The organism is Klebsiella pneumoniae complex sp. WS1778 (genome assembly GCF_049472055.1).
Classification (GTDB): domain Bacteria; phylum Pseudomonadota; class Gammaproteobacteria; order Enterobacterales; family Enterobacteriaceae; genus Klebsiella; species Klebsiella quasipneumoniae.
The window spans coordinates 556,535-669,820 of the sequence record NZ_JBKGTJ010000001.1; the positions used below are offsets into that span (position 1 = coordinate 556,535).

Genomic DNA, 113,286 nt, shown 5'->3' on the forward strand with positions numbered 1-113,286 from the left:
CTTAATCCCTCATGGGCAAGGGTATTACAAAGCGAAAGATTCCGGGCTGTGGATGCCTCACTCCATCGAATTGTTTGAAGAGTTGCTTGATGACAGCGTCATTATCATCAGGACGAACCCTTGTCTTCGCTGGAATGCGGCTTCAGCAGTGACGGAGGCTGATCAGAAAGAAAACCGAATTTTTGCCAAGAAAAAAAGTACCGGGCGTATCGATGGCATTGTAGCGGGCGCTATGGCAATCGGTGCCTCCGAAGGCTATGAGGATGATTCTGGCGATATCGACGACTTTTTCAGTAATCCCATCATTGTGTGAGTCACCATGAATAAAGAGAAGAAGCCAGGCCGGATAAAAAGCGCCGTTCGCCGGTGGCTCGGCGTACCCATCTCCCTTACCGACGGTGAATTCTGGGCTGCTTATGCTGGTGGGCAGTCCGCAGCAGGGAAATCCGTTACGGTTGATAAAGCCCTGCAGTTATCGGCAGTGTGGTCATGTGTAAGGCTGTTATCCGAAACCATCGCGACGTTGCCTGTTGGTTTTTACGAAAAAACGGCTGACGGTCGCCAGAATGCAAATGATCACCCGCTTTATGAGCTCCTCCATAATCAACCCAATGCTGATATGACTGCAGTGGAGTTCTGGGAAATGATCATGGCCAGCCTGCTTTTGTGGGGGAATGCTTATGCAGAAATCGATCGAACCGGAAAGCGCATTACCTCGCTGGTGCCTCTCAGGCCAGAAAGGATGAAGGTTGATTTAAGCAAGAGCGGAGATCCAATTTATACCTACCGTGACTGGCCTTCAGGTACATCCCGAAACATTGATGAACGGGATATCATGCACATCCGTGCGTTCAGCACCAATGGAGTCATGGGCCTGTCACCAGTCAGTTATGCCCGACAGACACTTGGTCTGGCAATGGCAACAGATGAAGCCAGCGCCAAAGTTTTTAAAAACGGTATGCGGCCCAGCGGCGTTCTCTCAATGGATCAGATCCTGAAAAAAGAGCAGCGCAATGAAGTACGTGAAAGCATGGTTGAACAATTTTCTGGATCCATGAATACCGGGAAAATGATGGTTCTTGAAGCGGGAATGAAGTTTCAGCCTGTTGACCTCAACCCGGAAGACGCCCAGATGCTGCAGTCCAGAGCCTTCAATATCGAAGAGATTTGTCGGTGGTTCAGAGTATGGCCGGGGTTGATTGGACATACCGCCCAGGGGCAGACGATGTGGGGAAGTGGCGTCGAACAGATGCTGATTGGCTTTTTAACGTTTTCACTTCGTCCATGGCTGACCCGTATTGAGCAGGCGATTCGTAAAAGTCTCCTGGCTCCGGGAGAAAGAAATAAGTACTTCGCAGAGTTTTCCATCGAAGGTCTCTTACGTGCTGACAGCGCCGCCCGTGCAGCTTTTTACTCAACGATGACCCAGAACGGTCTGATGACCCGCAATGAAGCACGGCAAAAAGAAAACCTTCAGCCAAAACCTGGCGCTGACCAACTAACCGTTCAATCCAACCTGCTGCCGATAGATCAGCTTGGCAAGTCCGGCGACAGTGAATCAGCCAAAAACGCACTGCGGGAATGGCTTGGCATTAAATCAGAGGAGACGCCGGAATGTACCGGAAAAACGCAGCCATGAAAGTAAAGGCATTCGACTTCGATATTAAGGCTGTCAACGATGACGGCCTTTTTTCTGGATACGGTTCTGTCTTCGATGTGGTGGATAGCTACAACGAAGTCGTGGCGCCGGGCGCATTCCTCGAAAGCATCGAGGAAACGCGGGCTAAGGGGAGGACGTTCCCTGTTCTCTGGCAGCATCGCACCGGTGAACCCATCGGGAACTGGGATATCTCAACCCTGAAAGAAGATAAGCATGGGCTTTTTGGTGAAGGCGCTTTGTGGCTGGACGACGCCGCCTACGCCAAAACGGCATGGAGAGGCATGAAAACCCGTGCCATTACGGGCCTTTCCATTGGCTATTACGTTCGGGAATCGAATTACGATGAGAAAACCCGGATCCGCACATTAACGAAGCTCGACCTGGTTGAAATCTCCATCGTTACCGTACCAGCCAACGACGATGCCCGCATCGACGTCATTAAGTCGAAATTGTCACACGGTGATCTTCCTTCCTTACCTGAATTTGAGAAGTTCCTGCGAGAGGCAGGTTTCTCGAAAAGTCAGTCCGCTGCGGTCGCCTCCCGCGGACTGTCCTATCTGCTTGACCGGAGTGAGTCCGGGGGCGAAGACGGCGAAACCAAAGCGGCTATTGCGGCGATGCGCCAGCAACTGAGCCAGTTTTCTCTCCCAAAAATTCTCTAAGGGATTTATATGTACCAGAAAAAATCGGCTGATGATCAGCCACAAAGTATTGGCGAAATCTCTACTCAGCTCACCATGGTGATTGATCAGGTCAAAAACTTTGGCGAAGACGTGAAGAAAAAAATGGAGGCAGGAGAAACCGTTTCGCTGGAACTGAAACAACGAACGGACGAAAGCCTTAATCAGATGAACGAGCTGAAAGAACGTCTCACTGAGCTGGAGCAAAAAGGCGCACGCCGCCCGAACGATGCACCTGCACAGCGAAAATCGCTCGGTGAGCTGGTGGTCGAAAGTGAAGAGTTCAAAGGCATGGACAGTTCGGCCCGTAAGAGCATCCGCGTCAAACTGGAACAGAAAGATATTATGAACGTGCCGGCCACTACGGGCACAGGCGTGAGCCCAACCAACAGCCTGGTGGTCTCCGATCGTGTTCAGGGCATTATCGCCCCGCCGGAACGTACTCTGACCATCCGTAATCTGCTTATCCCCGGCACTACCGCATCTAACGGTATTGAATTCGTTCAGGAAACGGGGTTTACCAATAATGCTGCAGCTGTGGCGGAAGGTGCCCTGAAACCAAAATCTGACATTCGGTTTGATCTGAAAAGTGCGCCGGTTCGTACTATTGCGCATTACTTTAAAGCGTCCCGTCAGATCCTGGACGATGCGCCCGGTCTGGCCAGCTATATCAATGGCCGCGCTCAGTATGGCCTTCGTTTCAAAGAAGAGCAGCAACTGCTGAGCGGCGATGGCACCGGTGCGAATATCCTCGGTATTCTGCCGCAGGCAACAGAATTTGCACCAGCCTTAACCCTGTCCAATGCAACGCCGATCGACCGTCTTCGCCTGGCTGTTCTGCAGGCCGTTCTTGCGGAATATCCGGCGTCTGGTTTTGTCCTGAACCCGATTGACTGGGCAGGCATCGAGCTGACCAAAGATAACGAAGGTCGCTATATCATCGCGCAGCCGGTCAATGGTGGTGTTCCTCGTATCTGGGGTCTCCCTGTTGTTGAAACACAGGCCATGGCGCAGAACAACTTCCTGACTGGTGCCTTCAACATGGCTGCGCAAATCTTCGACCGCATGGATATCGAAGTGCTGCTCTCCACTGAGAACGAAGATGACTTTATTAAAAACATGGTCACCATTCGTGCGGAAGAGCGTCTGGCGTTAGCGGTTTATCGCCCGGAAGCATTTGTCACCGGTACTGTAACCGCTTCTGGCGGCTGACAATTCAGGGCCGCTTAGCGGCCCTCTCTTTCTGAGGAGATAGTGATGGCCAGAAAAAATGTGGCTGAACCGTCTGTATCCGACGGTATAAATGCGGCGCCAGAACCCACAGAGTCCGGGACTATTCAGGTTCAGCCTGTCCGGCGTTTTATGGATGGCGACATTTTCAGGACGCCAGCTGATGATCCGTTTCATGTCTCTCGCTTACGTGCTGCCGAGCTCAAAGGTAACGGGCTGGTGACCATAGTTGGTGAAGTCCCTGATAACAAAATGAACCGCGCCCCCGAAACCAAAGGGTAATGGTTATGACGGTAATCAACACTGAAACAGCCATGGAACATCTCAGGCTGGATGATGAAATCGATAAAACGATGGTGGAGGGGTATCTTGCCGCTGCGGAGGATGCTGCCATGCAGTTTCTCAACCGACGCTTTTTCGCTGACCAGGCTGCTCTGGATAGTGCTGTTGAGAATGAAAGCGCTGGCGATCGTCCGCTTATCATCACGCCCTCCATTCAGAGCGCGGTTCTTCTTATCGTGGGCTGGTTGTATGAAAACCGCGGGGATGATCTGAGTACTGATATTCCAGGGCCCGCACGCTGGTTGCTGAATCCCTGGCGAATTCAAATGGGTGTTTAGCCGGAGGGGATGATGAAAATTGGACCAATGCGGCATCGGATCACCATCCGTAATTTTATTACTACACGAACACCGAGTGGTCAGCCAACAGAAGAGTGGTCTGACGGCGCCACTATCTGGGCAGAGGTTAAGGGAATCAGTGGGCGAGAGAGCCTGACAGCAGGAGCAGAAAGGGCGGATGCTACCATTCGTGTATGGGTTCGATATCGCAAAGATATTTCGGCATCATCGCGGCTTCTTGTCCTGAATGGCCCCTACAAAGGAGTGACATTGAATGTCACCGGGCCTCCGGTGCCAGATAGCAAAGGTACCCGGCTGGAAATTCTCTGCAAACAGGGGACACAAAAATGATTGATGTGAATCTGGATTTTTCCGGGCTGCAGGATATCACACGCGATCTGCAAACGCTCAGCAAGGCCGAAAATAATAAAGTTCTCCGGGAGTCGACCCGTGCTGGGGCCGAATTGCTACGCGAGGAGGTTATTGATCGCGCGCCGGAGAAAACCGGAAAACTGAAGAAAAACGTTGTTGTCGTCACCCAGAAAAGCCGCCGTCGTGGTGAAATCTCATCGGGGGTGCATATTCGTGGCGTTAACCCGCGAACGGGGAACAGCGACAACACCATGAAGGCCAGCAACAAGCGGAATGCGTTTTACTGGCGCTTTGTGGAGCTGGGGACAGCTACGGCGCCAGCACATCCGTTTGTTCGTCCTGCCTTTGATACCCGCATGGAAGAGGCTGCGCAGGTGGCTATGCAGCGGATGAATCAGGCTATTGATGAGGTGCTGGCTAAATGACAGAAGATGATCTCTATGACCTGCTGTCGCCGCTGGCAGACGGGCGGGTTTATCCGTATGTGGTGCCGCTAGGCAGCGACGGACTTCCTGCAGTTTCCACTCCCTATGTCATTTTCTCGATACCGACTGATGTTGCCGGGGATGTTTTCTGCGGACAGGCAGAGTCGACACTGCGCATTCAGGTTGATGTATGGGCTGAAACGAATGACGAAGCCAGAGCGTTACGCCTGGACGCCCTGGCTCGCCTGCAGGTGCTTTCACCTGTCGAGGTGACAAAAATTCCTGGCTACGACACGACAACCCATCTTCATCGGGCAACCCTCGAAATAACGGTTATTGCCTGACAAAAACCAATCCAATCCGACCGCCGCTGGCGGTTTTTTCATTTATGGAGGCTGCGATGTCAGCACTATTTGAACGTGCCCAAAAAACGGTAGTAATGATTACCTCTGTGCCGGTCACTGCGGCAGAGCTGGATACGGCAACCTGGTTAAACCTGAGTTGCACTATCAAACAGGCTAGCTTTAGCGCTGGTCAGAAAAACGATATTGACGTGACAGTGCTCTGTTCGGATGAAACGGAAAATATCAACGGCCTTCCAGCTCCGTCTGAAATGTCACTTTCCGGTAACTTCTACCGCAACCCGGCGCAGGATGCACTTCGTGCAGCATACGATAACGACGGGGTTTATGGATTTAAGGTTATTTTCCCGTCTGGTAATGGATTCCTGATGCGCGCTGAGGTACGTCAGCACACCTGGGATTCTCAAACCAACGGTGTTGTTGCTGCAACGTTCTCGCTGCGTCTGAAAGGCAAACCCACCAATATTAACGCCCCAGGAGTCCTGTCTTTTGCTACAGACCTTCCGGCGTCCCAAACGGTCGCGGCAGAAAGCGCCCTGACTATGGGCGTGGTCGTTCAGGGCGGTACGGCACCTTATACCTACGTCTGGAAAAAGGGTTCCTCGACGGTCAGCGGCCAGACCAGCGCAACGTTTAATAAGGCCAGCGCTGTATCCGGTGATGCCGGGGTTTATTCCTGCGTGGTTACTGATGCCGATGGCACTGTGATCACTTCTTCTGATTGCACCGTCACCATCAGTTAACGGAGCGCCGGGCGACCGGCGATAAACTTAATGTCAAAACCGAGTCTTAAAGCACTGGCACTGGCACCAATGGCGGGCTTTCGAAAAAAAGAAGTCTCCGTTCCGGAGTGGGATAACGCCAAAGTCATTATTCGTGAGCCATCAGCAGAAGCCTGGATTCGCTGGCAGGGCATTGCCAGCCCGGAACAACCCAAACCACCGGAAGGGCAGGAGCCCCAGGAGGCACCAGAACTGACCCCTTCAGAACGAGCCTTCCGTACGATGCGGGCCGACGTCACGCTTTTCATCGATATTTTGCTGGATACCGACCTGCAGCCCGTCTTTACTGTCGATGACACTGAACAGGTTGAAGCGATCTATGGCCCTGTGCATTCCCGGCTGTTGAAGCAGGCACTTGATCTCATTCGTGACGCGGATGATGCTAAAGCAAAGTAAAAATGCCTGGCATGCAGTTCCTGATGGCGCTGGCGCTCCGGATGGGCCGCACGCTGGGCGAACTGCGACAAACCATGACGGTTGGCGAATTCAGAATGTGGGCTGAATACGATCGTATCAGCCCAATCGGCGATATTCGCGGCGATATTCTCAATGCTCAGCTGGTATCTGCGGTTTACGGAGCCCAGGGCGGTAAAGTCACCATTGAAGAGGCTCAGCTTCAGTGGGGCACAGAAGAGGATGAGGTAAGCGACAGCGGCGATCCCTTTGCGGGGCTGGAAGCGGCGCTGCTGGCTGCGTCAGCATAGCCGGTAATAATTCGTGTGGATGCCACTTATAACAGGTGTTATGTTGTTTTTTTGACACACGGAGTGCTTTAAATGACTACTACTGGCTGGATATTATTATTTGTTTTTGCTCGCCTTATTGATCTTGTTATCTGGTATTTCCTGAACAGAGGAAGCGTAAGAGCTAATGATCAGATCGCTATGCTTAAAGAAATCTCTGAAAAGCAAAGTGCTCAAATTGATCTTCTGATTGCACTTGCTCATAAAAAAGAGGAACCAGAAAAAGATTATCTGGAAGAAGCAAGGAAAAAAGCTGGTTTAATTTAATAATATTAAAATCATAAAAAGCCCCACAATGTGGGGTTTTTTGTTTCTGAGGAAATGAAATGGCAACCCTGCGTGAACTTATCATTAAAGTTTCTGCTAACTCTCAGTCATTCCAGACCGAGATAGCCCGCGCGTCACGTATGGGGGCTGATTATTATAAGACAATGCAGAATGGCGGCAGGCAGGCTGCGGCTTCAGTTCGGGAAACTCGCCGTTCTGTTGCTGAGCTAACTGACCAGATGGAGTCAGCAAAGGCTACCGCACTGGGATTAACCGGGGCATTTGCTGGTGCTTTTGCTACGGGGCATTTGATATCCCTGGCTGATGAATGGAATTCAGTAAACGCCCGCCTAAAACAGGCATCTCAATCAACTGATGATTTTACCAGCTCTCAAAAACAGCTGATGGATATCAGTCAGAAAACGGGTACATCTTTTTCTGACAACGCTAATTTATTTTCCCGCTCAGCAGCCTCAATGCGGGAATATGGTTACAGCTCCAGCCAGGTGCTGGATATTACTGAGGCTATTTCTACTGGTTTAAAACTTTCTGGCGCGAATGCTCAGGAGTCCAGTTCGGTCATCACTCAGTTTAGCCAGGCTCTGGCACAGGGCGTGCTGAGAGGCGAAGAATTCAATGCCGTCAACGAGAGCGGCGACAGGGTTATACGGGCGCTTGCGGCAGGGATGGGGGTTGCGCGTAAAGACCTTAAATCTATGGCGGATCAGGGGCAGTTAACCATTGATAAAGTAGTTCCGGCCCTCATCAGCCAGCTTGGTAAGCTCCGGAATGAATATGGTGAGTTGCCGCAGACCGTTTCATCGTCGGCAACAAAAGTTGAAAACGCGTTTATGCAATGGGTCGGTGGAGCTAATGAAGCGAGTGGCGCGACAAATACCCTGACCGGATTACTTGATGGCGTAGCCAACAATATTGATCAGGTCGCCACTGCTGCCGGAGCGCTTGTTGCCGTTGGTGCTGCCCGATATTTGGGAAATATGGCTCTTGGTGCCAGCTCTGCAACGGCTGGGATTATTAACGCCGCAAAAAGTGAAGTAGCTTTAGCTGAAGCCCAGGTCAGAGGGACACAGGTTTCGACAGCTCGTGCGCGTGCTGCAGTTTATCGTGCCCAGCAGGCACTGGCAGCGGCGCGGGGTACAGACGCGCAGGCCGCCGCAGAAAAACGGCTCTCACTGGCGCAGGAGTTACTTAACCGTAATATTCAGGCCAGAGTATCCGCTCAGACTGCACTGAACTCGGTTACTGCTGTAGGTTCCCGGCTCATGGGGGGAGCATTAGGCCTCGTTGGCGGTATTCCTGGGCTGGTTTTGCTTGGTGCCGGCGCCTGGTACACGATGTACCAGAATCAGGAGCAGGCCAGATTATCCGCTCAGGAATATGCAAACACCATTGATTCTGTCCGTGAAAAGACAAAATCAATGTCCCTGCCCGAAGTTTCTGATAATGAGACCAAAACCCGTCAGGCGCTGGAGGAGCAAAACCGTCTTGTTGATGCCCAGGCATCTAAAGTAAAAAGCCTGAAGGAAGAGATTGCTGGCTATCAGTATGTCCTGTCTAACCCCGGCCCGACAACCAGTGGTGGTTTCATGATAAACCACCTGACTTCGGTCGAAACGGTCACCCGTGGTCTGGAAGAAGCGACTTCCGCTCTGGCCGTTGAACAGGAGAGGTTAGCTCAGATGCTGGCTAAGTCTGAGTCGATCCAGTCGGTACTGGAAGGGATAGAGAACAGGCGAATAGCATTAATCCGGCAGCAGGCTGCAGAACAGAATTCAGCATATCAATCGTTATTAATGATGAACGGTGAGCATACTGAATTTAACCGTTTGCTGGGTCTCGGAAATAATCTTCTCATGGCCCGACAGGGGCTGGTAAACGCACCAGTACGCTTACCACAGGTAGACCTGACAACCCAGCAAACGGCTGCACTTGAAAAAAGCCGTCGTGATCTGGCGCTTTCAAAACTCAAAGGTGAGGACAAGGAGCGCGCACGACTGGGTTATGCTGCGGATGACCTGGGGTTAACTAACGACCCACAGTTTCAGACCGGACGGCAGGAGTTGATTAATAACGGCCTGAATGAATGGAGAAACAACCAGGAAAATAAACCCAAGCCAAAAGGAAGGCATGGGAAAACCGAGGCGGAGAAAACCGAAGATACCTATACCCGGCTGATTAAACAGCAACGGGAGCAAATTGCTCTTTCCAGCCAAAACACTGAGCTGGCAAAGATGAAATATCAGGTTACTCAGGGGGAATTATCTTCGCTTGAAAAATCCAAAAAGGAAACGTTGCTGCACAATGCGGCGCTTATTGATCAGAAAAATATCGCTGAACAGTTAAAAACATTCCGCGAAGGTCTGGCCGACAGTAATGCTGCCGCCCGGGAAAGGGGGAATATCGATTTCCTCGGCGCGGGACAGGGGGATAAAGCCCGTGACCGAATGAAGGAAATGGCGGATATTCGCGCTGATTTTCTCAGGCAGCAGCGTGATTTACAGCGTGATTTCAGTCGTGGGCAGATTTCCGAAGACCTGTATAAAAAGCAAACGGAAGCACTTAAAACAGCGCTTGCCGAACGCCTGGATATTCAGGAGGAGTATTACAAAAAAACCGATGAACAGCAGTCAGACTGGCGGGCAGGGATCAGCGATTCCCTGATGAACTATGCCGATCAGGCTTCTGATCTGAGTTCAATGGCTGCCACTGCAACCAGCGAGATTCTGGATGCCACCACTAACTCTATCTCCAACAACCTGACAAACGTCCTGACGGGCGCCACTTCGTTTAAAGATGGTATGTCGAATATTTTCTCTTCCCTGGGAGAAACGGTGATTAAGACACTCATCCAGATGGCAACACAGGCGTTGATCACCAAAGCGATTATGGCTTCATTTGGCGGCGGAGCGGGTGGGTTGTTCGGTAGTCTTTTTGGCGGTGCGGCAAGTAGTGGTACCGCTATTCAAAGCGCGGGAGCTAATTTTTCATTCAACGCTCTCGGAGGCGTTTACGATTCTCCGTCACTTTCTGCCTACAGCAATGGTGTTTACAGCACTCCCCAATATTTTGCGTTTGCGAAAGGTGCGGGTGTATTCGGCGAGGCCGGGCCGGAAGCCATCATGCCGCTTACCCGTGGCGCTGATGGTTCGCTGGGGGTCAAAGCTGTTGGGCGGGAATCGCCGGCGGTACAGAACGCTGCGAGGCAGCAGCAGGAAAGACAACTTCTTTCAACTGGTGACATCAACGTCAATTACCACCTCACTGGTAAACCGGATGATGTGATGATGCAGACACTGGATGCCCACGGCCGCCGCCTGGTTAAACAGATAAAATCTGAACTGACGAGCGACGTAAACAATCCTCAAAATGCCTTCGGTAGAGCACTTTACTCCAACCTTCAGCCCAAAAAACCACGATAACCTGCCCGGAGGGAATATTCATGGCAGATATTTTCTACCCGGACGAATACCTGCCCATGCCGCTGATGGACGGGTACGGGTTTAAGCCCATATCACCTTTACTGCGAACGGAGATGACGTCCGGTCGCGCTCAACAACGAAGGCGATATACCTCAACACCCACCCAGGCATCGGTTAAATGGATTTTTAAAACTGATGCTCTGGCACAGGTGTTTGAGGCGTTTTTCAGGGATGCGCTTAAAGATGGCCAGTCCTGGTTCTATCTGAAACTCCAAACCCCAATAGGGGTAAAGCCCTATAAAGCCAGGTTCGTGGATATTTACGAAGGGCCGACGCTGGTCGCGCCAAAATACTGGCAGTACAGCGCAACGCTGGAATTATGGGAGCGCCCGTTACCGCCTTCAGGCTGGGGAAATTACCCGGAATGGCTGGCGGGCCAGTCGTTACTGGATATTGCGCTAAACAGAGAGTGGCCGAAGCATGACAATTCTTGAGCGACTATATGCCAGCAGCGGATCGGAGGTTATTCACGATACGCTGCAGATATCAGCAGGCGATGATAACTACTGGCTAACCAGTGGTTGGGATGACGTTTCAGTGACGCTGGAAAATGGTCAGCCGGTGACGTTTGAGGCCAGCGCGATAGATATCGCCTTACCAGCCAGGAACGCCGACGGGACACAGGATTTAAAGTTTGCTATCAGCAATATTGACGGACGGGTTTCAGAGGCGATCGATAAAATTCTGGATGAAATGAAATCAGCCACGCTGACATTCCGGCGGTACATTTCATCCGATCTGTCTGCTCCGGCATCATCACCGTATACGCTCGATATCAAATCCGGCTCCTGGACCCCGACAGCAGTTCAGGTCACGGCAGGCTATATGAATGTCCTCAAAACAGCCTGGCCCCGTAAACGTTACAACCTCGCCGAGCATCCGGGCTTACGTTACTAACCTGAGGCAAATATGTTTAATCCTGATAAATACCGTTCAGTCACCTGGCTGAAGGGCGGGCGCGTATTTCCGCAGCTCGACTGCTTCGGCATTGTAAATGAGATACGTCGCGACCTTGGGCTACCTGAATGGCCGGATTTTGCAGGTGTGACCAAAGACGGCGGGGGCCTCGACCGGGAAGCGAGAAAGCTGATGCTTTCGCTGAAACGTTGTGCCCCGTGTGAAGGCGCCGGAGTGGCCTGCTATTCGGGCTCAACGGTTTCCCATGTTGGGATTGTTGTGATGCTCGATAACCAGCTGCAGGTCGCGGAATGTAATCCAGGCTCGGGGGTTACGTTTCTGCCTCTGTCGCGATTTATCCGCCGCTTTAACAGCGTGGAGTTCTGGCAATGACGATAAAGTTTTACCCGTCCCGGCTACCGGGTGAACCCCTTGAAACGCACGAGCATGGTGTGCTGACGCTGCATGAGTGGATGAGCAGAAATGTCCCGAGCTATTCACAGGATAAAACTCATCCTGTCGTGATCGAGCTGAACGGCCAGGCAGTCCCCCCGGCGGAATGGCCGTTATGTTTGTTGCGGCCAGACAGTGACGTGCGGATATATCCCATTCCTTATGGCACGGGTCTTGAAATTGTCGCGTGGGTTTCGGTGGCCGTATCCATTGCGTCTACGGCCTATGCATTATTCTTTGCCCCAAAACCAGAGCTGGGCGGTTTTTCATCCAGTAACGCTTCATCGCTGGATCTGAACCCGGCGCGGGCAAACACCGCAAAACTCGGTGATCCCGTTAGGGAGGCTTTTGGGCGAAACCGGATTTATCCGGATTACCTGGTGCAGCCGGTAACGCGATTCGACCCCGCTGATCCCACCAGAATGACGGTAGAAATGTTTGTCTGCCTTGGATATGGGCGTTTCTCCTATACCGGTGGAGATTTTCGGGTAGGGGAAACTCCGGCGTTGACCTTAGGCGAGGGCTTTTCATATACCAGCTATGGGCCCGGCGATAATGTGGCCGGGGATCGTCGCAGTGAGATATGGTTCAACTCAACGGAAGTTGGTGGAACGTCGAGCGGCAGCGGCCTCGATATGGCTCAGACTGCCCCTGAAGCCAGTGATATCGTTGCTGATGCCATGACCGTCAGCGGTGCCTCTGTCTCGTTTTCTGGCCTCGATGTCGATGATGATAATGATGAAGACGAGGATGAGAACAAACTTCCTCCTGGCTGGATCGCCGGTGCAATTGTCACCCTGAAAGCGCCAGTGAATTATCAGGTATCCATCGAGGGCGGTTTTAACGTGCTGACAGGCGACGTCGTGTCAGAGATTGCGCCATTCAGCGGAATGCCTGTCACCCTAACGTTTAACGGTACTGACTATGACCTGCAGATCGCCACGTATACCCCTCACCAGGACGCCGTTCCGGGAACAGGGGGAGCGACTGCGGTATTACGCGCCAGTGCCTCGCCGTCAACGTATGACTTTACGACAACCAGCCAGACCTTTGCTCTGACCTGGCAGGGTATCACCTATACCATATCTCTGGTCGCCAACTACGGCACAATGTCTGGCTTGCTCGCAGCGATTAATGGCGGGTTGAATGGTTCGGGGCTCATTGCTCAGGATGATGGCGGCGTGATACGTATCGTCGAGATCTCCAGCCCCTGGCGTGGCGGTTCCATTACGTCATCTTTCCTGCCTGCGTCAGTATTTGGTGACAGCCCGGTATTTACTGCTGGTGCAGCCTCCAGCGGCGGAAGCCCTGCGGTAACAGCCAGCGTCACGCTGGCATACGATTCTGGCACTGCCTTTTCCGGATTGCCGGAAGGAACCCAGCGGATTTCCCTGGCGCATCGTGGCAACGAATACCAGATAGCGTCTACTGATGGCCCCTCTGCGACCGTACAGCGTGTGGTTAACGGTGTCGTTGACAGCACCTGGTCAGGCTTTATGACCCGTACCGTCGTGGATTTTGCCGCGTCTGGTATTAACGATAATGAAACCTGGCTAGGCCCCTTTCTGGCCTGCCCGCAAAATGAAGTTGTGGACGCCTTCGAGGTCAACTTTGCTTTCCCAAACGGAATTTGTGGGTTCCAGAACAACGGGAATAAGCGGGTCCGCCATGTCGAGTATGAAATCCAGTATCGCGTTTATGGTTCCGGATCAGGGTGGACGAGTAAGCCAGGGGTTTACGCGCTTAAAAACGTTAATGGCCTCGGTTTTACAGAGCGTTTTGATCTGTCCTCTCCCGGGCTGGTGGAGGTTAGATGCCGCCGCCGTAACGAGCAGGGGAGCAACAACGCGAGAGACAGCATGTTCTGGCAGGCGCTCAGAGGTCGTTTGCTTTCCCGTCCAACCTCCTACGCAGGGATATCAACAATAGGGATCACGGTTGAAACCGGCGGCCAGCTGGCGGCGCAGTCAGACAAGCGTGTGAGTGTTGTCGCCACGCGAAACTATGATGGCGGTGGTGACAGGACAATCAGCGGTGCGTTCCTGCATCTTGCCCGCAGTCTGGGATATCGCGACGACCAGATCGACATTGCGGGGCTCAGTACGCTGGAGGCCACCTACTGGACGCCAAGGGGAGAATATTTTGATCACCAGGCAAGCAGTGACAGCACGTCAGCAAAGGATATTTTCGACAAAATAGCCGAGGCTGGCATGGGGTATTTTCTGCTATCTGACGGGTTGCTTTCTGTCGGGAGAGAGGGAGTCAAAAGCTGGACAGGGATCATTACACCTCAGGATACCGTCGAGGAAATGCAGACGTCATTCAGGGTCCCGTCGGAGGATGATTTTGATGGCGTGGATGTGAAATATATCAACCCTGTGACCTGGGCGGAGGAAACCGTACAGTGCCGGACGCCGGAAAATCCTTTTCCGCGCAAAACGGAGGCATATACCATTGATGTTGCCATGACTGCAGATCGCGCCTGGCGTATCGGGATGCGTCGGTTAATGAAATATCTCCACCAACGCCGAACGTATACGGCTACGACTTCAATGCTGGGATGGTGTCATGACTTCGGTGATCACATCATTTTGTCCGACGACATTCCAACCGGGAAAACCCAAAGTTGCCTGATTGACGCGATGATTTACGACTTCCAGGAAATTACGCTGCACGTCACGGAGCCACTGGACTGGAGCTACGCGAATCCTCGCTGCTGGATACAGTTTCAGGACGGTCGACCATCATCGCGAATGCTCACGCCGCAACGGGTAGATGATTTCACGCTGACGGTGCCGTACAACGACGACCTGCATCCCGGCGACTGGATTATGGACGACCCAGATATTGATCTGCCGAAGTTATTGTTCTGCGACAGTGAAAAGGGTGCGCGGCATGGGGTAGTCCAGGAGGTTGCTCCATCGGGTGACAGCAACTGCCAGATTACTGCACCTGAATATAAAGAAATTTTCTACCAGTACGACGACGCCACATACCCCGGCGACGCTGCTTAATACCGAAAAAATCCCTTTCAACTTTTCTTTCGCTCAAACCCTCGTTTGGGCGAATACCGTTTTGGAGCAAAAAACATGGCCTTTGATCCGCCACTTGGGAGCACGTCGCCCGCGGTGCTGCTCGATAACGCCACTCGCCTGGATAATTTGCTGAATAGCCTGGCACTGGTTTTCCCTGACCGCTCCGGGGCTGATCTGGATACCTGGCGAGGTATCATGTCGCGGATTTTGACTACGCTGGACGATATCCGGCGCAACCTGGTTCCGTTGAGCCGTCAGTATATGACCCTCCCGGAAGCGCAGGCGGATATCGCAAACATTCCGGTTGGCTCTGCAACGTTCGTTCGTAGCACAGCCGACGATGCTCTCGCAGATGAATACATCAATATCAGCGGCACACTCACCGCGACCGGCAGGCGTATGCCCTCCGATATAGTGGTCAGTAAATTGACCCCCCTGGTTGCGCTGTCTGAAACCACGACGTTCAGGACGATGACAGAATTAAATGATGAATACGATTCTGTTGTGGTGGACAGCGAATACAACATTCTGGTCGCGCTGAAAAACGGCTTATTTGATTTCTGTGGCCTGTCAGTTAACGGGAAGAGTATTAATCCTGCTGGTATCCTGGGAACGATGGATAAAACAAACCTCGAAGTGCTCAGCGGTACAACGGAATTCAGCTCCGCATCGGGTGAGTATGAGCTGAACCCCGCGAGATATGTCATCCTGGACGAAGATAAAAACATTCAGTTTGATCTGGATGAATACATACAGCGATCCATCGGATGGCAACAGGCTTATCTGTTTTCTTTACAACCGCCAAAAGTTAACCCCTACGCACCATTCACGCAGATCGACGCCAGCGGGAAATCACAGGTTCGCGTTTATGATACTGAGAATAAGAAAGAAATCGCCGTAACGACAGGGAGCAGCAACGAAACGAATCCCCGGCCGGATATTCTGGACCGGATCGTATGGACGTCAGACAGAGCCGACAATGCCCCCGGCGGGTTGTTTTATGCCGAGGGCCCAGGCTTTAAAGAATATCCCTATATCGCCAGGCCAAAACTGGTTGGATGGGGTCACAGTTTCATGGAGAACGGCCGCTTTCTTTCACGGCTCGCCCAGCTGACAGGCCTTTATACCTACAACTTTGGCAAGTCTGGACTGACATCTGAAGGTATCGCCAGCCGCCAGGGAGCTGCCCGAACGTTTTACACTCCTGCTGGCGGTGTCATCCCCGCCTCTGGTGCAGTGACGTTAAGCCCCGCTAAACCCGGCCCAAATCGCATTTTTGGTAATGCTGCCGCCACCAGTATTGCCTGCTCCTTTGCGGGTATTGACGGGATGTTTGGCTGGGACGGGACGAATGCGACGTTTACCAGGACTGCTGCTGGCGCTGCGGTGACAGTCAGTGTGCCCACTCCGGTGATCGTTTATCCGATAACAGGGTTTTCAGTAACAAACGGTGCGCCGGGCGGAACCAGGTACGATCAGCATGATGAGTGTATTAATATTTTCTGGCTGGGTCGAAATAACATTTCTGAGATTGATTTGATAATCAGTAACGCGCTGGCGATGGTGTCATGGCTTAAATCGGTGGGAAAACGATTTGTGATATTGCCTGATTTTCCTGGTGGGACTGAGCCAACGGGTTCAACCAATAATAATTACGTCCGTATTTTAAATAACTTATATAAACAGAATTTTCCAGATAATTATTGCCAGATTAATGGTGTCGATCTGCTGCAAAACTTCATGAATCATTATAATCCGACGTCACCAGGAGATGTCGAAGATATCAATAATGGCGTAACCCCGAGATCGTTACGTTACGACAATTTGCACCCCAGCCAGAGTATATCGGGTTCAGTCACACCAGAGTATGCGCTGTATGCCGGAGCAGATGTTAATGCCGAGTTCGTTTACAACTTTATGAAATTAAAAGGGTGGGTATTGTAATGAGCGGAAGAATTGAAGTGTTAAAGGGAGTGGTTAACGATACCGGGAAGAAATTTTATCGCGATAAAAGCATTAACAAAGGTACCCGTAGCGTATTTGATATGGCCGTCGACGCAATGGGAGGAGGTAAAGATTTAGCTGCTGGAGCGATAATCCACGATCTAACCTATAACGATCACACCGGGGTGTTTTCCCTGGCTAAAACCTACAGCGCAGCAAATAAAGGCATGGTGTTCGCTGGCGTAAAAAACGACGGGTTTGATCTGGATGCCGCCAGCTGCATGAAAGTCAGCGATACGCACTGGCTGTTTGTGGCGTGGGTAAAAGTAACAAAAGCCGGGTCCCTGTCCACGTTCAACAACCAGCTCCTGCATTTTTCCACGACCGAAACAAACGGCTATGCGAATGCGCTTTTATCAGTTGTGCCGACGACCGATGCAACCGGACAACCGACCAAAATAGAGCTGGCCGTACGTGGTAAAAACTACGTAGTGACCAGCAATCTGCTACCCCTGTTTGATGGAGGACGGCATCAGTTCGCCGTTGAATGCGAGTTCAGCGCGGATGGCACGCAGCATACCGTTCGCGCCTATATCGATAAGGTGGTGGTGTTTACCTCAACATCTGCGCTGGCAGTGACACCACCCGGAGAGCCCACTACGCGCCGGGTTGGAACGAGCAATCCGTTTCCGTTGTCCTGGACAGGTATGCTGTATCGCGCACGGATTGATGATGTCGGTACATCCGGCCTGACGGCCACCGATATACTGACTGCCGATTACAACCTGTGTGCCTCCCGGTTCAGTTAATTACGGCTGGCTGTTTAATTTACCCCGGTATTCACCGGGGATCATCGCCCTGGCTGGCCTTCATGGTTCTCTTCGAGAGTCCAGATTTACGCTATAGATAAAATCCCTTCATAGCTCTGAGTAACGAGGTCTACCATATCCATTTTTTCGGCCTGCGACAGTATTCCGCCCGCCCACACCCCCGTCATTGCAATATCCACAGCGCCTAAAAAATCTGACGTAATATAGGAGTAGCCAGCATAAATCGACTTATTCGGAACAGGGATTGCGCGGGCGGTAACAGCGACCTGTTCAGTCGATACCAGCTCACTGTTCGTCATTTTATGAAGCTGAAGCATCGAGTTATTCACATCGAGGAAAACCAGATGGAATTTACTGGTGTCCAGTGGAGTCGCGAGGGTGGCAGTTGCTGTTCCGCTTGAGCGCCCCACAATCCCCCTGATTTGAGGAATCGCCGGTTCAAAAACAAACGTATCCCCCTGCGGTTGTACGGCAGAGCCGAGATAGTTACCCATGCCCAGCGCTCTGGTAGTGCTTTTAGGCCGGAGTAACACCATCATGGTTTTAACGGGGTTATCCGTGACTTTCAGATCATAACCCCCCGCACCAACACCACCCGTAAACCAGTACGTGTTGATGACAGGTGCCCCCACTATGGTTGGCTCTTCCCCAAAAATAGCCCCAAAGTTCTGGCTGCCAAATGTGGCAATGCTCGCGATAGACGGTTGCGGATAACTCGATCCAATAATGCAGTCATCATCCCAGACAGCATCAACATTAATAGATAATCCCTGATTAGACATAATTACCTCACAACGTGATTTCAAACATGACGCAATAGTTATCCATACGGATAACCTCGCTATTAAGGGTAAAACTGATAATGTCGCCCTGGCTGTCACGCAGACAGCCACGCGGCCCGGTCAGGCGGCCCGGTGACTGGCCGGTGGTGCCGCCGTGAAAGGCATACTGAAGAATGGCCCCGGCAGGGATATCCGCTGCCGTTGAGACAGTCACCGCGTCATAACGGATATTGAGGCTGGTCAGCGGGATAATCGCACGTGTGTCAGGGTGCAGCAGCCGGAAACCATAATTACCCGGATCAGAAACAATGCTGGTATCAAAGCTCAGCCGACCCACCGGATTCAGCCACACCGTAGCGGCGCGGCCCTGGCGTTGATGACTAACCGGCATCAGAGGTTTTGCCGTTTTGCCGTCAATCAGCGCCCGCTTTTCCATCACTGAAATATACAGCCCCTGAATATAGGAGCTGCGGGCGGTGAGATGCGCGCCATCCGTGTAGTCGTGAATGTACATCGGGTTAGTGAGGTACACATTTTCGCGTGTCTGCGCCAGCTCCAGCAGCGCCATCGGAATGGTGGGATAGGCTGTGTTCGGCGTCCGGTTTATCCAGCTGCTGAACTGATAAACAAAAATCGGCACATGGACTTCTTCGCCGCACACAGCCGAGGCGTGGGCATCGATCCGCTGTTGCATGGTGTCGAAAATAGCCTGATAGTCTGCTTTGGTGGTGCCTTTCGTCTGGTCTGCTTCGCCCTGCATCCAGTACATCGCCACAGGCCGGTAGGTTTTCCCGAGCTCCTGAGCGCGGGCGTAACCATAACTGATATCATCGAAAACTCGCTGCATGTACTTTCCGGGATACGCCGCCAGCACATCAATGGGCTGACCGCCCTCCGCCGGAACAGAACCCAGAATGATCAGATCATCCGGGTTAAAGCCATAGTTCTCGGCAATCATGAGTTCATACCAGCCGCGAATGCTGGCCCCCATCGGGGTTTCCCATGCCTGGCCGTTATCGGTGTTTTTATACGTCTCGACGTAGGGAACCAGCTGAGCATGGTTTTCTGCCGAAGTGCCGGAGCCATCCTGCGCCCGTACCCCACCGATAAAACGCAATGCGGTATACAGCGCGGCTATCGTAATCAGCGCCTGAGTATTTACGCCCGCAGCGAGCGATTGTCCGAATCCGATTTTATGGGCAATATCCGGCAGGCGTGAGTAAATGGACTGATTGAAATAGCGCAGGAATTCCGGGGAAATAATCGCTTTAACTTCCAGAGTTTCGGCTTTCAGTGATTTTACCTCTCCATGATTCGCTTCAATTTTCCCCGCAGCAAATGCCCCGCTTTTTTTGATACCCACAGCCGGACGATTTAACGTATCACGCCACGCCATAACGAAATCGCGGAATGTCGCAGTAGAAATGCTGGCGTTGGCTGGTAACCCTAAGATACTGGCAATCGTAAGATTGTTGATCTCAGCCTTCCCTGATTTCAGTACCCCTTTTTTATTAATGGCAAAACAAAGCCGTTTAAGGGTGTCATAAACTGAAACAGCGTTACCGTCAGCCACTACAGATAAAGCGGAATTCCCGATATTCAGACGTGACGACGAGATGATCGACGAAATAAATTCATCCGCTGAGAGCTTTTTTAATTCTGCTTTATTCGCCTTAATCCACCCGGCAAGCAACCGGCCCGCCTCATCCAGCCCTACCGAATAATTTTTCCGTTCATCCATAAAGGCAAGAGACATACCCGCTGGCGCATTCTGGCTGAACGTTGCTCTGATCAAATCAGTCATGATATTGACCAGCTCCTGAGATGGCATTTTCCGCCCGGTAGGTTGCAGCGTCCCGCCGTTATTCATGTACTCATCCGCCAGCGCCCAGACGTCCTGGCTGCGAACATAGGTCGTGGAGCCAACGGGGATATTCGCGATATCTGCCTGCGCTGCCGCCTCATTCATATACTGCTTGCTGAGTGGGATCAGGTTCTGCCTGACCTCATCGTTTTTCGCCATCATTCCGCGCCAGGTATCCAGATCATCGCCAGCGCGATCCGGCTCAGTCAGCGCAGGCCCATTGACCAGCTTATCCAGGCGCTCAGCGTTATCGAGCAGCACCGCGGGAGACGTGCTCCCCAGCTCAGGGTTAAAGGCCATGTTTTTTGCTCCAAAAAAGAGGCTTCGCGCAAACGAGGGTTTGAGCGAATCGCCGCGGCTTTTTACAATCAGCTATTTCAAGGAGTTAGATCGTGCTGATTGGCTATGCGAGGGTATCAACCGGGGATCAAAACCTCGATTTACAGAAAAACGCGCTGATCCGCGCAGAATGTGAGCTGGTTTTCGAGGATATGGCCAGCGGGAAGAATGCCCGGCGGCCAGGTTTGAAGCGAGCGCTGCGACGGCTCCGCCCGGGTGATGTGCTGGTGGTCTGGAAACTGGATCGGCTGGGCCGCAGCGTGCGCGATCTGATTACGCTCGTGTCAGAGTTGCAGGCGCGTGGGGTGAATTTCCGCAGCCTTACCGACTCGATCGACACTTCGACGCCAGCAGGGCGATTCTTCTTCCACGTTATGAGCGCCCTGGCGGAAATGGAAAGAGAGCTGATTGTCGAGCGTACGCGAGCGGGTTTAGCCGCAGCTAGGGAGCAGGGGAGAGTAGGCGGACGCCGCCGGGTAATGACTGAAGAAGTGGTGGAGAGATGCCGCAGAATGCTGGAGAACGGCGCAACCCGGCACCAGATCGCAGATGTGATAGGGGTGGGAGTGAAGACGATCTACAAATACTTTCCTGCTGCCGTCCGCGATCAAGAATTCCTGCCCTTCCCGTGATATGTAACATTTGAGATAATAAGTTATTTCAGTTTTGAAAACAGTTTGGTTTGTTCGTGAACGGTAAGAAAACAATAAGTTTTGAGCAATTTTTAACTATTAACAGCAATCTTGTTTCCATCTCAGATACATGGGCTGACTTGTGGGCGTTAATTTTTCACACGGGTTTAAGCGCTGGAAGGCTGCTGAGTATTCGATATGATGATATTGATGGTGACTTGCTACTGATACGAAAACAGGGTCACCTGAAGGAGCTACGTATTGAATCAACCCCTCCAGTGGAGGCGATGATTGCTCGTAGAAGAGAACGCTATCCAGAAGATGTTTATTTATTTCAGAGTCATTCTAACCGTGTGAAGTACCATCGCCGGCCGGTCACTATAATTGCTTTCAACGCCGCTTTACGTCGCGCCGCTAGATCATTACCAGACGTTAACGTAAGCAGTAGTAGCGCGAGAAACATACCGGACTAAGCGCCTGTCCAGTAGCGTGTGGCCGATGTGACAGGCGTGGGAGTGAAGACGATTTACAAATATTTGCCAGTACAATACGGCGATAAAAAATCCCCTTGAGCAGGCACACTCAAGGGGAAAATACTACATAACATCATTGCTGTGTGCGTCTTTGTGCTCGTCTATCTTCCAAGAATATGCCTAAAGCTTCCAGATATTTCTGGTCTGAGCTGTTACATCATGGAGTAGGTGCCGATGTTATAGGTTAAGAGCGAAGATGATCTGTAAGTACCTTCCGACGTCGAGGAGCAAGGACCATGAATTTGGGTCTATACCATCCCAATTCATATATTCTTTGTAAGTCTATGAAATATTGAGCAGAGTATTCTGTTCGAAATGAACCATATGGAATAGCCAAAGGCTAAAATGCCCAGCGTAAAAACAACAATCAGCAAGTCCGTCTGTGACATCTTATATCCATTTTGCAGTAGCAGGTTTTGAGAAAAGATAGTTCAAAGCTGGCATATAGACAACATAATCACTAAGTGAAACCAATATCAGGGGCTCAAAGGTGACTGGTTTCCCCCTCTGTGCTCCTGATTGATAGTTGAAACCTCTATTGATCAGATTAGCGAATGAAACTACTGTATATAAAAACAGTATTTTGTGAGCGAGTTTATTATGCAGTTCTACACGCCCGTTGAGTTACGCCAGATCATGCTGCTCCCGTTGTACAGTGACCTTGTGCAGTGCGGCTTTCCTAGTCCAGCGCAGGATTATGTTGAGCAGCGTATCGACCTGAACGAGCTGCTGGTTAACCACCCCAGCGCGACGTATTTTGTCAAAGCTGCCGGTGATAGCATGAAAGACGCAGGCATAGGGGAAGGTGATCTTCTGGTCGTGGATAGCTCAAGGACCGCAGTTCATGGCGACATCGTTATTGCTGCTGTGGATGGGGAATTCACCGTTAAGAAGCTGCAACTGCATCCAAGGGTTCAGCTTAACCCAATGAATCCTGCATATTCGCCAATAGTCGTCGGTAGTGAGGACACTCTCGACGTGTTCGGGGTGGTTACGTACATCATTAAATCAGCTGGCTAAGATGTTTGCGCTTTGTGATGTGAATTCATTTTATGCATCGTGCGAGACCGTATTTCGTCCTGACCTGAAAGGGCGTCCGGTGGTCGTTCTGTCAAACAACGACGGCTGTGTGATCGCCCGCTCGCCAGAGGCGAAGCCCTTCGTCAAAATGGGTGAACCTTATTTCAAACAAAAGGACATGTTTCGCCGGCACGGTATTATCGCGTTTAGCAGCAACTATGAGCTTTATGCCGATATGTCCAACCGAGTGATGACAACGCTGGAGGAACTCTCTCCACGCTGTGAAATTTACAGTATTGATGAGGCATTTTGCGATCTTACTGGTGTGCGTAACTGTCGCGATCTTACCGATTTTGGCAGGGAAATTCGCGAGACGGTTCTACGCAGGACGCACCTCACGGTCGGCGTCGGCATAGCCCAGACTAAAACCCTGGCAAAGCTGGCCAATCACGCGGCGAAACAGTGGCAGCGGCAGACCGGAGGAGTGGTGGATCTGTCTAATCTTGAAAGGCAGAGGAAGTTGATGGCTTTGCTTCCGGTGGATGAGGTCTGGGGCGTCGGGCGCCGCATCAGTAAAAAACTGGAGGCCATGGGGATTAAAACTGTGCTGCAGCTGGCGGATACCGATATCCGTTTTATCCGAAAACATTTTAATGTTGTGTTGGAAAGAACCGTGCGGGAATTGCGTGGGGAGCCTTGCCTTGGTCTGGAGGAGTTCGCGCCGGTAAAGCAGGAGATTGTCTGTAGTCGCAGCTTTGGGCAGCGGATTTCCACCTACGAAGAGATGCGCCAGGCGATATGCTTGTACGCATCCCGCGCCGCGGAGAAACTCCGTGGCGAGCATCAGTACTGCCGCTTTATCTCTGCATTCGTCAAAACCAGCCCCTTTGCGCTGAACGAGCCGTACTATGGGAACAGTGCATCGGTAAAGCTGCTAACTCCAACCCAGGACAGCCGGGACATCATCACCGCGGCGACGAAATGCCTCGATGCAATATGGCGAGACGGACATCGCTATCAGAAAGCAGGCGTGATGCTTGGGGATTTCTACAGTCAGGGCGTGGCCCAGCTCAACCTCTTCGACGACAATGCACCACGGAAGAATAGCGAGAAACTGATGGAAGTTCTCGATCATCTCAATGCGAAAGGCGGAAGAGGAACTCTGTATTTTGCAGGGCAGGGGGTCCAGACTGCCTGGCAGATGAAGCGGGAAATGCTTTCGCCTCGATATACTACGAGGTTCTGTGACCTGCTCAAAGTTAGATGATTCGGCCATTATCGGTAGTGGTTATGCTACTACAGTCCGCTTATAGCGAACAGCGGACATTCACAATTATTCTTGACGCTCAGATTGCATTACTAACATTGCCGTATATTAATCAACGGCTAGCAGATCATACTGACAACGGCAACAGGGAAAAAAGAAATTTAGTGTTACCTCTCGAAGAAGTTTTCTGACTCGGGAGTAAATTCTGAGCTGATTTTGGTAATCCTCAATACCATAAACTTACCTTGGGGGGGATCTTTCCAGTATTGATTGCTTGCAATATTATTCTGGTGTTTACCGGAAATTGTCTGTTTAAATAATGATTGATTCAAACTCAACAGAAAGTTAGTATAATATTTTTTTTGGATGAGTGTTGGCAGATGTTGGGTTACAAGCTGTAAATAAGTTCCTTGCATTCTGGTAGGGATGGTACGACCACTCCATCCTCTATTCGTCCAGCCAAGGCCCACCGCCATTAGTATTAATCTAACCAAACGAGCCCATTATGGATTAGAATTAAGTTCTGCGCCAACCTGATAGCCATTAACTAACATGCCGGATTTAAGCGCAAGCAATAACTCTCCTGTGGAAATATCGCATTTTTCTGATAGTTGCGACGGAGCTCCCATCCAATGACAGGGCCAGTTTGAATGTCTTGAGTAAGATTTTCTTGCTGCAAGGTAAAATGCATACGGATACGGGTTTTTCAAATAATTTAGTGCTGGAAGATTGAATTTTTGCGTGTAGGATTTTCTCCGCTTTAGGCGGAACGTTGGCCATCGACTGTAAAGTGCAAATTCTTTATTTGAGGAATCACCAAAAGTCACTGTCACTTTGGGTTGCCGGGATTTGTTTTTCGTAATCTTTGCTTGAATGATGACAGCTCGCTCATGAACTGTACCGAGATACTTCCACGAGCTGTCTATCAGATGGTTGTTGTATAAGATCAGAGCATCCCCGAGCTCAACTCTTTCGAATAAACTCTGGGCTGCGTATTCAGCAATCGGCTTTTTATCAATCCAACCCACGTCTACAGCATAATGATACGTATGCATGTTGCCCAAAACATGTCGATCAGATATGAAAAGTAATTTAGCAAGCTTATTGAGATGCTCGGTATTAAAGAGTGACGCAAATTGATGAAGCTCATATGTTTTAGTTGCTCGGTAGGCTTGCTTCCTGAAATGTGTGCGAGCTATCTTATTGATAGCCATATCCACAATTTTAGCTTCGCGCATGTTTAACTCCTTACCTTCGAATTTTTCCATTTATACCAACACCGCACGAGATTAGCAACGACAGCTTGTCACAGAGCGGAAAAGCACAAAGTGCTGTGTGTATTCAGAGCGAAAAGTGGACGTTGTTATTTTCTAATACAGTATAAAAGAAGGGCCTTATCAAAAAGACCCTTTTAGTTTAATCAACAGTGAAAGACCTCTAGTGGAATATATTTATCTGTGTATCCTTTAAAAAATCTGAGGGACTTTGCTAAGCCTATTTTTAAACCAAGAATAGCTATTGAGAAAATCATCTCTATCGATTGGTTGTACAGGTTTTGCATGAGCTTCATATCGCCTTGCTATATTTATTGTATCCATATTCATCTCAAATCGCTCAACTTTTTTATCAAAAATAGCCCCTACATCTTCCCAGTTTGATTTAAAAATACTTTTTAAATCCGACAAAAATATTTCATTAATCGCCTCCTGTGGCCTTCTCCCAATAAAAAGATCACTCAATTCCTTGGCTTGGGGTCTTTGTTTTAAGCTTTTAATAATTCTATCAGATATTAGTTTGTCATCAAACCCATACTTAAAGCCAAGCAGCATTATAATATATTTTCTCAATGCGATCTCTATTTCAGTTCTTTTATCAAATAAAAGTGCTAGGTCGGCAAGATTTGGCTCTTCAGGTAGTAATTCGAGAGGTAGATCTCCTCTTTTAAAAGGGGAGATTTCATTTTTATATGAAATCCCATAATCCCTCAGGAAAATTAGAAGGTCTTTTATGGCAAAGTTTCCATTATCATCACGAACTAAACCATATTTTACAAACTGGACAGTTTTTTCCGGGCTTTCTTTTAAGTATGATAATACGAAGTCAGTATCACCATCAGCTAATATCAACAATAGTTCGTATTCGTCTGGATACCACCAAACTAATGATAACAATATGTCTTTTATCGGTCGTGAAAGACGTTGCCTAATAGAGTTTTGTGCTTTTTCAAAATCATCAACTGTGATTTTTATTGTTCTGTCTGTGGGTACGGCTCCCTTGGAACGAATAACTTCACTACATGCCAGGCGAACTAAGTAGGGATGTCCGCCATAAGCTGATTTCAAAAATTCATAGCAATCTTCTTCGTAAGTGAAGCCAGAATACTTTCCTATCGTTCTGACCATTTCTCGAATGAAATCTTTTGAAAGTGGTTCCAAATAATACGGAATGGCTAATTGGAATATTGGATTCTGTACTTTTAAGAAGTGTGATTGCTCAACACTGGAAGGGTTTACCCCAGCAGTAACGAATACCAATTTACTGTTTATTTCCTGTGAAACAGAACGTACAGTCTGCCAAAATGGAACAAAATCATCATCCCAATGCTGTCCGAGGTTATTGCTAACTCCAGGAGTTATAAATTCAATCTCATCGAATAACAGGCAGACTTGTTGTATTTTTTGATAACCAAGTATTCTTTTTATAATATGGTTGAAACTATTTGAAGCATTATCCCTATCATAGATTCCATCATCTTTCACTTTGATACCAAATTTCAGATCCATTGAGGAACATAATCTACTGGCTATTTCTCTAAGTAACTGCCACCAACGGGAACCATACAATCCTGGGCTTTGGCAGTCCATATATTCGACTAAAACATTTTTATCATGAAGCCGTCTCTGCAATGCAAAAAGAACTGAGGTTTTACCTGTTTTCCTTAAGCCAAAAATCCCAGAATTCTCCCCTCTCGATGTAACTCTTTGTATTATCTCCTGAACAAGTCTGTCTCGGCCATAAAAATATTTATCATGCTTAATTGGTGATGAAATGCCATATAAATCAAATGAACCGATTCTTTCTGCCAATCTTGCACGTAGGAAAAAAGTACCTCTTTGTTTATTTCTTAATTCATTTGCATGGACGGCAATTATAATCCAATCAACCGTTTGATTTAACAATTCAGTAGTGCTCTCAGCATCACCCTCATGAATTACAAAAGCTACAACCTTATCAACCCTATGCCTAAAGTCAGGGGAGGAGGAAAAATTTTCGATATTAGTTAAAGTTCTTGCGTCAGTTTTGTTATGTGGAGAATAGAATGCTATGATCTCTTTTTGCAAGCCAAATCTTTCAATAATCTGTTGTTTTGGCTCCAAAAGCCAAACAAACATTCCTCCGTGTTGGTTTCCAAAAGTAACATTAAATGCTTCATCTAAGCTGTCAGCAAGCTCTGTTTGTTCAGGGTGCTTATGAAAAAATCTTTCATTCGCCTCATTTTTTATACTCATTCTTCGGTATCCTTCTATATCAATCTGGACTGACCCCACGACAGTTGACAAATTCTGTCCTCACGACGAGGCTTGCTCAAAGGCCTCCGGACTGACACCGCCGAGATGACTGTGGCTCCGGGCCCGGTTATAGAACACTTCAATGTAATCCAAGATGTCCGCCCGGGCCAGACCCCGGGTTTCGTATATTATCTTCCTGATGCGATCTTTTTCAGTGAACTGAAGAACGATTCATCCACCGCATTATCCTAGCGGTTGCCATGGCTGGCTCATGCCCGAGGCGAGGTTATTGGCCCGGCAGAAGCGCTGCCTGCCATCACTGCCATACTGGCTACCTTTGATCGCTATGTATAATGACCTCGCTTTCAGGTTTTCAACGCCAGACGGTCATCATCAGCGCGTCGAGCGAGAGAGTACGCATGAGAGAGTGGGCCTTATCGATCAGCTGAACACATTACGGGCGAAGAGATCGATAACCACCGCCAGATATAGCCATCCTTACAAGTGCGGATATAAAGGATGTCTGTGACCCGTACCTGACTGGCCGAACAACGGTAAACTGCGGCTGCACACGATTAGGAGCGACCACTGATGGTCGGCCAGCGACACTACATGGTGCTTTATAGCCACGTACCGCTTGAATTCGATTCAATTGCATGATGTGGCCCACGCGCTTTTGACTGCAGGTTTCCCCGATTTCGTTCAAATTGCCATGATTCCGCCGATAACCGTATACGCCTCCTCTCAGTGAATATGAGCCGCGGATAAGCATCATCAGGCTTATGACACCCCAGACTGGTTTATGCAGCTACGTACTGAACACAGCCCGGGCAACATTCAGTAACCGACAAATTGTCATCATACTCCATACAGTGCGGTGTTCCTTGATAAAACATACTTCAGTCAGGTTCCCTTGCAAAGTACCGCGCGGACTTTTCTTTGTAGAGGCTGTGCGCAGAAACGCTCAGACGGTCGGATACTTCGGCAACGGAAAAACCGAGTTCCGTTATCCTACGGACGGCTTCTTCCTGAAATTCAGGAGTAAATCATGGTGTGTCCCTTTGCTCTTCATATGCTCAAATATAGTGAAGGATCTTCTGCGGGGGAGTCAGCCCAAACTTCCGCTTCTGGCACAGAGCGGACAAGCGAACTGAGTCAAAGGTCCGCCATGAGCGAGGAGCGGACACATCTGTCATGGCGGGGTAAAGCAGAGCCGGTCATCAAACTCGTAACATTCCCCCCTTCATTATTAGTTTTAAATCTTGTCAACTTTCTTCTTTCAAGAATATGCTTGCATCAAGCAATCACGGCTTTTACTTGGCTTCGAGTTTATCGGCGACATCTGGAACAATACTAAACTCGGTTACTGATGCAAGTACCTGGTTTTTCCATTGGGTCTCACAGATGATCTCTCCATTGTGTTCAAACCAATGTGTTGCCCCCGGCAGGAAATCATGGGACATTGGATGAGCAGCATTAGGGTTATGAAATACTTCAAGTTCAAAACACCAAAATTCTTTGCCATCGCAAAGATTAATATATTCAGGCGATTGAATATCTAGGTCGAAGTCAATTGGTTCCAAGGCCCCTTCAGTCCTATCAAATAAAATCCCAATCCTGCGGGCTTTCACAATAGGTGAGGAAAATTCAGCTTGGATTGCCATTCGCTGGAATTTTGGCAATGTTCCAGCATTACTAAACAAGATAGCAGATAAATTTTCAATCTCTGGGTGGTTAAATAGTCCTGCCGGAATATTTTTATGACCTAAAAGCTGTTCAATTGATAATGCAGCAGCCTTAATACCTTTGGATGTTTTGACTGTATGTGCGGTTTGCCCATACAAATAGGTTGGAAGTGACTCGCGAGACCAGACCATAGTGCCCCCACCGCTAAAATCCGCTATAGCGATTGCAAATGGGAATCCTTTAACATGCGGTAGTTCTTCATACTTTCTCTGGAGTTTAGATCTGATGGTCTTAGCGAACCGTGCTGCCATATCACCTGCTGTGCGAGCTAATCGATCTCCGGGGGGGAATTGTGTTTGAGGCAACTTTAGGCTGCCCGGACCAGTTGGATTCGCGGTGACCGCCTCAACATATGCTTTGTTATTACCGTTCATGAGCATAAAATCCGGAGATGGATAATCTTGAAAAACTTTAATTCCCTGCTCTTTAAAACATGCGAAAAGGTATAGCTCCCAGATTCTAGAGTTGAATCCTTGGGTCTGGAGATCGGTTCTGAAGTTATCATCAGGTTTTGGTAATGCCAGATAGAGCTCGACAATTAAATGAAATGCTCCTCGGTACTTTATCGTGGACGATAATTGTATAAATGCCTGACAAACATTCCGCTCACCAACATGATCCAGTCGGGCTCTACGTGATTGCCCAGATGGAATCGGTAATAAATTCCCTCCGGCTGAAAGGTGCTTATCAAGATGCACCAATGCCTCCTGCTCGGTAAAACACATCTTATGCTCGAGAGGTACCAGCACATAATCTTCCCGTCGCCTGAGCACGACAAGGCCATATGAATTTTTGCTGTATTGAAGGACTGCACCATATCCAAGCCCTTTTTCATTTGACCAAGCGGAAAGGAATGCTGCATTACCATAATTAGACCCATGTGGCAATGACATTGCAAATATCTTAAATGCTTCAGCAGGCATTCTTAGTAGGCTATAGATCTTATTAGACATTTTTCATCTCTCCATAGATAATCCTAAAATTCAGTTAAATTGAAGCTTCCTTGATTTAGATGACATATTTCTGGGACGACCGATTCTGATATACCTTCACTTTCATGAATCTCTAGTGTTACTACTGTACTAAGCTCAGGAAACAATCTTCTCTTTGTTTTTGGTTTAATTTTTATATGTGAGATCATCTCCAAAAATCTGGAGGTTGTATAAATTGTGTTATAATGAGCAGATCCTTCGCCATCGTCATACCATGAGCCTGTATCCACTACTACAGTGTTAAGTAATGGTGCTATTAAATTGAAATTATCAGTGCGAATAGAGACTGCAAACTTGAAGGGATAAGAATCTTGCTGTGCAAAGTAATCCTCCCCACGCCCGTATTGCCTAGTAATTTCAACTATTCCGCGCACCAAAAGATAAATATAATTTTCGTCAAGGTTCAGCAACTCAATGGATTCAACATTGCACCAATCAACAGTTGTTTGTGAAGATAATATATCCAGTTCGTCAGGGATATTATTCATTGTGATATCAGTAACTTCATTCTGTACTTCCTCGATTATTGATTCGGTAATAACACGCTCAAGTTCATCGAAGGTATCGAATATTTTGTTACACAGTTCTATTATCAGTTTAGCACTCTCAAAAAACTGTTTGGGGTTACTATCAAATGAATGTTCGCTAATATGGGTGTAATCGTTTAAAGAAGAATAGTTTTTATTGAACCATGCTATACCTTCATCTAGTCTTTCGATAGCTACATCATCAAGAAGTTGGTCGGGTATATGCTTCTGGGCGATGTATTTTGCTTGCTGTTTACGGGTAATAGTGGCGTTATTTTTGTTTTTAGTGAACCATGGAGACGCCATAACTCTGTCATTTGGTGCCAGTCGTTTCAGCACATGATTTATTAGCTCACGTATTGCAAATGCAAAGTTGTTGAAGCGCAGAGGATTACCATGAGAACAATAGTTGCGAAGACTGGCATGTAAGAGTTCATGCTCAAAGTCAGTTTCTAGGTGCTCTTGGAACTCCTTGATGAAATCCATTTCAAGCATTTTTTTTAGTTTCATATAAGTGCCTAAGTATCAATTGATTGTGGGCTAAATAGCCTGCTTTTATGTTACAGAACATACTGGTACATTGGATAGTTGAAGCTGGATAAAAATGTACGGTTACTTAGATTAAGTAATCAAGAATCAAGAATCAAGAATGTCGGACTTTAAAAGTAATAGTTTCCCATATCTGTATCCAGTCACTGCATTGTGCATTATTCACTATGGCTAACGTCCGCTTCTGGCACATTTCGGACGTCATTAAAGCTACAGGCTTTTGATAGCCTCAATCAAACCAGCCCCCTGATTCTTCACGTTACCCACCGCGCGTGAAACTGGGTGCCATGTGAAATGGTCTGCTGACAGAGCGCCATCTGCAATTATTTCCTCTGCCTCTTTCCCTCCAAGATCCTGCCTCATCCATTCACGGGCTGCTTCAGGCGTCAGTACCAGCGGCCGGCGGTCATGAATATCGACCAGCCCTTGATCGGCCGCCGCGGTGACAATCAAAAATCCCTCAGATTCATCCCCGCGCTCGAAAGGGATACTGCCGATAGCCGCTATGAAGATGGGCTGGCCATCAACACGATGAATGAAATAGGGCTGCTTCTTGTCTCCTTCTCGCTTCCATTCAAACCAGCCATCGGCAAAGCAGATCGCCCGACCATGCTGCCAAAGCGGTTTAAACATCCTGCTGGTGGCTGCGGTCTCCACCCGGGCATTAATCAGCGGTGGTTTATCCCACCACCTTGGTGCGTAACCCCAGTGAACCGGGTCGAGGTGCAACTGCTCGTCGCGTTCGCTTAGGAGCAAAACTTTAGTGCTTGGCGCCACGTTATACCGGCCGATTGGTTCTGGATCATAGGCGATGTCACGCTCAGCTTCTTCGGCAAGATAAGCCAGATATTATTCGCGTGTCTGTGATTGGGCAAATCGTCCGCACATGGTTACCTCCAGCAGTCAAATTGAAAGTATAGAAGGCATGGGGGAAAACAGGGACATCGAGACGATATAGAGCTGATGGTAATTGTATTGGGTACCTCCTTAACGGAATAGTGTACTTGTAGGAAATGTGAGCGTGTAGATGCAAACCAAACCAAGTAATCATGGGAAGCCGGTAGTAATTTTATTCAACCAGAATAAAAGTAAAATATGTTTTATATGCTGGTTATAAAATTAATTAATATTATCTTGTATCCAAATAATAATAAAGAAGAGTAATGTCCATTACAGTTTTCGATAAGGAGTGCTAGAGCTACTTACATATAGGGTGTAGTCATCTTTAGAGTGTGTTTTTCTAACTCTGCTGGTTAATTTGGTTGCGAATTTCTCAAGCGATGAAACTGATAAATACTGATTTTCTATAGGTCCTACTGTTATGGACATAATAGAGCAGGGGTTAATATCGAGTGAAATATATGGGATTAATAAATCACCTTTAACACGGAAGTTAATGATTGTATCGTCATTTTTGCATGCAATTACTAGTCTTTTTTCATGTTCGCTTTCAAAGGCTTTGTTTTTAAATGAGAGTGCGTATATTTCTATTAACAATCTAAGCCAATAATCCATAATTTGGATATTGTTGTGTTTAGATAGAGAATAAAGTTGTGGGATGATAATGTTTTCTAACAAAGAATTAGCATGTGCTAAACCATCCACAAAATCCATGGCGTAAAAACAGTCAAACGCAAAAAATTCATCTTCGATTAAACTTGGAGAAATAAAATCCTCTTCAAATCCAAGCATAAACATACCATAACTACGCCATTGACTCAAAGAATCAGGCGTGTGACTAAATGATGCAACGAAAAGATTTTCTGCAGCGTCAGGTGATGTTAATTCAGATGTAATCAAGTAACTAATTGAGTTTTCTATTTTTTCTGAGAACTCGATAGGGTAGTGGTTTTTATAGCCATTATATGATTCTAGAGCATGTTTGAAAAATAATAGCCCCATTGTAAATTCTTCTTTATCATTAAGATAGCGACATTCAGTAAGCCATATTTTTTCATTTTCAACTATAGATTTGGCTGCTGTTAAATCTGTGTAATGATATATCATACGATTTCCTTAATCAGCTTTATTTTTGAGTAACATATTAAATTTCTCATGTAGAGACTTTGGAAACAACTGCGTGTAAACCTGCCATAGTATTGAAAGAGAACGGTGCCCGGTAACTTGTGCAACATCTTCAATGCTGAAACCTGCCTCAAATAATCTACTTGCACCCTCGCGGCGTAAATCGTGATATCTCAGATCTTCAATCCCTAATTCTTTACGAACACGTCTATACATGGCTGTTATAGTTTTAGGATTGAAAGGGAATACCCGCGGATCAGTTTTAGACTGCATCTTAAGAATTCTCCATGCATCACCAAGCAAGGGAACTAACATATGGTTTCCTGCTTTCTTTCTCGGATCTTTACGGTCTCTCACGAGAACGGAACGTTGGGTTTCATCAACATCATCCCAGAGAATGCGACACACTTCACCTATTCTCATACAGGTAAGAATGGAAAACATAAATATTTGATGTAATGGTGCACCTGTATAAGCTGTTTCAGCCTTCATCTTGAGTACTTCATATAATTGATCAACTTCTACAGAACTTGCTCGTCGAGTGCGTCGCTGTGATGGGCCTATGATACCCATATTTCTCAACCAAACTTTGGCATCTGACAATTCGTTTATATTAGCGTTAGCTCCAAAGAGAGGTCTGGCAGCTTCAAGCGCAACGCTTAAATAGGATACGTCCTGAGAAATAGTAGAAGGTGCAAGCCCTTGCGCTTTTCTGGCTTGGCAATGCTCGATAATATGCTTTGCCGATAACTCCGAAAGTCTGATGTCTGCCAGGAAGGAACGACCAAGTGTGCGGAGAGAGCTTCTTTTTGATGCGCCAAGCGTTATGTTTGGGTGGTTCTCATACTGAGTAAGCAGGTCACCAACAGTTATAACAGCGTTCGTCTGCGCATTGCGGGCGGGATCTTGGATGCCATGCTCTTCAATGTATGCTACACGTTTAGCACCCCAGGACTTCGCAAGGGTGTTCTTGGAGAAGGTTTTGTTCTCCCGGTGGACGTACTTACCATTTTGTTTAACGGCTACAGTACAGCGATAACGGGCAGTTCCATCACTGCGTAATCTTTTCTCTATGGTGAAGAAAGCCATATCCAAACCTTCAACTGTGGGGTGCTGTATGGGGTGCTGATAACAACAGAATGGGTTAAAACGGGTAAAAATAGACTAAAATATAACTGGCTAAACATCCAGTGTAATTTTATATATAACTGATATTATTATATATATTTTATAGTGTCTGATTTGTGGCTACGATTGAACATCGCCACGAACTGCGCCAGCGGGAAGACCATCACGATAAATCCGGCCATCTCTTTCATCGGCTCAATCATCAACTGCGGCAGATCGGCCTGACGGCGAATTTTGCCAGTGGCGATGCCGTAAGCCAGCGACACGACAAAGAAGAAAAAGATGATCAGCGGCACGATGCCTTTGATAAACGGCGAGGGCATCACCGTGTGCTGAACCGGATCGCGAAGAATGCCGTTTTCAGGAACCACCATCAGGGCGATGACCGCCACGAACGCCAGCGTTGCTACCCCGGCGATGCGCAGGCCGAAACGCTCCTCAGTGGTCAGGGTTTGCAGCTTTTCGTCGCGGCTGCCTTGCCACTGTCCGAGCCTCGGCTCCACCAGCTTGTCAGTGATTAAACCGCCGACGAGGGTCAGGAGGATCACCGAGGTCGCCATAAAGTACCAGTTGTCGATCACGCTGACGTGCAGAGAGGCATCGATGGATTTGGCCGCCTCGGTGCTGATCCCGGAGAGCAGCACGTCGGTGGTGACGATCAGTAAATTGGCGGTAAAGCCGCAGCCCACGCCGGCTATCGCCGCCAGCAGGCCGGCGACCGGATGCCGACCGACAGCGAGAAACATCAGCGCCCCCAGCGGCGGCATGATCACCAGCGCGGCGTCGGAAGAGATATGGCTGAAAAAGGCGATGAATAGCACCATATAGCTGGCATAACGGGCGCTAACGTGGGAGGCCATCTTGACCATCAGCGCGGGCAACAGGCCCACCCGCTCGGCAAAGCCGGCGCCCAACACCAGGGCGAGGATCGCCCCCAGCGGCGCGAAACCGCTGAAGTTTTTAATCACGTTCGGTAAAAACCAGTGCAGCCCTTCCACGCTGAGCAGGTTTTTGACCACCACCCGCGACCCGTCCGCAGGGTTTTGCACCCCGACGTTGAAGGCGGAGAGTATCGCCGTGGCGGCGATCAGCGCCACGATAAGATAGATAAACAGCAAAAACGGGTGCGGGACCTTATTACCGATCTTCTCTACCCAGCCATAGCGCTTTCCGGCGGGGGAAGGCGACGGTATGGATGACATACTCATGGGCGTTCCTCTGTTGTCGTTGTTGTGTTGGGCAGGCCTGCTCCCGTACTGCCGGCGATTATTATGGTCGGTGCGTGCCGCTATGCCGGTCAGCGTCTGTCAGGAGCGGTCTGGTCTTATGGTTATCGTAAAACCGACGGTCTCACCTCCGCCGGAATCGGGCAGCGGTAAGGATGTTCGGCCAGCGCCTGCCTGAGCTCTCGCTGGCTGGCCTCCAGCAGCGCGCGGTCGCTGAATAAACGGATCGCCGTCGCCGCGAGGACTTTCCCCGCCAGCAGCATCCCTTTATGGGCGATGGCGGTGCGTCCCTGGCTCACCAGCTGCCAGCTGTGCAGCGGGGTACCCACCGCGAAGCAGGGGCTGAAGCATTGGGCCACCGGCGCTTTCCAGCTGACGTCGCCGACGTCGGTGGAGCCGGCGAGAATCGTATCCGTGGCCGCCCACGGCGCCACCTCATCAATCAGCAGCGTATCGCGGTGGCGACGAGCGAAGGTTTTCCCCGCCTCGCCGCCGGTGCCGGCGATATTGTTCAGGCTGTTGTTGATATCGTTGGCGCTGAGAGTGGCGCGGATCGCCGCGGCAAAGGCGCGATCGTCGTCGCTCCATGCCGGCGTGCCGTAATGCGCTACCGCCTGATACATCGCCGCTTCGAGCGTGCGGTTGGGCAGATAGCTGGAACAGGCTTTTTCAAAGCGGCAGCTGACGTGGGTCTCGGTCATTAGCGCGGCCCCCTGGGCAATCTTCTCAATGCGGGCGAAGATCTGTTCTACATCTGCCATCTCCGGGGCGCGGATCAGATACAGCACTTCCGCCTGGGCCTGGACGACGTTGGGCGAGACGCCGCCGGTATCGGTAATGGCGTAATGAACCCGCGCCTTTTCGATAATATGTTCATTCAGGAAGTTACTGCCGGTGGTCATCAGGGTGACCGCGTCCAGGGCGCTTCGCCCCAGGTGCGGCGAATTGGCGGCGTGGGCGGCGGTGCCGGTAAAGCGCCACGCCGCCTGAATGTTGGCGAGAGTGCGGGTGCTGAACATCCCGGCCCAGGCCTCCGGATGCCAGGTGAGGGCCGCATCGACGTCATCAAACAGCCCTTCGCGCACCATGAACGTTTTGCCCGAGCCGCCTTCTTCCCCCGGGCAACCGTAGAAGCGCAGGGTGCCCGCGCCGCCGTGCTGCTGCAGCCATTTTTTGGCGGCAACCGCCGCGGCGAAAGCCGCTGTCCCGAGCAGATTGTGCCCGCAGCCGTGACCGTTGCCCCCCGGCGTTGACGATGTCGGCTCCGCGCAATGGGCCTGTTGGCTGAGACCCGCCAGGGCGTCAAACTCGCCCAGCAGGGCAATAACCGGTTGGCCCTCGCCGACGCTGGCGATAAAAGCATTGGGGATCCCGCCAGCATCACGGGTCAGCTGGAAACCTTCCGCTTCCAGGGCGTCCGCCAGCCGCCGGGTGGACCAGAACTCCTCAAAGCGCGTCTCCGGGTGGTCCCAGATATCATCGGCGATGGCGCAATAGGTCTCGCGGCTTGCCTCAATTACCTCTTCAACAAACTGAAAAATCGGGTCCATCACACCCCCCGCTGCCAGGGAAAGTTAAGCGCGACGCGCGCCAGGGTGTCGACCGCGACCGTCATTACGCTCTCGTCGAAGTCAAACTTCTCGTTGTGATGACCGGCGCTCAGTTCGGTGCCGAATATCATGTATGACGCAAGGCCGCCGCGCGCCTGGACCCGGGCCATCATCAGGGTGGCGTCTTCCGATCCCGCCGGGGCGGCGATGCGATCCACCGCCTGCTGCACGCCGGGCACCCGCGCGGCCTGTTCGCGCAGGTACGCCACCCACGCCGGCGACGGGGCGCTGGCGGTGGCGGCCCCCATCATGCGTAACTCGTACCCGGCTTGATACATCGCCGCGGCCCCGGCGATGACGTGCTGCGCCCGGTCAAAAACATACTGGTTGATGGCTTCGCTTTCGCCGCGGGTTTCCACTTTTAACAGAGCTGAGGAGGGCACCACGTTGCGTCCGGTGCCGGCCTGCATCACCCCGACGTTGACCCGCGAAGCGCCGGCGCTGTGCGGTGGGATGGCGTGCAGGGCAAGGGCGGCCTGGGCGGCGGCGAGCAGCGCGTTGCGCCCATCTTCAGGCTTGCCACCGGCATGAGCGGCCACGCCGCTGAACTGCACATCGAATTTGGTGGTGGCCATAAAGTTGTCGCCACCGCACACCACGGTGCCGACCGGGACGCCGGTGCCGATATGGATGGCGGTAAAATAGTCCACCTCGTCCACCACGCCGGCGGCCACCATCGCGCGGGCGCCGCGGGTACCCTCTTCAGCAGGCTGGAAAATCAGTTTAATGACGCCATTGAGCTGGGCGACATACTGCTTGAGCACATGCGCCAGCCCCAGCCCGATGGCGGTATGCCCATCGTGGCCGCAGGCGTGCATCATGCCGGCGTTGCAGGAGGCGAAATGGTCGCGATGGGGGCGATGGCTGTCATCGTGCTGCTCATTGAGGTCGAGGGCGTCCATGTCGACGCGAAAGGCCAGGGTTGGGCCGGGACGTCCGGTGTCGAGCGTCGCCACCACGCCGGCGAACCCGCCTTCAAACGCCGGCAACCAGCGTTCCGGCGCCCCTTGCTCGCGGGCGCGCTCGAAAGCCTTGGCCAGGGTCTCCTCATCCGGCAGCCCCATCCGGCTGTCGGCATCGATGACGTCGCGCCCCAGCGCCAGCTGGTAGCCAAGCCCGTCGAGGATCTCCGCCACCTTACTGGCGGTGCGAAACTCCAGCCAGCCGGATTCAGCGTGCAGGTGAAAATCGCGGCGCCATTGGGTCATGGCTGGCGCCAGCTGGCGCAGGTATTCATCAAGTTGCGGCATAGCTTATCCTGTCATAAGTAAAAAATGTGATGGCGTTCACGATGTGATAGCTTTTATTTATCACTGACACGCTACAGGCCTTAACGCTCTTAACCTGCCACAGCCTGATGGATTACAGTAGATGTCATTTTCTTGCGTCTGATAAACAAGGGTTATCACCAAAAGCATGGCCTTTCAGATCAAATTTCATCAAATTCGCGCCTTCGTCGAGGTGGCCCGGGAAGGGAGTATTCGCGGCGCCAGCCGCTCGCTGGCGATCTCGCAGCCGGCCTTGACCAAAGCGATTAAAGAGCTCGAGGAGGGGCTTTCCGCTCAGTTGTTCGTCCGCCGCCGCCAGGGGGTGGCGCTGACTGACAATGGCGAAAGTTTTTATCAACATGCGAGCCTGATCCTTGAGGAGCTGCGGGCGGCGCAGGATGAACTGCTGCAGCGTCAGGGAGAGCAGGCCGGGCAGATCAATATTGGCCTTGGCGCCAGCGTCGCCCGGTCGCTGATGCCGTCGGTGATCTGCCGCTTTCATCAGCAGCATCCTCAGGTGAAGGTGCGGATCATGGAGGGCCAGCTGCTGGCGATGATCAATGAGCTGCGCCAGGGAGAGCTGGATTTCACCATCAATACCTACTATCCCGGGCCGTACGACCATGAGTTCAGCTTTGAAAAACTGTTTGAGAAACCGTTCGCGGTGTTCGCTCGCGCGGGGCATCCGGCGGCGCAGGCCACCTCGCTGGTGGAGCTGATGGATCACCACTGGACCATGCCGACGCCGCGCGGCAGCTACTTTAAACAGCTGCAGGACAGGTTTAATCAGGCCGGGCTGGCGCCAAAGGTGAATATTGTGTGCGAGACCTTCTCGTCGTGCATCAGCCTGGTGGTGAAAAGCGATTTTCTCAGTATCCTGCCGGTGGAGCTCGGCAACGATCCGCTGATGGCGGACAAGCTGATGATGATCCCCGTCCGCGAAGCGTTGCCGACGGCGGCCTATTTTCTGATCCAGCGGCGGGACACCCGACAGACGCCGCTAACGGCGTCATTGATCACCCTGTTTCGCCGCCAGAGTCGACAATGGTTTCCTTAACCGCCCGTCGCGCTCACTTTGCCAGCAGACGGGGATAAACGCATTGAGGGGGGAGCGCGAGGCGGCTATAGTAGCTGGCGACAGCCGCTGGAGGAGAGCCCATGAACCTTGATGACAAATCCCTGTTTCTTGACGCCATGGAAGATGTCCAGCCCCTGAAACGTAACAATGACGTGCACTGGCATCCCGGGCGCAACAGTCGCGCCCCGCAGCGCGTCGACACCCTGCAACTGGATAATTTTCTCACTACCGGCTATCTCGATATCGTACCGCTCGCCACGCCGCTGGAGTTTAAGCGCGAAGGGCTGCAGAGCGGCGTGCTGGATAAGCTGCGGCGGGGGAAATACGGCCAGCAGGCGAGCCTCTCCCTGCTGCGCCAGCCGGTGGAGCAGTGCCGGCAGATGCTCTTCGCCTTTATGGTGCAGGCGCAGAAAGAGGGGTTACGCAATGTGCTGATCGTTCACGGCAAAGGCCGCGACGATCAGTCCCACGCCAATATCATCCGCAGCTATCTGGCGCGCTGGCTGGAAGAGTTGCCGGAGGTGCAGGCCTTCTGCGCCGCGCTTCCGCACCACGGCGGCAGCGGCGCCTGCTATGTCGCGCTGCGTAAATCGGCCGAAGCGAAGCAGGAAACCTGGGAGCAGCACGCCAAGCGCAGCCGTTAGCGCATCAGCAGCGTCAGCTCGCGGGCGGCTTTTTGCAGCTCCGGCAGCACGCGGTCGATCATTTCGCGGGCCGACATCTGGCCCGCATGCACCCCGACGTTCAGCGCCGCCTGCACCTGACCCTGGGCGTTAAACAGCGGTACCGCGAGGGAGCGCAGGCCCATCTCCAGCTCCTGATCGTTGAGGGCATACCCCTGTTGATGCACCCGTTTCAGCTCGGCGCGCAGTTTCGCCACCGAGTCCACCGTCTGCGGGGTATAGCGGATCATGGTTACCCTGGCCAGCATATCGTTGAGCTTCTCCTCTGGCTGATGGCTGAGCAGCACCCGGCCCATCGAGGTCGCCCACGCCGGAAGGCGGCTGCCGATATCGAGGTCGATGGTCATGATCCGCGAGCTGGAGGCGCGGGCGATATACAGAATATCGTCGCCATCGAGAGTGGCGATGGAGCAGGACTCGTTGAGCATTTCGCTCAGATGCCGCAGCACCGGCTGCGCCGAACGCGCCAGCGGCGTCGAGGCCAGCCAGGCGTGACCGAGGGCCAGGATCCGCGGCCGTAGCTGAAAGTTTTTACCGTCTTCGGCATAGACGAACCCCAGCTTGCTCAGGGTATACAGGCAGCGGCGCACCGCGGCGCGCGGAATACCGGTCTTCTGACTGATCTGTGAGATAGACAGCAGGGGCCGCTGCGGCGTGAATGCCTGAATGACCTCCAGGCCGCGCGCCAGCGAGGCCATAAAGTTAGGATCGCCCTTAAACGGATCGCCGTCGCCGGTCAGTAAATCGTCTGGATGCTTATCCATTTCTGTTCCCCATATTTGCCATCGATCACATTCTTTCGCTAAAGATAACCGATGTTCGATTATCGCACCATATTTCGATTATCGCCCTTGACCGACATCGTTAAGCGGGTCACATTTTGTGCGAACAACGAATAAAAGTGCGATTACCGCACATCAATGGAGCGACCTGATGATTGATAAAAGCGTATCGACGCTGAGCGAGGCCATCGCCGGGATCCACGACGGGGCGACTATTATGATCGGCGGCTTTGGTCCTGCCGGCCAGCCGACCTTTCTGATTGACGCCCTGATTGACCAGGGCGCCCGCGACCTGACCATCATTAACAACAACGCCGGCAACGGAGAAGTGGGGCTCGCGGCGCTGCTGAAGGCTGGCCGGGTGCGCAAAATGATCTGCTCCTTCCCGCGCCAGGTCGATTCACAGATTTTTGATGACCTCTATCGACGCGGCAAAGTGGAGCTGGAGCTGGTGCCGCAGGGCAACCTCGCGGCGCGGATCCAGGCCGCCGGCGCCGGGCTGGGCGCGGTCTTTACCCCCACCGGCTACGGCACGCCGCTGGCGGAAGGGAAGGAGACACGGGAAATCGACGGCCGCCACTATGTGCTGGAGTATCCGATCAAAGCCGATTTCGCGCTGATTAAAGCTCACCAGGGCGACCGTTGGGGCAACCTGGTGTATCGCAAGGCGGCACGCAACTTTGGCCCGATTATGGCGACGGCGGCGAAAACCACCATCGTTGAAGTCTCGCAGCTGGTGTCGCTGGGCGACCTCGACCCTGAACACATTATCACCCCCGGCATTTTCGTCCAGCGCCTCTTCTCGCTGGAAAACCTGACTGCCGCACAACGTGCCTGAGGAGCCCGAGATGCAAAAACTGACCCGTGACGAAATGGCCCAGCGCGTGGCCCGCGATATTCCCGAAGGCGCTTACGTTAACCTCGGCATTGGCCTGCCGACCCGGATTGCCAATTACCTGCCTGCCGACAAAGAGGTGTTCCTGCATAGCGAGAACGGCCTGCTGGGCATGGGGCCGAAACCGCTGCCTGGCGAAGAAGATCCGGAGCTGATCAATGCCGGAAAAGAGTACGTCACCCTCCTGCAGGGCGGCTGCTATTTCCACCATGGCGACTCCTTTGCCATGATGCGCGGCGGCCATCTCGATATCTGCGTGTTGGGGGCCTATCAGGTCTCCGCCAGCGGCGATCTCGCCAACTGGAGCACTGGCGCGCCGGACGCTATCCCGGCGGTCGGCGGGGCGATGGATCTGGCCATCGGCGCTCGCCAGGTGTTTGTGATGATGGACCATCTGACCCGCGACGGCGAGTGCAAGCTGGTGGAACAGTGCAGCTATCCGCTGACCGGGGTCGGCTGCGTTAGCCGGATCTATACCGACCTGGCGGTGATCGACATTACCGACCGCGGCCCGGTGGTGCGGGAAATCTTTAACGGTCTCTCTTTTGAAGAGCTGCAGCGCATCACTCCGGTGACGCTGACCTTTGAACAACTGGCGGAAAGCGCGTAAGGAACCTATGATGAATCAGGCATTTATCTGTGATGCGGTGCGTACACCCTTTGGCCGTTTTGGTGGTACTCTGGCGACGATGCGCGCCGACGACCTCGCGGCGCTGCCGCTGAAAGCGCTGCTGGAGCGTAACCCGGGGCTGGATCCCTCGCGCATTGACGATGTGATTCTGGGCTGCGCCAACCAGGCCGGGGAAGACAACCGCAACGTGGCGCGCATGGCGCTGCTGCTGGCCGGGCTGCCGGAGAGCGTGCCCGGTAGCACCATCAACCGCCTGTGTGGCTCCAGCCTCGACGCGATCGGCGTCGCGGCGCGGGCGATTAAAAGCGGTGAAACGCAGCTGATGATCGCCGGCGGGGTGGAGAGCATGTCCCGGGCGCCGTTTGTGATGGGTAAAGCGGAGAGCGCCTTTAGCCGCAACATGCAGATGGAAGATACCACCATCGGCTGGCGCTTTATTAACCCGCAGATGAAAGCCTTGTACGGTGTCCATTCCATGCCGGAGACGGCGGAAAACGTCGCCGATGAGTTTGCCATTTCCCGCGCCGATCAGGACGCGTTCGCCTTGCGCAGTCAACTGCGCGCCGCCGCGGCCCAGGAGGCGGGACGTTTCGCCGATGAGCTGATCGCCGTCCAGGTGCCGCAGCGCAAAGGCGAGCCGCTGCGGTTTAGCCGCGATGAACACCCGCGCAGCACCTCGCTGGAGGCGCTGGCTAAACTGCGCGGCGTGGTGCGCGCCGACGGCAGCGTCACCGCCGGGAATGCCTCCGGCGTTAACGATGGTGCCTGCGCGCTGCTGCTGGCCAGCGAAACCGCGCTGGCGGCCAACGATCTTCAACCGCTGGCCCGGGTGGTCGGCGTGGCGACGGCGGGGGTGGCGCCGCGCATTATGGGCTTTGGCCCGGCGCCGGCGGTGCGGAAGGTGCTGGCGCAGACCGGCCTGACGTTAGCCCAGATGGATGTCATCGAGCTGAATGAAGCCTTCGCCGCCCAGGCGCTGGCGGTGACCCGCGATTTGGGCTTACCGGACGATGCCGCCCATGTGAACCCCAACGGCGGGGCGATCGCCCTGGGGCATCCGCTCGGCGCCTCCGGCGGCCGCCTGGCGATGACCGCGGCTTACCAGCTGAAACGGACCGGCGGCCGCTACGCGCTGTGCACCATGTGCATCGGCGTCGGGCAGGGGATCGCCCTGATTATTGAACGTGTTTAAGGAGCCAGAATGAGTTTGTTGACCCCGATGTTGCGCAGCAGTCCGCTGACCGACTGGTTCAGCGACGCGCAGCGGGTGCAGGGCATGCTGGATTTTGAAGCGGCGCTGGCCCAGGCGCAGGCCGCCTGCGGCATGGTGCCGACGGCGGCGGTCGGGCCGATTGTCGCCGCCTGCCGCCACGAGGCGATCGATTTTACCGCCCTCGGCGAGGCGGCGGTGGGGGCGGGTAACCTGGCGATCCCGCTGGTGAAACAGCTGACGGCCCAGGTAAAAGCGCGCGATCCGGACGCCGCGCGCTACGTTCACTGGGGCGCCACCAGTCAGGATGCCATCGACACAGGGCTGGTGCTCCAGCTGCGCGGGGCGCTGGAGGCCGCTGAGACCCTGCTTGAGCAGCTGTTGGCGGCCCTGGCTCTCCAGGCGGATCGTTATCGCGATACCGTGATGCCGGGCCGGACCTGGATGCAGCACGCGCTGCCGGTGACCTTTGGCCTGAAGCTGGCGGGTACCCTCGACGCGCTCCTGCGCTGGCAGCAGCGGCTGCGCGAGATGCGTCCGCGTCTGCTGGTGCTGCAGTTCGGCGGCGCCGCGGGGACCCTGGACGCGCTAAAAGAGAAAGGGCCGGCGGTTGGCCAGGCGCTGGCGCAGAATCTTGGTCTGACGCTGCCGGATACCCCGTGGCACAGCCAGCGCGATCGGCTGCTGGAGGCGGGCGCCTGGTTCGCCGGCGTCTGCGGCACCCTGGGGAAATTCGCTAACGACTTCTCCCTGCTGATGCAGACCGAAGTGGCGGAGGTGGGCGAGCCGGTAGCGGAAGGGCGCGGCGGCTCGTCGACGATGCCGCATAAGCGCAATCCGGTGGCCTGCGCGGCGATCCTGACCGCCGCCCAGCGCACGCCGGGTCTGATGGCGACCCTCTACGCCTGCCAGATTCAGCAGCACGAGCGGGCGCTGGGCGGCTGGCAGGCGGAGTGGGAGACCCTGCCGGAGCTGATTACCCTGGTGGGCGGGGCGCTGGCGCAAAGCGAGGCGCTGGTGCGCGACATGCAGGTCTTTCCGCAGAAGATGCGCGCCGATCTCGATATCACCCACGGGCTGATCATGGCTGAGGCGGTGACCCTGGCGCTGGCGGAATTCATCGGCAAAGCCGAGGCGCATCATCATATTGAGGCGCTGTGCCGTCAGGCGCTGGACCGCCTCTGTCCGCTGGTCGATCTGCTCGCGGCGGATCCGCTGGTCAGCCAGTATCTCTCCCGCGAACGTTTAACCACGCTGCTGGAACCGGCAACGGCGACCGGCAGCGCCGAATGCTTTGTGCGCCAGGTGCTGGCGCGTTATCAGGAGCAACATGATGAATCTTGATTATCAACTCGACGGACCGGAAGGTGCGCCGGTTATCGTTCTCTCCAACTCGCTGGGCACCACCCGGGCGATGTGGCAGCCGCAGATTGAGGCGCTAACCGCCCATTTCCGGGTGCTGCGCTACGACACCCACGGCCACGGTAAAACGACGAAAAATGGCAAAGTGACCCTCGCCCAGCTGGGGGAAGATGTAATTGCGCTGCTCGATCATCTGAATATCGACCGGGCCTGGTTCTGCGGGATTTCGATGGGCGGTCTGACCGGTCTGTGGCTGGGCCGCTTTGCGCCAGAGCGTTTTTATGGTCTGGCCGTCGCCAACACCGCGGCGCGCATCGGCGATCAGGCCAGCTGGCTGTCGCGGGCGCGGGCGGTACGCCAGGAAGGAATGGCGGTGGTGGCCGCCGGGGCGGCGGACCGCTGGTTCACCCACGCGTTTCGCCAGAAGGCGCCGGAGGTGGTGGAGGCCCTGTGTCACCAGCTGACCCATACCGATGCCGAAGGCTATGCCGCCTGCTGTGAGGCGCTGGCCGCCGCCGACCTGCGGGGCGAAGCGGGGAAGATCCCGCTGCCGACATTAATCATCGCCGGGGAAAGTGACCCTGTCACCACGGTCGCTGACGCCAATTTTCTGCAGCAGCAGATCCCCGCTTCCCAGGTGGTGGTTCTGCCGGCATCGCATCTGTCAAACATTGAGGCGGCGAAAAGCTTTACTTCAGCGCTGCTGAGCTTTTTCCAGGGAGAACGCCATGGAGGATAAACAGCGCTACCAGGACGGAATGGCGGTGCGGCGCAAAGTGTTGGGCGACGCCCACGTCGACCGTACCCTGCAGCATCTGACGCCGTTGAATGACGAGTTTCAGGACTTTATCACCCGCTACGCCTGGGGTGAGACCTGGACGCGTCCGGGGCTCGACCACCACACCCGCAGCATGATCACCATTGCCATGCTGATCGCTCTCAATCGCGAGGCGGAGCTGAAGATGCATCTACGCGCGTCGTTTAACAACGGGGTGACCCGCGATGAGCTGAAAGAGCTGATCATGCACTCTGCGCTGTATTGCGGACTGCCGGCGGCCAATGCCACGATGCATCTGGCGCAGCAGGTGTTTGACGACATCGACGCCGGGCGGGGTTAAGTCGTCGTCCGAGTCGGATTGCCCGGCAGTTGTTGTAGGCCGGGTAAGGCGCAGCCGCCACCCGGCGAAATAACGGCACAACCGGAAATGTCCCTGTTCGCACTATGTTTGGCAGGGCTACAACGTCTATGTTAATTTCGGGCAGATTGCGCTCCCGGTTGATCTTCTGCGTTATGTCTCTTATGGCGCAGGGAGCGCACAGGGGGCGGCCAGTCGCCGCCGCCCCCTGTACCCCCGGGTTCCGGCCAGCAAAATCGCCGCTACGCGGTCCCTTCGACTTATCCCTGCAGGCTTCGGGTCGGGCCGAGGCAGCGTCCCTGCAAAACACGGCCCTCAGCCCGCATCCATGCGGGCTGCCCCGGCCTTCCGGGAACGTCTCAGCGATTTTGAGGCCGCCAGCATCGGCAGTTTCAGCAACAATGGTGAATAAATTAACGGCAGGTCGTACGTACGTAGGCCGGGTAAGGCGTAGCCGCCACCCGGCATAATGGCGGGTACGGCGCCGATAGATTGCACAGCGGCGCAGCGCTTGCCGGGCCTGCGAGGTGTAAGCCTGTGAGAGGATCCTGTAGGCCGGGTAAGGCGTAGCCGCCACCCGGCGACATTCCCGATACGTTAACCCTTATTTCTCAGGCTCCTGCGGCGCGACAGCCGGGGCGGCGTACCAGGCTTCCTGCGGCACCACCACTGCGGCTCGGGGCTGCATCACATAGTTCGGCGACATAATCTGCACCCCGAATTCGTTAAACACATCAATAATGCAGCTGTGTAACGCGTTACGGCCATCTGGCAGCTTCGTCGCGGGTAATAAGCGCACCTGCAGCTCATACGAGGTGTACCAGTCGAGCAACCCCAGCTTACGCACCACCGGCGCAATTTGCTGATCGACCCCGGGGGTGCGTCTCGCCGCCAGCTCCAGTAGCGCATGAACCTGGCGCCAGGGCGTATCGTAGCCGATGGTGACGCTGGTAGTGAGATTGAACCCGCCGTCGCTGCTCTCGGCGCTGAGATTGACAATCTTGCCGCTCACCACCACCGCGTTCGGTACCGTCACGATGTAATTCTCACGGGTGAGGATCTTGGTCGCCAGCACGCCAATCTCGCTGACCTGTCCCTCATTGTCAGCGAGGCGGATCCAGTCGCCTTTACGCAGCGCCCTGGAGTAGATTAGCACCAGGCCGCTCATCGCATGGTTCATTACCCCGGTCGAGCCGAGGGTCAGCATCAGGCCGAAGAACACGCTGATGCCCTTGAAGGCAAGGGAGTTGGCGCCGGGAAGAAAAGGGTAGGCGGCGGAGAGGGCGAACAACCAGATGACCACCGAGATAAGCCGACGGGTAGCGCTCACGGTCTCCGGATGAATGCCAGGAACCTGAATGCGGCCGGCGGCGACCTGGTCGAGAACCACCTTCACCAGGCGAATGATGAGCCAGGTAATGAGAAAAATAAGCACCACGATCATCAGCCCCGGCAGGGAAGCGACAATCGACAGCGAGATATCGCGGATCACCCCCAGCGACCAGTCACCCAGCGATTCACTCCATACGCGCGTCCAGGGAAACAGACTGAAGGCCCAGCTCAGCCAGATGTAACAGGCCAGGACACCGACGAGGATCGCCAGCGCGGCATACAATCGGACCTCGATATTGCCGAGAAAGCGCCGCCAGTGCTGGGGAATAGCGCTGCGCTTTTCGAGGATCCGCAGCTGGAAAAAGCGCCGTACCCGCCGCCAGGTGCGGAAGGCGCCGTAGTAAAACAGCGCCAGCAGCAGCGCCCCGGCGAGGGCCTTACTGGCGGAGATCAGCAGATAGCGTTGATTGAACTGTTCCTGCAGGCCGGTGCGCTGGGCTTCCATCCGCGCCAGCACCCGCTGGGCCGCCTGGTCGAGGGTTAAATCATCACCTTCGTCGAGATCCGCCTGGCTCAACAGCAGCACCGGTTTGCCGTTCATCAGAAACAGCCGTCCTGGCTGACCATAGCGAATAACCGGCACGATCCGCAGCGGCTGGCGAATATCATCCTCGGTAAATGCGCGCAGGGCGCTGCGGGTGCGCAAAACGCGCTCTTCTGGCGTGGTCTGGCCAAAGGTCGCCTGCAACATCACTACCGGCTGGTGGAAAATATATACCGTGCGCGCTTTTTCGCGAGCGGTTGGCTGCTGCCGCGGCTCTGCGGCCAGCGCCGGCTGTAACGCGAGCAGCGCCAGTACCCAGAGGATAACCACGTTTATCCTGTTCATAGAAGCACCTGAGAAAGAGAATTATTGTTATTTTTCAGCAAGCAAGGGAGGACTTGTAGTTGAGCATAGCCTGGCAGGAAGTGAATTCAAGCTGGCGCGGCGCGGGCATAAAAAAAGCCGTCACCTGAACGGCGACGGCCTGCTGTTAGCGCCAGAAGGGGGTGTTAGCCGTGCTGTTTACAGCCAGCGCACTGCTTGTTCTGGATCTGCTGGAAGAAATCGTTGCCTTTATCGTCGACGAGAATAAACGCCGGGAAATCTTCCACTTCGATTTTCCAGATAGCCTCCATCCCCAGTTCCGGGTAGGCCACGCACTCGAGGCTCTTGATGCTCTGTTGCGCCAGCACCGCCGCCGGGCCGCCGATGCTGCCGAGGTAGAAGCCGCCGTGTTGGTGGCAGGCGTCGGTGACCTGCTGGCTGCGGTTGCCTTTCGCCAGCATCACCATGCTCGCACCGTGGGACTGCAGAAGATCGACGTAAGAGTCCATGCGGCCAGCGGTGGTCGGGCCGAGGGAGCCGGAGGCGTAACCGGCAGGCGTTTTGGCCGGGCCGGCGTAGTAGATCGGATGATCTTTCACGTACTGCGGCAGTTCCTCGCCGTTGTCGAGCAGCTCTTTCAGCTTAGCGTGCGCGATATCGCGGGCGACGATAATGGTGCCGTTGAGGCTCAGGCGGGTGGAAACCGGATGGGCAGATAGTTGCGCCAGGATCTCGCTCATCGGCTGATTCAGGTTGATGCTGACCACCTTGCCTTCGCCCTGCTGACGCAGATGTTCAGGGATATATTTCCCCGGATTGCTCTCCAGCTTCTCAATCCAGATGCCGTCGCGGTTGATTTTGGCTTTGATGTTGCGGTCGGCGGAGCAGGAGACGCCCATGCCGATCGGACAGGAGGCGCCGTGGCGCGGCAGGCGGATCACCCGGATATCGTGGGCGAAGTATTTGCCGCCGAACTGCGCGCCGAGGCCGAGGTTCTGCGCTTCCTGCAGCAGTTCCTGTTCAAGCTGCACATCGCGGAACGCCTGACCGTGCTCGTTGCCTTCGGTCGGCAGGCCGTCGTAGTAGCGGGTGGAGGCCAGCTTGACGGTCTTCAGCGTCGCTTCCGCCGAAGTCCCGCCGATGACAAAGGCGATGTGGTACGGCGGGCAGGCGGCGGTACCGAGGGTGCGCATCTTCTCGACCAGATAGTTTTTCAGCTTCGTCGGGGTGATCAGCGCTTTGGTTTCCTGATAGAGATAGGTTTTATTGGCGGAACCGCCGCCTTTCGCCATGCACAGGAATTTATATTCGTCGCCGTCGACGCTGTAGAGATCGATCTGCGCCGGCAGGTTGGTGCCGGTGTTGACCTCTTTATACATATCCAGCGGAGCGTTCTGGGAGTAGCGCAGGTTATCTTCGGTATAGGTGTTGTACACGCCCTGTGCCAGGGCGGCTTCGTCGCCGCCGCCGGTCCAGACGCGCTGGCCTTTTTTACCCATGATGATGGCGGTGCCGGTGTCCTGACAGGTGGGCAGGACGCCTTTGGCGGCGATTTCCGAGTTGCGCAGGAACTGCAGGGCGACATACTTATCGTTATCGCTGGCCTCCGGGTCGAGCAGAATCGAGGCCACCTGCTGCTGATGGGAGACGCGCAGCATAAAGGCGGCATCGTGGAAGGCCTGTTGCGCCAGCAGGGTCAGCGCCTGCGGTTCCACTTTCAGCACTTCCTGGCCGTCAAACTCGGCGACGGAGACGTGCTCTTTGCTGAGCAGATAGTATTCGGTATCGTCGTGCGCCAGCGGGAATGGATCCTGATAAACAAACGGTTTAGTCGACATAATCACTTACTCCATAAAGATAAAAACCGCCGGGGTGCTCCCGGCGGTTATGAATCAGAACATCATGGACATCCACGGATAGCCAATCAGCAGCAGGGCGGCCAGGAAGATGGCGCCAAAGATGGTGCCGAGGCGCCAGTAATCTTTGGTCGGCAGATAGCCGCTGCCGTAGTAGATCGGGCTCGGGCCGGTACCGTACGGGGTGATGATCCCCATCACGCCCAGCGAGGTCACCATCAGCAGAACGAACACTTCCATATTCATTCCCGGAATGGTGGCGGCGATGGTCAGCATGGCCGGCAGCAGCGCGGTAGTGTGCGCGGTGGTGCTGGCAAACAGATAGTGCAGCAGGTAGAACGCCAGCAGCAGGACGATGGTCGCCATCCCCGGGGAGATACCGCTCATCAGCGCGCCGCCCTCTTTACCCAGCCAGGCGATAAAGCCGGTGGAGGAGAGGCCGTCGGCCAGCGCCACCAGGGTGGCGAACCAGACAAAGGTGTTCCACGCCGCTTTATTGTTGGTGATATCGCTCCAGGAGAGCACGCCGGTCCACAGCATCAGCACGATAACCAGCAGGGCGGCCAGGGCCGGTTCAATCCAGTCGGCGGCGAAGATCCACATCATCAGCGCGAAGCAGACGAACACCAGCAGCAGGATCTCATTGCGCGACAGTTTGCCCAGTTTTTCCAGTTCACGAGCGGCCCACAGCGGCACTTCGTTATTGACTTTCACTTCCGGCGGGTAGAACCAGTAGGCCAGCAGCGGCATGGTCAGGATCAGCAGTACGCCAAGCGGCAGGAAGGCGATGAACCAGGTGCCCCAGGAGATGTTGATACCGACGATGCTTTTTACCAGCGCCAGCGCCAGCAGGTTCGGCGCCAGTGCCGACAGGAACATCGAGCTGGTGATACAGGCGGCGGTGATCGCTACCCACATCAGATAGGAACCGATTTTACGCGCGCTCGGATCGTTTGGTTTTGAACCGTACAGCGGCGGCAGGTTGGCGATAATTGGGTAAATGGTGCCCCCGCTGCGCGCCGTATTCGACGGCGTAAACGGCGCCAGCAGCAGATCCGCGAAGGTGATGGCGTAGCCCAGCGTCAGGCTGCGACGGCCGAGATATTTCACCAGAATCAGCGCCAGGCGGCGGCCGAACTGGGTTTTATCGTAGCCGGCGGCGAACATAAAGGCGCCGAAGATAAGCCACACGGTGGAGTTGCCGAAGCCGCTCACCGCCCACTTAAAGGAGGCGCCAGCCATTTTGAAGCCGGGTGCGGCCATCTGTTCCGGGCTGAACAGCAGCCACTGACTGCACAGGGCGATGACCACCACGCCGGTGATGCCGATAACGGCGCCAGGCAGTGGTTCAAAAATCAACCCGACGATCACCCCGACGAAGATAGCGAAGTAGTGCCAGGCGTACGGCGGCAGGCCGTCCGGGACCGGGACGAAGAGTAACAGCACAGCAACGATAATCGGCAGCGCCATCATCAGGAGACGTTTTTTATTCGCAGTCGTTGGATTGACTGCACCGGCAGGCGGTATGGTTGTCTTTTTCTCTTTCATAATGAGTATCTGCAAGTTGTTGAAAATAACGTTTCCGCCAGCGATGCGCTCAGTGATTTCTTTAATTACAAAAGTTACTTTAGTTTTTATTTTGCGTTTCTGAGTATCGTCTTGGCGATTATTTAACGCGGTTTGATGGGCGTTAAATTAAATTTGTTGGTTATTTATATATTGCGCTTTCAATGGTCGTTGCAATTGATCGAGATCAATAAAAGCAGGCGATTTCACTATTTTTTTATTTTCGATATAACCCTGTCTGATGAGGTGTTATTTTGGCGAAAATATCGATAAATGTTAAAATAAAAATGTACAATTAATGCTGTTTTTACTCGATATATGTGTATGTCTATGAAATAAAAGCAAATAATTTTGATTGCTGGTCGCTTTGAATGTTAACGGAAGTATCTAAAATGTTATCCTTTATTTGTATTATGTAAATGCCATTTATTATTTTAATAATACAATAGGGGTAGCGATGTTATTGCTGGGGTTAAATAGTTTTATAACTAACGTAATTGATTTAGTAACTAAAAAAGTCGCTATATTATTAGCATGACAACAGGAATTAAAAAACCACAACCATTAATGATTCCGTCACCCCATTCTGAATTTTTAATATTTCAAAATCTGGAGCGTAACTTATGACCAGTAACGAACGTATTTTGCAGCCATTTACTTTACCAAATGGTACGGAGCTGAAAAACCGTTTGCTGATGGCGCCGATGACCACCTGCACCGGTTATTTCGACGGGACTGTCACCAGCGAGCTGGTGGAGTACTACCGCGCCCGCGCCGGCAGTATCGGCACCATTATTGTTGAGTGCTGCTTTATTGATGACTACGGTCTGGCCTTCCCGGGCGCTATCGGTATCGATAACGATGAAAAAATCGCCGGCCTGGCGAAAATCGCTGAAGCAATTAAAGCGGAAGGTTCGAAAGCGATTCTGCAGATCTATCACGGCGGCCGCATGGTCGACCCGCAGCTGATTGGCGGACGTCAGCCCGTGGCGCCGAGCGCCATCGCCGCCCCGCGTGAGGGCGCCGCGATGCCGCGGGCGCTGAGCGGAGAAGAAGTGGAGGGGATGATCGCCAAGTTTGGCGAGGGCGTCCGCCGCGCTATCCTTGCCGGCTTCGATGGGGTCGAAATTCACGGCGCCAACACCTACCTTATTCAGCAGTTCTATTCGCCAAACTCCAACCAGCGCGACGACGAATGGGGCGGTAGCCGCGACAATCGCGCCCGCTTCCCGCTGGCGGTTCTCGACATCACCCATAAAATGGCCCGCCAGTACGCTGACGATGCCTTTATCATCGGCTACCGCTTCTCGCCAGAAGAGATGGAGGTCCCGGGGATCCGCTTCGATGACACCATGTATCTGCTGGAAAAACTGGCCGCTCGCGGCGTCGATTATCTGCACTTCTCGGTGGGCGCGACCCTGCGTCCCTCTATCGTCGATACCAGCGACCCGACGCCGCTGATCGAGAAATACTGCGCCATGCGCTCTGACACTCTGGCTCAGGTGCCGGTGATGGGCGTCGGCGGGGTGGTTAACGTTGCCGATGCCGAGCTGGGCCTCGATCACGGCTATGACCTGATCGCTGTGGGCCGCGCCTGCATCGCCTATCCTGACTGGGCGGCTCGTATCGCCGCGGGTGAAGAGCTGGAGCTGTTTATCGACAGCACCCAGCGCGAAGCGCTGCACATTCCGGAACCGCTGTGGCGCTTCTCGCTGGTGGAAGCGATGATCCGCGACATGAGCATGGGCGACGCTAAATTTAAGCCGGGGATGTTTGTTGAAACCGTTCAGGATGACGCCAATGAACTGGTGATCAACGTCAGCCTCGAAAATGACCATATCGCCGATATCGAACTGGCGGCGAGCCCGGTGCAGACCGTGGAGTTCACCACCAGCTTCGAAGAGATCCGCGAACGTATTCTCACCGCCAATACCCCGCACGTCGACGCCATTTCCGGGGCCACCAGCCAGAGCGAGGCGGTGAAAAAAGCGGTCGCCAAAGCGATGCTGAAATCGAGCAAAGCGCTGGCGGCGGAAGAGGGCGGCAATGACGCCGCGCCGAAAAGCTATGATGTGGTGGTCGTCGGCAGCGGCGGCGCCGGCCTGGCGGCCGCCATTCAGGCTCACGACGAAGGCGCCAGCGTGCTGATCGTCGAGAAAATGCCGACCATTGGCGGGAACACCATCAAGGCTTCCGCCGGGATGAACGCCGCGGAGACCCGCTTCCAGCGCGTGAAAGGCATTCAGGACAGCAAAGAGCTGTTCTATCAGGAAACCCTGAGGGGCGGGCACAATAAAAACAATCCGCAGCTGCTGCGCCGCTTTGTGGAGAATGCCCCGCAAGCCATTGAATGGCTGGCGGACCGCGGCATTATGCTCAACGATATCACCACCACCGGCGGGATGAGCATTGACCGCACCCACCGTCCGCGCGACGGGTCAGCGGTCGGCGGCTATCTGATTAGCGGCCTGGTGCGCAACATCACCAAACGCGGCATCGACGTCCTGCTGGATACCTCGGTGGAAGAGATCCTGATGAGCGGCGATGAAGTCAGCGGTGTGCGTCTGATCAACGACGAAAACGAGATCGTAGAGATCCAGACTAAAAGCATTGTGGTGGCCACCGGCGGCTTCAGCGCCAACAGCGCGATGGTGGTGAAGTATCGTCCTGACCTCGAAGGCTTCGTCACCACCAACCACAAAGGGGCCACCGGGAGCGGTATCGCGCTGCTGGAGCGCATTGGCGCCGGTACCGTGGATATGGGCGAAATTCAAATCCACCCGACCGTTGAACAGCAGACCTCCTATCTGATTTCCGAGTCGATTCGCGGCGGCGGGGCGATCCTCGTCAACCAGCAGGGTAACCGCTTCTTCAACGAAATGGAGACCCGCGATAAAGTCTCCGCGGCGATTATCGCCCTACCGGAACACTATGCGTACATCGTCTTTGACGAACATGTGCGGGCGAAAAACAAAGCCGCCGATGAGTACATCGCCAAAGGCTTCGTCACCAGCGCCAGCTCGCCGCGTGAACTGGCGGATAAACTGGGGATGGATTACCATGCCTTCCTCGCCACCCTCGAGTGCTACAACGGGGCGGTGGAAAAACAGCATGATGAACAGTTTGGCCGTACCACCGCGCTGCGCGCGCCGATTAACGAAGGTCCGTTCCATGCCATCCGTATCGCCCCGGGGGTGCACCACACCATGGGCGGCGTGACCATTAACACCGATGGCGAAGTGCTGGACGTTGCCCGGCAGCCGATCCGCGGCGCCTACGCCGCCGGTGAGGTGGTCGGCGGGATCCACGGCGGCAACCGTATCGGTGGTAACGCGGTGGCGGATATCATCATCTTCGGCACCCTCGCGGGTCGCCAGGCGGCGAAACGCGCCAGAGGATAAGACGTAATTGCTGATGCCGGGCTGGCGCTCTCGCCGCCCGGCTTATCCCTTCTAAGGAGAGCCCGATGTCTGATAACCGCGTCTATAGCTACTCCACCGTTCTGATGGGTTCTCCCATCTTGCTCAAACTCTGCAACCATGATGAGGCGCTGGCCTCCCGCGTATTTCAGTTAATCAAACGCTACGAAGATCTGCTTACCGTTAACCGCGCCGAGTCGCAGGTAATGGATATCAACCACGCCGCCGGACGTCACCCGGTGACGGTCAGCCGCCCGGTCTTTCAGCTCATTCAGTGCGCCAAAGCCGCCAGCATGGTGCGCGACAGCGCCTTTAACCTCGCGATTGGGCCGCTGGTGAAGCTGTGGCGAATTGGCTTTCAGGGACACAGCGTGCCTGACGCCGGCGAAATCAGGGCCCGGCTGGCGCTGACCCGCCCGCAAGAGGTGATCCTGGATGAGGCAACCTGCAGCGTGTTTCTTCAGCAGCCGGGGATGGAGCTGGATCTTGGGGCGATCGCCAAAGGCTATATCGCTGACCGGGTGCGTGATTATCTTCGTCAGCAGCAGGTGGAAAAGGCGCTGATCAACCTCGGCGGCAACGTGCATACCCTTGGCGAATGGGCCATTGGCCTGAAAAAACCGTTTGCCGATGCGCAGGCGCTGATCGGCTCTCTGACGGTTAACGGACAGTCGGTGGTCACCTCGGGCACCTACGAACGTTATTTCGAGCAAGATGGCAGGCGCTGGCACCATATTCTCGACCCGCGCAGCGGTTACCCGCTGGATAACGAACTCGACAGCGTCACGGTGATTTCCACTGATTCTTTAGACGGCGATATCTGGACCACGCTGCTGTTCGGCCTCGGTGTCGAGAAAGGCTGCGCAGCGCTGCGTCAACGGCAGGATATCGACGCGATTTTCGTCACCAAAAATCGCGACATTATACTTTCATCGCCGCAGCGATTGCGCTTTGCGCCGCTGGATAGCGGCTACCGCGTTATTGACTGTACTGCTTAAGCAAACTGTACTGTTCGGCCACCAGCCGGTAGCGATAGACCGGCCGCCCGGTGGCGCCGTAGTGGATAGTGGTATAGAGAATATTGATCTGCGCCAGCCAGATCAGATACTTACGGCAGGAAACGCGGGAGATATTCACCGCCGCCGCCAGCTCATCGGTAGAGAATTCAACGTCCGGGTGGGCGTCAATCCACTGGCACAGCGTGCGCAGGGTTTGCGCGGTCAGCCCCTTGGGCAGCTTGCGCGCGTCGCTGGCCTCCGGCGTGCCGCCGTGCAGCAGGCGGTCAACGTCGGCCTGCTCGTAATAGGGTTGGCCGGTTATCAGCTTGCGCTTCTCCCGCCAGGTAGTGAGCGCCTCTTCAAAACGGGGAAACTGGAAGGGTTTGATCAGGTAATCGACTACCCCGTAATGCATGGCGGTCTGCACCGTGGCGGCATCCGCCGCTGAGGTGATCATGATGACGTCGATGGCGCGCCCCGATTGACGGATAGTCGGCAGCAGATCGAGCCCGCTGTCCTGCTGCATATAGACATCCAGCAGCACCAGATCGATCTCCTGCTGCGGATCGTTAATCATCTCCTGGGCTTGACTGAGCGTCGAAGCGCTCCCGCTGCAACGAAAGCCGGGAACCCTTGCCACGTACAGGCGATTCAGTTCGGCCACCATGGCATCATCGTCAACAATCAACACATTTATCACGCACGTTTCCTTTTACTATCCCAGGGGAGATGAACAAAAAATTGAGTAAATACGCCGGGTTCCGACTCGACGGCGAGGGTGCCGCCCAGCTCGCGTAATTGCTGGTTGGCGAGAAACAGCCCGACGCCGCGATTCTCGCCTTTGGTGGAGAACCCTTTGTTAAAGATAGCGTCGATGTTGTTTTCCGGGATCCCCGGCCCGTCGTCGCTCACTTCACCGCTTAGCCAGCCGTCCTGATAGTGCAGCAGCAGGCCGATCTCGCCCTCCGCCTGACCGTTCATGGCATCCAGCGCGTTCTCAATAAGGTTGCCCAGCACCGTCACCAGCACGGTGACCTGCTTCTCATTCGGGCAATCCGGCACCAGGCTCTCTTCCGCCAGCTTAAGGGTAAAGCCGCACTCGGTGGCGCGCTGCATTTTACTTATCAGAAAGCCGGCGACCACCGGGGATTTTATGCGGTGCTGAATATCGCCGATGTCCGCCTGGTAGCGATGGGCGGTCTGCAACACGTACTCCTCGAGTTTGCCATAGCTTTTCATATTCAGCAGGCCGAGGATCACGTGCAGTTTATTCATAAATTCATGGGAGGTGGTGCGCAGGGCATCGACATAGCTCATCATACCGTCCAGCCGCTGCAGCAGCTGGCTGACTTCGGTCTTATCGCGGAAGGTACAGATGGCGCCGACCACGGCCTCCTGGCTGCGGATAGGCACCGTGTTGCTGATTAGCAACAGGCCATTGCATCCCAGCTCGCGGTCGTACATCGGCTCGCCGCTGTGCAAAACCGTCTGCAGGTCAGCGAGCAGCGGGGTATGAGCGAGCGTCTTGTCCGGCCCGGAAAAGAGGATCTCGCGCGCCGCCGGGTTGATCAGGTTAACCTCACCATGGGCATCGACGGCCACCACCCCCTCCTTGAGGGCGTGAAGCATGGCCTGACGCTGCTGAAACTGAGTGGAGATTTCTTGCGGCTCCAGTCCCAGCAGGACGCGCTTCAGGCCGCGCACCAGGCTCCAGGTGCCGAGGGCGCAGACCAGCGCGCTGAACAGGATGGTCAGCAGCACGTCCCAGCGGCTGTTGGCGATCTGCTCGTCCACTTTACTCAGCGAAATGCCGACCACCACCACGCCAATCTGCTGATGCTGATCGTTGAACACCGGGGTAAACACCCGCAGCGCCGGGGCCAGCACGCCGTGGTTAATGGCCACGTTCTCTTTTCCCTGCAGCGTCGGCTGGATATCGTGGCCGATGAAGGGTTTGCCAATAATTGAGCTATCCGGATGCGAATAGCGAATACCCTGCATATCGGTGACGATAGCGTACAGCAGGTCGTTGCGCCGGGTGATGGTCTGCGCCAGCGGCTGAATAATTTGCTGCTGCGGCGGCGCCTCCAGTCCGCGCTTCACCTGCGGCATATCGGCCATGGTGCGCGCCACCGCCAGCGCGGTCTCTTTCAGACCATCGCGAGTGGCATTGCTGATCTGCATATACCACAGGGCATAGACCAGCAGCAGCACGGCGCCGATCACGCTGCCAATCATCAAGGAGACGGCGGTGCTCAGCTTTAGCGGTAAGGGGCGTTGACGAACGCGAGGCGGGTGCTCTGATGCCTTCATGACGATCCCGGATAGAGTCAGTAAATGATTATTATCGCTGATAGCGTGGCATTCATAAAGCCGTGTAATCAAAGCAAAAGGCCGCTTTTGCTACGGTAGCCTCGTCCCGTCCACGATAAACTCTCGCTTTTCGCCACAGGCTTAAGGCAGACATGATGGAACTGGCATCTCTGGTCCGGGATATTCTCCGGCAACAGCACGTTGAACAACTGGCGCAGCATCGTGAAAAGGACCATGAAGCGGAAGCAGAGTGGGAGATCGCGCGCTGGCGACATCGCAGCGGGGTGGTGATCCAGCACCGCTACGAACTCGAACTTCCGCAACAGGATGCCGCCTCCTGCCCGGAGTGCTGGATCGAGTGGCAGGTTATCGATAGCGCCGGCCTGGTGGTGCAGCCAATGCGCAAACAATTTTATAACCTTTGTCAACAATCTTTCTGGCTGGCCATGCAGGCGGACGGCGAAGATGAGAGCTGAGACAGGATTGTTCAGATAATCGGCAATTGCCCGTGAATGGGCGATCGGGACGGTAAACTGTGACCCCGACGGCGGTAAAGCGCGGAAGATTCCCCTTATAGTGGCGACAGAGGTTAAATAGTCCTGATGAATATAAGGATATGCATCAGGCCGCTGATTTCGCCGAGATGCGCTTTTTCTGTCGTAAATGGAGGTTGTTATGAGCAGTTCGCTAACCGCGTCAATGCAGGCACGTCGTCACCCGGATACCACCCACATCGATCGCCTCGCCACCGCCGACATGCTGGCGATGCTGCATCAGGATGATAAGCAGATATCGGAGGCGGTTGGCGCCTGTTTGCCGGATATCGCCCGGTTGATTGATATTGCCACCGCGACAATGAGCCGGGGAGGGCGTCTGGTTATTATCGGCGCCGGGGAATCAGGCCGCACGGCTGTCCAGGCGGTCAGCGACTACTCTCCGGAAGGCAAACACGCGCTGGTGGGGCTGATTGCAGGTGGGCAGACGCCGGCGATGGCCGAGCGGGAGACCGCGGCGAATAATTACGATCTAGGCGCCTTCGAGCTGCAGTCGCTGGACTTTTCCAGCCACGATATGCTGCTGGCGCTTACCGTTAGCGGCAAGACCCCATGGGTCTGGGGGGCGATGCGCCACGCCTGGTCGCTGGGGGCTCCGATCGCGGTGGTGACTCAGCAGGCGGCCAGCGAGGCGGCGCAGCTGGCGGATATAATTATTGCTCCGCAAACCGGGCCGGAAGCGGTGGCGGGCTTGACCAATCCGAAGGCCCGGCTGGCCCAGCGGCAGATCCTTAACATGGTGTCGACGGGCCTCGCTATCCGTGACGGCCGGGTGTACAGCAACCTGCGAGTGGATCTGCAGGCTGACAGTCCACACTGGGCGGAGCGGCAGGTGGCGATTGTCATGGCGGCCACCGACTGCACGCGCAGCGAAGCGAAAGCCGCGCTGACCAGCTGCCACCACCATTGCCGCACCGCCATCCTGATGCTGCTCAGCGGGCTGGACGCCTGGCACGCGCGGGAGCTGCTGACCAAACATCACGATCATCTGCGTCTCGCCCTGCGCGAAGCCCAGCGCAGCGCTGTCACTCCCGCCCATTAAGCTTTTAGCCAGGCGCGCACAAACGGTATGCGCGCCTGCACTTTATTAACTAAAGAAATTCCTCTCTTCTATTTATTCCGGTAATTGCGCTGAATTTTCAGTGAGATTTTACGCCGACGCTTATTTTTTAGTGCCGCTCTGGTTTTTTAAGTTAAATAATTATTTAATTAAAAATGCGAGAGTGTAAATGATATTTTAAAATAAAGTAAAAGTGCGTTAATATGCTGCCTCTTATTACCGTGTGCTACGTGATAATTCTATTATGCCTGCAATGAAAAAAACGATTATTTCCTTTACCGCATTAGCGATGTTCGTCAGCGCGGCGACGCATGCTGAAGCGGATACCTCTAAAAAAACCGACTTCCTGCTGATTGGCGGCGGGATCATGAGCGCCTCGCTTGGCACCTGGCTGCAGGCGCTGCAGCCGGACTGGAACCTGACGATGGTGGAGAAACTGGACGGCGTGGCCCTGGAATCCTCCAACGGCTGGAATAATGCCGGTACCGGTCACTCGGCGAATATGGAGCTGAACTATACGCCGGAGCGGGCGGACGGATCGATTGACGTCAGCAAAGCGCTGGATATTAACGAACAGTTCATGATTTCCCGTCAGTTCTGGTCGGCACAGGTGAAGCGCGGTATTTTGCACGACCCGCACTCCTTTATTAATTCCACGCCGCATATGAGTTTCGTCTGGGGCGATAATGTCGACTATCTGCAGAAGCGTTATACCGCGCTGCAGCAGACCACCTTATTCCAGGGGATGAAATTCTCCACCGACCACGCGCAAATTAAACAGTGGGCGCCGCTGGTGATGGAAGGCCGCGATCCGCAGCAGAAAGTGGCTGCCACCTGGACGCCGGTGGGTACCGACGTTAACTATGGCGAAATCACCCGGCAGCTGATCGGCAGCCTGAAGAAAAACAGCCATTTCACCCTGCAAACCTCCTCTGAGGTCACCGATTTCAAACGCAATGCCGATAACTCCTGGCACGTGACCATTAAGAACGTGCAGAGCGGCGAGGCGCAGACCATCGATGCGAAATACGTCTTTATTGGCGCCGGCGGCGGTGCGCTGAAGCTGCTGCAAAAAACCGGTATTCCGGAAGCGGACAACTATGCTGGCTTCCCGGTGGGTGGTTCGTTCCTGATGACCGAGAACCCGGCGGTCACCGCGCAGCACCTCGAGAAAGTGTATGGCCAGGCTTCGGTCGGCGCACCACCGATGTCGGTACCGCACCTTGACGCCCGCTACCTCGATGGCAAGCGCGTGGTGCTGTTTGGGCCTTTCGCCACCTTCTCGACCAAGTTCCTGAAAAACGGTTCCTTCTTCGACCTGTTGAGCACCACTACCACTGACAACGTGCTGCCGATGACCCACGTCGGTCTCGACAACTTCGATCTGGTGAAATATCTCGTCAGCCAGGTGATGCTCAGCGATGATGACCGCTTCGCCGCGCTGAAAGAGTACTACCCTGACGCGCGTAAAGAGGACTGGAAGCTGATCCAGGCCGGCCAGCGCGTGCAGATCATTAAGAAAGACGCAGAGAAGGGCGGCGTGTTGAAACTGGGCACCGAAGTGGTGGTCGATCAGCAGAAAACCATTTCCGCGCTGCTTGGCGCGTCGCCGGGGGCTTCCACCGCTGCGCCGATCACCCTCAATGTGCTCAAGCAGATGTTCCCGACGCAGTTTAACTCGCCGGAGTGGCAGACCCGTATCCACCAGATCGTGCCGAGCTACGGCCAGAAGCTGAACGGCAACGTGGCGCTGACCCAGCAGGTTTGGGATGATACCGCCGCGACCCTGCAGCTGACGAAACCGCCGGTGATCCAGATGCCAGCGGCTGCGCCCACCGCGACCGCGAAGCCGGTTGAGCCTCAGCGCGACGCCTCGCCGCAGCATGATATGGCGCTGTAAAAGCAAACTTGAAAGTGAACAAAAGGGAAGACCACGGTCTTCCCTTTTTTGCGTCAATTCCCCGCCTGCGCCGCGCTCTGCCTGCAACTTTGCCGTCATAAACGATATACTGATTTGAATTGAAAAAGAAAAGCAAATCAGGAGTGTGGAAGGGCTATGCAAGACGATATCAACCAGGAGATCACCTTCCGCAAGTTGTCGGTCTTTATGATGTTTATGGCGAAAGGCAATATCGCCAGAACCGCCGAAGCGATGAAGCTTAGCAGCGTCAGCGTCCACCGCGCGCTGCATACGCTGGAAGAGGGGGTGGGCTGCCCGCTGTTTGTTCACAAAGGGCGCAATTTGCTGCCGCTGCAGGCAGCATGGACACTGCTGGAATATTGTCAGGATGTGATGAGTCTGATGAGCCGGGGGCTTGAGGCGACGCGCAAAGTCGCCGGCGTCGGCCAGGGGCGGCTGCGCATCGGCACTCTTTATTCCCTGACCCTGGAAACCGTCCCGCGCATTATCATGGGCATGAAGCTGCGGCGCCCTGAGCTGGAGCTGGATCTGACCATGGGCTCTAACCAGATGCTGCTGGATATGCTGGAAGACGACGCTCTCGACGCTATCCTGATCGCCACCAATGAAGGGGAGTTCAACAATACCGCTTTCGACGTGGTGCCGCTGTTTGAGGACGATATTTTTCTCGCCGCCCCGGCGACGGAGCAGCTGGATGCCTCACAACTCGCCGACCTGCGCGATTACGCCGATCGCAAGTTTGTGTCGCTGGCGGAGGGGTTCGCCACCTATGCCGGATTTCGGGAAGCATTCCATATCGCTGGTTTCGAGCCGGAGATCGTCACCCGGGTGAATGACATCTTTTCGATGATTAGCCTGGTGCAGGCGGGCGTCGGGTTTGCGCTGCTGCCGGGGCGAATGAAGAAAGTCTATGAAAAAGATGTACAGCTGTTAAAGCTGGCGGAACCGTACCAGATGCGCCAGCTGATCTCGATTGTCTATTCACACCATCGCGAGCGCGATGCCGACCTGCTGGCGCTGGCGGCGGAAGGAAGGATGTACGCCCGGAGCCTTATTCGTTAAGCCGCTGCGCCAGATGGCGGGCAACGTCCACGCCGCTGCGTTCCAGCGAAAGGGTCTCCCCGCGCCAGCCCGCCTGGCGGGTCAGGCAGGTGAGCACGCCGCCGGGCGGCATCTCGATTGCCAGTCTCGCGTCGCGTTCATCGGCGGCGATCATCGCCTCCTGCCAGTGGACGGTGCGCGCCATGTTCATCGCCAGATCGTCGGCGATCCGCTGCGGATTCCACAGCACGCGCGCTGTCGAGCCGCTTAAATAGGCGCACTGCGGGCGCGTTAAGGTCAGGTTGGCAAAGGCTTTTGCCAGCGCTGCGGCGGGTTTATCCAGCAGCGCACAGTGCGATGGCACGCTGACCGCCAGCCGCTGCGCCTTGCTGGCGCCCGCCTGCAGCGCCAGCTGTGCCACTTCGGCCATGGCTTCATCGCGTCCGGCGATCACAATCTGCGTTTCGGCGTTGAGGTTGGCGAGATAGACCTCGTGGCCCTGCATCAGCGCCTCAACCCGCGGGCGGGTCAGGCCCATAATCGCCGTCAGCCCGTAACCTTCAGGATAGGCCTGTTCCATGAGATCGCCGCGCAGGGCTACCAGCCGCAGCGCGCTGGCGAAATCGAGCGCGCCGGCAATGACCGCTGCGGGAAAGGCCCCGATGGAGAGGCCGCTGACCATCTGCGGATTAACGCCCTGGCGCTGTAGCTCGCGCGCCCAGGCTACCCCGACGATCAGCAGACAGAGCTGGACCGCACGGGTGTGTTTTAGCGCATCAGCGCTATCGAGAGTCTCGACTTCATCCCCCAGCACGGCGCGCGCCTGGCTGAGGATCGCTTCGCGGTCGGGGATAGCCGCCAGCATGTTGGGACGCTGGGCGCCCTGTCCGGGAAAAGTAAACAAAATCTTCATCATTCCTCCCTGCGCCACGGCGCAGTAGTTAAGCGCGCACCGTGTGACGTTTTCAGCAGCGCCCGCCCATCGCGTAGCCACTCATTGAGGGCGAAGGCGCCGTACGGCGTTTCGACCTGGGTATCGGCGCGGCACGGGAGCTTGGCCACCCGGGACTGCCATTCCAGCAGCGCCTCGCGGGCCAGCGGCTGCGGCGCGCGGATCAGCAGATCCAGATCGCTTGCTGCATGGAGTACCGGGATTTCGGTCGCCAGCGCGTAGCCAGTGCTGCCGGTGACGCCCCAGCGCCAGGGCCAGTCGTCCAGCGTCAGGGCGATAGCCGCCTGCACCGGCGGCTGCGAAACAAAAGGAGAGCCCAGCAGGCGCTCGCGCTCCACCAGCATCTCCGGGGTGACGCTGCGCACGATATTCTGCGCCTGTACCCAGCCGGCGGCGCGCTGCTCGCGCTTCATGCCCCGCACCCCAACCGGGATGCGGGCCAGGCCGTCAACGTCGCGCCTCACCACCACCGGCAGCGCGGTTCGCCATTGCTGAACCACCCACGGCTCGGCAATATCTTCCAGGGCGCTGGCGTGGTTTAACCAAACTAAATCGTGGGGACGCGGCGTTGATGACATGGTTTACAGTCCTGAAGTCAAAGAGATAAACAGCGGTAACGACAGGATACACAGAACCGAGCTTAACAACAGCACGGCTTCAGCATCCGGGGACTGCACGCCGAAGCGGTTGCCGAACACCACGCCGAAGAAGCCGGCGGCCAGGGCAATCATCAGGATCGCGGTAATCGCGATGGAGCCATGCAGACCCAGCAGCATCACCAGACCCCAGGCGATAAACGGCTGTACCAGCAGTTTTACGAGGGTGGAGGTGGCGATCAGCGCATTGATCTGCAGTTTACGCGCCGAGAGGATCACCCCGGTGAGGAACAGCGCTGCTGCGGTAGCGGCCAGGCCCAGCGGTTTGATGGAGGCCAGCAGCAGGTCCGGCATGTTAATGCCGATAGCGGAAAGCACCACCCCGAGCAGCGGGCCCCAGACGATCGGCTTTTTCACCGAACGCCACATCAGCACCGGCAGCATCGCCAGCGTAGAACCGGTGTTTTCCCCCGCGGCGCGGGCTTTTTCACGTTCCAGAATCAGCAGGCAGAAGGGGGTCATCAGGACCGAACCGCAGGCGATAGAGACCGCCACCGACAGCGAGGTCGATGCGCCTTCGCCGAGCACGCTGCCAAGGATCGGCAGGCCCAGCGCGGCGTAGTTCGGCAGCGCGACGGTGAGGGTCAGCACCGCGGCATCCTGCGGGGTGCGTTTGAACACGCTGGTGGCGAGGAAGTAGATCCCGGCGTAGGTGATCCACATCGCGCCGGTCAGCACCAGCACCAGCGGCGACTGGGCGACGATACCGGCCCACGGCGTTTGTACCGTCGCGCTAAACAGCGTGGCGGGTAAGGCAAAATCCATTACAAAAATATTAAGCAGCGAGACGTTTTTGTTATCTACCATACTGGCCTTACCGGCCCAGAAGCCCAGCAGCATAATGACGAAAATCGGGGCAAGAGCATGAATAATCACATAAGTCATAAATCACCTGTAAATAAAATAGAGTACTGGCGCGATTGTTATTTTTTCTAAAAGCCGTCCCTGCCCGGCGCGGTTATTACGCGCTCCGGGGGACGGCTTCCGGCAGGTTTTCTTCTACTACTTACGTACGAACGAACGTCTTACCAGCTGGCGCGCATAAGGTCGCGGACCTGCTGCGAACTGCGGCGGTTTTCCGCACCCAGGCGGCACTTCAGCGAGGGATCCTGGCGCGCGTCAGCGATGGCGTCGCGCAGGGTACGGCTGACCAGTGACAGATCGCCTTCGTCTGGCGCATCCGGATGGTTGATATCAAGCAGGGCGGAGAGCAGGCCGAGCGTAGCGTAGTTGCTGACGTCGTAGGCCATCGGCGGGATGGTCGCCGCCAGTTTCTCCAGCGCCTCTACGGTACGCAGCGTAATGCGCGCTGCCGATTCTTTACCCATCGCGTGAACCAGCACGCCGCTATCGTTAAAGGCTATCAGGCGGTTGGCCTGATAGCCGTGGGCCAGAAACGCCCCGGACATCGCTTTGCCGACAATCAGGCCAATCACCGGGTGGCCGGCCAGACGGGCTTTGGCGTAGGCGCCTGCCGCTCCGGCCAGCGCCTGGTGAATACCAAAAGCTTCCTCGCGACGGCCATAGGCCTGGCTCGGCACATCGATCACGGCGACGATTGGCCGTTTACCAGGCTGGTCGGCGTCAGCGGCGATGGTTTCGTTGACCACTTTCGCCAGCGTCCAGCCTTCCAGCAGGCCGACTTCGCCGCCGGCGGCGCGCGGATAGTGGTTGTTAGCGTCAGGCACCACGGCGATAAAGCGGACGTTTTCGCCATCAATCTGGCCATCCGCGACCTGTACAGAGGCGCATAACCCGTTCATCAGCGGCGCGTTGGGCGCCAGTTTATTCAGCCATAGCGCGGCGCGGTTTGGGAACTGACTCATTATTTATCCTCCCGGGCAAAAAGCTGTTTAATCTGCGCGGTATCCGCCTGCTGGCGGGTATCGAACTGGCTCAAGCGACGCAGATAATCGTCATAGTTGTCGCTGCGGTGCTGTGCCGGTACGCCTTTGGCGATCGCCTCATTCATTGCGGTTTTAACGGCGTTGACGCCATCGTTAACCAGCGCGTCGACCAGGCCGCTGGCGGCGCGAATTTCGCCGCCGGTCATGCTCCAGATAAATGGCCGGTTGCGGGAGTCGTACTCTTCAATGCCGGCTTCCTGCTCGATAACCTGCGGGCCGTTGAGGCCGAGACGGGCTTCACGGGTGACGATAAGATAGCTGCACAGCGCCGCGGCGATGGACATACCGCCGAAGCAGCCGACGGTACCGGTAATAATGCCGACCACCGGGGTGTAGCGGCGCAGGTCGACAATCGCGGCATGAATATCGGCGATGGCGGCCAGACCGAGGTTGGCCTCCTGCAGACGTACGCCGCCGGTTTCGAGGCACAGCACCGCCTGGGTCGGGATACCGTTGCGGTTATCTTCCGCCGCCAGCTCCAGCGCGGCGGCCATTTTGGCGCCGGAGACTTCGCCCATACTGCCGCCCTGGAAGGTGCCTTCGATGGCAATCACCACTGCAGGTTGGCCGTTGATCGTGCCTTTGGCGACCACCATACCGTCGTCGGACTGTGGGACGATGCCCTGCGCGCCGAGCCACGGCGACATAATGCCTTCAAACGGATCCAGCAGTTCGCGGTAGCTGCCGTCGTCCAGCAGGGCGTGGGCGCGTTCGCGAGCGCGCAGTTCGATAAAGCTGCGATCGTTACGCATGAGCGGCCTCCTCAAAGACTTGTTCAATACGAATACGGGCGACGCCCGGCGTGGCGCCGAAGTCGTGAATAACCAACTGCCCGGCGGGCAGGCCGTTGATCAGGTTCAGCCGGTCGAACAGCGCCTGCCAGCGCGCCTGGCTGTTATCCACCGAGGTGGTAATTTGCACGCGGAGCGTATCGTTCCCGGCGGCGGTATAGAGCACCTCCATATCGCCTGAACCTACAACCCCTGCCAACGCTCTGCCGCTGAGGGCGCGGCTGGCAGGAAATGACAATGTAATCTGTTCCATAACATCCTCTGAATGCGTTAGCCGGCAACCCGGTCGAGAAACAGGGTGGCGGCAAGGAGATCGGCGGCGCCGCCCGGCGAGGCGTTGTGCGCCAGCATCTGCGCGTCAAGCCGCGCCAGGGCGGCGCGTCCGGCGACGCTGGCGCAACCGCCGGCAGCCAGCACCTCGCGGGCGCCCTGCTGCATGGTCTGCAGGCCGCTCATGCCGGCGCGCGACAGCACGCAGGTATCGCTCAGCGAGGTCATGATGGCCATCAGCGCGTCAAGTCGCGCCTGCGGCTCGCTGGCGCCCCGGGCGCGGCTTTGCTGTAACTGCGGCAGCGCCAGGGCGGTGATATGCGGGAAACCGCGCTGCGCCTCTTCGCGCGCGCCAGGCACCTGCCAGCGGCGGCTGGCGCGCAGCCCTTTACTGAAGCTTTTCGGCGCCAGGCTGTCGGGCAGGCGGGCGAGGGCGGCGGCGGTGTCGGCGATCGTCTGTGATTGCCCCTCTCCACCCAACATCGCCACCGCGCTGACCAGCAGCCCCAGCGCCCAGATGGCGCCGCGGTGGGTATTGACCCCGCCGGTGGCCTGCATCATCTGCGCTTCGCCTTCGCGACCGAGGCGGCCGACGGTTTCGCGCAGCGCGATATCCGCCGTGCGGCGCCAGCTTTGCTGGGCCAGCGCGTGGAAGGTCGGCTGCAGGCTGCGGGCGGAGCGTTCCATCAGCGCCAGCGTGAGGTCCTGATGCGCGCCGCTGCCGCGGCTGTCGACCAGACCCGGTTTCGGGCTCAGACGGGCTTCGTCAATCAGGCAGGCGCTGGCGGTGTCCGCCAGCCAGCTGACAAGACTTTCGGCGTGCAGGGGAGAGAGAATTTTCATTACCAGCTCCGGAATTTTGCCGGTGGGTTGTACAGTCCGTCGGACCATTCCACCAGGTCGGCGACGCTGCCGGCGGCCAGCAGTGAACGGGTTGCCTCGCTGCGGCGAATACCCAGATCTTCCGGGTAGACCACTTTGCCGCTCTGACGCAGGGCAGCCACGCGTTTTGCGTCCACCCCGAGGCCAATATCGGTGATCCCGGCCACTGCGGCGACCATCGCCCGGCGCTCTTCCAGGCTTTCCGCACGATACAGATAGGCGATACCCTCTTCGGTCAGCACGTGGGTGACGTCATCGCCGTAAATCATCACCGGCGCCAGCGGCATGCCGGAGGTTTTAGCGACGTCGACCGCGTCGAGGGTCTCAACGAAGGTCGGTTTCACGCCGGCCTGGAAGGTTTCGACCATCTGCACCACCAGTTTTTTACCGCGCTGCATTGGGTCCGGCTCGGTGATCATATTGAGCCAGGCAGGGGTAGCGTGGCGGCGGCCGTGCGGATCGTGGCCCATGTTCGGCGCGCCGCCGAAGCCGGAAAGGCGGCCGCGTGTGACGGTCGAGGAGTTAGCCAGTCCATCCACCTGCAGGGTCGAACCGATAAACATATCCACCGCGTACTGACCCGCCAGCTGGCAGAAGGCGCGGTTGGAACGCATGGAGCCGTCCGGGCCGGTAAAGAAGATATCCGGGCGGGCGCGGATGTACTCTTCCATCCCCAGCTCGCCGCCGAAGCAGTGCACGCTCTCCACCCAGCCGCTCTCGATCGCCGGGATCAGGGTCGGATGCGGGTTCAGGGTCCAGTGTTTACAGATTTTGCCTTTCAGGCCGAGCTGTTCGCCGTAGGTCGGTAGCAGCAGTTCGATAGCGGCGGTGTTGAAGCCGATCCCGTGGTTGAGGGACTGCACCTGATGCTCTGCGTAGATGCCCTTGATCGCCATCATCGCCATCAGAATGTGTTCTTGCTTAATCAGGCGCGGGTCGCGGGTGAACAGTGGTTCAATAAAGAACGGCTTGTCGGCGACCACCACGTAATCAATCCACGAGCCGGGAATATCGACGCGGGGCAGATCGCACTCGTCGTCCACCAGTTCGTTGACCTGAGCGATAACAATGCCGTCGTGGAAGGCGGCGGCCTCCACCAGCGCCGGGGTATCTTCGGTACTCGGCCCGGTATAGAGGTTTCCTTTGCGGTCGGCTTTGTAGCCGGCGATCAGCGCGACGTTAGGCGACAGATCGACGTACAGGCGGGAGTAGAGTTCGATATAGGTATGAATGGCGCCGATTTCCAGCAGCCCATCTTCCAGCAGCTGCGAAATGCGCAGGCTTTGGGTACCGGAGAAGGAGAAATCGAGCTTACGGGCGATGCCTTTTTCAAACAGGTCAAGGTGCTCGCTGCGCCCGACGCTGGGCATGATCATATGCAGATCGTGGATTTTCTGCGGATTGACTTCCGCCAGCATGCGGGAGAGAAAATCGGCCTGCTTCTGGTTGTTGCCTTCCAGCACCACCCGGTCGCCGGGGGCGAGCAGGTTTTCCAGTACGCTGACCAGCTGGTCAGTGGGGATGACTTTGCCCGGGATGTTGGCCTCGGCCAGCCGCCGTTGCTTTTCCGTCCGGCGACGGTTCCAGACCCGCCCCGTCGTTTGTTCGGCATTCATTATTAACCTCCTGATTCGACAAATCGTTTTGTTTGTCCTGGTGGAGGGTAGTGTGCGACGCGGGGCGCGGAGCATCAATTAAGCACGGCGGCCAATCGTTAGCCTGAGAGTAACAATGGTGAGTGGCCCTTTGTGATGAGGATCAATAATACAAAAGGCGTAGTGGTCTACTGCAGGTGACAAGGAGAGGAGGGCCGGTCAGCCACCGGCCCGGGGAAGGGTTACTGTTTGCTCACATCACTTAATAAGAAGGCGATGCTCTGCCCGCCGCTGGTCTGCTCAAGGGCAATTTTGACGATAATCGTCAACGGCACCGACAGGAGCATACCGACCGGACCCAGCAGCCAGCCCCAGAAGATCAATGACAGGAACACCACCAGGGTGGAGAGCCCCAGGCCGCGCCCCATGATCCGCGGTTCGAGAATATTGCCGAACACCAGGTTAACGATCAGATAGCCGGCCAGCACCACCAGCGCCTCGTACAGGCCGCCGAACACCAGCACCTGCAGGATCGGCGGGATGGCCGCCAGTACGGAACCGATATTGGGAATATAGTTCAGCGCGAAGGCCAGTAGCCCCCACATAAAGGCGAAGCGCACGTCCAGCAGAACCAGCATGCCCCAGACCACCAGCCCGGTGACCAGGCTAATCGCGGTCTTCAGCACCAGATAATGCGACACGCTGTCGATGGCGCGCTGAATGGCCCCCATGCCTTCTACCGGGCGGGACATCAGCTGCTGCAGTTTGGCGGGCAGTTGCGGAACCTCCAGCAGCATAAACACCACCGTCAGCAGCAGCAGAAAAATCGAGGACATGGCGTTCGACAGCTGAGTGAGCAGACTGGTGACCAGGGTCATCACGGCGTTGGGGTCGATGTATTTGTTAAGCTCCACCACCGAGACGGTAAAACCCAGGCGCTGCAGCCAGGGGGCGATGGTTTGCATCGGTTCGTAGAGATAGTTGCGGTACTGCGGCAGGGTGCGCGCCAGCTCGTTAAGCGAGGTCCCCAGCGAGGCCAGCAGCACAACGGCTAACATCACGATAAGGCCGATCAGCAGTGAGATCGCCAGCACACGCGGCACCCGGCAGCGGACCAGCAGCTGCACCAGCGGATTAAGGATCACCGCCAGAAAAATCGCGAGAATAAACGGGACAATAATGTCTGCCGCAAAGCGAATGCCGGTCAGGATGATCACCAGCATGCCCAGCATGATGACCATCTTTAGTCCGTTAAGTGTAATAATAGGTTTAGCCATAGGATCCCGTCCTCAATCTTCCTTGCCTGTTAACAGGTTGCGTTACATTAGCATAATGACGTTTTTTTTCAGAAAAAACGCATTGCTGCAAAACCGCGGCGTAAAGAATTGCAAAGTCTTTGAATTAAATGTAGCACTATGCTACAAATCTACCTGTGTTTAACTACTGAGGACAATTTCCATCCGCACCGGACGAGAAGCAACACCGCGGATAATTGTAATTTTATGGACAATCAGTTCAGGATGTATATTTTAAATCACCCCGCAGTATCCCTCACTTTTTCCCGTTTTGCCGGCGAACAGCACTGGCATTCGGCGCTATAGTCACCTTCTTTCTGCCTGAGCTGGCGCCAAGCGCACAGCGAAATCTACGTCAGAAATTTTCCGGTTTACGCGTCGCGTAAACGGTAATGGATTATATTCTCAAGCAGGAGAAGGGATCATGTTTTATTGGATTTTATTAGCTTTAGCTATTGTTGCTGAAATTACCGGCACGTTGTCGATGAAATGGGCAAGCATCAGCGGTGGGCATACCGGCTATATTTTAATGCTGGCCATGATAGCTCTGTCATATATTTTTCTCGCCTTTGCAGTTAAAAAAATTGCCCTCGGCGTGGCTTACGCGTTATGGGAAGGGATTGGCATTTTGCTGATCACCCTGTTCAGCGTTCTGTTATTTGATGAAAGCTTGTCGCTGCTGAAAATAGCCGGTCTGACCACACTGGTGGTGGGGATCGTCCTGATTAAGTCCGGCACCCAGAAAAAAGCGTCGTCGAAGCAGGAGGTGGCTCATGCAGCAGTTTGAGTGGATCCACGCCGCCTGGTTGGCTATCGCCATTGTTCTGGAGATTATTGCCAACGTCTTTTTGAAGTTTTCCGACGGTTTCCGCCGCAAGGTCTATGGCATCCTGTCGCTGGCGGCGGTGCTGGGTGCGTTCAGCGCCCTCTCGCAGGCGGTAAAAGGCATCGATCTGTCGGTTGCCTATGCGCTGTGGGGCGGCTTCGGTATCGCGGCGACCATTGCCGCCGGCTGGGTGCTGTTTGGCCAGCGCCTGAATAACAAAGGCTGGGCGGGAGTCATCCTGTTGGTTGCCGGCATGGTGTTAATTAAACTCGCCTGACGTCGCGCCGCCTGCAAAGCCAGGCGGCAAAACGGGTCCGCTGTAGTATGCTTACCTCAAGACCGGCCCCGCAGTTATTGTGCCCGGTGACGATGAGGACTGCGCATGTTCACAGCTTTCGGCTGGCGGAAAATTCCTTCCGCCAGGACGTTGTCAATAATGATTTTTCTCGCCGGGCTCGGCCTCACCGCGTCGGTGATCTCCCTGCTTTACCTGTCGCAACACCTCATTGCCAGCAAATCCAATGAAATTGACCAGCAGCGTTCGGTCCTGTCGGTGGAAGGGGCGGTGCAGACATCGGTCAACCGGGTGCTGTCCCTGGTGCTGGACAATGCCATCTGGGACGATGCGGTGACCCAGACTTACGCCCCCAGACTGGATCAAAAATGGCTGTACGACACCTGGGGATCGGGCTTCAAAATCAATAACCTGTACGACGGCACCTTTGTCCTTGATGAACATTATCACATTCTGTGGGGCGCCTTTCAGAGTCAGGTGATGCCCCGGACAGACCTTTCATTTCTCGGCGCCGGGCTGACCAGCCTGATCCGTTATCATGCAAAGGCTCTGCGCGAGGGCAAAAACGCCTTCGCCGGCATCACGCGCACCGAGGCAGGGATCGCTTTCGTCGGCATCGGCCTGATCCGGCCGACGACCGGCCGGCTGCAGGTGGCTGACGATACCCGGCGCTATCTGGTCATTACCCGGCACATCAGTCCTCAGCTGCTGCAGCGTTTAGGCGACACCTTCCAGATAAGTCATCTCCATCTCAGCGACAGCCCCGGGGAACACCGTATTCCGCTGCGCACGCAGGGAGGCGAGGTGCTGTGCTATCTGGCGTGGCAGCCGCGTCTGCCCGGCGCCGAAGCGGCCCTGGCCTCATCAGGCAGTATGCGGCTGATCGCCGGGGTGGCCGCCAGCCTGATCCTGCTGTTTATTCTGTTCAGCAGCCTCGGCATGTATAAGCTGGCCCGCGGCGAACGTCAGGCGCGGGAGATCGCCCTGATTGACTGGCTCAGCCGGCTGCCCAACCGACGAGCGCTGCTGCTGCGGTTAAGCCAGGTGTGCGACACGAGTAAGCACGACATGCAGTGCGTGGTGTTTATCGATCTGGACGGATTTAAAGATGTGAATGATAACTATGGCCACGATGTGGGCGACGCCCTGATCCGCCATATCGCCAGCGCGCTGCAAAAACGGGTGCCGGCGGAGGCCATGCTGGCAAGAATGGGCGGGGATGAATTCGCCATGGCGGTGAGCGGCGAACAAGCGATCGACCGGGCGGCGGCGTTCGCCTGGGCGGCGCTGGAGCTGCTGAAAGCGCCGGTGGCACTGAGCAAACGCAAAATTTATATCGGCGCCAGCATCGGCATCGCCAGCGGAACCCCGGCGGAATGCTCCAGTACCGAACTGTTTCGCCGGGCGGATATCGCCATGTACCACGCCAAGAAGAGCGGCAAGGGGCAGACGGCCTGGTATGACGATGCGCTGGATGCCGTGCGACGTCATCAGCTGATGATCGAGAATGGCATCCGTCAGGGGCTGGAGCAGGATGAATTTGAGGTCTGGTATCAGCCGGTAGTCGATGCCGATACCCTGACGATGACCGGCGTTGAAGCGCTGCTGCGCTGGCCGCGTCGCCCGCAGGGTGCGCTGGCGCCGGATGCATTTATCGCCATTGCCGAGAGCAGCGGCCTGATTGACACCCTCGGCCAGTTCGTTCTGCAACGTGCCTGCAGCGATCTGCAGCCGGTGAGCGATCTGCTGCTGTCGGTGAATATCTCCCCGGCGCAATTTCGCGATCCGGCTTTTGAAAGCCGGGTGATGGAGACGGTCGCTGCCTGCCGCTTTCCGCCGTCACGCCTGCAAGTGGAGGTGACGGAGAGTTATGTGCTGGAAAATCCGGAACGTTCGCAGGCGGTGGTGGAGAATCTGAAGGCCCAGGGCATCGCCGTGGCGCTGGACGATTTTGGCACCGGTTATTCGAGCATCGGCTATTTACGCCGCTTTCGTTTTGACAGCCTGAAGATTGACAAATCCCTCGCCGGGCGGGTGGACTGTGATGCGCAGGCGGCGGAGATGGTGCGCGGCACGGTGCGCATCGCCCGCGCGCTGGGGATGACGGTCGTGGCTGAGGGGGTTGAAGATCCGCAACAGCTGGCGCTGCTGCGGCGGGCCGGTTGCGACCGGCTACAGGGCTTTTACTTCAGTAAACCGATGCCGATCGCCGACCTGCTGCAGCGGCGCCAGCAGCAGGGGTAATTACTCTCCGGCCAGCGCCTCCAGCTTATCGCGAAAGCCGGTCACCGCGATGGCGCGGTTGTCCGCTCGCCAGCGATCCTGCGGGCCGGGAGCCGAACTTTGCACGGCGATCACTTGCCAGCCGTCCGCGGTTTTCAGCAGCAGCGGCGAGCCGCTGTCGCCGGGCAGGGTGTCACACTGGTGCGACAGGACGCTGTTTTGCGCCCAGCCGGTGACGATGCAGTCCTGGTGGCTATAAAGATTATCCAGATGATCTTCAGGATAACCTGACTGGGTCACTTTCCGGTCCGCCGCCTTCAGCGCCGCGGTTAAATCGGCCTTACTGCCGGGGAAGAGCGGGATCGGCGTGATGCCTGAGGGAGCATAGCGCAGCACGATCAGGCCAAAATCCGAGGGCGCCGCGGCGGAGGGAACGATCCAGCCGTCGCCGTCGGCTTTCAGGCGCTTGCCTAAGCCGGGATCCACTCGTCCGTCAATGCCGTGGATCTCATACACCCAGTTCCCCTTGCGGGAAATAAAGCGCAGAGCGACCGCTTTATCCGGCTTGCCGCGCGGGGGTGTTAACAGGCAGTGGCCCGCGGTCAGCGCCAGGTTGGGGGAGATGAGCGTCGCCGTGCACAGATTGCCGCTGGCGGTCTCCAGCTGGCCAATCGCGTCCCACGGGCTCTCCTCCGGACGGCTCACCGCTTTACGGTCATCGTGACCGAAAAACAACGTCTTAATATCTTTGGCGCTCAGTCCGTTATCATCGGCATGTGCGCCCAGAGGTAACAGATAAAATGAACACAGTAATAACAGAACGTTTCTACGCATATCACTCTCTGGGGAGGCTATGATGTCTATTGACAGTAGCAGGAGATTTAAGTTTATGAAAGTAAACAATAATTCTTATCAGGCCAAACGGCATGTCTCATCTGCGCTCGGTGGGCTCTGGCGCGGGTAAAACCGTCTGATTTCAATCGGTTAATACCAGTAACCTTCTGCTGCTATTTCCGCAGAAAGCGCGGTCTGGCGCAAGAACATTCGTGTATCAGAACGTACTGAAATTGGCGAATAATGCAGCAACACTTCTTTAAGGTTATTCCTGGTTTATCAGCGGAATGCGCAAAAATAATACGTTTACCCGCCAGAACTTCACCAGAATTCGCACTTCTTTACGCCTCACGTAATAATTTTCAATGCGAAACATTTTCTCACCGAAAACATTGTTACCGTCACCCCGCCGTTGAGTAAATAGAGAGGTAATACCGGCGATGATAGCCTGAATTCTATTTCCCCGGCGTTCGGAGGGTATATGTCTAAAAAAGGTATTCGCGCACTGGTCTATGTTTCCCTGGTCTCCGTGGCCATCTGGGGCGCAACCGGCTATCTGGTGATGGAAGCGGTACGTGCTTTGTGATGAGTCTGGCCGCCGCATGGGGGCCAGGCGCGCGATGGTTTCTTGCTAACGTGTCTGGCGTCTTCGGGCGCCGGGCGTTATTTGCACCGCTGGCAGCGGCAGGATACAGAGAGTGGTAAGAGGCAGGCAATAATATTTGCGCGACATTCACCTTCCGGGAAGTCTGCGCCAGGCGGCAAAACGGGAGAGGGGGCGAAACAATTAATAGAGGAAAAAGCGGGTCGCAACCACTGCGCAAATGATTAACAGGATCAGGATGAGCTCAAAACGATAGCGCCGCAGCATAGTGCTCTCCAGAAAAAACGGCGCTGAAACAGCGCCGATTATTTAAGAAGGTTGGTTCACCGGGAGGAATTATGCTGCCGGCTGTGCAGCAGGTTTAGCGGCCTGGTGTTTGGTGGTTTTGTGGTGTTTTTTCGCTGCCTGGGCTTTCTGGGCTACCGGTTTAGCGGCAGCTTTGTGGTGCTTTTTAGCGGCCTGGGCTTTCTGCGGAGCGGCTGGTTTAGCTTCTGCTTTTTTGTGTTTTTTAGCGGCCTGGGCTTTCTGGGCAGCGGCTGGTTTCGCTTCTGCTTTCTTGTGTTTTTTGGCAGCCTGAGCTTTCTGCTCTGCAGCTGGTTTTGCTGCGGCTTTATGGTGTTTTTTGTGATGGGTGGTCTTGGCAGCAGTGCTGTGGGTAGCAGCAGGCGCCTGAGTGGTGCTTACTGCGTCAGCAGCGAAAGCGGCGGAAGAGAGACCCATAGCAGCGGCAACGACCAGAGCTAATACTTTTTTCATTCTGATATCCTCGAAAAGTTTTCTTAATTTCAACCCCACTGCGGGGCCGGTGAAATTACTATATGCTTGTCTTTTCGGGCTTTCCGTGAGTGTTTGGTATCGGCGTGTAACCGAATGTACAAGGCGGGGAGCGAAGGACGCGCCGGGCAGCCCGGCGCGGACGATTACAGATAGCGGGCGGTAAGGTGGTCGCGGAAGTAGCGGCTGTTAAGATCCTCTCCGGTGGCCTGCTGGATCAGCTGCGAGGTGGTGAAGCGGCTGCCATGCTGCCAGATATTCTGCCGCAGCCAGTCAAACAGGGCGCTGAAATCCCCTTCCGCGATATCGCGGTCTAACGTCGGCAGCGCGCGGCGGGCGGCGGCCATCAGCTGCGCGGCGTACATCGCCCCCAGCGTATAGGAAGGGAAGTAGCCGAACCCGCCGTCGGTCCAGTGAATATCCTGCATACAGCCGTCCCGGTAGTTGCCGGTGGTCGACAGTCCCAGCCAGTGCTGCATTTTCTCATCCCACAGCGACGGAATATCTTCCACCTCGATCTCGCCGTCGATCAGCGCGCGTTCAATTTCATAACGCAGGATCACATGCGCCGGGTAGCTGACCTCATCGGCATCAACGCGAATAAAGCCTGGTTTCACCCGCTGGTTCCAGGCGACAAAATTCTCCTCGCTAAAGGCCGGCCGATCGCCAAAGCGTTCGCGCACCGCCGGCAACAGGCGGTGGAGGAAGCGCTCGCTGCGTCCCAGCTGCATTTCAAAGAACAGGCTTTGCGACTCGTGAATGGCGGTAGAGCGGGCCAGTCCTACCGGCTGGTCGATCCACGGGCGGGGCAGGTTCTGCTCATAGCGGGCGTGGCCGGTCTCGTGGATCACGCCGAACAGGGCGCTGAGCAGGTCGTTTTCGTTGTAGCGGGTGGTGATGCGCACATCCTGAGGGACGCCGCCGCAGAACGGGTGGGCGCTGATGTCCAGACGCCCGCCGTCAAAGTCAAAGCCGAGGATGCGCATCGCCTGCAGACCCAGCTCGCGCTGCTCAGGGATCGGGAACGGCCCCTGCGGGGCAATCAAGGTTCGCGTCGCCTGCTTGTCGACCGCTTGCCGCAGCAGGGAAGGTAGCCAGGACTTGAGGTCGGCAAACAGGCTGTCCAGCCGGGCGCTGGTCATATCCGGCTCGAAAATATCAAGCAGCGCGTCATAGCGTGAGCCTCCCCGGGCGTCGGCGCGGATCTGCGCTTCCTCGCGGCTCAGTCTGACCACCTCGCGCAAATTTTCGGCAAAGCCAGCCCAGTCGTTAGCCGGCCGCTGGCTGCGCCAGGCATGTTCGCAACGGCTACCGGCCAGTGATTTGGCCTCCACCAGGCTTTCCGGCAGCAGCGCCGCCTGATCGTACTGACGCTGCATTTCCCGCAGGTTGGCCTGTTCGAGGTCGTTGAGATCCTGCTGGCGGGCCGCCTGCAGCCATTGGCCCACTTTTTTATCGGTCAGGATCTGATGCTGTAGCACGCCGAGTTCCGCCAGCGCTTCGCCGCGGGCGGCGCTACCGCCCGGAGGCATCATGGCGAACATATCCCAGCCGGCGATGGCGGAGAGATGCGAAAAGCGCGACAGGCGCTGAAACGTGCGGGTAAGCTGCTGATAAGGCGTATTTTCAGTCATAGTAGCGTTCGGTCCGTGACAGGTGAATGAACAGATTATCGGTATGCCTCTACACTATCCTGATACGCCTGGCGGGTCGAGCGTTGCGCGCAGGAGGCGTGGTATAGCATCAGCCGGGAGATAGCAGGAAAAAAAGCGTGGCTCTGTGAGCGGTATTGCAGAAATCGGCAACGTATCGTGACTAAACTGTGATCGATTACACAGGTCTGGAGGTTCGGGGGTGGTTTATGAATCCGTTCACCTGGCTGTTTATTGCCTTACTGTCCGTTGATGCCGTCAGAGAGCTGATGGGCTTGTCATCTATCATGGGCATGTGGTGAAACGTGGCCCGCAGGCCACGTCACGGGCGATTATTTTAGTCGGCGATACAGGCAAGTGCCGGTCAACAGCGCGGCAAGGAGCAGCAGCGCGATAAATCCGCCGACGCCGTTCCAGCCGTAGCGGTGCCAGAACACCCCGCCTAACGTCCCCGCCAGGCTTGAGCCAAGATAATAGCTGAACAGATATAGCGATGACGCCTGACCGCGGGCGCGGCGCGCGCGTGGGCCAATCCAGCTGCTGGCGACGGAATGCGCGGCGAAGAAGCCGGCGGAGAACAGCAGCATGCCGATGAAAATCAGCCACAGGGAAGAAAAGAGCGTCATCAGCAGGCCGCAAAGCATCACGCCGGTAAAGCCGAGCATCACCGGACCGCGGCCATAGCGTACGGTCATGGCGCCCGCTTTCGGCGAGCTCCAGGTTCCGGTGAGATACGCCACCGACAGCAGACCCACCACCGCCTGGCTTAACGACCACGGCGACATCATCAGACGGTAGCCAATGTAGTTAAACAGAGTGACAAAGGCCCCCATCAGCAGGAAACCTTCGATGAACAGCAGCGGCAGGCCGCGATCGCGCCAGTGCAGGCGGAAATTAATCAGCAGCGTTTTTGGCCGCAGCGAGGTCGGGCGGAAATGGCGCGACTCGGGCAGGATACGCCAGAACATAATCGCCGCTGCCAGAGCGAACCCGCTGATCACCGCCAGCGCCACGCGCCAGCCGAAGAAATCGGTAAAGACCCCGGTGAGCAAGCGGCCGCTCATGCCGCCGATGGAGTTGCCGCTGATATAGAGTCCCATGGAGAAGGCCACGAAGCTGGGGTGGATCTCCTCGCTCAGGTAGGTCATGCCGACTGCCGCCACGCCGCTCAACGACAGGCCGATCAGGGCGCGCATTATCAGGATGCCGTGCCAGCTGGTCATCATGGTCGACAACAGCGAGCAGCAGGCGGCCAGCAGCAAGGCGGTGACCATCACCGGCTTGCGGCCAATGGCGTCCGATAGCGGGCCGGTAAACAGCAGGCCCACCGCCAGCATCGCCGTGGAAATGGAGAGAGAGATACTGCTGCTGGCCGGCGATACGCCGAACTCGTTCGACAGCACCGGCAGGATCGGCTGCACGCAATAGAGCAGGGCAAAGGTGGCCAGACCGGCGGAGAACAGCGCGAGAGTGACGCGCATAAACTGCGGGGTGCCGCGCTTAATAAATTGATCCGGGCGGGATGCACCAGCGACGCTGACCTCGTCCGCCGGCACGGTGTCAACGGTTGTTGTACGACTCACAGAGAATTCCTTGGATAGAAGTTGCTGCTTACCAACAGAGTGTTGTGACCATTCAGCTCACATTTTTAGGGTATGAAAATGTAAATATTCTGTCTAATATATTAATAATCTCAAATAAGACGTTTTAAATATGAATATCGAGTTGCGTCATCTGCGCTACTTTGTCGCCGTCGCCGAGGAGCTGCATTTTGGCCGCGCCGCGGCGCGACTGAACATCTCTCAACCGCCGTTAAGCCAGCAAATTCAGATCCTCGAGCAGCAGACCGGCGCCCGCCTGTTCGCCCGCACCAACCGCAGCGTCAGCCTGACGGCGGCGGGCAAACAGTTTCTCGCCGACAGCCGACAAATTCTCGCCCAGGTGGAGGACGCCGCCGCCCGCGCCGCCCGCCTGCACCATGGGGAAACGGGCGAACTGCGTATCGGCTTTACCTCCTCGGCCCCTTTTATCAAGGCGGTATCCGATACGCTGTCGCTGTTTCGTCAGCGCTACCCGGATGTGCATATTCTCACCCGCGAGACCAATACCCGCGAACAGATTGTCCCGCTGAGCGAGGGGGCCCTCGACCTTGGCCTGTTGCGCAATACCCAACTGCCGGACACCCTGGCGTGGCAGCGGGTGCTGCGTGAGCCGCTGCTGGCGATGGTCCCGGCGGACCATCCGCTGGCCCGCCTGCCCTCGGTCAGCCTGGCGGCGCTGGCGCGGGAGCCGTTCGTCTTTTTCGACCCGCATGTCGGTACCGGCCTGTATGACGATATCCTTGGCCTGCTGCGCCGCTACGGCCATACGCCGGTGATTGCGCAGGAGGTGGGGGAGGCGATGACCATTATTGGCCTGGTGGCCGCCGGACTGGGGGTGTCGATCCTGCCGGCCTCCTTTCAGCGCGTGCAGCTCAGCGAAATGCGCTGGCTGCCGATCGACGAACAGGATGCGGTGTCAGAGATGTGGCTGGTGTGGTCGAAACACCATGAGCAGGGAGCGCTGGCAAAACGCTTTCGTGACACGCTGCTGGCCTGGAAAAGCGAGCGCAATTGAAGCAAAAATGGGCTGGAAATGTGCGGTAAATCACAAGGCTAAGCAAAAATTTGACGTTCACCATCGAAGTGCTTCACCATAGCCGAAAGTTTATTTCGAAGCGCGAAAATAAAGGGAGTCAATGGTGGTAGCGGATAGTCAACCAGGCCATATCGATCAAATCAAGCAGACCAATGCGGGCGCCGTCTATCGCCTGATTGATCAGCTCGGCCCGGTATCGCGTATCGACCTCTCCCGATTTGCGCAACTGGCGCCCGCCAGCATCACCAAAATTGTCCGCGAAATGCTGGAAGCGCACTTGGTGCAGGAGACCGAAATTCAGGAGCCCGGCAGCCGCGGGCGGCCGGCGGTGGGGCTGATGGTGGAAACCGAGGCATGGCACTATCTGGCGGTGCGCATCAGCCGCGGCGAGATCCACCTTTCGCTGCGTGATTTAAGCAGCCAGCTGGTGGTGGAGGAGCAGCTGGAGCTGGCGCTTGCCGACAGCACGCCGTTTCTGACGCGGATTATCGACCATATCGATCGCTTCTTTATTCGCCACCAGAAGAAGCTGGAACGTCTCACCTCCATCGCCATCACGATGCCGGGTATCATTGATACTGAAAACGGCATTATTCATCGCATGCCGTTTTATGAAGAAGTCAAAGACGTCCCGTTGGGCGAAACGCTGGCCAACCATACCGGGGTGCCGGTCTATATTCAGCATGACATCAGCGCCTGGACCATGGCGGAATCGCTGTTTGGCGCCTCGCGCGGCGCCCGGGATGTCATTCAGGTAGTGATCGATCACAACGTTGGCGCCGGGGTTATCACCGATGGACGTCTGCTGCACGCCGGCAGCAGCAGTCTCGTGGAGATCGGTCATACCCAGGTCGACCCCTACGGCAAACGCTGCTACTGCGGCAACCATGGCTGTCTGGAAACGATCGCCAGCGTGGAGAGCGTGCTGGAGCTGGCGCAGATGCGGATGGCGCAGTCGATGAGCTCGCTACTGCATCAGCGTCCGCTGAGCGTGGAGTGGCTATGTCAGGCGGCGCTGCAGGGCGATCTGCTGGCCCGGGACATTATCAGCGGCGTCGGTAATCACGTCGGCCGCATTCTGGCGATCATGGTCAATCTGTTTAACCCGCAGAAAATCCTGATTGGCTCGCCGTTTAACCTGGCGGCAGACATTCTTTTTCCGGCAATTTCCAGCTGCATTCGGCAACAATCACTCCCGGCCTACAGCCAGCATATCGCGGTTGAAAGCACCCAGTTCTCCAACCGCGGAACGATGGCTGGCGCGGCGTTGGTCAAGGATGCGCTCTATAACGGATCCTTACTCATACGACTGTTACAGGGTTAACATTTTTTCATAGTCACACCAAAAATTGCGCTATCTCAAGCTGACCCCCAGCGGCTTCACGTAGACTTTGCCCACTGTTGATTATTTCTCTCCCGTATATTTCATCGACAAAACTGTGGGGTTAGTGATGTTTAAGCGTTTCTTTATTACAGGTACAGACACCTCTGTCGGGAAGACAGTGGTTTCCCGTGCGCTGTTGCAGGCACTTGCTGCCAGAGGCAAAAGCGTGGCCGGGTACAAGCCTGTGGCGAAGGGCAGCAAAGAGACGCCGGACGGTTTGCGTAACAAAGACGCGCTGGTGCTGCAGAGCGTCTCCACGCTGGCGTTACCCTATGAGGCTGTCAATCCCATCGCCTTAAGCGAAGACGAAAGCAGCGTGGCGCACAGCTGCCCGATCAACTACGGTCTGCTGTCGGATGGTTTGCAGCGGCTGACCGGGCAGGTTGAACATGTGGTGGTTGAAGGCACCGGCGGCTGGCGCAGCCTGATGAACGACCTGCGACCGCTCTCCGAATGGGTGGTACAGGAGCAGCTCCCGGTGCTGATGGTGGTGGGGATCCAGGAAGGGTGCATCAACCATGCGCTGCTGACGGCCCAGGCGATCGCCAATGACGGGCTACCGCTGATCGGCTGGGTGGCCAACCGCATTAACCCCGGTCTGGCGCACTACGCCGAAATCATCGATGTGCTCAGCAAAAAGCTGCCGGCGCCGCTCATTGGCGAGCTGCCGTATCTGCCGCGCGCCGAGCAGCGTGAGCTAAGCCGCTACGTCGACTTAGACATGCTCGGCAACGTGATGGCGATAGATCGAATCCCGGCGTAACGTCCGCGACAGCACCGACGCCACCACGCAGGTGATCAACAGGCCGGGAAGCAGCGTATACTGCCCGGTCATCTCACAAATCATCAGGGTCGACATAATGGGCGCATGGGTGGTGGCGGCAAGAAACGCCGCCATGCCGGTCAGTCCCATCATCAAAGCCATCTCCTGATCCCCCGGTAGCCACAGCCCGCTGAAGCGGGCAAACAGCATGCCCATCGCCAGACCGACAAACAGCGTGGGGGTAAACACCCCGCCCGGCGCGCCGGAGCCACTGCTGGCCAGCACCGCCAGCAGTTTGCACAGGAATACCGCCACCAGCAGCGCGCCGGGCGGCGGCAGCAGGAGATAGCTTTGCACCACGCTGTAGCCGTTGCCCCACACCGCCGGAGTGATGAGCGATAAGCCGCCGACTATCAGCCCGCCCAGCGCCAGCTGCCACGGCGGCGCCAGCTTCAGCCTGACGAACCCGCGGTGGCTGTATGCCATCAGCCAGATAAACAGCGGCCCGCACAGCCCGGCCAGCAGTCCGGTGGCGAGCATCAGGCCATAGTGCAGCGCGCTAAGGTCCTGCTGCAGGACGACATGGTACAGCGGCGCGGCGCCGCCGTTGAGAAACTGGGTGAGCAGCAGGGCGATCACCGCCGAGATGACAACCGGCCCAAGCGAGGCCAGCATCAGCGTGCCAAAGAGAATTTCAGCGATAAACAGGCTGCCGGCCAGCGGGGCATGATAGGCGCTGGCCATCCCGGCGGCGGCGCCGCAGGCGACCCACAGCTTCCATTCTGCCTGCGGCGTGAAGCGGCGGGCGAACAGCGAGGCCGCCAGCGCGGCCAGCAGGATCATGGCGCCTTCCCGGCCAATCGCGCTGCCGGTGACCACCACCAGCAGCGAGGCCAGCGACTTCACCAGGCTTGCCGGCGTATCGAAGCAACCGTCCCCGGTTTCCAGGGCTTCCATATAATCGGTGGCGGCGTGCGGGCGGGCAATGCTGCGCCGCTGCCAGAGCCAGAGAAGTGTCCCTGCCGCCAGTCCCCCCAGCGCCGGGGTAATCAGCCGCCGCCACGCCGGCAGCGACTGCGCGGCGTTGACCAGGCTCCCGCTGTCGTTACCGAGAAACAGCGTTTCCAGCACCACCATGGCATGGCGAAAAAGGGCCACCGCCAGGGCGGCGAGCAGGCCAATCAGCGTGGCGATCAGCAGGCGACGAAACATCACCTGCACGTCAGGAAAGGGATGAAGACGGTGCATCGGTCATGGCGAGAGTCGGAAAACATGGCCTTATTGTGATAGGGAATAACCTTATATGCAAAAGCGATAAGTGCGGGTCACGGTCAGGCGTGCAAATAAGGAAACCGCGCCGACTACCGGCGCGGTAAAGGGATTAGCGATAGAGCGGCTTTTCCGCCACGGCGATCGGCAGATTCTCCTGCCACTGCGCCAGGGTCGCCTGCGCCAGCTGACCCAGCGCCTGGTAGAAGGGGTGGGCAGCGCGTTCGACAAAGACGCTCAGGAAGCGTCCGGACCACGGCAGCAGATGCCAGGCCAGCAGCTGGCCAAACAACGCCTCCTGCTCCGTTTCGCACAGCCACGCCGCCAGCAGCAGCAGGGTGCCGAAATGGTCTTCCGGCTCGTTGCGATCGGCGTCCAGTGCGATGCCGTTCGCGCGCATCCATTCGCGCAGGGCCAGCGTGGATTCGCCGAACAGCACCGATTCTTTATCCAGCCAGACGGATCCCCATGGCGGCGCCGGCAGGGCCCATGGTCCGATAAACAGGCGCTGCCAGGCTTCCGGCAACGACTCTTCAGCCGACGCGGCAAACCCCGATGCCAGCGGGGCGGCAACCGGGTAGGGCCACTGTTGCTGCCAGCTGCCGTCCTGGAAGGCGGCGACCAGCGGCGCGATTTGCGCGTTATTCGGCGCATAAGAGAACAACGCGCCCAGGGTACGGGCGCTTAACGCGACGGCGTCGCGGTGTGGGAACGGCATCATCACTTATTCCTTTCTGCGGCGCGCGCCGGCGCGCCGTCTCATTAACCGGCAACCGCCATACCGACGGTCATATGTAGCCCATAAAACAGGCCGCGGCCAATACATTCAGCAATCAAGACCAGCACCAGACCGGCCAGTAGCCCCACCGCGCGCGGCGGCTGGCGACGGATCAGCGGGCACAGCCAGCAGCCGAGTCCCAGCGCCAGCAGGATCAGGCGTAAGGCCTGCAGTCTGCCGTAATTCGGCAACAGGCTGGCCGCCTGCTGAACGGAGCTGTGAATAGTACTGAGCCCGGCGCTTTGCATGACGATCACCGCGGCGCTGATGACCAGCGCGGCCATGCTCAACCCAGCAATAAACCAGCCGTTAACGTCGACTTTCGCCATTTGCAACAGCAGGGCGGCGAACAGCGGCCCGCTAAGGAGTACCGTCAGGAAGAAGGCGCTGGTGGTGTAGCCAGTGTACCATGTCGGTACAGTATCGATTTGATAAACCCGGGTCATCGCGAGGATAAACAGCAGCCCCAACAGCAGGGTGATCACCAGCCAGATTTTGCCCAGCGCCGCCGGCATTTTTTCCAGCACTGCCAGCAGCCACCAGAATCCGCCCACAGCGAAAAACAAGGCGCCGCTGGCGATTTCGTTGCTCAGCGCCGAGGCGCCGACGCGGTTCAGCGAGTTAAACGCGCGCAGTGGCGAACCGAGATGCATAACTGAAGCGAGAAAGCCGATCCCCATCAGCAGCCAGATAAAAAACATGCTGCGCACCAGACGCTGCCGCGCTTCGCGCTGATCCGCCAGCTCGAGCCAGACCAGACCACTGATGAGTGTCGCGCCCACCACGCATTGCCCCAGTACCGTAAACAGCACCAGCGGCCATTCATGCCATCCGCTTCCCATCTCACACCTCCTTCGGGTTTGCCAGATAACCGGTGGTATCGCCACACGGCCGGGCGTTGCGGTTAGGGTTGATCGCGATGCTCGGCTGAGTGAAGTGCGCCGAGGGCAGCGGGGCTACCGCCGCCAGTTGGCCGTGCTTAGCACGCAGTTCAGCAATCGGCCCGAAATCGAGCGCCCGCAGCGGGCAGGACTCGACGCAGACCGGCTTTTTCCCCTCGGCGACGCGCTCATGACAGCCGTCGCACTTGGTCATATGGCCTTTGTCGGCGTTGTACTGCGGCGCGCCGTACGGACAGGCCATATGACAGTAGCGGCAGCCGATGCACACCTCTTCATCCACCACCACAAAACCGTCTTCGCGCTTGTGCATCGCCCCGCTCGGGCAGACTTTGGTGCAGGCCGGATCGGCGCAGTGGTTACAGGCGATGGAGAGGTAATAGGCAAAAACGTTCTGCTGCCAGACGCCGTTGTCCTGCTGCCAGTCGCCGCCGGCATACTCGTAGATGCGACGGAAACTGACTTCCGGGGTCAGGTTTTTATAGTCCTTACAGGCCAGCTCGCAGGTTTTGCACCCGGTACAGCGAGCGGAGTCGATAAAGAATCCATATTGCGTGCTCATGGTTTACTCCTTAAACCTTCTCGATATCGACCAGGTTGGTATGCTGCGGATTCCCTTTCGCCAGCGGCGACGGGCGATGGGTGGTCAGGGTATTCATGCAGGCGCCATGGTCAACCCGGTCGCCGGCCATATTGGCGTCGTGCCACGCGCCCTGGCCCATCGCCGACACGCCCGGCATGATGCGCGGCGTCACTTTCGCCGGCAGCCGGACTTCGCCGCGCTGGTTGAACACCCGCACCAGATCGCCGTTATTAATCCCGCGTTTTTCCGCGTCAAGCGGGTTGATCCACACTTCCTGACGGCAGGCGGCCTGCAGCACATCCACGTTGCCGTAGCTGGAATGGGTGCGCGCCTTATAGTGGAATCCAAATAGCTGCAGCGGATACTGACTGCGCAGCGGATCGTCCCAGCCTTCAAATGTGGAGGCGTAGACCGGCAGCGGGCTGATGACGTCGTCTTTCTCCAGCTGCCAGCGGGCGGCAATCTCGGCGAGCCGGCTGGAGTAGATCTCAATTTTGCCGGACGGGGTGTTGAGCGGATGCGCTTCGGGATCGCGGCGGAAGTCGCGATAGGCGACGAAGTGGCCGTTCGGATCCTTGCGTTTGTAGATGCCCATTCGCTTCAGCTCCTCGTAGGCCGGCAGCGCCGGATCTTTCGCCACCATTTTGGCGTACAGATGCTGCAGCCACTGCGCCTGCGTGCGCCCCTCGGTAAAACGCTGGTAGACATCGTCGCCGAGCCGTTTCGCCACTTCGCTTAAGATCCAGTAAATCGGTTTGCGTTCAAACTTCGCCGAGGTGGCGGGCTGGATGAAAATCAGATAGCCCATATTGCCGGCGTAATCGTTGGGAATGATATCCTCTTGCTCAACGGTCATCAGGTCGGGCAGCAGCAGGTCGGCATATTTCGCCGACGAGGTCATAAAGTTGTCGATGACCACGATGGTTTCGCACTTGCTCTCGTCCTGCAGAATATCGTGGGTCTTATTGATGTCGGAGTGCTGGTTGATGATGGTGTTGCCGGCGTAGTTCCACAGGAATTTGATTGGCACATCCAGCTTCTCTTTGCCACGCACACCGTCGCGGGTGCCGGTCATTTCCGGACCACGGGCGATGGCGTCGGTCCAGGTGAAGCAGGAGATGGCGGTTTTCACCGGATTTTCCAGCACCGGCAGACGCTCGATGGTGATGGTGTAGGTCGATTCGCGGGCGCCGCTGTTGCCGCCGTTGATGCCGACGTTGCCGGTTAAGATCGGCAGCATGGCGATTGCCCGGGCCGAGAGCTCGCCGTTGGCCTGGCGCTGCGGCCCCCAGCCCTGGCAGATATAGGCCGGTTTGATCATGCCGATGTCGCGCGCCAGTTTAATGATGCGATCGGCTGGGATGCCGGTGATACGCGAGGCCCACTGCGGCGTTTTGGCGACGCCGTCGTCGCCTTCGCCGAGGATATAGGCTTTATAGTGGCCATTCTCAGGCGCCCCGGCCGGCAGCGTCTTCTCATCGTAGCCGACGCAGTATTTATCAAGGAACGGCTGATCCACCAGATTCTCGTTAATCAACACCCAGGCGATACCGGCGACCAGCGCGGCGTCCGTGCCGGGGCGAATGGGGATCCACTCATCTTCGCGACCGGCGGCGGTATCGGTGTAGCGCGGATCGATAACGATCATCCGCGCGTTGGAGCGCTCGCGGGCCTGTTCCAGATACCAGGTAATGCCGCCGCCGCTCATGCGGGTTTCCGCCGGGTTGTTGCCGAACATCACCACCAGCTTGCTGTTTTCAATATCCGAGGTGCTGTTGCCGTCGTTACTGCCGTAGGTGTAGGGCATGGCGCAGGCGATCTGCGCGGTGCTGTAGGTACCGTACTGGTTAAGCGAGCCGCCGTAGCAGTTCATCAGCCGCGCCACCGGCGAAGCGGAAGGCGAGGAGCGAGTGATGTTCCCGCCGACAATTCCTGATGAGTAGTTAATGTACACGGCTTCGTTGCCATATTCCGCGACGACGCGCTTCAGGCGGTCAGCAAGGGTATCCAGCGCTTCCTGCCAGCTGATACGCTCAAATTTACCTTCTCCGCGTTTTCCCACGCGCTTCATCGGATAGTTAAGGCGATCCGGGTGGTTGATGCGCCGGCGAATCGAACGCCCGCGCAGGCAGGCGCGGACCTGGTGATCGCCATAGCGGTCGTCGCCGGTGTTATCCGTTTCGACATACACCACTTCATCATCACGCACGTGTAACCGCAGGGCGCAGCGGCTGCCGCAGTTGACCGAACAGGCGCCCCAGACAATGCGGGTGTTGTCGCCGGCAGCCTGTTGTACTGCCGCCGCGGCGCTGCGCAGCGTAAAGGGGAGGGGAAGCCCGCCGGCGGCCAGCGCCAGAGAACCGAGGGCTGTGGATTTAAGTAACGCGCGTCGGGTGACGCCGCCGGAAGATTCCTGATTCGACATTGCTCACTCCATGATGGTTATGCTGGGCGGAGAAGGGCCGCCGCGTCATTAACAGACGCCGGGGTGAGCGATAATACGTTATGGGTAGCCGGCAGATCTTATCCCTGGTCAATGCAGGGATAAGATCTTTCGTTTGAAAGCAAAGAGGGCTTACTGAGCGTCGTTTTCGGCGAGACTGTCGCTGTTACGGGTGTAGGTGATTTTGAAGGTGTCATTGGCGCAATGACCCACCACCTGAGCGCCGGGCTGGTCCGCCTGGTCGTTGGGCACAATGGCCAGACTGAAGGCCGTTTCCTGTACGCCATTGTTCATGATCTTCTGTTGAATATCATTTTTGACCCGTTCACAGGAGTCGGGGGCCGCCAGTACGGTCGTGGAGCACAGCAGCAGCGCGGCGCCTGTCCAGAGGGATAGTTTCATCTTACGCTCCTTATCGATGTTATCCAGATTTAAGCATAGCAGAACTGGTGTAAACAATTGTATTTGCTAATATGATTGGATGTACACAAAAGGAATCACCTGTGAAAAGACTGTATTGGCTGATCCCGACCGCACTGTTGCTGACGGCGTGCGACCGCGAAAGCGTCCCGGAAGCCTTCACCCCGGAGATGGCGAGTTTTTCCAATGAATTTGAGTTCGATCCGCTGCGCGGACCGGTGAAAGATTTTAGCCAGACGCTACTGGACGAACACGATGTGGTGGTCAAAAAGGTGAGCGCGCAGCTGTCAAAAGAGGGATGTTTCGATCTGTTGACGCTGGAGGATGTGGAGAATAACACCGGCGCTACGCTGCTGCTGGACGCCAACTATTACGTCGATGGCCGCACCCATGAGAAGCGGCTGCGTCTGCAGGGGAAATGTCAGCTGGCGGAGATGCCCGCCACCGGCGTTAGCTGGGAAACGGATGATAACGGCTTTATTATCAGCGCCCGCGGCAAAGAGACCACCGCCACCTACCGCTACGACAGCGATGGCTATCCGCTGGGGAAAACCACCACCGCCAAAGAGGAGCGATTTACCGTTGCCTCCACGCCGTCGAAGGATCCGCGCAAGAAAATGGACTATACCGCCATCAGCACCTTCAACGACCGCACGCTGGGCACAGTGCGCCAGACCTGCGACTACGATCGTCATGACAATCCGCTGAGCTGTGAGCTGCAGGTGATCGATGAAAGCGTCCAGCCGCCGCTGACCCGCCACTACACGATTAAAAACCGCATTGATTATTACTGAGCCGTCGGCTTCAGCAGGGACGGCCCCGGCGTTTTGTGTTCCGCCAGATACTGATGCTGGAACAGACACATGCGGATGGTGTTGCGATACTCGCCGTTAATGAAAAACTCATGGATCAGTTCACCCTCGACCATAAAGCCGAGCTTGCGGTAAATATGGATCGCTTTTTCATTCTCTTTATCGACAATCAGATACAGCTTATACAGATTGAGCACGGTAAAGCCATAGTCCATCGCCAGCCGCGCGGCGCGGGTGGCGAGGCCTTTTCCCTGGAAGTCGGGCGAGATGATGATCTGGAACTCGGCCCGGCGGTGCACATGGTTGATTTCAACCAGCTCCACCAGTCCGGCTTTATCGCCATTGCATTCGATCACAAAGCGACGCTCGCTTTGGTCGTGAATATGCTTGTCGTACAGATCGGAAAGCTCAACGAAGGCTTCATAGGGCTCTTCAAACCAGTAGCGCATCACACTGGCGTTGTTGTCGAGCTGGTGAACAAAGCGCAAATCTTCGCGCTCAAGGGGGCGGAGTCTGACGTGTAGCGCGTCGGTCATGGGAATTCCTGTGGTCAAAGCGGAAAAGAGGGGACGGAAAGGCGGCGCCCGCAGGCGCCAGCGTGCTCAGGGATTGATCGCCCGGCCGGTACGGCGGTCAAGGCAGCGCAGGGTGTTTGGTTCCCAGTAGGCATTGACGTTGGCGCTCTTCTGGCAGTTATCCTGCGCGTCAAAGGCGACATCGGTTTTGTCCCACTCTTTTTCCGCCCGTTTGTTCACCTTCTGGCGCAGGCTGCGGGTGTCGTTCCATTGCTCTTTTTCCATCGACGCCTGCTGACGGCTTTGCGCGCTGTCGCCTGACTCAATCACCAGCCGGTCGGTGGCTGCGAATGAGCTGGAGGTATAGACCACGGCGCTTAACGCCAGAATGGCGGTCAGGCACCAGCGTTTGTTCAGTGTCATGTTCATCACGATTTCCTTTAGGTGATGGGTTAACCCTCAGGTTAAGTTTACTACAGCTGTTTTGCCGGGCATAGCCGACAAAACAGCATAGGGAAAGGGCTATTATCGCGTAGAATAGTTCAACGCTTTGTCTCTTTTACGAATCTTTTAATGCTCAAAACCACGCTGCTGTTCTTTGCCACCGCTCTGTGTGAAATCGTCGGCTGCTATCTGCCGTGGCTATGGTTAAAACGCGGGGCCACGCCGCTGCTGCTGATCCCCGCCGGCCTGGCGCTGGGGCTGTTCGTCTGGCTCCTGACGCTCCATCCAACCGCCAGCGGGCGGGTATATGCCGCCTACGGTGGTGTGTATGTTTGTACCGCATTGCTCTGGCTGCGGGTCGTTGACGGAGTCAAACTAACCCATTATGACTGGGCGGGGGCGGCCATCGCGCTGTGCGGGGTGCTGATCATCGTGGCGGGCTGGGGACGGGCATAAGCCCGTCTAATGTGATCCCTGCCACTTTTTTAAACCCTAATTCTTGTATGGTAGTCGACCTGTTGCCTTACTTATCAGACATCATATTGGGTTATGACTCTGTAAGGAACAACGATGGCTATTGAGACATTTGCCCCACAGGCGGGTGCAACGCCGCTGCGCATCCGTCGGGTGCAGAAGATCACCCTGACGCTGCTGTTTATCGCCGGTATCGTTAACTTTCTGGACCGCTCTTCCCTGAGCGTCGCCGGGGAGGCGATACGCGCCGATTTGGGTCTGAGCGCCACCGAGTTCGGGGTGCTGCTCTCCGCTTTTTCGCTCTCCTACGGCTTCGCGCAACTGCCCTCGGGCATTTTGCTGGATCGCCTCGGACCGCGGGTTGTGCTGGGCGCCGGGCTAATATTCTGGTCTGCGATGCAGGCCCTGACCGGGATAGTCAATTCGTTCTCGCATTTTATTCTGCTGCGCATTGGCCTCGGGATCGGCGAAGCGCCGTTTATGCCCGCCGGCGTGAAATCGATCAACGATTGGTATGCGCAACGAGAGCGCGGCACGGCGGTGGGGATATTTAACTCCTCGACGGTACTGGGTCAGGCCGTCGCCCCGCCGGCGCTGGTCATCATGCAGCTGGCCTGGGGCTGGCGGACAATGTTTGTGGTGATTGGTTTAGCCGGTATCCTGGTCGGCCTGTGCTGGTATGTGGGATACCGTAACCGGCGGCAATTCACCCTGCAGGAGGAGGAGCAACGCTATCTGGCCAGCGAGGAGGCGGCACGACCGGCGCTGAAACTGAGCGAATGGCTGGCGCTGTTTAAACGACGTACCACCTGGGGGATGATCCTCGGCTTCTCCGGGGTGAACTATACCGGCTGGCTGTATATCGCGTGGCTGCCGGGTTATCTGCAGGCGCAGCAGGGATTGAGCCTTGCTAAAACCGGCTGGGTGGCGGCGATCCCGTTTCTCGCTGCGGCGGTGGGCATGTGGGTCAATGGGCTGGTGGTCGATGCGCTGGCGCGCAGAGGCTACGATCTGGCGAAAACCCGCAAAACGGCGATTGTAGCCGGACTGGTGCTTTCCGCGCTCGGCACACTGTTGGTGGTGCAATCAAACTCGCCGACCCAGGCGGTGGCGTTTATCTCCATGGCGCTGTTCTGCGTCCATTTCGCTGGCACCTCGGCCTGGGGATTGGTACAGGTGCTGGTGGCGGAACATAAAGTGGCGTCGGTGGCGGCGATCCAGAACTTTGGCAGCTTTGTGTTTGCCTCCTTCGCGCCGATCGTCACCGGCTGGGTTGTGGATACCACCCACTCTTTCAATCTGGCGCTGGTGATCGCCGCCGGCGTGACCTTCGCCGGGGCGCTGTGCTACTTCTTTATCGTCAAAACCCGCATCGATTAACCGGCCTGGAAGCAACAGGCCCGCAGGAAGGCGTGGCCTGTGCCATGTTCCGTCTTCTCTTACCGCTTCGTGGCGGATTTTCTCCTGTCATCTCAGAGATTTTGTGACCGCTCGCCAGCGAGCACAACCCGGCAAAAGCTTCTTGTATGGTAGTTGACAGAAATCAAAGATGTTATACCAATTGCGTGAGATGGTTGAGGCACAAAGGCATTCTCCTCGAGAGTTCTCCCAGAGAATGGTTGATGAGCCACATAACAACGAGAGTTACCATGGAAAACACCCTCTTAACCGCTAACGCCATCCTGCCCGGCTACGATCGCCACGCGCTGGTCCCCCGTATCGTCCATCTGGGTTTTGGCGCGTTTCACCGCGCCCATCAGGCGGTATACGCCGATATACTGGCCAGCGAGTACGGCAGTGACTGGGGCTACACTGAAGTCAACCTGATTGGCGGCGAGCAGCAGATCGCCGATCTCCGGCAGCAGGATCTGCTGTATACCGTGGCCGAAATGTCCGCCGACGCGTGGACCGCGCGCGTGGTCGGGGTGGTGAAGCAGGCGCTGCATGCCCAGGTCGATGGTCTCGAGGCCGTGCTTTCGGCGATGTGTGAGCCACAGGTGGCCATTGTCTCCCTCACCATTACCGAGAAAGGCTATTGCCATTCGCCCGCCAGCGGCGAGCTGCAGCTCGATCACCCGCTGATCGCCGCCGATCTCGCTAACCCGCGCCAGCCGAAATCGGCAGCGGGCGTGGTGGTGGAGGCTTTAGCGCGCCGCCGGGCGGCAGGGCTGCCTGCCTTTACCGTGATGTCCTGCGATAACATGCCGGAAAACGGTCATGTGATGCGCAACGTCGTTTGCGCCTACGCCCGGGCGCTGGACGCGGACCTCGCGGCATGGATAGAACAGAACGTCACCTTTCCGTCGACCATGGTGGACCGCATTGTCCCGGCGGTGACCGCGGAAACCCTCGATAAAATTGAACAGCTGACCGGCGTGCGCGACCCGGCTGGGGTGGCCTGTGAGCCGTTCCGCCAGTGGGTGATTGAGGATAATTTTGTCGCCGGACGTCCACAGTGGGAGAAAGCGGGGGCGGAGCTGGTCGCCGATGTGGTGCCTTTCGAAGAGATGAAGCTGAGGATGCTCAACGGCAGCCATTCGTTCCTCGCCTATCTCGGCTATCTGGCCGGTTATCAGCATATCAACGACTGTATGCAGGATGACAACTACCGCCGCGCGGCGCTGGCGCTGATGCTGGACGAGCAGGCCCCGACCTTAAAAGTGCAGGGGGTGGATCTGTCACACTATGCCAGTCTGCTGATTGACCGCTACTGCAATCCGGCGCTCAAACACCGTACCTGGCAGATTGCAATGGACGGTAGCCAGAAGCTGCCGCAGCGCATGCTGGACTCGGTACGCTGGCATCTGACGCACCAGCATGACTTCACGCTGCTGGCGCTGGGCGTGGCGGGGTGGATGCGCTATGTCGGCGGTGTTGACGACGCCGGCCAGGCAATCGAAATTTGCGATCCGCTGCTGCCGGTGATCCAGCAGGCGGTAGCCGCCAGCGCCGATGGCGAAGCGCGCGTCAAAGCGCTGTTGGGCATTGAGGCCATCTTTGGCCGGGAGCTGCCGCAGGAAGCGCGGTTCGTCTCGGCGGTGACCCGCGCCTATGTAGCGCTACAGCGTCAGGGGGCGAAAGCCACCGTTGCCGCATGGGCTGAGGCGCAATAATCATTTGTTCCCGGTGTCGGTCATGGGGTCGACACCGGCTCTTCTGCTGTTTCTGCACGGTTCCGCTGATAAATCTTTTTTGCTGTTGATCGCTTTTAGCAGGCTAAAAATATGATCGAACGCAATGTCCTTACATAACTCTATATTTCCCTGATTTACTAAAGATAATTAGCTGTTATTTTTCCGAATAATGGCTGGTCATTCACCGCAAAAATGGCATAGTTAAGTTATTGAAAAATCATTTTCTCTGGAAAAGGAGTGCGGGCCATGTATAAAAAGATTTTATTGCCTGTTGATGTTTTTGAAATGGATTTAAGCGATAAGGCAGTGCGTCACGCGGAATTTCTCGCATCGGCGGAAAATGGCGAGATCACCTTGCTCAACGTCCTGCCGAACAGCAGCCGTTCGTTATTACGCGGATTTACGGCGGATATTCGTAAATTCGAAGCCTATATGCAGGAAGAGTCAGAGAAAAAGATGCGCGAGGTGGCGCGACTGTTCGACCTGCCAATGTCACGGATCCATACCCGGGTCGTGTTTGGTAACGTGCGCGATGAAATTCTGGCTATCAGTAACAACGAAGCGTTCGATGTGATAGTGATTGGCTCCCGCAAACCGGGGATCTCCACCCATCTGCTGGGCTCCAACGCCGAGTCCATTTTGCGCTACGCCAAAACGCCGGTGCTGGTGGTCAGATAATCCCCTCCGTCACGACGGCTGCGTCAGCCTTATTTCGCAGCCGTCTGGTCCTTACTCTTCGCTAAACCAGTCGCGATTCTCCTGGCGGATCAGCAGCACAGATTCGCTGATTTCATGCAAATGAATACTCATGGCTTTCTCGACTGCCTCAGCGTCGCGTTTTTCCAGCGCGGTAAAAATTTCGTGATGCTGGCGCAGAAGCATCTCCGGGGAGGAGACATGGTCAAGGCTCATGTAGCGCACGCGGTCAATGGCGGCTTTGATGTTTTCCACCGTATCCCAGGCCAGCTGACAATCGGCAATAACCGATAGCTTCTGGTGAAATTCATCATCAAGCAGGAAAAAATCGTTTAACTGCTGGCGGTCGACGGCAATACGCTGCTGATGGAGATTCTGCTCCAGCTGATAGACTTGCTCATCGTTAATCATGCCAGCGGCACGGCGGACCACCGCGCACTCAATCGCCTGGCGGACAAAGCAACCATTGCGCACCTGAGACAGGGAGATTTTGTTGACGTAGCTGCCGCGCTGGGGACGGATCTGGATAAGTCCATTCTCCGCCAGCTTAATAAAGGCCTCGCGCACCGGCTGACGAGATACCGCAAAACGCACGGAGACTTCTTTCTCCGACAGCGGCGTGCCAGGCGGGATGAGGCAGTGAACGATATCCCGGCGGAGGATGCGATAAATTTGCTGATTAACGGGTTGCGTCGGATTCAGTTGCGATTCTGCGGCCATTGATGGTTACTTTTTATGGGGTTATGCGCACTATTTTACGCGTTTTTTGCGGTTCCGCCCATACCCGGCCAGCAGGCCGGGTGGCTGACGGTTAGCCCTGGCGGTGAACGCTGAGCCCGGCAAAGCTCTGGCTCACCGGCATCATCTCCAGGGTGTTGATGTTGACGTGTTTCGGTAGGGTGGCCACCCACCAGACCGCCTCGGTCACATCTTCCGGCGTCAGGGCTTCGGTGTTCTCGTAGGTTTTACCGGCTTTGGCGTCATCGCCTTTAAAGCGGACGTTAGAGAACTCGGTGCCGCCCACCAGGCCCGGCTCGATGTCGGTGACGCGCACCGCGGTGCCGTGCAGGTCAGTGCGAAGATTGAGGCTGAACTGGCGCACAAAGGCTTTGGTCGCCCCATAGACGTTACCGCCGGCATAAGGCCAGCTGCCCGCCGTGGAGCCGATGTTGATGATATGGCCGCGATTGCGCGCCACCATGCCCGGCAGGACGGCGCGGGTCATGTACACCAGCCCTTTATTATTGGTGTCGATCATATCTTCCCAGTCTTCCACGCTGGCGCGGTGCGCCGGCTCCAGGCCGAGCGCCAGACCCGCGTTGTTCACCAGCACATCGATAGCCTGCCACTCGGCGGGCAGGTCGGCAATCAGCGTCTCAATAGCGGCGCGGTTGCGGACGTCCAGTTGCGCGATATAAAGATTATCGCCCAGCTCGTCTTTCAGCGTCTTCAGGCGCTCTTCGCGACGTCCGGTGGCAATCACTTTATGACCGTTAGCGACAAAACGGCGAGTAATACTTTCACCAAAACCGGCAGTGGCGCCGGTGACCATGATAATCATCTTACTGTTCCTCAACGCTTTTTGTGTTTTCATACCATAGCACGCACAGGCGGCGACCGGTAACGGAAATCATTGCGACCCCTTAAGGAGAAGCCTAATCTTACAGGATTAGCCTGTGCAGGAGAGAAAGATGTCCGAACAAAACCCCTTTTTTAGCGTCAGTCTGTTGCCTTACCAGGCGCCGCGGTTTGACCTGATCGAAGACAGTCACTATCGGCCGGCGTTTGATGAGGGCGTTCGGCAGCAGCGCGAGGAGATCCGCGCCATTATCGACAATCCGCAGCCGGCCAGTTTCGCCAACACGCTCGAGGCGCTGGAGCAGAGCGGACAGCTGCTGGCGCGGGTGACGCGGGTCTTTTTCGCCATGGCCGGCGCCCATACCAACCCTTATCTTCAATCACTGGATGAACAATTTTCCGCCGAGCTCGCCGGGCTGGGGAATGACATCTGGCTCAACGAGGCCTTATTCCAGCGGGTGAACAGCGTCTACGAACAGCGCGAGACGCTCGCGCTTGACGGCGAATCCCTGCGTCTCCTGACCCTGACATGGCAACGTTTTGTTCACGCCGGGGCAACGCTGGACCCGGCGCAGAAGGCGGTGCTGCGCGCGCTGAACACTGAAGCGGCCACTTTGCAAAGTCAGTTCCAGCAGCGGCTGCTGGGGGCGGCGAAAAGCGGCGGCCTGGTGGTCGATGACCGGCATCAACTGGATGGCCTGAACGATGAGGAGATAGCGGCGGCTGCCGAGGCGGCGCGCGAAAAAGGGCTCAGCGATCGCTGGCTGCTGACGCTGACCAACACCACCCAGCAGCCGCAGCTGCTTGCGCTGCGCGACCGGCAAACGCGGGAAAATCTTTTCGCCGCCGGCTGGACGCGCAATCAGCAGGGCGATGAGCATGATACCCGTCGTCTGGTGCTGCGGCTGGCGGCGATCCGCGCGCAGCAGGCGGAACTGCTGGGGGCGGCAGATTACGCCAGCTGGGCGCTGACCGATCAAATGGCGGCTTCCCCGGCGGAGGCATTGGGCTTTATGCGTCAGATCGCGCCGGCGGCGCGGGCGAGGGCGGAACGTGAGCTGGCGGACATCCAGCAGGTGATCGACAACGAAGGCGGGGCGTTTCACGCGCAGGCATGGGACTGGCTTTACTACAGCGAGCAGGTGCGGCGGGCTGCCTATGCCATTGATGACGCGCAGCTTAAACCCTATTTTGCCCTCGAGCGCGTGCTGCAGGACGGCGTCTTCTGGACGGCATCGCAGCTCTTTGGGCTCCGCTTCGTGGAGCGCTTTGACATCCCGGTGTACCACCCGGATGTGCGGGTCTGGGAGATCTTCGACCACAATGGCGAAGGGATGGCGCTGTTTTATGGTGATTATTTCGCGCGCGATTCAAAGAGCGGCGGCGCCTGGATGGACGTGTTTGTCGAACAGTCGACCCTGCGGGAGCAGCGCCCGGTTATCTATAACGTCTGCAACTACACCCGGCCGCAGTGCGAGCAGAGCGCGCTGTTGTCATGGGATGAGGTGATCACCCTGTTCCATTCTGAGAAAAAACGATACCGGCGATATTTCCGTCGCAGTAACGGGGCGGCACAGGTGACAGCGACTTTGTCCGTTTTCCAAACACAGAAAAAGAGGACATCAGGCGCCACTTATTTCCCTGCAAACACGGGTGTTAAGGTTTAATTAACAAACAGGCAGGATACTGACCTCGCCAATCCTCTCATAAAATGGCCAAATCATGAACGAACAGTTACGTAATGCACTACCGCATAAAGACACCCCTTTTTTCCGCATGCTGCATATTATTGTCGCCACCCTGATTCTGCTGCAGATTATTAGCTCTAATTTCACTGAAAGTGAGGCGCTTCGCGACCTGAATATTACCGGGGTCGTCACATGGTTTCATATTGTCTCGGGATTAGCGCTGATTGCGCTTGGTGCGGTGATGCTGGTTTGGATGCTTAATACGCGCGGGTTTCGATACTATTTTGCCTGGTCGACGTTTGATTTTCGTGGTGTGGTTGAAGACAGTAAACAGCTGATGACATTTCGTCTTCCTGAAGCCCATGCCGGGGGCATAGCGGCAATGATTCAGGGGCTTGGCGTACTGGCACTGTTAGCGGTCGCACTCTGTGGTGGACTCTGGTTTGTACTGGACACCGCGTCATGGGCGTCACCGTCGCTGGCGGAAACAGTCCTTCATTGGCATAAGTTTCTGACGGTGTTCATTGAAACCTATTTCTGGGCACATGGTGCGATGGGAGTGCTGCATATCTTTCTCTCCTTTCGCCGTCAAAGGAAACAAGCGATTATTGATTAATGTTCTGCACTTTCTAATTCCGATGAGGATGCGTATTTAAAGGGAAACGACATGCATCTTGAACGACACAGCATCGAAACCGTCGGCTGGCTAAGGGCTGCGGTTCTGGGAGCAAATGACGGGATTGTCTCAACCGCAAGCTTGGTGCTCGGCGTCGCCTCTGCAAACAGCGGCTCTTCGGGTGTACTACTGGCGGGGGTCGCCGGGCTGGTTGCTGGCGCCATGTCTATGGCCGCAGGAGAATATGTTTCGGTATCATCCCAGGCGGATACCGAAGCCGCGGCGCTTGCCCAGGAAAAAAGCGAGCTTGACGCCGATTATCAGGGAGAGGTGCGGGAGTTGACATCACTTTATATCCAACGTGGTGTGGAGCCAGCGCTTGCCCGGCAGGTAGCAGAGCAGCTTATGGCTAAAGACGCTCTGGAGGCTCATGCCCGCGAAGAACTGGGGTTAACGGATGTCCTTTCTGCGCGACCTTTGCAGGCGGCTCTCTTTTCGGCAGTGAGTTTTTCCGTCGGGGCGGGGTTGCCTTTGATCGTTGCCTTGTTATCGCCAGCAAAATTGATATCCATCTCTATCTTCTTTTCTACACTTTTTTCACTGGCTGCGCTGGGCTATCTCTCTTCCGTTGTGAGTAACGCACCGCCTGTCAGGGCGATCATCAGAATTACGTTCTGGAGCTCGCTGGCCATGCTTTTTTCGATGGGGATTGGGCGTATCGCCGGGCAGATACTATTGTAGAATTGTCGAGGGTCTGTTCCTCGACCGCTCCTCATCACTGGTTGAGCTCATCGTGGGGTTTTGATCGGCAGGGAGGAGCACTGCCCACCTCATTCGTCAAGGAGATACGTTTGCATATTGAGACTCATCGCCTGCGTCTTCGCCCTGTCATGGCTGAAGATGTTGTCGATCTATACCGAATTTATGGCGATCCGGCGACAAATACCTTTAACCCCGCAGGGCCCTATCCGGATATTGACTATGCCAGTACGGTTCTCCAGCGCTGGCTTGCCCACTGGCACGATCGCGGATTTGGCAACTGGGCCATATCGGCGCGTGATACCCCGGAAAAAATCATTGGCTTTGGCGGCGTAAGTCTACGCAGTTATAACGATGTCACCATTAACAATCTCGGATATCGGTTTTCCACTGAGGCATGGGGAAAAGGACTGGCCACCGAGTTTGCGATTGGCGCGATAAGATATGGCTTCGAGGCGCTTAAACTTGCGGAGATGTCAGCGGTTGTCCGGGCTAACCATCTGGCTTCGCAGAAAGTTCTCGAGAAAGCCGGGATGAGGTACATTAACGATATTGCTGATGTAAAAGATGCGCCGCCGAGTCTGCTCTATTCGTTGACCTTAAGCGAGTGGTTAAGCCAGTCGGGGTAACCCGCGGGCGCTTATTCGCAAGGCTGGATCGCACCGCAGCCGGCGCATCAGGTGGGGATTGCTCACAGAATCATGCGTTCATTCTACTGGCTCAATTAACTCTGGCCCTTGATTGTTCACATTGCCGACCGCCCGCGATACCGCATGCCAGATGAAATCGTCGGCGGTGACGGCTCCGTCCCAGGCAATCTCCACCGCTTCCGCGCCGGTGACTTCTTGCCTCATCCATTCCCGGGCGGCTTCCGGCGCCAGGACCAGCGGCCGGCGGTCATGAATATCGACAAGACCGCGATCGGCGGCAGCGGTCACCAGCAAAAATCCTTCGGCGCTATCCCCGCGTTCGAAGGGCGTGCTGCCAATAGCGGCCATAAATATCGGCTGACCATCCTTGCGCTGGATGAAGTAGGGCTGCTTTTTCTCTCCGGCCTTTTTCCACTCAAACCAGCCGTCGGCGAAGCAGATCGCCCGCCCGTGCTGCCACAGCGGTTTGAACATCCTGCTGGTGGCTGCGGTCTCAACGCGGGCGTTGATCAGCGGGGGTTTATCCCACCATCCTGGCGCATAACGCCAGTAAACGGGATCGAGGTGGAGTTGCGCATTCCTTTCACTCAGGAGTAACACTTTTGTCCCGGGTGCCACGTTATACCGCCCAATCGGCGCCGGGTCCCAGGGGATATCGTATTCAGCCTCTTCGGCAAGATAAGCCAGATATTCTTCCCGCGTCTGTGCTTGCGCAAAACGTCCGCACATCGCCACCTCCAGCATAATGTCTAAAGGAAAGTATAGTTCATCAGGGAGGGGGCGTTGTGAGAAATGATTTTGAAATCATGCGATTGTGATCCCTTCCCTCAGGCGTAAGGCTGACGCCTGGGCACATACTGTTTAAGTTGCCGATATTGCAGGCCATAATTCTGGCCTGAAATATATTAATTGAAGTTACGTATTCACCATGTGAATTGCTATTGCGAAAAATGTACGCAGGCGCAAGTACTGAGTATATGTCGCCTGAACAAGGCGTGTAGATGGAGTTGAAGGTGGGGTGTTTACCCGCCGCTGCAACAGACGAAAGGCAACGGCGTAGAAAAAGATTAGTTATCCGGGTTGTTGGAGATGCCTCTCCATACCATCCCCAGACCGATCAACATCGACGCGAAGAGGGCGAACAGGGTGGTAGAGATAAAAATGCTGGTCATTATGATGCCTCAGAAAGTGCGTATGCAGATTATTAGGCACGGGGGGACGAGAAAGGTTCCTTCCCTGGCGGATTATCTTTTCACCAGCGTCTTTCCGTCTGGCGCCAGCGAGGCGGATGTCATATCGAGGCACCGCTCTTGACGGAGGGATAATGCGGGGAGCCGTGTTTCTCCCTGCGCTGTTGCAGGAAGCCACTGGCAGGGGGATGCGTCGTGTTTCGGGCGTTGACATCCCATTGTACAAGTTATATATACATGTCGCTTCTGTTTATTGAATGTTAAACAGCATCAGTTATGGGACTCAGAAGCACCACACCCCCGCCGTCGGGCGGGGGTTACTTTGCCACCTGACCTGGTTATTTCTCACGGTGACTGACGAAGAAAATTTTTATTTCAGGTCTTGAAAAACGCGCTTTAGCTATTATTTTATATAGCGGACAAGCAATGCTTGCCTTTATGTTGAGCTTTTGAATGGATATTCAGGAGGTTAATGATGGCACTCAAAACCTTGTCAGCACTCCCGGTATTTGCTGATTCCCTTTTTGCCGATCGCTTTAATCGTATTGACCGTCTTTTCAGCCAGTTAACTGGCGATACGCCGGTGGGTACCTTACCTGCCTACGATTTACAGAAAGTGGATGACAGTAATTTTCTGCTCAGCGTCAGCGTACCAGGCTGGAAAGATGATGAACTGGAAATTGAGACCGTAGGCGGTAATTTACATATTACCGGCAAACGCGCGCAAACCGAAAATCATTCCGGCGGCAGCCAGGGCTGGATTTATAAAGGCATTCGTCGGGCTGATTTCCAGCTCAGTTTCTCGCTTCCTGAACACGCCCAGATTAATCAGGCGCAGCTGGATAGCGGGATCTTAAAAATTGCTATCCATCAGGAAATACCCGAGAGCGAAAAACCGCGCAAAATTGCGATTGAGAATCAAGGCAGGGTGATCGAGCATAAAGTTTGATTGCGCCTCTGTCCTAAAGTTGTTCATTTCAAGGCCCGCGCTGCGGGCCTTTATATTATCCGCTAAAGGAGGCGTAAACGGTCTCCCGGCGATCAGAGAAATCGATATGCTATCCTGTAAACAGGGCCTGTGAGGCTGTGTTCCTTCTAAAAGTCGGCGAGGTGTCAGAATGATGGACCAAATCGATAAAGACGCACAAAATACCCATGAATTGACCGCTCGGGTGGCCCGGGCGCTTATTGCGAGAGGCTGGCGACTGACCACGGCGGAATCCTGCACCGGTGGCAATCTGGCGGCGGCGCTCTGTGCTCAGGCTGATACCGCGGCCTTTTATGATACCGGCGTGGTTACCTTCAGCGATGAAGCCAAGCGCAACGTGCTCCAGGTCCGCGCGGAAACCCTGGCGGTACATAGCGCTGTCAGCGAAGCGTGCGTTCAGGAAATGTCGACCGGTATTTTGACGTTAGCCGGGGCCGATATCGCCATCGCCATCAGCGGCTATGCGGGGCCGGAAGGAGGGGAGGATGGAACTCCCGCCGGGACGGTATGGTTTGCATGGAACTTTCGCGGCCAGATCGAAACCCAACGGATGCGCTTTACCGGTGACTGCGAGGCAGTGGTGGCACAAGCGGTGCGCTTCGCCATGGCAGCGCTGGGCGAAAAACTCGCCCACTGGCAGTGACGCTACCGGACGCTGCGCCCTTACAGATCCGCAGCCTGGCGCTCTACCGGCCAGAGAATCTCCCCGATGCCATTCAGACAAGGCCGGGAGAACAGGAAGCCCTGAAACAGGCGAATGCCAACCGACTGTAGCCAGCACCACTCCTCCAGGGTTTCAACGCCTTCCGCCACGACCGTGATGCCTAAATCCTCGCAGCAGCGGACGACCGAGGCGACAATCGCCTGCTTGGTGCCGCTGATATGAATGTTGCGCACCAGCTCTGCGTCCACTTTAATTTTGTCAGGCTGAAAGCGGGTCAGTAACGACAGGCCGGAGTAACCCGCGCCAAAGTCATCGATGGCCAGCTTCATGCCCGCGACGCGCAGCGCTTTGAGCACCTTGCGGAACTGGTCGAAGCAGGTGATCACCTCCGTTTCGGTGACCTCTATCAGCACCTGATCCGGCCTGAGGCCGGCCGCCAGCAGGCTCTTCATCAGCCAGCCGACGGCGTCAGGATGGTTATACAGCGAACCGGGCAGCAGGTTAATGGCCAGTTGGTGTTTGCCAAGCGGTAGCTGACCTGCGAGAGAGAAGGCATATGCTTTGCTCTCGAGGTCGAAACGGTAACGATCCTCCGCCGGGATGGCGGCAAACATCTCCACAGGGGATCCGCCGGTAGGGCTGCGGATCAGCGCTTCAAAGGAGGAGATTCGCTTTTTCGCTGGTTCGACGATAGCCTGCAAGGCAAACTGGCAGGGTTGATCGGGCAGATGACGCGGCGTGGCTGTGCCCGCGGCGGCCTTCATCGTCCAGCGAGAAGGCTGCAACGGCTCGGGGAGACAATAGCGCCCACCGTTAGCGATAAAGGCGTTAATCAGTCGGAACATCCGGTCGTTGATTGGCTCGGTGACCCCGAACGAGCTAATGCGCAGGATCTCCTCCAGCGCGCCATCGTTATCGTAAAGACGGAGATCCAACATGCGCATCCCGGTGCCGCGAAAGCGACGGTAGGCCGAATAGTCGCGCATCAGCTCAACCACATCGCGATGGCGCGGATCGCTTTGTATTTCGTGGAATAACGACTCCAGACTCTCTTCGCTCCCTTCCAGCACCTGGAAGAACTGCAGGCCGTTAAACAACAGAATGCCGGTGATGCCAAGGGGCGTATTTTTCCCGCAGGCGCGATGAATTAAAGCGTCGAGATCGGTGAGCGGGCGGTCAGGATCAACCTGGCTGCGATAAATCAGGGTGGTTAGCATTAGTCATTCCGGTCGCTGCAGCAAAGCTGCGATGGCCTGTACAGCGCATGTTGAGAAAAGTATGGCCTGCCCCCCAAATAGGGAGTCTGTGTTTGGTGCCCTTTAACTAACCGTGATGTCCGCACGCAGAACGTGAGTTTCACTTGGTGACTACCTTCACTCTACAGGGAATCTAAAGTTTAGCTATCTTTTTCGCATGCTCAATGCAAAAAAGGGCAAACAGACCGATCGCCCTTTTTGAAATATTGGCTCAGCGTATTAACTAGCCGGTTAATACTCGTCACCAGGAATTATCTTACCATTCTATTTCACGCTCTCAAAAAGCGATGCTGGTCTTGCCTCGATAAAATAGAATGCATAATATCAGTCCAGGTTAAATTTCTTTTTTTAGGTCTGCTACGAGTGACTTGTTTATTATTTTATGCCTGATTCTCTGTCCCGTTATTTCTTTGTGGAGTGGTGTTTCTTACATTCGGGAAAGACGCAAAAGACGCTACGTCTTCCGTTCCAGAAGATAATCTGCAGAGGTAATACAATGGCGATTGTATTAACGTCTTGCGAGTAGTTTTACGAGGTTGTTAAATTGCTGGCGGCTGTTTAAATTGAACTTGCACATAATATTCTTTTTATGCGAATGAATTGTTTTATGGCTAATTTTAAGCGCCGCGGCGACTTCATGCGGACTTAATCCAATACTGAATGCGTAAATGACTTTGGTTTGCGCATCGCTGACCGTCTTGCAGGCGCAATTGATGCAACGCCGCAGGCGATTGAAGGATGGGTCATGATGAGGTGGCAGGGAGCGCTGAATCGCGCTGGCTATCTCATCTTTAAGAAGCTGAACGGGAGCGTGGGGAGGCATAAACACCGCCTGCCGCAGACAGTTGGGTAAACCCTCTTCGGCGGTAGCTTGTTCATTATCCTGAAAAATAAAAAGCGTGTATTGCTCTGGGGCATGCTGAAACAGGTCATGACACAGGTACCATTCTCCCGCCACCATTTCCGTGAAGATCACATTAGCTTGCGCCATCCCATCCGCGTTCCATTGTTGAGAAAACTGATACTCTGATCCCCCGTAGGTCTTCATCGCTTCATCCACCAGTTCCGCAATAGCAACCCGCAAATAGTGATTTTTTATATTGATCAAAAAATTCGTCATATAACTTCCCTGTTGGGTATTAAAAAAGGTGTCAGAATAAATTAAAGAATATAATGGTGAGGTGCAGACGTTTTTTAGCCGGGGTAATCTAAGGGATGTTTTTCATTAATGCAATATCTGCCTGGAAAAGTGAGATATCGGTGTATTGGTATGCGAAAGTTCCTAATAAACAAAATGTTAAGGATATATCGATCAGCGTTTTAAGCGTTTTGATGATTTTTTATTTTTGCGATGCATAAAAAGCTTAGTGATAGCCAGTATCTGTTGTTAGAATTAGCGGAGGACAAGATTACAGGAAGTATGTAGTGCTTATGAAGCAGAAGCTCTATTTAAAAATGTTGGCGTGGCTGGAGGATAATATCTACTGTAACCCGGCGATCGATGACCTGGCACAGTATATGGGCTATTCGCGTCGGTTTGTGTACGAGGTGTTTTATCAATACGGCCGGTTACCCATCGGGCAGTATATTCGCCTGCGGCGCTTGACCATCGCAGCGGTCAGTCTGCGCTTAACGCGGCAACCGATCGCCGCTATAGCCTGGCAGTTAAGTTACGATTCGCCGCAGACCTTTTCCCGCGAGTTTAAGAAACGGTTCTCGCTTTCGCCACGGGAATACCGATGCGCAGCGCACTGGGATACGGCAAAACTGTTAAAAAAATTCTCCCCTGATGATGAACGTCTGCCATTGGCGCGGATCTGTTCCCTGCCGGAGCGGGTCTATTATGGCTACCCGATGAAGTATGAACTGCGCCTGTCGGATATGGTGCTGCAACGCACCGCCAAGACGGCTATCAGACAAAAGGTTGACCGTTTTTTTACCACCGGAGAAGGCTCGCTTTCCATACTCTCTGATTACGCCCCGGCGCGTCAAAATGAGCTTAACGTCGAGATTAACGCCTTTGTTGGTTGTCATGAGACGCGAAAGCCATCGTCCACGTTGACCGCCCGGTCGGGACTCTATGTCGGAGTTGATTTCTACGGCAGCTGGTCACGCTATGCCCGTTTGTCCAGCGATCTCTATCTGGATCTGCTGCCAACGCTGGGGGTAAGCCGTCGCGACGGGTATGACATAGAATGTTTCATGGCACGCCATACGGAAGGCGGAGATACAGAAGAGAGGTGCTATCACGTACGCTATTTTATACCGGTGACGCTGAAAGCGGCGGCTCAGCAGCCGGGCAGCGATAATGAGTCAGTCCCCGCGAGGGGGACCCAATAAGGTGGCCGGAGCCACCCAAATAAACTTCACAGTAAAAACCACAGCAGCCAGGTAATGAGGAAGCCCGTCACCCCCATGATGGTTGTCAGTACGGTCCATGTTTTGAGTCCGTCCGGCACCGAGAGCCCCAGATAGCGCGTGACCACCCAAAATCCGGCATCGTTGACGTGTGACAATCCGAGTGAGCCGAAGCAGGTCGCCAGCGTCACCAGCACCAGCTGGAGCGGCTCCAGCCCGGCAACCGCCTGTGACAGCAGGCCGGAGGTGGTGAGGATCGCCACGGTGGCCGAGCCCTGCGAGGCCCGAAGCACCAGCGACAGCAGGAAAGCGGCGGGCATCAGCGGCAGATGAATCGTCTCCAGCGCCTCGGCTAAGGCATTGCCGATGCCGGAGGCGACCAGCACCCCGCCAAAGGCGCCGCCGGCGCCGGCGACAAGGATAACGTCCGCCGAGGAGGGGATCGCGCTGCCGGTCACTTCTCCCAGCTTTTTCAGGTTCATACCCCGCCGGATGCCTAGCGTCCAGCTGGCCAGGCCCAGGGAGATCAGCAGGGCGACGGGCGGGGTGCCAATGACGGTCATCAGCTGGCGAATCGCGTTTTCCGGCAGCAGCAAGGCCTGACAGAGCGTTCCGGAAACAATCAGCACGATGGGCACCACGATCAGCCCGCCGATAACCAGCGCATTCGGCGGCGCCAGTCGGGTCTGCTGCGCGTTGACGGAGAGGTCGGGCACCTCGGCCGTTTGCTGCTGTTCCAGCACGTTAATCGACAGATGATAATGGCGCTGATTGATCGACCGGGCGACAAAATAACCCACGATACCCACCACGACCGACACCCCAATCCCCGCCAGCATCAGCCAGCCGACATCGCTATGCAGAATACCTGCCGCGGCCGCCGCGCCAGGGTGGGTTGGCAATGCCACGTGGACGGTTAACATCACTCCGGCCATTGGCAGGCCAAACTTCAACGGCGACATATGAGCGACTTTACTGAAGCCGTAAATTAACGGAATGATGATAATAAAGCCGACTTCAAAGAAGACTGGCGTGCCGAGAATAAAAGCGACGATGGTTAAGGCGGCAATCGTCCGTTTAGAACCCAGCACGCCGGTCAGCGTTTTCGCCAGCGATTCGGCGCCGCCGGATATTTCAATGAGCACCCCCAGCATTGATCCCAAAATAATAATGCTGGCGATATGGCCGAGCAGGCCGCCCATCCCTTTTTCAATGGTGGTAATGATTTTATCCGCCGGAATGCCGGTGGCGAACGCCACCAGCAGGCTGACGATCAGGAGCGCCACAAAAGGATGCGCCTTCGCTTTGATCACCAGCAGGAGCAACAGCACTACGCTGGCTAACGCAATAAGTAACAGCGCCGATGTCGACATAGTTTTGCCTCGGGTATTAACAGGTATACAGAGAGTTATATTTTTAGAACTGCGCTTTATTTTTTCCGGTAGGGCGAAAACCATTCCAGTCCGGAAAGGGTATCCCCCCTGGGGATATATTCGCAGCCGATCCAACCGTCATAGCCCGCTTTATCCAGTAACGCATAGATCCATGAATAATTAATCTCGCCCTCGTCCGGTTCATGGCGGTCGGGCAGGGAGGCTATCTGAATATGGCGGTACTGACCGGCATACTCAGTAATAAGATGGCTTAAATTACCGTCCACTTTCTGCGCATGAAACAGATCTAACTGCACCGCGATGTTCGGCCGGTCGACCCGCTGCGCTATCTCCAGCGTCTGATATTGGCTGTGGTAGAGATAGCCCGGTTTGGTCTGCGGATTCAGGGCTTCAATGAGCACTCGCTTGTCGTGGCGGGCAAAGCACTCGGCGGCGTAGCGCAGGTTATCGAAAAGCTCGGCCTCGCAGGCCGCGCGATCCATCCCCGGCGGCACCACGCCGGCCATGATATGCACCTGCGGACAATCCAGCTGGCAGGCATACTCCAGCGCCAGCTCAATATCACGCCGGGCCTCGGCGCTCCTGCCCGGCAGGGCGGCGAGACCCCACTCCCCGGCGTTAACGTCGCCGGGCGGGGTATTAAACAGCACCAGCTGCAGCTGGTTTTCCTGCAGGCGCTGTTTAATTTCCCCGGCGGCATACTCATAGGGGAACAGAAACTCCACGGCTTCGAAACCGGCGCGGGCGGCGGCGGCAAAGCGGTCCAGGAACGGCAGTTCGGTAAACAGCATGGATAAATTTGCAGCGAATTTTGGCATGGTTTTATCTCAGTTCATCCACTTCGTCAGCGGTCAGGTAACGGATCTCGCGATTGCCGAGGGTAAACATCAGCCGCGCGGTCTCTTCCAGCTCTTCGGTATTGTTGGTGGCTTCGCGCAGCGATGAGCCGGTGACCACCGGACCATGGTTGGCCAGTAAAAAGGCGTTATAGCGCGGCGCCAGCCCGGCCAGCGCCTCGGCAATGCGGTCGTCACCCGGTCGGTAGTAGGGAACCACCGGGACGTCGCCGACCCGCATCACCACGTAGGGAGTAAAGGGGCGAATACAATTGTGCGGATCGAGCCCCTGCAGGCAGGAGAGCGCGGTTAAATAGTGGCTATGCAAGTGGACGATCGCCTTGCAGGCCGGGTTATGCAAATAGACCGCCCGGTGAAAAGCGACCTCTTTCGACGGTTTGTCGCCGGCGAGCCATTCGCCTTGCAGGGTGACCACCGACAACCGCTGCGCCTGCAGCTCGCCCAGGCAAGAGCCGGTCGGCGTCGCCAGCAGGTTGCCGTCCGGTAGCAGCAGCGACAGATTGCCGGCGGAGCCGGTGGCATAACCGCGGTTAAACAACGAGGCGCCAATTTGCACCATTTCATCTCGCAGCTGTCGCTCAGTCATGACAAAACTCCTGCTGGGCACGGGCAAAGAACGAGATATCGCCGAAATTCCCTGACTTCAGCGCCAGGGAGAGCGGCTGGCGGGTATCACGCACCCAGGGAACCCCAGGGGAGATCGTCGGCCCGATATGGAACGCCTCGACCCCCAGCGTCTGCGCCACGATGCTCGACGTTTCCCCTCCGGCCACAATAAAGCGGGTGAATCCTTTCGCTTTCAGCGCGGCGGCGAGGGCGGCGAACAACTGTTCCACCCTTTCGCTGCTGGCCTTGTCGCCATACTGCGCCTGGATCCGCTGCAGCGTTTGCGGCTCGGTGGTGGCATAGACCATCGGCGCCAGCGGCGCATCGCGGTTTGCGTCCACCCAGGCTGCCAGCGTCCCGACATAGCCTTCGAGATCGGTAAAGCAAGCGCTTAAGTCAACGGCGCGGGCGGGAGCCTGTTCACGATAGGCCGCCACCTGGCTGTTGGTCATCAGCGAACAAGAGCCCGAGAGCACCACCGCCGGGCCGGGCAGCGGCATGCCCGCCAGGGATCCTTCACCCTGGGTTCCGTGGCGCTGCGCCCAGTCGCGGGCGAGGCCGATGGCGAGACCAGAGCCGCCGGAGACCAGCTTCATCTCCCGCAGCGCCGCCCCCTGGCTCAGCAAATGCTGTTCACTAAGGGCATCGAGCACCACATAGCGCACCGCCGGATCGCTGATGGCCGCCAGCGCGGCAACGACCGCTTCCGGCCCCTGATCGATAATTGGCCAGGCTATCAGCGCCGCTTTACCGCCGCCCTGGCGTTCGATTAAGCGGCCGAGGTGGGCATCCTCCATTGGCGTCACCGGATGGTGGCGCATGCCGGACTCATTGAGCAACTGCTGGCCGACAAACAGATACCCCTGATAGACCGTGCGGCCGTTCACCGGCAGCGCCGGTGATATCACCGTCCGCGTCTCGCCCAGCTCTGCCAGCAGCGCATCCAGTACCGGGCCAATGTTACCCTGCGCGGTGCTGTCGAAAGTGGAACAATACTTAAAATAAAATTGCTGACAGCCCCGGGCTTGCAGCCAGCGCAGGGCCGCCAGGGACTGGCTGACGGCGGTTTCCACCGGGCAGGATCGCGTTTTCAGACTGATCACCACCGCTTCACTGGTCAACGGCAGTTCGTGGGGCGGTACGCCGTTTAGCTGCACCGTCGGCATGCCGTTGCGCACGAGGAAGCTGGCGATATCCGTGGCGCCGGTAAAGTCATCGGCAATGACACCAAGCTGCATCTTGTCTCTCCTCACTGTTTATGGCCCGGCAGGGTAATGCCGTTGAAAATCTTGATCACCGCGCTGTCATCTTCCCGGCCGAATCCGGCGTTGCTGGCGGAGGTGAACATATTCAGCGCGGTGGTCGCGAGCGGCAGCGGGAAGGTCAGCGCCCGGGCGGTGTCATTCACCAGACCGAGATCTTTGACAAAAATATCGACGGCGGATTTTGGCGAGTAATCGCCATCCAGGACGTGCTGCATACGATTCTCAAACATCCACGAATTACCCGCCGCGTGGGTCACCACGTCGTACATCGTCTCCAGCGGGATGCCGGCGCGGGCGGCGAGGGCCATCGCTTCGGCGGCGACGGCGATATGCACCCCGGCCAGCAACTGATGGATGATTTTCACCGTCGAACCGAGGCCAATGTCGCTCCCGATGCGGTAGACTTTGCCGGCCACCGCATCCAGCACTGGCGCGAGGCGGGCAAAGGCGGCATCGCTCCCGGAGGCCATTACCGTCATGTCGCCGGCGGCCGCTTTCACTGCGCCGCCCGATACCGGCGCGTCGAGCATCAAGAGCTGATATTCTGCCAGCGCTACGGCTATCGCCTGGGCATCGGCGGCGGCGATGGTTGACGACACCATCACCGCGGTGCCCGGCTTCAGATGGGCGGCGAGGCCGCTCTCGCCGAACAGGATCCCCCGCACCTGGGCGGCATTGACCACCAGCAGTACGACCGCATCCAGCTCAGCGGCGAAAGGCACCGCGCTGGAGCCTGCGCCTTTGGCGCCCGCCTCCAGCAGCGCGCGGCAGTTGTCGGGGTTGATGTCCACCCCCCAGGTGTTCAGGCCCGCCTGCAGGCAGGCGCGGGCGGCGCCCATGCCCATCGAACCCAGTCCAATCACGCAGACGTTAGTGTGTGCAGTCATGACGGTCTCCTTGTGAATATTCGTTAATTAATGTTATTTAATGATAGATTAAAGCGTTATCATGTGAATTTATGTGAGAGTTATCACGAATAACCCACATGAATATAAAAAATTCACAGGCGGAAAGTGGCTGCGCAATGGCGATTCTTGCCCTAAAATAGCGTAAAAACAGCGGTCAAGCGCGATAACAGTACAGGGTAT

108 protein-coding genes and 4 pseudogenes (1 of these 112 running past the window's edge) are annotated in these 113,286 nt (G+C 55.9%); 60 read left to right on the top strand and 52 right to left on the bottom strand.

Annotation, left to right across the window (positions count from 1 at the left end; genetic code table 11):
* From ACLEXF_RS02935 to ACLEXF_RS03030, 20 genes are all read left to right on the top strand, one after another.
* Positions 1-313 carry the final stretch of a terminase large subunit gene (locus ACLEXF_RS02935; RefSeq protein WP_025713389.1) on the top strand. 1,424 nt of this gene lie to the left of the window's left edge, so 313 of the gene's 1,737 nt are visible here — the last part of the coding sequence; its start codon lies off the left edge, out of view; it ends in the stop codon at positions 311-313.
* A gap of 6 nt (positions 314-319) precedes the next feature.
* Positions 320-1,639: a phage portal protein gene (locus ACLEXF_RS02940; protein ID WP_032423087.1), complete on the top strand. Its 1,320-nt coding sequence runs from the start codon at positions 320-322 to the stop codon at positions 1,637-1,639.
* Positions 1,615-2,322 (top strand): HK97 family phage prohead protease, encoded by a 708-nt coding sequence (locus ACLEXF_RS02945; protein ID WP_025713387.1) that lies wholly within the window; start codon positions 1,615-1,617, stop codon positions 2,320-2,322. The genes ACLEXF_RS02940 and ACLEXF_RS02945 overlap by 25 nt, the downstream gene beginning before the upstream one ends.
* A 9-nt stretch (positions 2,323-2,331) precedes the next feature.
* Complete coding sequence (locus ACLEXF_RS02950) at positions 2,332-3,552, top strand: phage major capsid protein (protein ID WP_047666511.1); 1,221 nt, start codon at positions 2,332-2,334, stop codon at positions 3,550-3,552.
* Positions 3,553-3,597: 45 nt separating this feature from the next.
* The gene (locus tag ACLEXF_RS02955; RefSeq protein ID WP_040241936.1) at positions 3,598-3,852 is read left to right on the top strand and encodes a hypothetical protein; all 255 of its coding nucleotides are present in this window, start codon (positions 3,598-3,600) and stop codon (positions 3,850-3,852) included.
* Between the two features lie 5 nt (positions 3,853-3,857).
* On the top strand, positions 3,858-4,190 hold the full coding sequence (locus ACLEXF_RS02960) for a head-tail connector protein (RefSeq protein WP_047667483.1): 333 nt from the start codon (positions 3,858-3,860) through the stop codon (positions 4,188-4,190).
* A 12-nt stretch (positions 4,191-4,202) separates the two neighbouring features.
* Positions 4,203-4,541 carry a phage head closure protein gene (locus ACLEXF_RS02965; RefSeq protein WP_323095876.1) on the top strand — a complete coding sequence of 113 codons (339 nt, stop codon included), beginning with the start codon at positions 4,203-4,205 and terminating at the stop codon, positions 4,539-4,541.
* Positions 4,538-4,987: an HK97-gp10 family putative phage morphogenesis protein gene (locus ACLEXF_RS02970; protein ID WP_423265718.1), complete on the top strand. Its 450-nt coding sequence runs from the start codon at positions 4,538-4,540 to the stop codon at positions 4,985-4,987. Before ACLEXF_RS02965 ends, ACLEXF_RS02970 begins: the two co-directional genes overlap by 4 nt.
* Positions 4,984-5,331, top strand: a complete 348-nt coding sequence (locus ACLEXF_RS02975) for a DUF3168 domain-containing protein (protein WP_046623863.1) — start codon at positions 4,984-4,986, stop codon at positions 5,329-5,331. The genes ACLEXF_RS02970 and ACLEXF_RS02975 overlap by 4 nt, the downstream gene beginning before the upstream one ends.
* Before the next feature lie 56 nt (positions 5,332-5,387).
* Entirely contained in the window at positions 5,388-6,092 is a 705-nt protein-coding gene (locus ACLEXF_RS02980) for an immunoglobulin domain-containing protein (RefSeq protein WP_423265719.1), read from the top strand.
* A 30-nt stretch (positions 6,093-6,122) separates the two neighbouring features.
* The gene (locus ACLEXF_RS02985; protein WP_117250002.1) at positions 6,123-6,527 is read left to right on the top strand and encodes a phage tail assembly chaperone; all 405 of its coding nucleotides are present in this window, start codon (positions 6,123-6,125) and stop codon (positions 6,525-6,527) included.
* Between the two features lie 2 nt (positions 6,528-6,529).
* Positions 6,530-6,835 carry a phage tail assembly protein T gene (locus ACLEXF_RS02990; RefSeq protein WP_046623866.1) on the top strand — a complete coding sequence of 102 codons (306 nt, stop codon included), beginning with the start codon at positions 6,530-6,532 and terminating at the stop codon, positions 6,833-6,835.
* 72 nt (positions 6,836-6,907) lie between these two features.
* Entirely contained in the window at positions 6,908-7,141 is a 234-nt protein-coding gene (locus ACLEXF_RS02995) for a YebO family protein (protein WP_016530182.1), read from the top strand.
* A gap of 59 nt (positions 7,142-7,200) precedes the next feature.
* Positions 7,201-10,581 carry a phage tail tape measure protein gene (locus ACLEXF_RS03000; RefSeq protein ID WP_423265720.1) on the top strand — a complete coding sequence of 1,127 codons (3,381 nt, stop codon included), beginning with the start codon at positions 7,201-7,203 and terminating at the stop codon, positions 10,579-10,581.
* Positions 10,582-10,601: 20 nt separating this feature from the next.
* Entirely contained in the window at positions 10,602-11,075 is a 474-nt protein-coding gene (locus ACLEXF_RS03005) for a hypothetical protein (protein ID WP_004177132.1), read from the top strand.
* The gene (locus ACLEXF_RS03010; RefSeq protein WP_021441639.1) at positions 11,062-11,538 is read left to right on the top strand and encodes a DUF1833 family protein; all 477 of its coding nucleotides are present in this window, start codon (positions 11,062-11,064) and stop codon (positions 11,536-11,538) included. Before ACLEXF_RS03005 ends, ACLEXF_RS03010 begins: the two co-directional genes overlap by 14 nt.
* A 12-nt stretch (positions 11,539-11,550) precedes the next feature.
* Positions 11,551-11,931, top strand: coding sequence for a nitrite transporter (locus tag ACLEXF_RS03015; RefSeq protein WP_046623869.1), 381 nt, complete (start codon positions 11,551-11,553; stop codon positions 11,929-11,931).
* Entirely contained in the window at positions 11,928-15,005 is a 3,078-nt protein-coding gene (locus tag ACLEXF_RS03020; RefSeq protein WP_423265721.1) for a host specificity factor TipJ family phage tail protein, read from the top strand. Before ACLEXF_RS03015 ends, ACLEXF_RS03020 begins: the two co-directional genes overlap by 4 nt.
* Before the next feature lie 75 nt (positions 15,006-15,080).
* Complete coding sequence (locus ACLEXF_RS03025; RefSeq protein ID WP_423265722.1) at positions 15,081-16,970, top strand: hypothetical protein; 1,890 nt, start codon at positions 15,081-15,083, stop codon at positions 16,968-16,970.
* Positions 16,970-17,779: a hypothetical protein gene (locus tag ACLEXF_RS03030; protein ID WP_423265723.1), complete on the top strand. Its 810-nt coding sequence runs from the start codon at positions 16,970-16,972 to the stop codon at positions 17,777-17,779. The genes ACLEXF_RS03025 and ACLEXF_RS03030 overlap by 1 nt, the downstream gene beginning before the upstream one ends.
* Before the next feature lie 86 nt (positions 17,780-17,865).
* Here the strand turns inward: ACLEXF_RS03030 and ACLEXF_RS03035 are convergent, their stop codons facing one another.
* Both ACLEXF_RS03035 and ACLEXF_RS03040 read right to left on the bottom strand, forming a co-directional pair.
* Positions 17,866-18,582 carry a hypothetical protein gene (locus tag ACLEXF_RS03035; protein WP_057214766.1) on the bottom strand — a complete coding sequence of 239 codons (717 nt, stop codon included), beginning with the start codon at positions 18,580-18,582 and terminating at the stop codon, positions 17,866-17,868.
* 7 nt (positions 18,583-18,589) lie between these two features.
* A complete protein-coding gene (locus ACLEXF_RS03040; RefSeq protein WP_423265724.1) occupies positions 18,590-20,746 on the bottom strand; it encodes a hypothetical protein in 2,157 nt (718 codons plus the stop codon).
* A gap of 92 nt (positions 20,747-20,838) precedes the next feature.
* Between ACLEXF_RS03040 and ACLEXF_RS03045 the strand changes: the two genes are divergently transcribed.
* The 4 genes from ACLEXF_RS03045 to ACLEXF_RS03060 all read left to right on the top strand — a co-directional run bounded on the left by ACLEXF_RS03045 (position 20,839) and on the right by ACLEXF_RS03060 (position 24,237).
* Positions 20,839-21,417: a recombinase family protein gene (locus tag ACLEXF_RS03045; RefSeq protein WP_087761577.1), complete on the top strand. Its 579-nt coding sequence runs from the start codon at positions 20,839-20,841 to the stop codon at positions 21,415-21,417.
* A 50-nt stretch (positions 21,418-21,467) separates the two neighbouring features.
* On the top strand, positions 21,468-21,890 hold the full coding sequence (locus ACLEXF_RS03050) for a hypothetical protein (RefSeq protein ID WP_323095842.1): 423 nt from the start codon (positions 21,468-21,470) through the stop codon (positions 21,888-21,890).
* A 660-nt stretch (positions 21,891-22,550) separates the two neighbouring features.
* Positions 22,551-22,970 (top strand): translesion error-prone DNA polymerase V autoproteolytic subunit, encoded by a 420-nt coding sequence (locus tag ACLEXF_RS03055; protein WP_004179627.1) that lies wholly within the window; start codon positions 22,551-22,553, stop codon positions 22,968-22,970.
* A 1-nt stretch (position 22,971) separates the two neighbouring features.
* A complete protein-coding gene (locus ACLEXF_RS03060) occupies positions 22,972-24,237 on the top strand; it encodes a Y-family DNA polymerase (RefSeq protein WP_234978255.1) in 1,266 nt (421 codons plus the stop codon).
* A gap of 503 nt (positions 24,238-24,740) precedes the next feature.
* On the opposite strand, the gene ACLEXF_RS03065 is transcribed toward ACLEXF_RS03060, so the two are convergent.
* The 11 genes and pseudogenes from ACLEXF_RS03065 to ACLEXF_RS03115 form a co-directional block, all read right to left on the bottom strand.
* Positions 24,741-25,475 (bottom strand): hypothetical protein, encoded by a 735-nt coding sequence (locus tag ACLEXF_RS03065; RefSeq protein WP_423265725.1) that lies wholly within the window; start codon positions 25,473-25,475, stop codon positions 24,741-24,743.
* Positions 25,476-25,703: 228 nt separating this feature from the next.
* Positions 25,704-27,746: an AAA-like domain-containing protein gene (locus ACLEXF_RS03070; protein ID WP_047666522.1), complete on the bottom strand. Its 2,043-nt coding sequence runs from the start codon at positions 27,744-27,746 to the stop codon at positions 25,704-25,706.
* 60 nt (positions 27,747-27,806) lie between these two features.
* Positions 27,807-28,756, bottom strand: a pseudogene (locus tag ACLEXF_RS03075) (IS3 family transposase).
* A 303-nt stretch (positions 28,757-29,059) separates the two neighbouring features.
* On the bottom strand, positions 29,060-30,445 hold the full coding sequence (locus ACLEXF_RS03080) for a hypothetical protein (RefSeq protein WP_423265726.1): 1,386 nt from the start codon (positions 30,443-30,445) through the stop codon (positions 29,060-29,062).
* Positions 30,446-30,468: 23 nt separating this feature from the next.
* Complete coding sequence (locus tag ACLEXF_RS03085; RefSeq protein WP_265659728.1) at positions 30,469-31,521, bottom strand: hypothetical protein; 1,053 nt, start codon at positions 31,519-31,521, stop codon at positions 30,469-30,471.
* A 249-nt stretch (positions 31,522-31,770) separates the two neighbouring features.
* Positions 31,771-32,406 carry an SOS response-associated peptidase gene (locus ACLEXF_RS03090; protein ID WP_228144158.1) on the bottom strand — a complete coding sequence of 212 codons (636 nt, stop codon included), beginning with the start codon at positions 32,404-32,406 and terminating at the stop codon, positions 31,771-31,773.
* 324 nt (positions 32,407-32,730) lie between these two features.
* Positions 32,731-33,567 carry a hypothetical protein gene (locus ACLEXF_RS03095; protein WP_234978252.1) on the bottom strand — a complete coding sequence of 279 codons (837 nt, stop codon included), beginning with the start codon at positions 33,565-33,567 and terminating at the stop codon, positions 32,731-32,733.
* 9 nt (positions 33,568-33,576) lie between these two features.
* The gene (locus ACLEXF_RS03100; protein ID WP_047666526.1) at positions 33,577-34,674 is read right to left on the bottom strand and encodes a tyrosine-type recombinase/integrase; all 1,098 of its coding nucleotides are present in this window, start codon (positions 34,672-34,674) and stop codon (positions 33,577-33,579) included.
* A 155-nt stretch (positions 34,675-34,829) separates the two neighbouring features.
* Positions 34,830-35,921: pseudogene (locus ACLEXF_RS03105) on the bottom strand (AbgT family transporter); the annotation flags it as partial.
* A gap of 122 nt (positions 35,922-36,043) precedes the next feature.
* The gene (locus tag ACLEXF_RS03110) at positions 36,044-37,489 is read right to left on the bottom strand and encodes a M20 family metallopeptidase (protein WP_395127347.1); all 1,446 of its coding nucleotides are present in this window, start codon (positions 37,487-37,489) and stop codon (positions 36,044-36,046) included.
* Positions 37,489-38,799, bottom strand: a complete 1,311-nt coding sequence (locus tag ACLEXF_RS03115; RefSeq protein ID WP_117130065.1) for a M20 family metallo-hydrolase — start codon at positions 38,797-38,799, stop codon at positions 37,489-37,491. The genes ACLEXF_RS03110 and ACLEXF_RS03115 overlap by 1 nt, the downstream gene beginning before the upstream one ends.
* Positions 38,800-38,965: 166 nt before the next feature.
* Between ACLEXF_RS03115 and ACLEXF_RS03120 the strand changes: the two genes are divergently transcribed.
* Positions 38,966-39,874, top strand: a complete 909-nt coding sequence (locus ACLEXF_RS03120; protein WP_004887019.1) for a LysR family transcriptional regulator — start codon at positions 38,966-38,968, stop codon at positions 39,872-39,874.
* A gap of 101 nt (positions 39,875-39,975) precedes the next feature.
* A complete protein-coding gene (gene smrA, locus ACLEXF_RS03125) occupies positions 39,976-40,539 on the top strand; it encodes a DNA endonuclease SmrA (RefSeq protein WP_004887017.1) in 564 nt (187 codons plus the stop codon).
* Here smrA and ACLEXF_RS03130 read toward each other — a convergent pair.
* Positions 40,536-41,342 (bottom strand): IclR family transcriptional regulator domain-containing protein, encoded by an 807-nt coding sequence (locus ACLEXF_RS03130; protein ID WP_004887014.1) that lies wholly within the window; start codon positions 41,340-41,342, stop codon positions 40,536-40,538. The two genes, smrA and ACLEXF_RS03130, sit on opposite strands and share 4 nt — an antisense overlap.
* Before the next feature lie 169 nt (positions 41,343-41,511).
* On the opposite strand from ACLEXF_RS03130, the gene ACLEXF_RS03135 reads away from it, so the two are divergent.
* Genes ACLEXF_RS03135 through pcaC form a run of 6 tightly spaced genes read left to right on the top strand, consistent with a single transcriptional unit; the run spans position 41,512 to position 46,576 of the window.
* Positions 41,512-42,198 (top strand): 3-oxoacid CoA-transferase subunit A, encoded by a 687-nt coding sequence (locus tag ACLEXF_RS03135; protein WP_004887011.1) that lies wholly within the window; start codon positions 41,512-41,514, stop codon positions 42,196-42,198.
* Positions 42,199-42,208: 10 nt separating this feature from the next.
* Complete coding sequence (locus tag ACLEXF_RS03140) at positions 42,209-42,865, top strand: 3-oxoacid CoA-transferase subunit B (protein WP_004887008.1); 657 nt, start codon at positions 42,209-42,211, stop codon at positions 42,863-42,865.
* Between the two features lie 10 nt (positions 42,866-42,875).
* On the top strand, positions 42,876-44,078 hold the full coding sequence (gene pcaF / locus ACLEXF_RS03145; RefSeq protein ID WP_004887005.1) for a 3-oxoadipyl-CoA thiolase: 1,203 nt from the start codon (positions 42,876-42,878) through the stop codon (positions 44,076-44,078).
* A gap of 9 nt (positions 44,079-44,087) precedes the next feature.
* Positions 44,088-45,440, top strand: a complete 1,353-nt coding sequence (locus ACLEXF_RS03150) for a 3-carboxy-cis,cis-muconate cycloisomerase (protein ID WP_407259810.1) — start codon at positions 44,088-44,090, stop codon at positions 45,438-45,440.
* Positions 45,430-46,197: a 3-oxoadipate enol-lactonase gene (pcaD, locus tag ACLEXF_RS03155; RefSeq protein ID WP_048294806.1), complete on the top strand. Its 768-nt coding sequence runs from the start codon at positions 45,430-45,432 to the stop codon at positions 46,195-46,197. The genes ACLEXF_RS03150 and pcaD overlap by 11 nt, the downstream gene beginning before the upstream one ends.
* Positions 46,187-46,576, top strand: a complete 390-nt coding sequence (pcaC, locus tag ACLEXF_RS03160; RefSeq protein ID WP_004886998.1) for a 4-carboxymuconolactone decarboxylase — start codon at positions 46,187-46,189, stop codon at positions 46,574-46,576. Before pcaD ends, pcaC begins: the two co-directional genes overlap by 11 nt.
* Before the next feature lie 622 nt (positions 46,577-47,198).
* On the opposite strand, the gene ACLEXF_RS03165 is transcribed toward pcaC, so the two are convergent.
* From ACLEXF_RS03165 to ACLEXF_RS03175, 3 genes are all read right to left on the bottom strand, one after another.
* Positions 47,199-48,815 (bottom strand): mechanosensitive ion channel family protein, encoded by a 1,617-nt coding sequence (locus tag ACLEXF_RS03165; protein WP_128316110.1) that lies wholly within the window; start codon positions 48,813-48,815, stop codon positions 47,199-47,201.
* A gap of 164 nt (positions 48,816-48,979) precedes the next feature.
* Positions 48,980-50,632: a class I fumarate hydratase FumA gene (gene fumA, locus ACLEXF_RS03170; RefSeq protein WP_048294808.1), complete on the bottom strand. Its 1,653-nt coding sequence runs from the start codon at positions 50,630-50,632 to the stop codon at positions 48,980-48,982.
* Between the two features lie 54 nt (positions 50,633-50,686).
* Complete coding sequence (locus ACLEXF_RS03175; RefSeq protein ID WP_049092623.1) at positions 50,687-52,198, bottom strand: anion permease; 1,512 nt, start codon at positions 52,196-52,198, stop codon at positions 50,687-50,689.
* A gap of 641 nt (positions 52,199-52,839) precedes the next feature.
* Here ACLEXF_RS03175 and ACLEXF_RS03180 point away from each other — a divergent pair.
* Both ACLEXF_RS03180 and ACLEXF_RS03185 read left to right on the top strand, forming a co-directional pair.
* Positions 52,840-55,617, top strand: coding sequence for a flavocytochrome c (locus ACLEXF_RS03180; RefSeq protein ID WP_032455986.1), 2,778 nt, complete (start codon positions 52,840-52,842; stop codon positions 55,615-55,617).
* A 65-nt stretch (positions 55,618-55,682) separates the two neighbouring features.
* Positions 55,683-56,633 (top strand): FAD:protein FMN transferase, encoded by a 951-nt coding sequence (locus ACLEXF_RS03185; RefSeq protein WP_057215009.1) that lies wholly within the window; start codon positions 55,683-55,685, stop codon positions 56,631-56,633.
* Here ACLEXF_RS03185 and dcuR read toward each other — a convergent pair.
* The gene (gene dcuR / locus ACLEXF_RS03190) at positions 56,614-57,333 is read right to left on the bottom strand and encodes a two-component system response regulator DcuR (protein ID WP_017900307.1); all 720 of its coding nucleotides are present in this window, start codon (positions 57,331-57,333) and stop codon (positions 56,614-56,616) included. The genes ACLEXF_RS03185 and dcuR overlap by 20 nt on opposite strands.
* On the bottom strand, positions 57,330-58,946 hold the full coding sequence (locus ACLEXF_RS03195) for a sensor histidine kinase (protein ID WP_108450463.1): 1,617 nt from the start codon (positions 58,944-58,946) through the stop codon (positions 57,330-57,332). The genes dcuR and ACLEXF_RS03195 overlap by 4 nt, the downstream gene beginning before the upstream one ends.
* Before the next feature lie 152 nt (positions 58,947-59,098).
* Between ACLEXF_RS03195 and ACLEXF_RS03200 the strand changes: the two genes are divergently transcribed.
* The 4 genes from ACLEXF_RS03200 to ACLEXF_RS03215 all read left to right on the top strand — a co-directional run bounded on the left by ACLEXF_RS03200 (position 59,099) and on the right by ACLEXF_RS03215 (position 63,543).
* A complete protein-coding gene (locus ACLEXF_RS03200) occupies positions 59,099-59,422 on the top strand; it encodes a hypothetical protein (RefSeq protein ID WP_172613741.1) in 324 nt (107 codons plus the stop codon).
* A 199-nt stretch (positions 59,423-59,621) separates the two neighbouring features.
* The gene (locus ACLEXF_RS03205; protein ID WP_048324078.1) at positions 59,622-60,542 is read left to right on the top strand and encodes an N-acetylmuramic acid 6-phosphate etherase; all 921 of its coding nucleotides are present in this window, start codon (positions 59,622-59,624) and stop codon (positions 60,540-60,542) included.
* Between the two features lie 307 nt (positions 60,543-60,849).
* Positions 60,850-62,460, top strand: coding sequence for a malate dehydrogenase (quinone) (mqo, locus tag ACLEXF_RS03210; protein WP_228958665.1), 1,611 nt, complete (start codon positions 60,850-60,852; stop codon positions 62,458-62,460).
* Between the two features lie 156 nt (positions 62,461-62,616).
* Positions 62,617-63,543 (top strand): LysR family transcriptional regulator, encoded by a 927-nt coding sequence (locus ACLEXF_RS03215; protein WP_004206070.1) that lies wholly within the window; start codon positions 62,617-62,619, stop codon positions 63,541-63,543.
* Here the strand turns inward: ACLEXF_RS03215 and mdcH are convergent.
* The 9 genes from mdcH to ACLEXF_RS03260 all read right to left on the bottom strand — a co-directional run bounded on the left by mdcH (position 63,533) and on the right by ACLEXF_RS03260 (position 71,852).
* On the bottom strand, positions 63,533-64,435 hold the full coding sequence (mdcH, locus tag ACLEXF_RS03220; RefSeq protein WP_114506406.1) for a malonate decarboxylase subunit epsilon: 903 nt from the start codon (positions 64,433-64,435) through the stop codon (positions 63,533-63,535). The two genes, ACLEXF_RS03215 and mdcH, sit on opposite strands and share 11 nt — an antisense overlap.
* On the bottom strand, positions 64,435-65,052 hold the full coding sequence (locus ACLEXF_RS03225; protein ID WP_114506405.1) for a malonate decarboxylase holo-ACP synthase: 618 nt from the start codon (positions 65,050-65,052) through the stop codon (positions 64,435-64,437). Before ACLEXF_RS03225 ends, mdcH begins: the two co-directional genes overlap by 1 nt.
* A gap of 3 nt (positions 65,053-65,055) precedes the next feature.
* Positions 65,056-66,015: an AEC family transporter gene (locus tag ACLEXF_RS03230; protein ID WP_192079424.1), complete on the bottom strand. Its 960-nt coding sequence runs from the start codon at positions 66,013-66,015 to the stop codon at positions 65,056-65,058.
* Positions 66,016-66,155: 140 nt separating this feature from the next.
* Positions 66,156-66,956: a biotin-independent malonate decarboxylase subunit gamma gene (gene mdcE / locus ACLEXF_RS03235; protein ID WP_080840991.1), complete on the bottom strand. Its 801-nt coding sequence runs from the start codon at positions 66,954-66,956 to the stop codon at positions 66,156-66,158.
* Entirely contained in the window at positions 66,956-67,789 is an 834-nt protein-coding gene (locus tag ACLEXF_RS03240) for a biotin-independent malonate decarboxylase subunit beta (protein ID WP_012541866.1), read from the bottom strand. Before ACLEXF_RS03240 ends, mdcE begins: the two co-directional genes overlap by 1 nt.
* Positions 67,782-68,081: a malonate decarboxylase acyl carrier protein gene (mdcC, locus tag ACLEXF_RS03245; RefSeq protein WP_004206062.1), complete on the bottom strand. Its 300-nt coding sequence runs from the start codon at positions 68,079-68,081 to the stop codon at positions 67,782-67,784. The genes ACLEXF_RS03240 and mdcC overlap by 8 nt, the downstream gene beginning before the upstream one ends.
* A gap of 17 nt (positions 68,082-68,098) precedes the next feature.
* Positions 68,099-68,941 carry a triphosphoribosyl-dephospho-CoA synthase gene (locus tag ACLEXF_RS03250; RefSeq protein WP_407259808.1) on the bottom strand — a complete coding sequence of 281 codons (843 nt, stop codon included), beginning with the start codon at positions 68,939-68,941 and terminating at the stop codon, positions 68,099-68,101.
* A complete protein-coding gene (gene mdcA, locus ACLEXF_RS03255) occupies positions 68,941-70,596 on the bottom strand; it encodes a malonate decarboxylase subunit alpha (protein WP_004206060.1) in 1,656 nt (551 codons plus the stop codon). The genes ACLEXF_RS03250 and mdcA overlap by 1 nt, the downstream gene beginning before the upstream one ends.
* 221 nt (positions 70,597-70,817) lie before the next feature.
* On the bottom strand, positions 70,818-71,852 hold the full coding sequence (locus ACLEXF_RS03260; protein ID WP_049092628.1) for an AI-2E family transporter: 1,035 nt from the start codon (positions 71,850-71,852) through the stop codon (positions 70,818-70,820).
* Positions 71,853-71,990: 138 nt separating this feature from the next.
* Between ACLEXF_RS03260 and ACLEXF_RS03265 the strand changes: the two genes are divergently transcribed.
* The 3 genes from ACLEXF_RS03265 to kpnF all read left to right on the top strand — a co-directional run bounded on the left by ACLEXF_RS03265 (position 71,991) and on the right by kpnF (position 72,973).
* The gene (locus ACLEXF_RS03265) at positions 71,991-72,176 is read left to right on the top strand and encodes a hypothetical protein (protein ID WP_004148297.1); all 186 of its coding nucleotides are present in this window, start codon (positions 71,991-71,993) and stop codon (positions 72,174-72,176) included.
* Positions 72,177-72,294: 118 nt separating this feature from the next.
* Positions 72,295-72,657, top strand: a complete 363-nt coding sequence (gene kpnE / locus ACLEXF_RS03270) for a multidrug efflux SMR transporter subunit KpnE (protein WP_004206058.1) — start codon at positions 72,295-72,297, stop codon at positions 72,655-72,657.
* Positions 72,644-72,973: a multidrug efflux SMR transporter subunit KpnF gene (gene kpnF, locus ACLEXF_RS03275; RefSeq protein WP_004206057.1), complete on the top strand. Its 330-nt coding sequence runs from the start codon at positions 72,644-72,646 to the stop codon at positions 72,971-72,973. The genes kpnE and kpnF overlap by 14 nt, the downstream gene beginning before the upstream one ends.
* A 74-nt stretch (positions 72,974-73,047) precedes the next feature.
* Here the strand turns inward: kpnF and ACLEXF_RS03280 are convergent, their stop codons facing one another.
* Entirely contained in the window at positions 73,048-73,161 is a 114-nt protein-coding gene (locus ACLEXF_RS03280; RefSeq protein ID WP_224052065.1) for an ArsR family transcriptional regulator, read from the bottom strand.
* On the opposite strand from ACLEXF_RS03280, the gene ACLEXF_RS03285 reads away from it, so the two are divergent.
* Entirely contained in the window at positions 73,133-75,235 is a 2,103-nt protein-coding gene (locus tag ACLEXF_RS03285; RefSeq protein WP_289428222.1) for a putative bifunctional diguanylate cyclase/phosphodiesterase, read from the top strand. The genes ACLEXF_RS03280 and ACLEXF_RS03285 overlap by 29 nt on opposite strands.
* On the opposite strand, the gene ACLEXF_RS03290 is transcribed toward ACLEXF_RS03285, so the two are convergent.
* From ACLEXF_RS03290 to ACLEXF_RS03300, 3 genes are all read right to left on the bottom strand, one after another.
* Positions 75,236-76,048 (bottom strand): trypsin-like serine peptidase, encoded by an 813-nt coding sequence (locus ACLEXF_RS03290; RefSeq protein WP_004206054.1) that lies wholly within the window; start codon positions 76,046-76,048, stop codon positions 75,236-75,238.
* A 940-nt stretch (positions 76,049-76,988) separates the two neighbouring features.
* Positions 76,989-77,408, bottom strand: a complete 420-nt coding sequence (asr, locus tag ACLEXF_RS03295; RefSeq protein WP_004206052.1) for an acid resistance repetitive basic protein Asr — start codon at positions 77,406-77,408, stop codon at positions 76,989-76,991.
* A 164-nt stretch (positions 77,409-77,572) separates the two neighbouring features.
* Positions 77,573-79,060, bottom strand: a complete 1,488-nt coding sequence (locus tag ACLEXF_RS03300; protein WP_023318168.1) for a carboxypeptidase M32 — start codon at positions 79,058-79,060, stop codon at positions 77,573-77,575.
* 227 nt (positions 79,061-79,287) lie between these two features.
* Here ACLEXF_RS03300 and ACLEXF_RS03305 point away from each other — a divergent pair, with 227 nt between their 5' ends.
* Entirely contained in the window at positions 79,288-79,380 is a 93-nt protein-coding gene (locus ACLEXF_RS03305) for a KPN_01571 family protein (RefSeq protein WP_004206050.1), read from the top strand.
* A gap of 30 nt (positions 79,381-79,410) precedes the next feature.
* On the opposite strand, the gene ACLEXF_RS03310 is transcribed toward ACLEXF_RS03305, so the two are convergent.
* A complete protein-coding gene (locus ACLEXF_RS03310) occupies positions 79,411-80,661 on the bottom strand; it encodes an MFS transporter (protein WP_043519519.1) in 1,251 nt (416 codons plus the stop codon).
* A 130-nt stretch (positions 80,662-80,791) separates the two neighbouring features.
* Between ACLEXF_RS03310 and ACLEXF_RS03315 the strand changes: the two genes are divergently transcribed.
* The 3 genes from ACLEXF_RS03315 to bioD all read left to right on the top strand — a co-directional run bounded on the left by ACLEXF_RS03315 (position 80,792) and on the right by bioD (position 83,862).
* Complete coding sequence (locus ACLEXF_RS03315; RefSeq protein WP_004206047.1) at positions 80,792-81,694, top strand: LysR family transcriptional regulator; 903 nt, start codon at positions 80,792-80,794, stop codon at positions 81,692-81,694.
* A 124-nt stretch (positions 81,695-81,818) separates the two neighbouring features.
* Positions 81,819-83,039, top strand: a complete 1,221-nt coding sequence (gene mlc, locus ACLEXF_RS03320; protein WP_004206046.1) for a sugar metabolism global transcriptional regulator Mlc — start codon at positions 81,819-81,821, stop codon at positions 83,037-83,039.
* A 127-nt stretch (positions 83,040-83,166) separates the two neighbouring features.
* On the top strand, positions 83,167-83,862 hold the full coding sequence (gene bioD / locus ACLEXF_RS03325; protein WP_004206045.1) for a dethiobiotin synthase: 696 nt from the start codon (positions 83,167-83,169) through the stop codon (positions 83,860-83,862).
* Here bioD and clcB read toward each other — a convergent pair.
* The 6 genes from clcB to ACLEXF_RS03355 all read right to left on the bottom strand — a co-directional run bounded on the left by clcB (position 83,815) and on the right by ACLEXF_RS03355 (position 90,236).
* Positions 83,815-85,110, bottom strand: a complete 1,296-nt coding sequence (gene clcB / locus ACLEXF_RS03330; RefSeq protein ID WP_124989230.1) for a voltage-gated ClC-type chloride channel ClcB — start codon at positions 85,108-85,110, stop codon at positions 83,815-83,817. The two genes, bioD and clcB, sit on opposite strands and share 48 nt — an antisense overlap.
* A gap of 133 nt (positions 85,111-85,243) precedes the next feature.
* Positions 85,244-85,852 (bottom strand): Tat proofreading chaperone DmsD, encoded by a 609-nt coding sequence (gene dmsD, locus ACLEXF_RS03335; RefSeq protein ID WP_049003714.1) that lies wholly within the window; start codon positions 85,850-85,852, stop codon positions 85,244-85,246.
* Positions 85,853-85,893: 41 nt separating this feature from the next.
* The gene (locus tag ACLEXF_RS03340) at positions 85,894-86,751 is read right to left on the bottom strand and encodes a DmsC/YnfH family molybdoenzyme membrane anchor subunit (RefSeq protein WP_407259807.1); all 858 of its coding nucleotides are present in this window, start codon (positions 86,749-86,751) and stop codon (positions 85,894-85,896) included.
* Between the two features lies 1 nt (position 86,752).
* A complete protein-coding gene (locus ACLEXF_RS03345) occupies positions 86,753-87,370 on the bottom strand; it encodes a DMSO/selenate family reductase complex B subunit (RefSeq protein ID WP_004206041.1) in 618 nt (205 codons plus the stop codon).
* 10 nt (positions 87,371-87,380) lie between these two features.
* Positions 87,381-89,816 carry a selenate/tellurate reductase subunit YnfE gene (gene ynfE / locus ACLEXF_RS03350; RefSeq protein ID WP_205608557.1) on the bottom strand — a complete coding sequence of 812 codons (2,436 nt, stop codon included), beginning with the start codon at positions 89,814-89,816 and terminating at the stop codon, positions 87,381-87,383.
* A 150-nt stretch (positions 89,817-89,966) separates the two neighbouring features.
* The gene (locus ACLEXF_RS03355) at positions 89,967-90,236 is read right to left on the bottom strand and encodes a DUF1161 domain-containing protein (protein WP_407259806.1); all 270 of its coding nucleotides are present in this window, start codon (positions 90,234-90,236) and stop codon (positions 89,967-89,969) included.
* 101 nt (positions 90,237-90,337) lie between these two features.
* Here ACLEXF_RS03355 and ACLEXF_RS03360 point away from each other — a divergent pair, with 101 nt between their 5' ends.
* Positions 90,338-91,048 (top strand): YnfC family lipoprotein, encoded by a 711-nt coding sequence (locus tag ACLEXF_RS03360; RefSeq protein ID WP_017900332.1) that lies wholly within the window; start codon positions 90,338-90,340, stop codon positions 91,046-91,048.
* Here the strand turns inward: ACLEXF_RS03360 and speG are convergent.
* Together speG and ACLEXF_RS03370 are read right to left on the bottom strand one after the other, a co-directional pair.
* Complete coding sequence (gene speG / locus ACLEXF_RS03365) at positions 91,042-91,602, bottom strand: spermidine N1-acetyltransferase (protein ID WP_004206037.1); 561 nt, start codon at positions 91,600-91,602, stop codon at positions 91,042-91,044. The two genes, ACLEXF_RS03360 and speG, sit on opposite strands and share 7 nt — an antisense overlap.
* Positions 91,603-91,668: 66 nt before the next feature.
* Complete coding sequence (locus ACLEXF_RS03370; RefSeq protein ID WP_004206035.1) at positions 91,669-92,010, bottom strand: DUF1283 family protein; 342 nt, start codon at positions 92,008-92,010, stop codon at positions 91,669-91,671.
* Between the two features lie 108 nt (positions 92,011-92,118).
* Between ACLEXF_RS03370 and ACLEXF_RS03375 the strand changes: the two genes are divergently transcribed.
* From ACLEXF_RS03375 to ACLEXF_RS03390, 4 genes are all read left to right on the top strand, one after another.
* Positions 92,119-92,481, top strand: a complete 363-nt coding sequence (locus ACLEXF_RS03375) for a YnfA family protein (protein WP_200928066.1) — start codon at positions 92,119-92,121, stop codon at positions 92,479-92,481.
* A 114-nt stretch (positions 92,482-92,595) separates the two neighbouring features.
* A complete protein-coding gene (locus tag ACLEXF_RS03380; RefSeq protein WP_205608556.1) occupies positions 92,596-93,879 on the top strand; it encodes an MFS transporter in 1,284 nt (427 codons plus the stop codon).
* A gap of 269 nt (positions 93,880-94,148) precedes the next feature.
* On the top strand, positions 94,149-95,612 hold the full coding sequence (locus ACLEXF_RS03385; RefSeq protein ID WP_048294823.1) for a mannitol dehydrogenase family protein: 1,464 nt from the start codon (positions 94,149-94,151) through the stop codon (positions 95,610-95,612).
* Positions 95,613-95,879: 267 nt separating this feature from the next.
* Positions 95,880-96,311 carry a universal stress protein gene (locus tag ACLEXF_RS03390; RefSeq protein WP_004206026.1) on the top strand — a complete coding sequence of 144 codons (432 nt, stop codon included), beginning with the start codon at positions 95,880-95,882 and terminating at the stop codon, positions 96,309-96,311.
* 51 nt (positions 96,312-96,362) lie between these two features.
* On the opposite strand, the gene ACLEXF_RS03395 is transcribed toward ACLEXF_RS03390, so the two are convergent.
* Together ACLEXF_RS03395 and ydfG are read right to left on the bottom strand one after the other, a co-directional pair.
* Entirely contained in the window at positions 96,363-97,049 is a 687-nt protein-coding gene (locus ACLEXF_RS03395) for a GntR family transcriptional regulator (protein ID WP_004206025.1), read from the bottom strand.
* Between the two features lie 91 nt (positions 97,050-97,140).
* Positions 97,141-97,890: a bifunctional NADP-dependent 3-hydroxy acid dehydrogenase/3-hydroxypropionate dehydrogenase YdfG gene (ydfG, locus tag ACLEXF_RS03400; protein WP_004206024.1), complete on the bottom strand. Its 750-nt coding sequence runs from the start codon at positions 97,888-97,890 to the stop codon at positions 97,141-97,143.
* A 130-nt stretch (positions 97,891-98,020) separates the two neighbouring features.
* Between ydfG and ACLEXF_RS03405 the strand changes: the two are divergent.
* The 4 genes and pseudogenes from ACLEXF_RS03405 to ACLEXF_RS03420 form a co-directional block, all read left to right on the top strand.
* Positions 98,021-99,430: pseudogene (locus tag ACLEXF_RS03405) on the top strand (M3 family metallopeptidase); the annotation flags it as partial.
* Between the two features lie 199 nt (positions 99,431-99,629).
* Positions 99,630-100,211, top strand: a complete 582-nt coding sequence (locus ACLEXF_RS03410) for a cytochrome b/b6 domain-containing protein (RefSeq protein WP_004206021.1) — start codon at positions 99,630-99,632, stop codon at positions 100,209-100,211.
* A gap of 51 nt (positions 100,212-100,262) precedes the next feature.
* Positions 100,263-100,952 (top strand): VIT1/CCC1 transporter family protein, encoded by a 690-nt coding sequence (locus ACLEXF_RS03415; protein ID WP_032455996.1) that lies wholly within the window; start codon positions 100,263-100,265, stop codon positions 100,950-100,952.
* A gap of 110 nt (positions 100,953-101,062) precedes the next feature.
* On the top strand, positions 101,063-101,599 hold the full coding sequence (locus ACLEXF_RS03420) for a GNAT family N-acetyltransferase (RefSeq protein WP_004206018.1): 537 nt from the start codon (positions 101,063-101,065) through the stop codon (positions 101,597-101,599).
* Between the two features lie 78 nt (positions 101,600-101,677).
* Here the strand turns inward: ACLEXF_RS03420 and ACLEXF_RS03425 are convergent, their stop codons facing one another.
* The gene (locus ACLEXF_RS03425) at positions 101,678-102,349 is read right to left on the bottom strand and encodes an SOS response-associated peptidase (RefSeq protein WP_407259805.1); all 672 of its coding nucleotides are present in this window, start codon (positions 102,347-102,349) and stop codon (positions 101,678-101,680) included.
* A gap of 338 nt (positions 102,350-102,687) precedes the next feature.
* Positions 102,688-102,783, bottom strand: coding sequence for a YnaM/YnfT family protein (locus ACLEXF_RS03430; RefSeq protein WP_272481999.1), 96 nt, complete (start codon positions 102,781-102,783; stop codon positions 102,688-102,690).
* On the opposite strand from ACLEXF_RS03430, the pseudogene ACLEXF_RS03435 reads away from it, so the two are divergent.
* The 3 genes and pseudogenes from ACLEXF_RS03435 to ACLEXF_RS03445 all read left to right on the top strand — a co-directional run.
* A pseudogene (locus ACLEXF_RS03435) lies at positions 102,743-102,835 on the top strand (hypothetical protein); the annotation flags it as partial. The gene ACLEXF_RS03430 and the pseudogene ACLEXF_RS03435 sit on opposite strands and share 41 nt — an antisense overlap.
* Positions 102,836-103,285: 450 nt before the next feature.
* Positions 103,286-103,759, top strand: coding sequence for an Hsp20 family protein (locus tag ACLEXF_RS03440; RefSeq protein ID WP_017900339.1), 474 nt, complete (start codon positions 103,286-103,288; stop codon positions 103,757-103,759).
* 169 nt (positions 103,760-103,928) lie between these two features.
* Complete coding sequence (locus ACLEXF_RS03445; protein WP_205436907.1) at positions 103,929-104,441, top strand: 2-oxo-tetronate isomerase; 513 nt, start codon at positions 103,929-103,931, stop codon at positions 104,439-104,441.
* Between the two features lie 20 nt (positions 104,442-104,461).
* Here the strand turns inward: ACLEXF_RS03445 and ACLEXF_RS03450 are convergent, their stop codons facing one another.
* A complete protein-coding gene (locus tag ACLEXF_RS03450) occupies positions 104,462-105,679 on the bottom strand; it encodes a diguanylate phosphodiesterase (protein WP_135730166.1) in 1,218 nt (405 codons plus the stop codon).
* A gap of 407 nt (positions 105,680-106,086) precedes the next feature.
* On the opposite strand from ACLEXF_RS03450, the gene ACLEXF_RS03455 reads away from it, so the two are divergent.
* Positions 106,087-106,197 (top strand): small membrane protein, encoded by a 111-nt coding sequence (locus ACLEXF_RS03455; RefSeq protein WP_256658447.1) that lies wholly within the window; start codon positions 106,087-106,089, stop codon positions 106,195-106,197.
* A 29-nt stretch (positions 106,198-106,226) separates the two neighbouring features.
* On the opposite strand, the gene kbvR is transcribed toward ACLEXF_RS03455, so the two are convergent.
* Positions 106,227-106,838 carry a LuxR family transcriptional regulator KbvR gene (kbvR, locus tag ACLEXF_RS03460; RefSeq protein WP_004206009.1) on the bottom strand — a complete coding sequence of 204 codons (612 nt, stop codon included), beginning with the start codon at positions 106,836-106,838 and terminating at the stop codon, positions 106,227-106,229.
* 311 nt (positions 106,839-107,149) lie between these two features.
* Here kbvR and ACLEXF_RS03465 point away from each other — a divergent pair, with 311 nt between their 5' ends.
* A complete protein-coding gene (locus tag ACLEXF_RS03465; RefSeq protein ID WP_407259804.1) occupies positions 107,150-108,058 on the top strand; it encodes a helix-turn-helix domain-containing protein in 909 nt (302 codons plus the stop codon).
* Positions 108,059-108,084: 26 nt separating this feature from the next.
* Here the strand turns inward: ACLEXF_RS03465 and ACLEXF_RS03470 are convergent, their stop codons facing one another.
* The 5 genes from ACLEXF_RS03470 to ltnD are packed head-to-tail and all read right to left on the bottom strand — an operon-like array spanning position 108,085 to position 113,085.
* The gene (locus tag ACLEXF_RS03470; protein WP_004206005.1) at positions 108,085-109,449 is read right to left on the bottom strand and encodes a GntP family transporter; all 1,365 of its coding nucleotides are present in this window, start codon (positions 109,447-109,449) and stop codon (positions 108,085-108,087) included.
* A 56-nt stretch (positions 109,450-109,505) separates the two neighbouring features.
* Positions 109,506-110,288, bottom strand: coding sequence for an HPr family phosphocarrier protein (locus ACLEXF_RS03475; protein WP_371331348.1), 783 nt, complete (start codon positions 110,286-110,288; stop codon positions 109,506-109,508).
* Positions 110,289-110,292: 4 nt separating this feature from the next.
* On the bottom strand, positions 110,293-110,913 hold the full coding sequence (locus ACLEXF_RS03480) for an aldolase (RefSeq protein WP_043519530.1): 621 nt from the start codon (positions 110,911-110,913) through the stop codon (positions 110,293-110,295).
* Positions 110,906-112,171, bottom strand: coding sequence for a 3-oxo-tetronate kinase (gene otnK, locus ACLEXF_RS03485; protein WP_136085031.1), 1,266 nt, complete (start codon positions 112,169-112,171; stop codon positions 110,906-110,908). The genes ACLEXF_RS03480 and otnK overlap by 8 nt, the downstream gene beginning before the upstream one ends.
* Positions 112,172-112,182: 11 nt before the next feature.
* Entirely contained in the window at positions 112,183-113,085 is a 903-nt protein-coding gene (ltnD, locus tag ACLEXF_RS03490; protein ID WP_004205998.1) for an L-threonate dehydrogenase, read from the bottom strand.
* Positions 113,086-113,286: the final 201 nt, after the last annotated feature.

Excerpts from the sequence above, each read along its gene's own strand:
- ACLEXF_RS02940 (WP_032423087.1), top strand. The coding sequence starts at position 320 with ATGAATAAAGAGAAGAAGCCAGGCCGGATAAAAAGCGCCGTTCGCCGG.
- ACLEXF_RS02945 (WP_025713387.1), top strand. The coding sequence starts at position 1,615 with ATGTACCGGAAAAACGCAGCCATGAAAGTAAAGGCATTCGACTTCGAT.
- ACLEXF_RS02950 (WP_047666511.1), top strand. The coding sequence starts at position 2,332 with ATGTACCAGAAAAAATCGGCTGATGATCAGCCACAAAGTATTGGCGAA.
- ACLEXF_RS02955 (WP_040241936.1), top strand. The coding sequence starts at position 3,598 with ATGGCCAGAAAAAATGTGGCTGAACCGTCTGTATCCGACGGTATAAAT.
- ACLEXF_RS02960 (WP_047667483.1), top strand. The coding sequence starts at position 3,858 with ATGACGGTAATCAACACTGAAACAGCCATGGAACATCTCAGGCTGGAT.
- ACLEXF_RS02965 (WP_323095876.1), top strand. The coding sequence starts at position 4,203 with ATGAAAATTGGACCAATGCGGCATCGGATCACCATCCGTAATTTTATT.
- ACLEXF_RS02970 (WP_423265718.1), top strand. The coding sequence starts at position 4,538 with ATGATTGATGTGAATCTGGATTTTTCCGGGCTGCAGGATATCACACGC.
- ACLEXF_RS02975 (WP_046623863.1), top strand. The coding sequence starts at position 4,984 with ATGACAGAAGATGATCTCTATGACCTGCTGTCGCCGCTGGCAGACGGG.
- ACLEXF_RS02980 (WP_423265719.1), top strand. The coding sequence starts at position 5,388 with ATGTCAGCACTATTTGAACGTGCCCAAAAAACGGTAGTAATGATTACC.
- ACLEXF_RS02985 (WP_117250002.1), top strand. The coding sequence starts at position 6,123 with ATGTCAAAACCGAGTCTTAAAGCACTGGCACTGGCACCAATGGCGGGC.
- ACLEXF_RS02990 (WP_046623866.1), top strand. The coding sequence starts at position 6,530 with ATGCCTGGCATGCAGTTCCTGATGGCGCTGGCGCTCCGGATGGGCCGC.
- ACLEXF_RS02995 (WP_016530182.1), top strand. The coding sequence starts at position 6,908 with ATGACTACTACTGGCTGGATATTATTATTTGTTTTTGCTCGCCTTATT.
- ACLEXF_RS03000 (WP_423265720.1), top strand. The coding sequence starts at position 7,201 with ATGGCAACCCTGCGTGAACTTATCATTAAAGTTTCTGCTAACTCTCAG.
- ACLEXF_RS03005 (WP_004177132.1), top strand. The coding sequence starts at position 10,602 with ATGGCAGATATTTTCTACCCGGACGAATACCTGCCCATGCCGCTGATG.
- ACLEXF_RS03010 (WP_021441639.1), top strand. The coding sequence starts at position 11,062 with ATGACAATTCTTGAGCGACTATATGCCAGCAGCGGATCGGAGGTTATT.
- ACLEXF_RS03015 (WP_046623869.1), top strand. The coding sequence starts at position 11,551 with ATGTTTAATCCTGATAAATACCGTTCAGTCACCTGGCTGAAGGGCGGG.
- ACLEXF_RS03020 (WP_423265721.1), top strand. The coding sequence starts at position 11,928 with ATGACGATAAAGTTTTACCCGTCCCGGCTACCGGGTGAACCCCTTGAA.
- ACLEXF_RS03025 (WP_423265722.1), top strand. The coding sequence starts at position 15,081 with ATGGCCTTTGATCCGCCACTTGGGAGCACGTCGCCCGCGGTGCTGCTC.
- ACLEXF_RS03030 (WP_423265723.1), top strand. The coding sequence starts at position 16,970 with ATGAGCGGAAGAATTGAAGTGTTAAAGGGAGTGGTTAACGATACCGGG.
- ACLEXF_RS03035 (WP_057214766.1), bottom strand. The coding sequence starts at position 18,582 with ATGTCTAATCAGGGATTATCTATTAATGTTGATGCTGTCTGGGATGAT.
- ACLEXF_RS03040 (WP_423265724.1), bottom strand. The coding sequence starts at position 20,746 with ATGGCCTTTAACCCTGAGCTGGGGAGCACGTCTCCCGCGGTGCTGCTC.
- ACLEXF_RS03055 (WP_004179627.1), top strand. The coding sequence starts at position 22,551 with ATGCAGTTCTACACGCCCGTTGAGTTACGCCAGATCATGCTGCTCCCG.
- ACLEXF_RS03060 (WP_234978255.1), top strand. The coding sequence starts at position 22,972 with ATGTTTGCGCTTTGTGATGTGAATTCATTTTATGCATCGTGCGAGACC.
- ACLEXF_RS03065 (WP_423265725.1), bottom strand. The coding sequence starts at position 25,475 with ATGCGCGAAGCTAAAATTGTGGATATGGCTATCAATAAGATAGCTCGC.
- ACLEXF_RS03070 (WP_047666522.1), bottom strand. The coding sequence starts at position 27,746 with ATGAGTATAAAAAATGAGGCGAATGAAAGATTTTTTCATAAGCACCCT.
- ACLEXF_RS03080 (WP_423265726.1), bottom strand. The coding sequence starts at position 30,445 with ATGTCTAATAAGATCTATAGCCTACTAAGAATGCCTGCTGAAGCATTT.
- ACLEXF_RS03085 (WP_265659728.1), bottom strand. The coding sequence starts at position 31,521 with ATGAAACTAAAAAAAATGCTTGAAATGGATTTCATCAAGGAGTTCCAA.
- ACLEXF_RS03095 (WP_234978252.1), bottom strand. The coding sequence starts at position 33,567 with ATGATATATCATTACACAGATTTAACAGCAGCCAAATCTATAGTTGAA.
- ACLEXF_RS03100 (WP_047666526.1), bottom strand. The coding sequence starts at position 34,674 with ATGGCTTTCTTCACCATAGAGAAAAGATTACGCAGTGATGGAACTGCC.
- ACLEXF_RS03110 (WP_395127347.1), bottom strand. The coding sequence starts at position 37,489 with ATGGACCCGATTTTTCAGTTTGTTGAAGAGGTAATTGAGGCAAGCCGC.
- ACLEXF_RS03115 (WP_117130065.1), bottom strand. The coding sequence starts at position 38,799 with ATGCCGCAACTTGATGAATACCTGCGCCAGCTGGCGCCAGCCATGACC.
- ACLEXF_RS03120 (WP_004887019.1), top strand. The coding sequence starts at position 38,966 with ATGGCCTTTCAGATCAAATTTCATCAAATTCGCGCCTTCGTCGAGGTG.
- smrA (WP_004887017.1), top strand. The coding sequence starts at position 39,976 with ATGAACCTTGATGACAAATCCCTGTTTCTTGACGCCATGGAAGATGTC.
- ACLEXF_RS03130 (WP_004887014.1), bottom strand. The coding sequence starts at position 41,342 with ATGGATAAGCATCCAGACGATTTACTGACCGGCGACGGCGATCCGTTT.
- ACLEXF_RS03135 (WP_004887011.1), top strand. The coding sequence starts at position 41,512 with ATGATTGATAAAAGCGTATCGACGCTGAGCGAGGCCATCGCCGGGATC.
- ACLEXF_RS03140 (WP_004887008.1), top strand. The coding sequence starts at position 42,209 with ATGCAAAAACTGACCCGTGACGAAATGGCCCAGCGCGTGGCCCGCGAT.
- pcaF (WP_004887005.1), top strand. The coding sequence starts at position 42,876 with ATGAATCAGGCATTTATCTGTGATGCGGTGCGTACACCCTTTGGCCGT.
- ACLEXF_RS03150 (WP_407259810.1), top strand. The coding sequence starts at position 44,088 with ATGAGTTTGTTGACCCCGATGTTGCGCAGCAGTCCGCTGACCGACTGG.
- pcaD (WP_048294806.1), top strand. The coding sequence starts at position 45,430 with ATGAATCTTGATTATCAACTCGACGGACCGGAAGGTGCGCCGGTTATC.
- pcaC (WP_004886998.1), top strand. The coding sequence starts at position 46,187 with ATGGAGGATAAACAGCGCTACCAGGACGGAATGGCGGTGCGGCGCAAA.
- ACLEXF_RS03165 (WP_128316110.1), bottom strand. The coding sequence starts at position 48,815 with ATGAACAGGATAAACGTGGTTATCCTCTGGGTACTGGCGCTGCTCGCG.
- fumA (WP_048294808.1), bottom strand. The coding sequence starts at position 50,632 with ATGTCGACTAAACCGTTTGTTTATCAGGATCCATTCCCGCTGGCGCAC.
- ACLEXF_RS03175 (WP_049092623.1), bottom strand. The coding sequence starts at position 52,198 with ATGAAAGAGAAAAAGACAACCATACCGCCTGCCGGTGCAGTCAATCCA.
- ACLEXF_RS03180 (WP_032455986.1), top strand. The coding sequence starts at position 52,840 with ATGACCAGTAACGAACGTATTTTGCAGCCATTTACTTTACCAAATGGT.
- ACLEXF_RS03185 (WP_057215009.1), top strand. The coding sequence starts at position 55,683 with ATGTCTGATAACCGCGTCTATAGCTACTCCACCGTTCTGATGGGTTCT.
- ACLEXF_RS03195 (WP_108450463.1), bottom strand. The coding sequence starts at position 58,946 with ATGAAGGCATCAGAGCACCCGCCTCGCGTTCGTCAACGCCCCTTACCG.
- ACLEXF_RS03200 (WP_172613741.1), top strand. The coding sequence starts at position 59,099 with ATGATGGAACTGGCATCTCTGGTCCGGGATATTCTCCGGCAACAGCAC.
- ACLEXF_RS03205 (WP_048324078.1), top strand. The coding sequence starts at position 59,622 with ATGAGCAGTTCGCTAACCGCGTCAATGCAGGCACGTCGTCACCCGGAT.
- mqo (WP_228958665.1), top strand. The coding sequence starts at position 60,850 with ATGTTCGTCAGCGCGGCGACGCATGCTGAAGCGGATACCTCTAAAAAA.
- ACLEXF_RS03215 (WP_004206070.1), top strand. The coding sequence starts at position 62,617 with ATGCAAGACGATATCAACCAGGAGATCACCTTCCGCAAGTTGTCGGTC.
- mdcH (WP_114506406.1), bottom strand. The coding sequence starts at position 64,435 with ATGAAGATTTTGTTTACTTTTCCCGGACAGGGCGCCCAGCGTCCCAAC.
- ACLEXF_RS03225 (WP_114506405.1), bottom strand. The coding sequence starts at position 65,052 with ATGTCATCAACGCCGCGTCCCCACGATTTAGTTTGGTTAAACCACGCC.
- ACLEXF_RS03230 (WP_192079424.1), bottom strand. The coding sequence starts at position 66,015 with ATGACTTATGTGATTATTCATGCTCTTGCCCCGATTTTCGTCATTATG.
- mdcE (WP_080840991.1), bottom strand. The coding sequence starts at position 66,956 with ATGAGTCAGTTCCCAAACCGCGCCGCGCTATGGCTGAATAAACTGGCG.
- ACLEXF_RS03240 (WP_012541866.1), bottom strand. The coding sequence starts at position 67,789 with ATGCGTAACGATCGCAGCTTTATCGAACTGCGCGCTCGCGAACGCGCC.
- mdcC (WP_004206062.1), bottom strand. The coding sequence starts at position 68,081 with ATGGAACAGATTACATTGTCATTTCCTGCCAGCCGCGCCCTCAGCGGC.
- ACLEXF_RS03250 (WP_407259808.1), bottom strand. The coding sequence starts at position 68,941 with ATGAAAATTCTCTCTCCCCTGCACGCCGAAAGTCTTGTCAGCTGGCTG.
- mdcA (WP_004206060.1), bottom strand. The coding sequence starts at position 70,596 with ATGAATGCCGAACAAACGACGGGGCGGGTCTGGAACCGTCGCCGGACG.
- ACLEXF_RS03260 (WP_049092628.1), bottom strand. The coding sequence starts at position 71,852 with ATGGCTAAACCTATTATTACACTTAACGGACTAAAGATGGTCATCATG.
- ACLEXF_RS03265 (WP_004148297.1), top strand. The coding sequence starts at position 71,991 with ATGCTACAAATCTACCTGTGTTTAACTACTGAGGACAATTTCCATCCG.
- kpnE (WP_004206058.1), top strand. The coding sequence starts at position 72,295 with ATGTTTTATTGGATTTTATTAGCTTTAGCTATTGTTGCTGAAATTACC.
- kpnF (WP_004206057.1), top strand. The coding sequence starts at position 72,644 with ATGCAGCAGTTTGAGTGGATCCACGCCGCCTGGTTGGCTATCGCCATT.
- ACLEXF_RS03285 (WP_289428222.1), top strand. The coding sequence starts at position 73,133 with ATGATTTTTCTCGCCGGGCTCGGCCTCACCGCGTCGGTGATCTCCCTG.
- ACLEXF_RS03290 (WP_004206054.1), bottom strand. The coding sequence starts at position 76,048 with ATGCGTAGAAACGTTCTGTTATTACTGTGTTCATTTTATCTGTTACCT.
- asr (WP_004206052.1), bottom strand. The coding sequence starts at position 77,408 with ATGAAAAAAGTATTAGCTCTGGTCGTTGCCGCTGCTATGGGTCTCTCT.
- ACLEXF_RS03300 (WP_023318168.1), bottom strand. The coding sequence starts at position 79,060 with ATGACTGAAAATACGCCTTATCAGCAGCTTACCCGCACGTTTCAGCGC.
- ACLEXF_RS03305 (WP_004206050.1), top strand. The coding sequence starts at position 79,288 with ATGAATCCGTTCACCTGGCTGTTTATTGCCTTACTGTCCGTTGATGCC.
- ACLEXF_RS03315 (WP_004206047.1), top strand. The coding sequence starts at position 80,792 with ATGAATATCGAGTTGCGTCATCTGCGCTACTTTGTCGCCGTCGCCGAG.
- bioD (WP_004206045.1), top strand. The coding sequence starts at position 83,167 with ATGTTTAAGCGTTTCTTTATTACAGGTACAGACACCTCTGTCGGGAAG.
- clcB (WP_124989230.1), bottom strand. The coding sequence starts at position 85,110 with ATGCACCGTCTTCATCCCTTTCCTGACGTGCAGGTGATGTTTCGTCGC.
- dmsD (WP_049003714.1), bottom strand. The coding sequence starts at position 85,852 with ATGATGCCGTTCCCACACCGCGACGCCGTCGCGTTAAGCGCCCGTACC.
- ACLEXF_RS03340 (WP_407259807.1), bottom strand. The coding sequence starts at position 86,751 with ATGGGAAGCGGATGGCATGAATGGCCGCTGGTGCTGTTTACGGTACTG.
- ACLEXF_RS03345 (WP_004206041.1), bottom strand. The coding sequence starts at position 87,370 with ATGAGCACGCAATATGGATTCTTTATCGACTCCGCTCGCTGTACCGGG.
- ynfE (WP_205608557.1), bottom strand. The coding sequence starts at position 89,816 with ATGTCGAATCAGGAATCTTCCGGCGGCGTCACCCGACGCGCGTTACTT.
- ACLEXF_RS03355 (WP_407259806.1), bottom strand. The coding sequence starts at position 90,236 with ATGAAACTATCCCTCTGGACAGGCGCCGCGCTGCTGCTGTGCTCCACG.
- speG (WP_004206037.1), bottom strand. The coding sequence starts at position 91,602 with ATGACCGACGCGCTACACGTCAGACTCCGCCCCCTTGAGCGCGAAGAT.
- ACLEXF_RS03370 (WP_004206035.1), bottom strand. The coding sequence starts at position 92,010 with ATGAACATGACACTGAACAAACGCTGGTGCCTGACCGCCATTCTGGCG.
- ACLEXF_RS03380 (WP_205608556.1), top strand. The coding sequence starts at position 92,596 with ATGGCTATTGAGACATTTGCCCCACAGGCGGGTGCAACGCCGCTGCGC.
- ACLEXF_RS03385 (WP_048294823.1), top strand. The coding sequence starts at position 94,149 with ATGGAAAACACCCTCTTAACCGCTAACGCCATCCTGCCCGGCTACGAT.
- ACLEXF_RS03390 (WP_004206026.1), top strand. The coding sequence starts at position 95,880 with ATGTATAAAAAGATTTTATTGCCTGTTGATGTTTTTGAAATGGATTTA.
- ACLEXF_RS03395 (WP_004206025.1), bottom strand. The coding sequence starts at position 97,049 with ATGGCCGCAGAATCGCAACTGAATCCGACGCAACCCGTTAATCAGCAA.
- ydfG (WP_004206024.1), bottom strand. The coding sequence starts at position 97,890 with ATGATTATCATGGTCACCGGCGCCACTGCCGGTTTTGGTGAAAGTATT.
- ACLEXF_RS03410 (WP_004206021.1), top strand. The coding sequence starts at position 99,630 with ATGAACGAACAGTTACGTAATGCACTACCGCATAAAGACACCCCTTTT.
- ACLEXF_RS03415 (WP_032455996.1), top strand. The coding sequence starts at position 100,263 with ATGCATCTTGAACGACACAGCATCGAAACCGTCGGCTGGCTAAGGGCT.
- ACLEXF_RS03425 (WP_407259805.1), bottom strand. The coding sequence starts at position 102,349 with ATGTGCGGACGTTTTGCGCAAGCACAGACGCGGGAAGAATATCTGGCT.
- ACLEXF_RS03440 (WP_017900339.1), top strand. The coding sequence starts at position 103,286 with ATGGCACTCAAAACCTTGTCAGCACTCCCGGTATTTGCTGATTCCCTT.
- ACLEXF_RS03445 (WP_205436907.1), top strand. The coding sequence starts at position 103,929 with ATGATGGACCAAATCGATAAAGACGCACAAAATACCCATGAATTGACC.
- ACLEXF_RS03450 (WP_135730166.1), bottom strand. The coding sequence starts at position 105,679 with ATGCTAACCACCCTGATTTATCGCAGCCAGGTTGATCCTGACCGCCCG.
- kbvR (WP_004206009.1), bottom strand. The coding sequence starts at position 106,838 with ATGACGAATTTTTTGATCAATATAAAAAATCACTATTTGCGGGTTGCT.
- ACLEXF_RS03465 (WP_407259804.1), top strand. The coding sequence starts at position 107,150 with ATGAAGCAGAAGCTCTATTTAAAAATGTTGGCGTGGCTGGAGGATAAT.
- ACLEXF_RS03470 (WP_004206005.1), bottom strand. The coding sequence starts at position 109,449 with ATGTCGACATCGGCGCTGTTACTTATTGCGTTAGCCAGCGTAGTGCTG.
- ACLEXF_RS03475 (WP_371331348.1), bottom strand. The coding sequence starts at position 110,288 with ATGCCAAAATTCGCTGCAAATTTATCCATGCTGTTTACCGAACTGCCG.
- ACLEXF_RS03480 (WP_043519530.1), bottom strand. The coding sequence starts at position 110,913 with ATGACTGAGCGACAGCTGCGAGATGAAATGGTGCAAATTGGCGCCTCG.
- otnK (WP_136085031.1), bottom strand. The coding sequence starts at position 112,171 with ATGCAGCTTGGTGTCATTGCCGATGACTTTACCGGCGCCACGGATATC.
- ltnD (WP_004205998.1), bottom strand. The coding sequence starts at position 113,085 with ATGACTGCACACACTAACGTCTGCGTGATTGGACTGGGTTCGATGGGC.